Raw genomic sequence first — 115,343 nt, forward strand, 5'->3', positions numbered from 1 at the left:
CTTGGCGACCGTCGCCCACAACCGGTCACCCGCCGCGCCGCGACGACGGCCCCAGCGAGAGGCCAGCACCGGAATCAGCGACCACCGCCGCCTCGACCTAACGGACACCGATCGCGAATTGATGGCGACCTCCGCGCGGACCCCGCCAGAAGTAAACGACAGCGACGCACCCCCGCACACCCCACCGGCGGCGAGAGCGTCAGTGGCCAGCTCGTCGAGCACCAGCACCACCTCGTCCACCTCCACCGGCCTCTCGGCGCGACTCCGCGCCACCAGCACCTTCCGCGCCCATGACCGCAACGCCGCGAGATCCCCCCGGCCTCGACCGTGAAGGGTTCGCCATCACGGTCGAGAACGTGAGCCTTGGCCCCGTTGGTGAGCGCCTGTTTGGCCGATGACGCGAGAGGCGACTGCTTGGTGCAATAGAACTATGACGCCCCCCAACAGGCCCGGCGAGTCGGACGAGCAGAAGAAGAAACGTCTGGAAGAAGAAGCACGATTGGCCGCGTACTGGCGCAAGCGCAAGGCGAGATTCGGCCACGGCCCCAAGCGCGGCACATCGTCAGGGCCGACGGCGCCACCCGACGAATGAAACCGATCGCCACTGCCCCGGCGACCAGACGTCCGCCAGCTCCGATGACGGCGATACCTTGGTCCACAGTGACGGCGATACCTTAGACCAGACTCCTTTGTCAGTTCATCCGCCCTGAAGTCTCTTCAAGATCAACTCAACTGCTTTCGACCGCTCACGGTCGAAAGCACGGCCGGTTCGTCCTGCCGCAGGCAGGCAATCTTGGCCGCATTCTCGTGTTCAGGCCTCCGCCTCGATGAGCGCGAGCGCGGCGTTGGCGTAAGCCATCGCCGTGGTCGGCTCCAGGCCGAAGAGGGTGGCCAGGTGGAGGGCGTCGCCGTCGGTGGCGTCGGCTTCGGCGAGCAGCCGGTCGGCGCGGACGCGTTCGAGGTGGACGCCGCGCAGCAGCAGGTGCCGTTTGAGGTAGTAGTGGCTGACTGGTTCGAACCCGAGGGCGCTTTGAGCGGAGATCAGCAGGTGCGGGTTCGCGGTGCGCGGCCAGGTGGTGCGGCGGTGGTCGAGCCAGGCGAACAGGATCTCGCGCATGAACTCACCGAGTTCGTGACGGTGGCCGCCGATGGTGATCGCGCGGTTCGGGAGGTCGAGGTCGTCGAGCCGGCGGCGCCGAGGACGCCGGGATCTCCCTGGTCGAACGCGGTGGCCGGATCCGCACCGTCGCCCCGTCCAGCGACCTCGTCGCCGAGCTCGACCAGGTGCAGTACCGCACTCGCCAGGGCCCGTGTGTCGACGCGATCGCCGAACACGAGATCTACCGCACCGGCGACCTCGCCGACGAGGACCGGTGGCCGGACTTCACCCCCGCAGCGGTACGAGCCGGGGTGCGGTCGATGCTGTCCTATCGGCTGTTCGTCACCGAAAACACCCTCGGCGCGCTCAACATCTACTCCAGCAAGGTCTCGGCGTTCAGCGCCCAGACCGAACTCGACGGCAGGACGTTCGCCACCCACGCCGCGATCGCCCTCGTCGGCGCCCAGCACGAAGCCGACCTCTACGCCGCGATCGAGCACCGCGACACCATCGGCATGGCCAAGGGCATCCTCACGCAACGCCACGACCTCGACCCGCTCCAGGCGTTCAACATGCTCGTGGCGGCCTCGCAGCACAGCAACCTCAAACTCCACGCCGTCGCCACCTGGCTCGTCGAACACCGTCACGACACCTGACTCTCACCACCGGATTTCCGGCGGAACGTATCACCGCCCGTAAGTGTGGGTAGCCGGATCGGGACGGCCGGGTGTTAAACAGACAGCGCCCCGGCCGTCGCCCGGGACATCGTGGGTCATCGAAGACGTTCGCCGAGTTGCTGTGCGGACTCCCCCGCACCCGCTACCCCACCGCCCGCGAGAGGACCCCTTACCTCGCCTGAGCAGGGAATAGGCGAGGGTAAGGGGTCGGATCGTGCGTGGGTGTAGGTGATCACCCGATGCTCTGTGGTGTCCCTCAGGACGAGTCTGATCACTACCAACGAGGCAGTGATGGAAGTCCTGAAGGGAACCACCGAGATGAACAGCAACGACGTCCTGCTCACCAGTGTGCTGGCCGAGGTCGACTACCGGACCGAGCAGATGCTCAAGGCCGGTCGCAGCGTCTGGATCGACCGTGCCCGCCGCGCGGGCAAACGACTCCGCACACACCGCACCCAGACCCGGACAACGAACCATTAGCGCCGGCATGATTTCTCCAAACCTGTTACATCACATGCCTTGGACGATGATTTCCAGGAAATCACCCGATCACCTCGGCCAGCGCCGTGCACACTGGTGGAATCACTCAGCACATCACCCGGATAGGCGATTAAATCCAGTCGGATGCTACCCATATTCGCCCTCCTGGTCCCCAATTTCACCCCAGGCTCCACGATCGAGTACATGGTGTTAACGCACGTAACCCTTTTGGGGTCCCGTGACGACTGACGGGAACATCGGCGTGGACACACCGGTCACCATCGGCCCGGTTCTTCCGCAACACGCCACCCGCCAAGGAGGCTCCCATGGCAGAAGGCCAAGTACTGCGCTTCACCACGCAAGCCGATTACCATCGAAACCGCCACACGCTCAGAAGTCACTGGCTCTTCGCGAGCGCACTACTGCTTCTCGCAGTGACCCTTCCAGCAGGGCCGGACATCGCCGCACTGTCCGGCGTGCTTCTGGCCGTGGCCATACTTCGCGGATTGGTTCGCCGGCTCAAGTCAGCAGAACGATGGATAGTGAAAACCCTGGCCGATGAACTCGGTCCAGTGCCCGACTCACCAGACAAGAAACACCACGCCGACGGCTAGCGCGCTCGCAACCTCTGATTACACACTCAGCACCCGAAGCTGCAGCATCGGGCTCTCCGCTCGGCGCAATTCTTGGCACAGCTCCTCGCCAGGGAGCCAACCTGTTGGTTCTTTTCGATCGACGTCACTGCTTAACCCTCCTGCCCGGAAGACCCAAGGACAGCCGGTTTTGCGCCACGGCGCAGCCTCATGACCGATGAAGGAATTCGTGGCCCCCGGGCCGGCATCGCCGAGGGGTGATGGTCGGCTGACGTCTCCGCCCGGAGCGACGAGGTCAGCGCGTCAGTGAGCCGGGTCATCCGGCTCGGTAGTTGTGGCTGGGGAAGATCGGCGCGGGCATCCCTGGCAGTTCCTCATGAGCCACCGGCCGGTCGGTGGCCACCGCAACGCCATGACCAGAGTGACATCTCACCAGCAACGGGAACAAGACGTCGCAACATCCAGCGAGATCATCTTCCGCTCGGGGTCAGCCTCGTCTGACCTAAGACTCTCCTCAGCGGATATGGGGCCGGCGTCGTACGTGAAATTCACTCGGCTGCACCCCTTGGTGCCACTGTGTAGCCGTCGATCATCGCCAGGCCAGGCGTCTGGGGGAAGTCGCCCATTTCACGCATCCGAAAAGTTTTCAAACACCCTCGTCGAGAGGTTGGTCGCTTACAGGCAGTCTCCACACCTGCGCCTTTTGATCATCGACCATCCATTTTCGACGATTGAATCCAGTCGAGGCCGAAGATTCCGTGTGCAATACTTGAGAATCCTGAAAACGACATCGGAGCACGGCGGCTGTCGCGTCTGACCATCGCGCCCCGGACAGCGGAATCCGAATCGCGAGTCAATCCCTCTCTCGCGGCACGCATTGAACGGTCCATGAGGAATTCGATTTTTCGCACTGCTGTGTGCGACTCAGCCCCTTCGCGGGTTGTTCGAGCATTATTCCGGGTGTCGGCCGTCTTGAGAATGAGGAGTGTGTTGTGAGTGCCTCAGCGTCGGAGCCGATCGCGGTCATCGGCATCGGATGTCGCTTTCCTGGCGGTGTGGACAACCCGGGTGGGTTGTGGCGTCTGGCTGCGGAGAAGCGACAGACGGTGGGGCCGGTGCCGCGGGAACGATGGGACGCCGCCCGGCTCGGGCTGGTGCACAGCCCTGCCGTGGCGGCCAGGGCCGGACGAGGGTGTTTCCTCGACGGTGACATGTGGGAGTGGGATCCGGAGGCGTTCTCTGTCGCGCCGCTGGAGCGGGAATCGGTGGATCCGCAGTTCCGGGTTCTCATGGAGGTGGCGTGGGAGGCGGTCGAGCACGCGGGGATTCCCGTGGATCGGCTGCGAGGGTCGCGTACGGGTGTCTACGCCGGTACTTACGCGCCGGACAACCTGTTCCGGGAGGCACGTCCTATCGAAGATGCCCCGAACAGCCCGTACCTGTTCGGCAACTTTACCGCGGGGGCGGCGGGGCGAGTGGCGTTTTCGATGGACCTGCGCGGCCCGGTGATGGTGATCAGCACGCATTGCTCGTCGGGTCTGGTGGCACTGGACACCGCGTGCGGGGCGTTGACTCTCGGGGACTGCGACACCGCGCTGGCGGGCGCCACGTTGTTGATGCTGTCGCCGGAAACGCATTATTACGAGGCGCCGCTCCTGCTGTCGGAACGGGGCGGCTGCTACGCCTTCGACGCCCGTGCCGACGGTTATGTGCGCGGCGAGGGCGCGGGGATGCTCGTACTCAAAAGGCTTTCCGACGCTGTGCGCGACGACGACCGGATCCTGGCGGTCATCCGCGGCAGCGCGGTGAACAACGACGGACAGGCAACACGGCTGACCGCGCCGTCGAGCGCTTTACAGCAGCAGCTCTTCCGCGCCGCGGTCGACTGCGCGGACATCGATCCCGGCGAAGTGGGCCTGGTCGAGGCGCACGGGCCGGGCACCGCAGTCGGGGATCCCGTCGAGTACACGTCGGTCAACGCCGTGTATGGGCAGGGCAAGGGCAGGTGTGCCCTAGGGTCGGTCAAGACCAACATCGGGCACTCGGAGCCCGTGTCCGGCATCGCCGGAGTGATCAAGGCTGTCGAGTGCCTGCGACGGGGTGTGATCGCACCGAACGCGGTGTTCGGCGAGTGGAATCCGGCCATCCCTCGGGATGAGGGTTCACGACTGTTCGTCCCGGAGGAGCCGATGGAGTGGCCCGTAGCCGGGACCCGGCGGTTCGCGGCGGTCTGTTCCTACGGCGTCACCGGCACGAATGCCCATGTTGTGCTCGAGTCCGCTCCACCACCCCGCCACAGCGCTAGCAGAAAGCCTTCACCGGCCGAGGAGACCGAGCCCCGGCTGTTCCCGTTGTCCGGTACGTCCCCGGAGTCGCTGCGACTGGCGGCCGCTGGGCTGCGGACCTGGCTCGACGGCCCTGGTGCAGGCTGTGACCTGCTCGACCTCGCGCACACCCTGACCTCGCGTCGCTCGCCGTGGGACCACCGGCTGTGCGTCATCGCCCGCGGCCATCGGGAACTCGCGGACAGGGCCGGGCGGTTCGCGGCGGGCGAGGCCGACGAGACATTGGTCCTGGGATCGCCCGTGCTTCCTCCGGAGCACGCCGGACCTGTTTTCGTGTTCACCGGCCAGGGTTCACAGCGGCCGGGGATGTGCAGCGGACTGCTGGAAGCCGACCCGGTGTTCGCGGCCACCTTCGCGCGCCTGGAGCCGCTCGTGGCCGCCGAGGCGGGCTTCTCACTGCGGGAGATGATCACCCGGCCCGACCGGATGGCTGGGGTGGACAAGATCCAGCCGACGCTGTTCGCCGTGCAGGTGGCCTTGGCCGCGGTGTGGCGATCGTGGGGCGTCGAACCAGCCGCGGTCATCGGCCAGTCGCTCGGTGAGGTGGCCGCGCTCGTCGTCGCCGGCGGCCTCAGCGAGGCCGACGGAGTGCGGGTGATCTGCCGTCGCTCGGCGTTGCTGGCGACGATCTCCGGCGGCGCGATGGCGTCGGTCATGGTCGACGCGGACCAGGCCCAGCAGGCGATCGACGCCGCGGGCGCGGACGGCGTGTCACTGGGAGTACTGACCTCGCCGTCGATCACCACGATCTCAGGCGACGCGGAACAGATCACCGGCCTTGTCGAGAAGTGGGACGGCGAAGGGGTGGTCGCGAAGCTCGTCGACGTCGACGTCGCCTCGCACTCGCCGCAGGTCGACCCGATCCTGGCCGAGTTGCGGATCGCGCTCGCCGACATCGCACCGGCGCGTCCCCGTATCCCGTTCTACTCCACCGTCAGCGTGGACCCGGAGGCCCCGGGCGCGCTGGATGGTGAGTACTGGGTCCGCAATCAGCGCGACCCGGTCCGGTTCGCCGCCGCGGTGGCCGGCGCGCTGACGGCGGGACACCGCGTGTTCGTGGAATGCACGGCTCATCCGCTGGCCGTACGCCCCATCCTGGAGACCGCGGCGCACCTGCACGTGCCTGAGGTCGCTGCCGTGGGAACCCTGCGGCATCCCGAAGACGATCAGCACACACTGCTGGCCAACCTCGGCGCGCTGCACGTGGCGGGGTACGAAGGCATCGACTTCGCCCAGCACTACGGGCGCGGACACCTCGTCGACGTTCCCGGCACCGCCTGGCACCGCACCCGATTCGGCGGCGACCAGCCACCGTACCGGCTGGTCGCTCCCGCGCTGCCCGCGGCGGACCAGCATCCCTTGCTGGGCGGGCACGTGCAGGACCCCGACCGGCCCGACCGGCACACCTGGCAGACCCCGATCGGTCCGGCTCGCCTGCCCTGGCTCGCCGATCACCGGGTCGCCGACGTCCCGGTGCTGCCGGGCACCGCGTTCCTGGAGATGCTGCTCGCCGCGGCCCGGCAGGTGTTCGGCGCCGAGCAGGTGACCGCCCGCGACGTGGTGCTCGCCGTGCCGCTGGTGCTGGACCCCGAGCCTGTCGTCACGACCCGGTTGACCAGAAACGGCGATACCGCCGACGTCGAGATCGTCTCCGCTGCCGATGGCCAGGTGATCGTGCACGCCCGCGGAGTCGTCACCGCGGCCGGACACCCCTGCCCCACCCCCTTGAGCGAAGCCGAACACACGCCCGAAGGCTGGCACGACACCGCTCCGGCCGACCTGCACCAGACTTTCCGCGACCACCACGACGTCGTCCACGGGCCCGCGTTCACCGCGCTCGACCGGATCCAGATACACCCGGACAAGGACTCGGGATTGTCGTTCGTCCACACGCACGAGACCGCGCAGGTGTCGGCGGGAGCCCTGGTCGCGCACCCCGCGCTGACCGACGAGGTGGTGCAGACCGCCGTGGCGGTCTGGCTCGGTCACTACTCGCTGACGCCAGGACCCGTCGTGGTCGCGGGATTCGACGAGATGACCGTCTACCGTCCCACCGCGCACACCCGCGTCGTCGCGGTCACGGTGACCGACGCCGACGACCTGGGCTGCACGGCGGCGGCGCGGCTCGCCACCGCCGACGGCACTGTCGTCGCGGAGATCCACGGCCTGCGAGTCACCAACATCACCCCGGTGTTCGACCGCTTCACCAACCGGCTCTCACATCTGGCATGGGCGTCCGAGCCCGTCCCCAACGAACGCCGCCAGGACAGCGAGACCACCTGGACCGTCATCGCCGGCGACGACAGTGAGTGGGCAGAACAACTCGGCCACGAGCTGAACAGGCGTAGCGCCGGGTGTCACGTCCGGCCCGGGTCCGCCCTTCTCGAGGACGGCTGGGCGCCGAGCACCAGCGGCGTGGTGTTCACCCTCGCCGGTGACCACCAAGGTGCCGATCTGGCCGCCGTGGCCCGCGACCAGATCGGCACAGTGATCGAGTTCCTGCGGCGGCTCGCGGAACTCCCGCGACCACCCCGGGTGTGGCTGCTGACCCGCGACGCGGGTGCGCTGAACGTCGCCGGACCCCGCGCGATGCTGCGAACAATCGCCTACGAGCATCCAGACCTCGCCGCCAGCTACCTCGAATTCGATCCCTCGCGCGGATTCAGCTCTGTCGTCGACGAGCTTCTCGACACGGGGCAACCGGTCACCGAGATCGCGCTGCGGCGCCGGGAGCGACAGGTCGCCCGTGTCCGGCCGGGTCCGGCCCCGGACAGCCGGTTCGACGCGCAGCCGGAATCCCCGATCCAGGAGAACCAGGCCTACCTGGTCACCGGCGGCCTGAGCGGTCTCGGACTGCGCGCGGTCGACTGGCTGGCCCGCCGACACGCCGGCCGCATCGTGATCAACGGCCGCTCCTCCCCGTCCTCCTCCGCGCGGGACGTGCTCCAGAGGGCCGCCGAGGCAGGCGCCGACGTGCACGTCGTTCGCGGCGATATCGCCGACCCCGCGATCGCCGCGAGGGCCGTGCGCCGTGCCAGCGCGGACGGGTTCGCGCTACGCGGTGTGCTGCACTGCGCCGGGGTCGTGGAAGACGCCACCCTCACCACCCTCGACCCGCCGCTCGTCGACCGCGTCTGGCGAGGCAAGGCGGGCGGGGCCTGGGCTCTGCACCAGGCCACCGAAAAGGCGGACCTCGACTTCTTCGTGCTCTACTCCTCGGTCGCCGCCCTCATCGGTTCCCCCGGGCAGACGGCCTACGCGGCGGCCAACGCCTTCCTCGACGGCCTTGCCGAGCTGCGGCGCCGCGACGGTTTGCCCGCGACCAGCATCCACTGGGGTCCGTGGAGCGAGATCGGCCGTGGCCGCCATCTCGCCGAGCGCGGCTTCCTGACGATCACTCCGGCCGACGGAATGGACGCGCTGGAACGAATCCTGGCAGCAGGACCGCGCCGTATAGCCTATTCCCCGCTCGACGTCACCCGATGGGTCGCGCCTTACCCGGAGCTGACCACGTCCACGCTTCTCACCGACGTGCTCACCGGCGCCGATCCCGCCGACGAGGGCACCGACGTCCGCACGATCTTGCTCGGCACCGAAGACCCCGCTGCCCGGCGCCATCTTCTCGAAACCTTCATCATCGACACGATCCGTGACCTGCTCGACGGCACCAGCCGCCGCATCACCAGGCACACCAGCGTCGTCATCCTCGGTCTCGATTCCCTCGGCGCGGTACAGCTGCAGCAGCGACTGCAACGGGCGTTGCGGACCGAGATGAAACCCGGCGTCATCTGGGTCAAGCCCACCGCCGCCGGACTCGCGCAATGGCTGCTCGACCACACCGGCCTGGCCGACACCGCGGGATGACCGAGGAGCCCATGATGAAACGCTACGACCGTCTTCGGTACATCCAGACCCTGAACCCCGAGGACGATTATCCCGAGATCCAGCGACTGATCACCCGGTACGAGTTCCCTTGGGACTACCGGGTCGGCTTCGAACTGGCGTTGATGACCGACATCGTCCTTCCCTCGGTCAGTCGTCTCCTCGCTTCCACGGGCAGGTTCACCCAGCACGGCCAGAAACGCTTCGACGACACCATGCTGTTCGAGTACGAAGCAAAGAAATCCGGTCTGGACTCGGCCAATGGACGCGCCGCTGTGCGCGCGATGAACCACATCCACCGCCACTACCGCATCAGCAACGACGATTTCCGCTACCTGCTGGCGTCCCAGACCCTGGGGCCGATCGACTGGATCGACACCTATGGCTGGCGACGGCTCGCGGAGGAGGAGGAAAGAGCGCTGATCCTGACCGGAAGACGGATGGGCGAGCTGATGGGCATCAAGGACATCCCACCCGACACCGCCGGATTCCGCGAGGTCCTGGAGACCACCCGCCGCGAACGCGCCACATTCGACCCCGCCAACCGCGAAATCGCCGACGCGGTGTTCGCTCTTTTCGCCGACTGGGCTCCGCCACCCTTGAGGCCACTCTGCCGCGCACTACTGCCGCGGACGGTCGCGGCCTTGCTGGAACCGCCGTTGCCCGACCTGATCGGCCTGACCGTACCCGGGCGCCGGCACCGAAAACTGATCCGGACCGTGACGCGGGAGCGGGGGAAACTCCTCAGGCTGCTGCCGCCCCGCCCGGACGAACACCCCTACGTTCCCCGGCCGCGCACCTACCCCCACGGCTGGACCGTGGCCGATCTCGGCCCCCTCGATCCGGCCCCTGCCGGACCCAGCCGATGCCGATGACGCTCGCCGATCCGGCGCGAACACGGAAAGGGATCCGATGCCCCACCGAGCGGTCCGGTCATGACCGGGAACAGCGATCGCCCACTCCCCGCGGCCCATGACACCCTGGCCACCCCTCCGTCCCGGCCGTGGCGGAATCCGGCCGTGGCGTGGGCTGCACTCGGCACGGTGTTGCTCCTCGCCGAGGTGTACACGCTGTCGCGCTGGATCGGCACCGACGCCGAATGGTGGCTGCCCCAGGGAGACTACGGGCTCGAACCCACGCAAAAGACGATGCTGACCACCTTCCACGTGCTCAGCATCACCGGCACCGTCGCCTGCGTGCTCTGGCCGATCCATCAGAGCATCAGACGACGCACACTCACCATCGAGACCATGGTGCTCATCGGCTACCTCAGTGCCGGCTGGCTGATCCCGGTCTTCACCTACTCCGGCCCGGCCATCGCCTACAGCAAATACCTGATCGGCACCACCGGCTGGGGCCAGCACCTCCCCGGCTGGCACGGACCCGACCCCACCACCCACCCCGTACCGCTTTTCGTGGGCTGGTTCGCGCTGGCCGAGGTCATGATGTGGACGCTGCCCACCGTCTGGGCCCTGCGCGCCGCGGTCCGCCGCTGGCCCCGGCTGACCGGCACCAAACTCATCCTGTTCTCGTTCCTGCCCGCCTTGGCCGCCGAACTCGTACTCGAAACCGTCATGGTGTTCAGCGGCGCCTACGTCTACCCCAGCGCCCCGCCCGCCCTGACTCTCTTCGCCGGGCACTGGTACCAGATCCCCATCCCCGTGGCCTTCGCCGCCGCCGTCGCGTACGGCGTGATCCCCGGCCTCCTGTGCCACCACCCCGAAAGCCACCCACTCCTGCGCAGCACCGAACGGCTACCCGACCGCGCACGCCGGCCAATCCAGCTCATGGCCGTCATCGGCTTGTCCCAGATCACCTTCCTGGGACTGTGCACGGCGGGAAGCGTCATCGCCTCGCTCTACGGCGTACACGCCACCGACCTGCCACCTCACCTGCAATAAACCGTGACAGGCCCCGACCGAGCTCAATTCCCACGCCATCGAGGTGCTTCCGGCCCGCGGCCGATTCTTGTCCAAACCGTCTGACACCTCCGAGCGGCCTCCGCTCGGCACAAGTCACACTTCCGCGGACTGATGAGCGGCAGGAAAACGCGGATCCCACACGCGTCACCTTCTAGCGACCGAAACGAGCAGTGGCCAAGGTCGCACAACGCCCTAAAAAGCATTCCATCATTCACACCATAGTGCGAATTGCCGTCTCAAAACAGCCACCCCACGCTTGTAGCTGCTACAACTTTCCTGCGGCGGCAAGCTGTGCCGTCACACAACGGTGAAGACATCCCCTTTCAGCCGACCGGAGCTACAGCAGCACGGAGAGGCGGCGGGATGAGACAACGGGAAGGCGCGGGTCCCACAGAGGTCTGTTTCCGGCTTCACAAGCAAGCACAGGCCCTCGTCATCATCCTCACCGTGGTGACCAGCCTCCACGAAATCAACGATCTCCTGACTGAATTCTCCGCGACGACCACGAGCGCGGAACCAATTCTAGCGAAAACAGGCCCAGAGATTCTCCACTGCCTGCACACCGCGTTTACCCACGCCCACCGCGGTCAGGCAGACGACTTTCGCGGCGAACTACTTGAGGCTTCCCAACGGCTCGCCGTTCTTCTCCGGACTGATCTCGCCGATCTGTCAGCGCGGAACGCCGTAGCCTACTGAACCGCGAGCGCACCGCGACAGGCTCGGACACCATGAGGCCGCATCGACGCCCTTCACCGGCACCCGAAATCGGATTCTCCGCCGCACGGCTGCAGGCCGAGCGGTCCTTCGGCCGTTGACAGACGACTCGACCGAGCTATCCACAGGAGGCGTGCCGTCATTGGTGGTTCGGCTGGTGGGCGTCTCTAGACTGTGCCGGTGACGGCGGATGCGTGAGGTGAGCATGGCGTGGAGCACGCGGCGGCTGGCGGAGTTGGCTGGCACGACTGTCAAGACGGTGCGGCATTATCACCGAATCGGCCTGCTTGATCTGCCTGATCGAACACCCAACGGGTATAAGCAATATCGCGTGGCTCACCTTGTCCGGTTGCTTCGGATCAAGCGGCTGTCCGACATCGGCTTGTCACTCACCCAGATTCGGGCGATGGAAGCCGGCGACCTCGACTCGGACGACACATTTCGCGCGCTCGACGCCGAGCTGGCGGCTACGGTCGAGCGCCTGCGACGGGTTCGTGGCGAGCTCGCGGTCCTGCGTGAGCATGGTGCCCCGCTGGATTCCCCGGCGCGGTTCGGGAACGTCGCCGACGGACTGTCGGAGAGAGACTGGGCGATGTTGACGGTGTTCTCCGGCACTTTGGCCGATCACGCTCTCGACGACCTTCGCCAGCTGATCACGGAGCCCACCGACCGTGATGCCGACGAGGAGTTCGACCGTCTTCCCGAGGATGCCGACGATGCGGCGATCGAGGCCATCGCGGGTCGTCTGGCCGTGTCGATCCGTCGCAGTCACGCCCGGTTTCCCTGGATGGCCGATCCTGGCTCCGCGGGATCACGGGGCAAGGAGTTCGCCGAGACCGCGATCGGATCCGCGCTCGTCGAGCGGTTCAACGCCGCCCAGCTCAAGGCGCTCGCGCTCGCACACGCACAAACGCTGGCGGGAGACTGATCGAGGGCGCATGGCCCAGATTGACCCATGTCATGTCTGGTGGACGTTCCTTCGGCAGTTCGTTCAGCTTCCGGTGATGCCGTGGTAGAGGATGCCCGCGCTGTTGTAGACGACGTGGACGACGACGGCCGGCCACAGGGAACCGGAGCGCCGCAGCAACAGCCCGGTGCTGAGCCCGACGACGAACGCCAGCGGCATGACTGCGTTGACGCCGTGCGCGAGGGCGAAGACCGCCGCGCTCACGGGCACGCCGATCCAGGCGCCCCACCGGAACAGGAAGTTCGCGAACACACCGCGAAAGAGCGCTTCCTCGCCTAGAGGGGTGAGCACGCCGCCGAGCATCACGGTGACAAGGAGAGAGAGCGCTCCGGCGCCCGCGGCGTCACGGTAGCTTTGCTGAAGACCTTCCGAGCCGGGGAAGAACGGGTCGAACACCGCCGAGACCGGCCAGCTCAACCCGAAGCATACGAGACCGACCACGAGGGCCACGAGAAACCACCCGGGATGCACTCGCCGCATCCCGAAGGAACGGACGTCGCGGATGCGGACGAGCACAGCGACAGCGAACGCGCCCAAGGGGGCGAGACCGGAGACGAGGAAGTTCGCCTGACCGGACGAGACTGGGGAGCCCGCCGGTAGCCGCGCGGCGATGACCGAACCGATCACGTACAGGATCACGGCGGCGAGGATCGCGGCGCCGAGTTCGGGCCAGCCTGGCCGGCGGCGGTTTCGATCGTGGGAAGCGTCGTTGAACGTGCTCATGGCCGCGAGTGTCGGGTGTGCCCAAAGGGCCGGGTCAATCCCGATGACCGCGCGTGGTCTGGCGTTCGAGAGGACGTTCACAGCTGTGGGGTTCGCGCACCGGCGGCCGGGCAGAGCCGGGTCGCATCAACGTTCGACCAGACCGGCCCCGGTGCCGCGATAGCGTTACTCCGCGGAAGCCCCGCAGCGCCGGTCTTGCGGCAGGGTGCCCTCGACAAGGTATCCAGTAGTGACGTTCAACGCGCAGGCGTTGCCACCCAGGACATAGACCCCGTGGCCGCTGCCCTCGACGCTGACCATCCGGGATCGCTGAGCGAACTTCTCCCGCAGCAGTTCGCCGCCGCGATGCGGGGTCGGCACATCATGCTGATTCTGCAGGATCAGCACGTTACGCGGCCCCTTGTCGTTGACCCGCACCGGCGGCTCGGCCGGCCGGTGTGGCCAATATGCACAGGGGGTGACGTTCGCGGCGGACGCACCGAACAGCGGATAACGCTGCCGGTCTTCGGCCACCGCTCGCCGGTAGGTGTCGATGTCGGTGGACCAGGCGACGTCGTTGCAGGTCACCGAGAGGAAGACGGTGAGGAAGTTGTCCGTGGGCAGCAGCTCACTCTTCGTGCTCGCCTGCATGACCTGCGCGGACGGGATGTCTTGGCGCAAGGCCTGCCACAGCTGCGCCGTCTTCGCGTATAGCGATTTGCTGAACAAGTTCCCGAAGAGGTTGAGTCGAAACAGGGAACCGTCGATGCCGTCCACGGGTTGCTTGTCGAGTTTTTCGGCGAGCTCGAAATAGGTTTGGCGTACCTGCCCGGAGGTGCGGCCGAGGCCGTAGGCTTCGTGCCGTTCCGCCGCCCAGGCGGCGAAATCCGGAAAGGTTTGCTCCATGCCCAGGGCGTAGCGGCGCATGCCGTCGTGGTCGAGGTAGGTGTCGCCGATGTTGCTGTCGAGCACGATCCGGTCCGAACGCTCGGGGAACATCGACGCGTAGGCCGCGCCCAGAGCCGAACCGTAGGAGAGACCGAAGAAGCTGGTTTCCGCTCGCCGAGCGTGGACCGGATACCGTCCATGTCCCTGGCGTTGTTCGCGGTGGTCAAGTGGCGCAGCCTGTCATCGTGATCGTTGCTCGCGCACTGCTCGGCGACTCGCTTGGCCACGGTGGCCTGCCGGGTGACAGCCGCGTCGTCGACCGCGTAGGGCGGGATGTTGGCCATATACAGCCCGGTCGTGGTGAAAGCGCAGCTCACCGGGGCGGAGCGGCCGACGCGGCCCTAGACTTCGCATGGACGCGGTTGAAGCGACGCGGAGTGCGATATTGAGCTGTTCCCGCTAGGTCGGTGAGGCCGGAGGCCTCTCGCGTTCTGAGCTGAAGTCACGGTTCGGCATGATTGCACCACCAAAGCGACGTCGCCCGAGTCTCGCCATAACCGGAAATCTGGTCATGACGCACTTTACGCCGGGTGGAGTCGACCCGCTGCGGGCTTGACGGCCGACCCCACCCGTGCCGACGTCGCGAAAACCACCGTGCGTCCGAAACATGGAGCAGGAGTGCGATCTCATCTCCACGTTTCGGACGCTTGGCGGTCTCACTACGAATCGCCGGACCCGCCCTGCCGGCTTCAGTGCACCTTTCAGCCGACCAGGCGGGGAGAATCAGTTGTTCTGGATCGTTCCGCCGTCGATCACCGAACCGGCAGCGCAGTTGTAGGGAGAAGCGCCACTGGCCTCGTGCGATCCCGGCGAGAGGATCGGGACGCCGATCCCGTTGAGCGAGTCGCGGATGGGCACCTGGACACCGAGGACGTTGACGTCGTTGCCACAGAGGCCGAGCGTGCCGTTGACGTTGTGCAGAGCGTCGATGTTGTTCAGGTTGACCAGACCCACCTGGCCGCTGTGGTCATACCCGCCGTGGTGGTCACCGCCGGGAGTGTCCGCGGCCGCGATTCCGCCGGCCATGAACGCCCCAGCGGCTGCGGCAGCCACGACGAAACCGATCTTCTTCAGCATGAGCTCTCCTTGATTCGAACGATCGCATCGAAACGGGATACAGATTTATCCCGTCCGCCACAGGAAATGTACGGGCGATCATCGTCCTCATCCACGTAGCACCACCATCGTGTGCGCAGTGCAAGTTCCTGACCACGCACTGATTGACCCGATCGGGTTGAACAGGGTCTTTTGTTCAATACACTCTTGACAGTCGAACCGAAAGCCAGACAGGTGTACAAAAAGATAATTTCAGGTGCGACAAAGAGCCCTGCGTGCTCGCCGACAGCAGGGCTCTTCGCTGATTTTGACTTATTCAGGCCAGGCTTCGGCTTCCGCTGTCAACGCGGTCGCGATGTCGATGTCGCCCGATCGCACATGCCAGGCGAGCGAGTCGAGCCGAGGCTGGGTGAGAAGCCACCCTTCGACATCTTTGTCAGTATATTGGGGACTTTCCTCGTCTCCGATGCCCAACGAAGCAAAATACCGACGAGCGGGCCACGTGTCCGGAACCCATACACGGGCCCAGCGCACGACGATTCGAGCCAGATCGTTGGGCCCGTCCGCCGGATGGACGAGCCGGTCCCCGTTCGTGCAGATCATGCTCGAGGTGAATGCCGCACCCAAGGGCGCGACGATAGGTTTGTCACTCAATTCTCTCCCGCCCAATTGACCTGGGCATCACTTGCCGACCGACGGTCGACCACGAAAACGAAAGGAGAACGGCCAGTGGGCGGACTCACAAATTGGTCCGTACCTCCACGGCTCTTTTTTGAACCGATTACATCGTAGCGAAGATCAAGTCCCGACGTGGAACCGGGGTTCGGCAGAGCGATCTCAACGCTACCGCCGGCGGGTCATCACCCGGGGGCGCCTTGGGCAGCGCAGCCCGCAGGGATCCGATGACAAAGTTCGACCGCTGACACCCCCTTTTTTGGTCACCGCCCGATGAACTCGTGTGGCCAGCGCCTCGTGAGTAACTTCACTGACCAGCTGCGGCAATAGTCGAATTTGCCCAATCGGTAGGCTAGTGACAAGCCTAGCCAAGCAAAAGGGCTCGTGAACGAAACCCATCGTATGAGTGTCTTTTTTGTCGACCAAAAAGTTTCGATAGTAGTCGACTTCGCGTACTTTGATATCCCGCTAATGGCTGAGCCGTCCAGGCGCCACGCCTCGGAATCAGACACACACAGTGATCATCTTCAGGGGCAACCACTGGGGCACACCCCAGCTCGACTGGCAAGAAAATCGCCGGGAAACCTGCGAGGGCAACGGAAGACGCCGAAAAACATGCAGGCATCTTCGCATTCCGCAACGGTTCGAGCGATTAACGTCCCTCTTGCTGCTGCCCACCTCTCGATGTCCACAGTCTTCGACTAGGCCGGATGGAGTACTTCACCGTCGCCGTGCCCCGCTCGACTTCTTCTCCTGAACGGAGATCGTGCAGGATGACAGCGGTTCGCACCCACCGGCTTCCTTCCGCACCCGGGCTATCCCCGTTCGATCCTGTCCGCGACCCGAAACCGCTTCCCCCACGAAGAAAACGTCACGTGACGCATGGGTCGTCCGACTGCCGGTCACGGTTTCCTCGACCTCTCCCACGCGATGCTCGCCGGGCCGTCCGTCGGTGATCGGTTCGCGTTCGACACGAACCTCCTCATGGCGGACCGGGACTCGCACCTGTCGTTTCCTCGGTCACGACGCGGACCCGCCCGGATTCGACCGGCTCCCTGCCCACACGAAGCCGCTCTTCAGAGCGTGTGATGGTGCCGTGGTCGCTTTCGCCACGTGATCGGTCGTGATCACTGTTCCTCCCCTGGCCGTCACCGACCGCCGTACCGGCATCGATGCGATGCGCGTCCGACACCTCTTTCCTTGTGACCGAACAAGCCGGTCTTCACCGTCGCCCGCTCGGGAACACCGGTATCGTCCCCGACGTAGACCGATCCGATCTTCTCACTGTCTTGTCCGATCACGGAGCGACCGGACAAATCCTCAGGGTTCATCGTTCGAGACGCGAAAATTCCTCATAAGAGGTGACAGGATGGGTCGGTTGCTGTGAGGTGAGTTCGCCTCTCGCTCCGTTCGCGGACAGTTGGGCCGACCCGGTTGTTGACCGCCCGGCAGGACGAACTCGCCGCGCGGACCGGCTACTGGACGCCGCTCACCTGGCTCGGTCACGAAGTAACTTCTGACACTGATGAATGACACAAAGCCCTTACTGATTCGAGTGATTCGCACTCCCTCTCAGTCGAGAAGGGACCTGCGGAACCCCTCCATCACCGCATGAGCACGATCGCTTGCGGACAGCTTGCGGAACATCCGCTGGGCATGGGTCTTGACCGTGTCTTCGGACAGATGCAGCTCATTGCCGATCTCGCCATTGGTCATTCCCAGGCTCATCCGTCGCAGAACCTCGACCTCTCGCCGGGACAAGGACGGCTGGTCTTCCCATGAGTCTCGTGGCTCGGGCAACGGTACGCAGCTTGCCAAGCCCTGACCACCGATCCGTGCCGAGCCCGCCTCCCATGACACGAATCCGGCCGCGCCGACGGAAATCGCTTCGGCCGCCGCCGGCGCCCATTCTGGAGAGCCGAACACGATGATCCTCGCGCTGCCGTGAACCGAGATCTCCCGCACTGTCTCCCGCAAAGTCTCGGGTTGCAGACGAGCACTCATCAAGACCAGATCCGCCGAACGGGTTTCCAGCTTCGAGAGCAGCTCAAGCGGTGTCGCGGCCTGATCGACTCGCGTAACCATGGGAGCGCGTGACATCAGTCTGGTCATCCGCTCCCTTGCTTCACGCCGCCCCTCCAGAACGAGACAATCCACCGTCACATCCCACCTGTGAGTCGAATTCCCTTCGCCTCATCACTCTTATCAGGGCGAAGCTCGGCCAACAGATTCATCGATGGAAGCTCGGCTCGCAAGCAGGTCGGCCAGGAAACGGCTCGCGCCAGGTGCGCGGCAGGCGGTTCCGGTACAGCGACGGAATGCGGAGTCGTTGCCTTCACACATGATCCGACCAGGTGAAGCCTTCACAGGTAGCGCGCCGCAACCGGGATACCCACGGAGCTACGCGCGGGGAAGTTTCGGTCTCTCGCCGTCCGTGGCGGCCGCTGGAAGAGATGCACGCCAAAGCATCCGATTCAGCGTCGCTCGAACGTGGTTCAGGAATATTCTTTCGCCGGGATCGACAACCGTCTGACTAGCCGCCAGCTGACTCTGAGTCTCGCCGCGATCCAGCGGCCAACGCCAGTGCGCAGCAAGCGAAACCCACCAAACCGAAGGATCCCGCCGTCCACCATGCCCACCCGGCCGCAGTCGTCAGGGCGATGAACAGTTGGATGCCCGCGGCGATGAAGAACAGCAGTGCCGAACAGATTCCGATCGCTTGGCTCGAACTGATCCGAACTTCTCTCGATGACATACCCTCTCACCTCCGACTGCTGTATCGCCTGGGGTGTGGGCACGGTTACGTGAGAAGCCCTTGTTTTGCTCACAGCACCGGGACAATCGACGTCACTGGCCTTCTCCTGACAGCGGCGAGCACCCCATTCGGGTCACACGCGTGCCGGTCAAAGGCTCGCGGCACCCACTCGATGGGGGTGGATATCGGCAAGGACACGGCCTCGTCAGTAGATTTGCTTCTCGCGGGACGCAAGGCACGTTCGGAACGGTCCCGTCCATCCGACGCATTCGCCAATCAAGGAGAACTCATGCTCAAGAAGATCGGCATCGTAGCTGCCGCCATCGCGGCCGGTGCCCTGCTGGGTGGCGGCGTCGCTTCCGCCGACACCCCGGGCGGACACAACCACGGCTCGGACTACAGCGGCCAGGTCGGACTGCTCAATCTCAACAACATCGACATCTTGCACAACGTCAACGCGACCCTGGGTGTCTGCGACAACGCCGTCAACGTGCTCGGAGTCCAGGTGCCCGTCAACAACTCCCTCAACGGCATCGGTATTCCGATCCTGTCCCCGGGGCAGCACCAGGCCAGCGGCCAATCGCCTCAGAACTGCGCGGCGGGCGGCATCGTCAGCGGCGGATCGATCCAGGACAACTGATTTCCACCTTCGAGCCGGATACCGATCGCGGTGAACCGACGGTGTGAGAACGCCGGTAAAGGAAGCCGTCGACGAACGTCCTCCGGAACGCGAAAGAATTCTTTACTTGGCCTTCGCGTTCCGGTTGCGCTCTCCGGTGAGCTCGACGCGGAGCGGGTGGGATCGGCGCAACACGCCGATCCCACCCGCGTTTCACGAACTATGGGCCCCTTCACGACAGGCACGCGGCGCCCACTTCGACGATCTCGCGCGATTTTCCATCACTGCCCTGGTGGCTCCGGCACAACCTGCGAGCCGGTGGTCTCATGTTGCAGGAAGGCGGGAACCCGAACCAGCGAGATTACGCTTCACATCACCGAACACGACGGTTCTCAAGACGAGATGGCCGGTGCGGCGCCGACGTCCAACCGCGGACCGGGACCCACGATCGGCTCCCGCGGCAGCGGGAACCGATGGCTTAGTTGTTCTGCGAGGTTCCGCCGTCGAGCACACCACCGGCAGCACAGTTGTACGGCGAGTTCCCCTCCGCCTCGTGCGCACCCGGCGACAGAACCGGCACACCCACCCCGTTCAACGACTCACGAATCGGAACCTGCACACCCAGCACGTTCACATCGTTACCACACACACCCAACGTACCGTTCACATTGTGCAACGCGTCGATGTTGTTCAAATTCACCAAACCGACCTGACCACTGAGGTCGTGACCGTGGTGATCGTGACCTTCGTCGGCCGGGGTTCCGGCGGACGCGATCCCGCCCGTGAGGAACGCGCCGGCCGCCATCGCGGCGGTGACGAAGCCGATCTTCTTCAACATGGTTACTCCTTTGATTGGTGATGTTCGACGCGAGCGCCGGAAAGCAGCCGCGCGTCGCGGCGCAAACCTACAGAAGTGCTTGACGGGTTTCCATCGCGTGCCATCATCGGGTGGTGTCAAATCGTCTCTGACCGGCCTTCTTGTAGCTCGAAAGTGTTAGCGCCAAGGCTGTACAGCGATCGCGTCGAATCGTCTTTCCTCTCGCGTGGCTTGATTTTCGTTGCAGGACAGACTGATCCAGCCGGTACGACCGACGATCGGTGACGCACCGTGCCGACGACCGCGGTGGACGATCACGAACCAACCCTTCCGGACCACAAAGGCCTGTACGAAAAATTCCTTTCGGTCATATACCGGCTGCCGGAGTCCTTCGACCGTGAGAGCGCAGCAATGCCTCTACGCTTCCCGCGAACCAGTGAGTGACGTTGCCGAATCGCGGCTCGGTCCGACATGGGTGAGGGAGCTGTTCGTGGTCGCTTACGGGATACTCGCCGCTTCCGCCGTGCTCTACGCGATGGGGATCGTCGCCCAGAGTGTCGCCGCCCGGCGGGCGGGACATCGGAGTGGTGCGGGTCTTGGCCTGCTTGCCAGACTGGCGACCGATCGTCTCTTCTTACTGGGATTCGCGGGTCAGGCGGGAGGTTTCGCACTCGCGTTCTTCGCCCGTGAGGCGCTGCCGCTCTATCTGGTGCAGACCGCTTCGTCGTCGGCCATCGGACTGGCCACCGTCTTCGGGGTCGTGGTCTTGAAATGGCGGATACGGCGCACGGAGACGTGGATGCTGACGTTGATGGCAGCTGGCCTGGTCCTTCTCGCGGGCTCTTCGGAACCCTCGATCGCCAAGGATCTGACACCGACCGCCGTCCTGGCCCAGGTGGGGGTGCTGCTGGTGGTCGGGGTCGCGACGACCCGGGTGAGCCGCACCGAAACATTTCTTTTACCTGCTCTCCTTTCCGGAGTCGCCTTCGCGGTCGTGGCGATCATCGGTCGCGCGCTGGCTCACCTGAGTATCGCTTCGCTGCCGGGAAATCCGTTGACCTGGCTGATGGTGACGGCCGCCGTCCTGGGACAGGCTTCGATGGCGGTCGCCCTGCAGCGCGGTTTGGCGACGGCGGTCGTGGCGACGGTCGACGCGACGACTATCGTGCTGTCCTCCGTCGTGGGTCTCTCTTTGCTGGACGACAGGGTCGCCGACGGTAGCGGTCCGTGGGTCGCCGCCGGGCTGACCGCCGTCGTGATCGGCGTGCTTGTACTCGGCACTCAAGCCCGCTCCCAATCGGCTTCGGCTCGGCTGACGGAGGCGGCCGCGTGAACGCACGGCCACTCGCGAGTGTGTCGATCGATCTCGACAACCTGTGGTCCTACCTCAAGACTCACGGCGACGCCGGTTGGCACCGCCGTCCGAGCTTCCTGTCCTCGGCCGTACCCCGTCTCCTCGAAGTCTTCGGCGAGCACAGTTTGACGACCACCGTGTTCGCGGTCGGCGCCGACGTCGTCCGTGAAGACGGCGCCAAAGCGGTCAACGAGATCGCCGCGGCCGGTCACGAGGTCGGCAACCATTCCTTTGGTCACGAGCCCTGGCTGCATCGCTACACACGCGCTCACCTCGAAGAGGAATTGCGCCTCACCGACGACGCGATCGTCGCGGCCGGTGCGCCACTCCCTCTGGGTTTCCGAGGCCCGGGTTTCAGCCTCTCCGCCGATCTAGTCGAGATCCTGTGCGAACGCGGTTACGCCTACGACGCCAGCACACTGCCGACGTGGGTGGGTCCCTTGGCACGTGCCTACCACAACCGGACCGCACCGCGCACGGACGACCATGGTCGGGACGAGCTGTTCGGTGGCTTCGCGCGGGTTTTCGCCCCAGTGCATCCCTACCGCTGGAGAACAGCCGACGGCAGCGCGCTCGTGGAGCTCCCGGTGACGACGATGCCCTTGCTGCGCACCCCGATCCACGGCTCCTACCTCCTTCAGCTCCACGAGATGTCCCCGAAACTGGCCCGCGCCTACTTTCGGACGGCTCTCCGGCTCTGTCTCGCCAGAGGCGTCGCGCCGTCACTGCTGCTGCACCCCACCGACGTCCTCGGCGGCGCCGAGGCGCCCGGCATGGAGTTCTTCCCCGGTATGGCCACGCCAGGCGAGCGAAAGGTCGCTTGGCTGGGGTGGGTTCTACGGGCTTTGCGGGAACACTTCGACGTCGTGGGCACCGGAGAATACGTTCACCGGACCGAAATCCGACGCGAACGCCCGGTGACCCGGCTGACAGCGGGCGGTTGAGGCCGTGCTCCAGACACTCGCCTACGCCACAGTGGCGCTGGCACCGGTCGAGGGCTATCTGACGGCCGGGCATGGACACCTCGGCAAAGTCGCGCCGGCCCTGCTGATCGTCGCTTGGCTGGTGAACCTGGTCAGTGAGCGGCGAACTCCTCGTTGGACCTCTCTGCACGCGCTGCTGGCACTGCTCGCCGTGGTGGTGGCGACGACCGCGGCTGTGCATTCACCGGGCACCTTCACCGCGGCATATACCCTGCGGTGGCTGCCTTTTCTCGTGCTCGCCGCGGTATTGGCGGATGTCACCGGACACGAGGTGCCGATCCGCGGGCTGCTGCTCGCCGTGTCGGCGGGTGCCGTCTTGGCCGGAGCCGGGGCGTTGTGCAGCCTGTTCCTCGACGGCCAGGCGCGTGCCAGTGGTCCGCAATCGGATCCGAACGATCTCGCCTACTTCCTCGTCGCCGCGATTCCCCCGCTTTTCGTGGCTCGCCGAGAGACCTGGAAGTGGCGGGCCGCGGTCGTTTTCGCGGGCGCCGTATTGGTGGCAGGCGCGCTGGCGACCTTTTCCCGCGGTGGCGCGCTGGGGTTGGCGGCGGCCACCGCATGGCTGTCCCTGCGCCGGGTCCTGCCCTGGCGCGTGCTCGCCGGTTCCGTGATCGCGGTGGCCGTGCTGTGCGCGGGAGCGATGCTCCTCGCCGGGCCGCAGCTCACTCGGGCGACGCAGGAGAAGACCTTCATCGCATCGTCTAATGTGGACACTCGCGAACTGCGCTGGGAGGCCGCCGCCAGGATGGTGTCCGCCGACCCGGTGCTGGGAGTGGGCCCCGGCGGCTTCCGGGACGCCTACGCCGCCGCGTCTCACAACGCGGAGATCGATGAGCAGACCCCGGTGGCGCACAACATGTACTTCGAAGTGGCCGCCGAACTGGGTCTGCCGGGTTTCGCGTTGTTCATCGCGATGATCGCCGTCGCCGTCACGACAACTGAGCGGACCGTCCGTACCGCAGCCCCGTCCGCCCGGGCCGAGGCGGTGGCGATCCAGGCATCGCTACTGGCTGTCCTGGTCATGTCGATGTTCCTGTCCGAGCAGTACTACCTGCCGTTGTGGTCGCTGATGGCACTCGCCGTCGCGACCGGGATCCGGGAACGCAGTGGAGAGGAGGCAGGGAGATGCGTGTCCTGCACGTAATCAGCGAGATGGGCGCGGGTGGGGCCGAAACACTCGTGGCGGGTATGGCGTCCCGCGGTCACGAGTACGGCTGGACGTCCGCGGTCGCCAGTGGTGGCGGATTCCGCGCCGGTGCGCTGGCCTCCGAGGGCGTGGCGACCTTTCCGGTCCCGCTGGCCCTTCGCAGCAGGATGGGGGCGCTGCGGGCGGCGTGGGCCACGCGCGACGTGATTTCCCGATTCCGTCCCGACATCGTGCTGGCGCACAACGTCGGCGCGAGCCTGGTCGCCAGGCTCGCCCTCGTCCCCGGACGGCGGCGGCCGCTGGTGAGCGTCTTCCACGGGGTCGCCGACAGCGACCTCACGACGGCCGCGCGGATCCTGGGGCGAACGTCCGACCTTCTCGTCGCCGTGTCACCCGCTTCCTCGGCTCAGCTGACCGGAGCCGGTCTCAGCGAGCCGGTCGTGATCCGCAACGCCGTGTTCACGCGGCATCCGGTGTTCGGCCGTCGGGAGATCCGTGCTTCGCTCGGAGTCGCGTCCGGCACTCCTGTCGCGCTCTGTCCAGCCCGGCTGGAGCCACAGAAACGTCACGACGTGCTCCTGGAGGCGTGGTCCCGTCTCTCCGGCGACGCGGAGCTGTGGCTCGCGGGAGACGGAAGCCTGCGCGCCGAACTCGAATCCCGCCGCGACGGACTGGGGTGCCGCCGGGTCCGGTTCCTCGGTACCCGCGAAGACGTCCCCGACCTGATCGAAGCGGCCGACATCACGGTGCTGACCAGTGATTGGGAGGGCCTCCCGTTGGCGATGCTCGAATCGCTTGCGGCCGCACGGCCGGTCGTCGCGACAGCGGTCGGTGGCATCGGAGACGTGCTCTCCGATGGCGGTGGCTTGCTCGTGCCGCCCGGCGACCCGGCCGCCGTCACGAAGGCATTGGAAACGCTGCTGTACGACCCGTCCGCGCGGGCGTCCGTCGCGAGCGAAGGCCTTCGGACCATCCAGCGCGAGTACGACTCGCACGCGCTGATGAAGGCCTACGACGAGATGCTCCGTCTCGCTCTGGAAGGCAAACGGTGAACGAATTCCTGTTCAAGCTCCCGCGTACCGCGGTCTTCGGCGTCGTCTCGGCGCTGCTTGTCGGATCGGTCGTCTTGTTGCTGGGGTTGTCCCGCGGCGAGCAGTTCCAAGGGCGGGTAAGCCTGCTGGCCGAGCCGGTCGGGCAGGTGGAGGGCTCACCGGCCAATTACGGCGAAGTCGTTTCCCTGACCCTGCCCGCACTGGTCGAACTCGCCCGCAGCCCGTCGGTGCTGCGGGCCGCCGCGCCGGCCTCCGGGTCGACACCGGAAGAACTCCGGGAGCGGGTGACGGTGGAACTGGTGCCGGCGTCCGGTCTGGCACGTCTCTCGGTACGCGCGCCGACAGCGGACCAGGCGGGGGCGGCGGCATCGGCTCTGGGAAAGGCGATGATCGACGCGAATCTGCTGGCACCGGTCGGGCGGCTACGAGCCCTGGACTCGCCCCCCGACGTGGTGACGGTGGCCCCGGACACGCCTCTGGTGGCCGGCCTGGCGCTGATCGCCGGCGTGGCCGCCGGACTCGCGGCGGTGGCCATCCGCCGATTGACGCCGTCAAGACTCAGCCGCGGGTCGGGAGCCGTGCGCCGGGCGCTGGCCTCGGCCGGGATCCACCGTCCAGTCGCCGTCCTGCGGAACGAGGATCCGGCGATCGCCGATCGGCTGGCCGTCCTCGGCTTGGCCGCGGGCCACCCGCCACGCGTGCTCCCGGCGGCCCCCGAATTCACCGAGTCGGCAGCGAAACTGGCGGCCACGCTCCAGGTGGCTGATCAGACCGGGTGCTCCGCGGTGGTGATCGTGACCGGACAGCGCCGGTGCGACGAACTCGTCGCGGCCGCCGGTGTGCTCCCGCCCGGCGCCGTCTTGGTCGCGGTGGTCCTGACGTGAGAAGGAGTCGGCACGTCGTCCTTCTTATCGCGGCCGTTGTCGGCTCGCTCGGTGCGTGGCACGCGCTCGAACCGTCGTGGCAGGCCCCAGCCGACCCCGTCGAGGTTCGGTTGCAGGACTTCCGCGACGCACTGTACTTCCCGATCAAGGAGTTTCTCGCGGGTGGCAATCCCTACGATCCCGCCGCCATGTTCGCGCATTGGACGGTGCGCCAGGACTTCAACCTTTACCAGCCGTACCACCTTCTTCTGCACCTGCCGTTCGCGCTACCCGGCTACCGGGTGGGAGCGGTGGCCTTCGCGGTCTCGTCCTTGCTGCTGCTGATCGCGCTGGCGGTCCTGACCGCGTACGCGGTCCACCGGGTCGTGCCCGTTTCCGTCACCGTCACCACCGCGGTGGTGACGGCGCTGCTGGTCACGAGTCAGGTGGGCAAGGCCCAGCTGTACGTCGGGCAGGTCAACCCGCTGATCGCGCTCGGCGCGGCGGGGGCTCTGCTGACTCGGCGGGACCGGCCGGGGTGGGCGGCGGTGGCACTCGCGCTCGCCTGGCTCAAACCACAGTACGGTTTCCCGCTGGCTGTCCTGCTGTTCGCACGGGGTTCGCGGCGGGTGGCGCTGACCGGGACCGCCGTCGCGGCGGTGGCGAGCCTGCCGGTGGTGGTACTGCTCGTGCTCCGGGGCGGGGGGATCAGGCCATTCCTCGACGTCGTGGCCGCGAACCTCGCCCACGCCAGGTCCACCGACTACGGAGCGGTCGATTCCTTCACCGCGCAACGCATCGACGTCGCGGCGGTGTTCTTCCGTGTCACCGGCTGGGCGCCGACCGGCGTCGAACTGGTGGCACTGGCGGGTGTGCTGGTCACGACCGTACTGCTGGTGCGACGGCTCGACTGGCCGTCGGCGGAGCCGGTGGCCGACCTGCTGACCTGCCTGGCCGTGGTGGTCTGCGTGGTGCATCAGCCCGGAGACGTGCTGATCGCCGTGCCCGCGATGGCGGCGGTGATCGTGTCGTGGTGGCGCCGCCGGGCCGATTCCGGCTGGAGGACGGCCGCGTTCGCGGTGGCCGCCTCGGCGGTGCCGTTCCTCCATCTGTACACAGTGGACTCGACAGTGTTGTCGCTGTTCGGCTCGCGGGTGGCTGTCACGATCGACGGTGTCGCCGTGGTACTCGCGTGGTTCCTGACGGTCGCCGCCGCCGTCCGGTTGACCGGGACGCGTGCCGCTCCGCCGGTCACCGCCGTGAGCGTCCGATGACCGAGCTGGGAACGAAAGCGGTCCGGGGTTCGCTGTGGCTCGGCGCCGTCAACCTGGTCAGCAAAAGCAGTCAGATGCTGGTGACACTCGTCCTGGCGGCGCTGCTGACCGAGGGACAACTGGGTGTCGTGGCGTTGGCGGTGTCTCTGGTCAACCTCGGCCAAGTGGTGCAGTCGATCGGTGTCTACGACGTGATCAGCCGTACCGAACGGGATCCGCGGCGGATGGCGGGCACCGTACTGACCCTGAGCGTGGGCACGGGTCTGGTGCTGGCTCTCGCCCTCGCCGCCGCGGCGGATCCGATCACCGCGGTCCTTGGCGTTCCGGACGCCGCCGGATTGGTCCGGCTGGCCGCGATGAGCCTGCCCTTTTCCGCCGCCGGTGGTGTCCAGATGGGTTTGCTGCATCGGAGGCTGGACTTCCGCCGTCGGCTGGTGCCCGACGGCGGTGGCGCGGTCCTGGGCGCGGCCTTGACGGTCGTGCTCGCCGTCGCCGGGATCGGTCCGGTCTCCCTGGTGATCGGGCTCGTGTGCACGGCGATCGCCCAGCCACTTCTCGGTGCGCTCGTGGGCGGGGGTGTCCGACCGGGCTGGGACCCCAGGGCAGCGAGGGAGGTCTGGAGCTGGGCCGCGGTCGTGGGTCCCGCGGCCGTCGTCGGCGCACTCCTGGTCAACCTCGATTACCTGACCGTCGGGCGCCTGCTGGGGCCGGACGCGGTCGGCGTCTACTCCCTGGCGTATCGGCTGGCATGGGTGCCCTACATCATGGTGGCGGTCGTCCTGGGCGCGGTGGCTTTTCCGGTCTTCACCCGGATACGCAGGGAAGGCGGGCAGCTCGGTGATGCGGTCACGCGCTTCACCCGCGCGGTCCTGGTGATCGCTTGCGGGCTGTATCTCCTGTTGATAGTGCTTTCCGGCCATGTCGTGGTGCTGGGCGCGCGGTGGGCGGACGCGGCGGTCCCGCTGATCCTGCTGGCCGGCTATGGACTGGGGATCTGTGTGTTGCAGATCTGGTACCAGGCGGTGAAGGCGACCGGCCACGCACGCCGGTACCTGGCGCTCGAAAGCGCGCACTTGGCGCTGCTCGTGGCGGGTTTGGCGCTGTTGGCCCGGCTCGGTATCGACACCGTAGCCGCGGTCCAGCTCGCCGCGGCCTGGCTGATGGTCCCGATCGCGTGGCGCGTGCTGTCGTCACTCGGCGTGGCACCCCCGATCCCCGAGCTGGCCAGAATCGCAGCCCAGTTACTGGGTGCCTGCCTGATCGGCGCGCTGCCCGCCGTGCTCCTGGCCTACGCGGGCTTGTTCGGCCCGGCAGACTCACCTGTCGGCACGCTCGGCGAAGGAGTGGTACTGGTCGTGGGCTATGCCGGCGCCACCATGCTCGTTCAGCGCGACGAGCTGGCCGCCCTGCGACGAGGGAGGTCGCGATGAAGGTCGTGCACGTCTCGCAGCCGGTGACCGCGGGGGTGGCCGTGATCGTCCTCGATCTCGCGGTGGCTCAGCGGGAACAGGGCTGGTCGGTCACCGTGGTCTGCCCGCCGTCGGGCTGGCTCGCCGAGCAGGCTCGCCTGCACGGCATCGAGGTGCGGGGCTGGGCCGCGACCCGCTCCCCCGGCCTCCGGGTGGTCGCGGAAACGCTGAGACTGCGACAGCTCCTCTCCGATTCGGAGGCCGACGTGGTGCACCTGCACAGTTCGAAGGCGGGGCTGGCCGGGCGGCTGGCGGTCCGCGGCCGCCTGCCCACCCTCTTCCAGCCGCACCTGTGGTCCTTCGAGACCGCGCGCGGACCGCTGCGGCGGGCATCGGCGGGCTGGGAGCGGTTCGCCTGCCGGTGGACCGACCTCGTGGTCTGCGTCAGCGATGACGAACTCGATGCCGGCCGGAGGGCGGGTATCTCCGCGGCCGCGGAGGTCGTCTGCAATGGCGTCGACACGGAGAGGTTCGTACCCGGCGACCGGGTCACGGCGCGTCGGCGGCTCGGGTTGCCCGAGCAGGCGCCGATCGCTGTCTGTCTCGGGAGACTGGCCGACCTCAAAGGACAGGACCAGTTGCTCACGGCCTGGCCGAACGTGCTCCGGCGGGTACCGGACGCACGGCTCGTCTTCGCCGGTGACGGTCCGATGGGCGCGCTCTGGCGCGAGAGTCACCCGGTCGCGGCGCACGGTTCGGTGCGGTGGCACGGACATACCGAAGACGCCGCCGCGTTCTACACCGCCGCTGACGTCGTCGTGCTTCCTTCGCGCGCCGAAGGTATGGCGCTCGTGCCTTTGGAGGCCATGGCGTGCGCCCGGTCGGTGGTCGCGTTCGACGTCGGCGGGATACGCCAGAGTGTCGCCGACGCGGGTGTCGTGCTCCCGGCGGGTGACCTCCGGCGGCTCGGAGACGCGGTGGCCACCCGCCTGGCGGAGCCTCGACTGGCGCGGCTCGAAGGTGAACGCGGCAGGCGTCGTGCCGAGCTGTCCTTCGACCGGAGGCGGATGAGCGACCAGATAGCCACCCTCGTCGACAAACTCAAGCACACGGAGCGAATCCGGTGAACCGTATCGCCTATCTGCTGACCCAGGACCGCGGTGGACCGGTGGATGTCACCGTGCGCCTGGCCGTCACGCTGCTCGAAGGAGGCGTCGACGTCCGGGTTTTCGGCCCCAGGCCGGCGAGAGGCGCGGACCTGCTCGACGGCGTTCACGAGCAACTGCTCGTCGCGAGCAAACAGAACCTCTTCGCCGCGAGGCAGGCGGGGACAACGATCCGGGAGTGGCGACCGGATGTGGTGCACGCTCAGGATCGCCGTGCGGGACTCGTTCTGGCAGGACTGCGTTTTCCCGGCGCCGGCCGACCAGCACTCGTCCAGACCTACCACGGCGTTCCGGATGACGTCACCGAGCCTTGGTTTCGTGGCGGGACCCCGGCCACGGGACCTTCCGCCTACACCAGAGCGGTCCTGGCAGGTGACGCGACGGTCGCGAGGATTCTCGATCGCACGGTCGTGCCCGCCGAGGCCATGGACCGGTTCCTTCGACGACGGCTACGAGTCCCCGCCGACCGACTGACGCGGATCGACAACTGCGTCGAACCCGCCGCGGAACTTCCGCCGAGGGGACCGGTACGCCACTTGATCTTCATCGGGGTCCTGGTGGAACGCAAGGGGATCCTGGATCTGCTCGCGGCGTTGTCCTACCCGGGTGTCCTGCCACCCGACGCCACGCTGACCGTGGTCGGTGACGGGCCACAACGAGCCATGGCGGAGAGAGCCGCGCAGGCGGTCCCGCTGAAAGGACGAGTCTCCTTTCTGGGCTTCCGTCAGGACGTGCCTGCGCTGATGGCCGCGGCGGACGCACTCGTGGTTCCCTCGACCATGGAGCAGCAACCACTGGTCGTCGCGGAGGCGATGACGGCGGGAAAGCCCGTCGTCGCCACCGATACCGGAGGCGTGGCCGACATGCTCGGTCCCACCGGCCTGGTACCGCCGGGGGATGTGCCCGCTCTCGCCGGCCGCTTGCGAACACTCTTCGCCGACCCCGATCCCGCTCGGACCGGTGCCCTCCTCGCGGCGCGGGCCAGGCAGCGGTTCGCGCCGGAACTGTGCGCACGGCGTCATCTCGATCTCTACGCGACTCTCACGTCACGACGGCGCGTTACTCCGGCTTGACCATCACCACCGCGTCGGCGGCCGCCAGCTCGACAAGCCCCGGCGGCGTCGAGGAGGAGGGCGGGGCCGGCGCCGAAGACTTCGGAGGCCGTGGTGCCGGGCCACCCGCGGCCACGAGTCCCGCGGGAGGTGTCACGGTCTGGGTGGCCGAGGTGGGGTTCACCGCGACCCACCCTCGGGTGAACGTCCGGGTCCACACCCCGTTCGGTTGGCGGCCGGCGGCGTCGACCGCCTCGCCCAGGTCGCTGCCCTGCAGGGCGGACCATTCGGGATCGCGGTAATCGTCGGTCGTGGCCGGGGTCCAGCACGTCCGTGGCCCGGCCAGCAACGCCGCACTGGCGTATCCAGCCCGATCCTGCTGCGCGGATCTGGTGCGGGTGACCAGCAGCAGCATCGACTCGCCGAGTGCCGCCTGCGCCCGGAGCTCCTGGAACTCGTTGCCGCGGAAGGTGAGCAGGCCGCCGGTCCCCCCGTTTTCCCGGAACCCGAAATTCTCCTCCATGGCGCCGCCGAACCGGGAATGCGCCGTCCATCTGCCCGGCTGCAGATGGGTTTCCGACACATTCGGCACGAACAGCTTGCCCGCTTTCTGCGCCGCTTCGCCGATCAGCGAGAGAAACGCGTCCAGGCCGTCGCGCAGCTTCCGGTCGGTCTCGGCTTCGGACGCGGTGCCGGCGAGGACCGCCGCCGAGTAGTGGCTCAGCGAGTTGAAGTCGTTGTCGGCCAGGATCCCGTCCCAGCCTTCCCGGGTCACCTCGGCCACCACAGCGGAAGTCCAAGCCTGCTGATAAGCCTTGTCCCAGACCGTCATCTGCCAGTGTTTCGGATAACCGTTCCACTCGATGCGCCGACCCTGGACGTCGGTGGCGAACCACTCGGGATGTCCCCGCTGCGCGGCGACGTAACCGATCCCGCTGGGCAGGAACTTGGCGTCCTCGCCACCGTCCACCGCGCCCGGATAGTTACGGGTGCTGGACAAATCCTTGTACACCAGGATCTTCAGTCGAGGATTCAGCTCACGCAGAGTCCGCATCGCCGAGGTCTGATCGGCGTTGAGCACCACCACGTCGTAGCGCTGCGCGGCGATCTTCAGCTCGTTCGCCGTCGGTGGCTGCCCGATGCCGTACCACCAGGCGCACGGTGCCAGTGGTCTCGGCGGCGGAGCCGGCACCTGGCCCGCGGAACTGGCCACGCAGCCCGCGACCAGGGCCAGGGCGGCACATCCGGCCATGAGCCGGACGGCGAACGGGCGTGCGGGTGTCAACGCTGCCTTCGGCAAAACAGTTCTCCCACCGTGAGTATGACGATCTTGACGTCGAGCCATAGTGACCAGTTGGCGATGTAGTAGTTGTCATACCGAGCGCGGTCCGCGATAGAGGTGTCACCGCGGAGGCCGTGGACCTGCGCGAGGCCGGTCAGCCCGGTCGGCACCCGGTGCCGGTGCCCGTAGAAATCGTGGACGGCGGAAAACTCCTCGACGAACACCGGTCGCTCCGGCCGGGGACCGACCAGGGCCATGTCCCCGCGTACGACGTTCCACAGCTGGGGCAATTCGTCCAAAGAGGACTTGCGCAGGAACCGGCCCACCGGGCCGACCCGGCGATCACCGGCCACCGACCATCGCGTCGCCGAATCGTCGACCGCGTCCTGACGGACGCTGCGGAGCTTGTACAGCACGAAGGTCCTTCCATCGACCCCTACGCGCACTTGCCGGAAGATCACCGGAAATCCGCTCTCCACGACGACCGCCGCCGCGCACAGCGCGATGACCGGGGCCAGGACGACGAGCGTGACGGCGGCCGACGTGGTTTCGATCACCCGCTTGATCAGCCAGCTCGGCCGGCGAGTGGGTGACCCGGCCAGGCGTATCAGCGGATAGCTTCGAAGCCGGTCGACCTCGCCCCGGTCCGGGCAAAGCGTGAACAGCCTCGGCAGGACCAAGGTGAGACATCCCAGCCGATGCGCCGTGATGGCCGAGTCGACGACGGACCTGTCCCTCTCGTCCGAGTGCGCCAACACGACAGTGCCCGCGCCGTGGCGGACGATGGCCTCGGCCAAACCGTCACGGACGATCTCGACCGGCAGCCGGGAAGTCTCGCCGCCAGGGCCGGAAGGAACGAATCCCACCGGGAGAAGACCGAATTCCGGATGGCGCAACATGGTGCGGATCAAGTCGCCTCCGCTGTCGCCCGTGCCCACCACGATGGCGCGATCACAGCGGCGGAACCGCCTGCGTCCCCATCGCCCGAAAGCGAACACCCACGGACGCGCGCATTCGCTCAGCACGGCGAAGCCGATCACCAGGCACTGGATCGAGGTCAGCCCCGATCGCGACGGTGGTAACACGAACGAGAGACAGGTGATCACCACGAACGCGAGCCCCGACGCGGCGACCGAGCGCGGCAGGTCCTGCAGCCAGGACAACCACAGGCGCCGCCGATGGACCCGGCCGGCGACACGAGCGCCTGCCAGGACCACTCCGGCCCCGATCGTCTCGAGCGGGGCCGTCCCGGCCAGCCGTGCCGCGGCCAGCAAAGCCACGACATCGACCACGACGAGCAACACGACGACGGCGTTGACTCTCGCGAGCAACGGCCGCTTCCGCGTCGTGGCGGAAGGTCTGTGATATCGCCGAGTCCGCGGTGCCCCGGAACGCGGCAAAGTCTTCAGCTCGGTCACCGTCCGCACCCCTGTCCGTGTCCGGCGAAGGAACGGACGACCCGCCCGTTCGGCATCGATTTCGTCATCACGATTTTTTCCACCTTCGCCACAAACCAGCCGATCGAACCAAGACCACTTCGTTCCGCCGCTTTTTCTCGCGATGAAAGCGAGCCGGACCCGATCGGACGAACACCGTGAATCCACCTATCAGGGGATACCGGTGAACACGTTGTACTTTCAGGGATACCCCTCCTTTCGGGGGACCTCGGACGACCCTAAAGAAAGGGCTCAACATAGCCGAATATGACCTCGCGGCCGAACCGAGATTTGCCGCCGCGCGATCATTTCAGGGAGCCGAAGGGAAGACGTGGCAGCCATTGAGACCGCTCTGGCCACGAGAGCGGAACCGGACCGGGAAAGGCCTCAGGTCGGCGGACGGGCGCATGTCGTCCTGCCCGCCTTCAACGAAGAGACGTCCTTACCCTCACTACTGGAACGACTGTCCAAGACAGCGCTCACCGAGGCGCTCACGGTCTGGGTCGTCGACGACGGTTCGTCCGACCGATCAGCCGCCCTGGCCGAATCCGGTTTCGGCAATCTGGAAGTGCGTGTCGTCCGGCACGCCGTCAACCTGGGTCTCGGTCGTGCCGTGCAGTCGGGTCTCCGCGCCGCGCTGGAGGAAGCCGGTGCCGACGACATCATCGTCGTCATGGACGCGGACGACACCCACGATCCGGGATTGATCCGCCTGCTGCGCGAAGAGATCACGGCGGGAGCGGACGTCGCCATCTGTTCGCGTTTCGTGCCCGGCGGCGACGACCGGACGGCGCCGCCCATGAGGCGGTTGCTGTCGCGTGGAGCCGCTCAGCTCTTCCGGCGTGCCCTCGACGTCGACGGCGTCCACGACTTCACCAGCGGCTACCGTGCCTATCGCGCCACGCTGCTGGCCAGAGCCTCGGCGCATTGGGGTGATCGGCTCATCGAAGAGCAGGGTTTCGCGTGCATGGTGGAGCTTCTGCTCAAGCTCCGCCACTGCCGACCGGTGATCCGGGAGATCCCGCTCACCCTGCGCTACGACCGCAAACAGGGGCCGAGCAAGCTGAAGCTCCGGCGAACACTCGCGCAGTATCTGAAACTGCTCGTTCGTGACCGGCTCAGCCCGGCGCCCTACCGGAAACTGTGAGGCCCCGATGAGCGCGCACTCCGCCCATGTCGTGGTGGTAGGTGGCGGGATCTGCGGTCTGGCCGCGGCCCACCGGCTCGTCCACCACGGGATCCAGGTAACGGTGCTGGAGGCAAGTGACCAGCTCGGCGGTCTCGGGTCCTTCTTCTCGCACCGGGATCAGGCCGTGGAACGTTTCTACCACTGCCTCATGCCGACCGACGACGACCTTCTGGGCCTGATGGACGAAGTCGGGCTGAGGGACGCGGTGCGCTGGCGGAAGACGACGATGGGCATGATCGTCGAAGGCCGGCGTCATCGGTTCAATTCCCCGCTGGATCTGTTGCGGTTCACCCCGCTGCGCTTCCACGATCGCGTCCGCTTCGGCGTGGTGTCGTTGTTGTTACGACGACTGGGAAATGGCCGGGACCTCGACCGGATCCGCACCGAGGACTGGCTGCGCGGGCTCTACGGCCACCGCATCTGGGAAGAGCTCTTCGCCCCCATGTTCGGCTCGAAGTTCGGCGCCTCTTTCGGCGATGTCCCCGCTTTGTATCTGTGGCAACGGCTGGGGCGCGAACGTAACGTCGCGACGCGTGGATACCCGGAGGGCGGCTACCGGGCGATCATCGAGGCGCTGCGGGCGTCGATCGAGGGGGCCGGTGGGACGATCCGCCTCTCCACGCCGGTTCGCCGGGTCGGAAGCACCGCCGACGGCTGCTCTCTCACGGTGGGCGACGGCGAGGTGCTGGCCGCGGAGAAGGTGGTGTCGACCGTGCCGCTGCCCCAGTTACGGCTGCTCGCCGACGACGCGCTCGCATCACGCCTGCCCCGGAGCGACCTGCGCTACCAGGGTGTCGTCGCCGGGGTGTTCTTCCTCCGCCGGCAGCTCACCGGACATTACTGGACACCCGTCCTGCGCTGCGGGACGGAATTCGACGGTCTGGTCGAGATGTCCGCGCTCACCGGAACCGAAGCACACGACGGCTCACATCTTGTGTACGTCATGCGCTATACCGACCGTGCGTCTCGCCTTTACCGTGGCGAGCCCGACCGTATCGCCGCGCGATGGACCCTTCAGCTCAGAGAACTCTTCCCCGAACTGCGCCCGGAAGACATCGAGTCGGCACAAGTGTTCAAGGCACCGTTCGTCGAGCCGGTGCATCCTCTCGGGTACGCCACCGCCCGGCCGCCCATCGAGGTGGACGGCACGAACCTGTTGTCGGCGACCACAGCGCACGTGTATCCGGACGTCACGAGCTGGAACTCGAGTGTCAAGCTCGCCAACCGTGTGACCAGCCACCTTCTCGACACTCTCAGCCGGCGGGGAGCCGGTGAGCCGGCGCGGTGAGCGTCTGCTCCAGCGGAAGCAGCGTCCCGATCGCGTCCACGATCCGGCGGCAGGCCGTTCCGTCCCCATACGGCGAAGGGATGAGGCGAAGGCGCTCACGGTGCCCCGTCACATCACACAGCCACCTCGCGGCTTCGGCGCCGATCCTCGGACCAGGCGGTACGAGTACCCCGAAGGCACCGTCGATCTCGGGTCGTTCGGTGCTCCGGCGCACCACGATCACCGGTCGCTTGAGCACGCTCGCCTCTTCTTGAATGCCTCCGGAGTCCGACACGATGAGCGCCGCCTCGGCGGCGAGAGAGAGGAAATCCGGGTAGGACTGGGGTTCGAACACCAGAAGTGGGACCAGGAGCCGGGTCAGGCCGAAATCCCGCACGCGCATGCTCGTCCGGGGATGCAGGGGAAGCACCACCGGGAGCGGCATTCTGCCGAGTTCCCGCAGAATCCTCGCCAGCTGATCGGGGTCGTCGACGTTCTCCGGTCGATGGAGGGTCGCGAGGACATAGCCATCTCGCCGGAGTCCTCGCGCGGACAAGAGAGCGGCACGCTCCTCCATGCTCGGGAGTGCTGTGCGCAGTGCTTCGACGACGGTGTTGCCCGTCACCGTGATTCGCTCGTGGGGGATGTTCTCGGCCAAGAGGTTCTTGAGATTGAGCTCGGTGGGCGCGCAGCAGAGATCCGCGAGGTGATCGATCAGCACGCGATTGTGTTCCTCGGGCATCGCGCGGTCATGGCTACGCAGTCCGGCTTCCACGTGGATCAAAGGAAGCTCACGGGCGTTGGCGGCCAGCGCGCCGGCGAGCGCGGAAGTGGTGTCCCCCTGGACCAGCACGACAGGCCGGGAGTAAGAGGCCAAGGCTTCATCCACCGCGCTCACCGCCTGGCCCAGTTGCGCGCCCCTGCCCACGCCGTCGATCCCCAGCTCGTGAAAGCGCATCGAGGGTACGAGAGCCGAGCGGATGCGCGAGTACAGCGAATGGTCGTGGTGCTGTCCTGTGTAGACGACAGCGCAACCCTTGCCGAAATGGCGCATCAGCGGTGCCAGCTTGATGAGTTCCGGTCGCGTACCGCAGATCAGCACGACAGGGGTAGACATACGGTGTCCCTTCGACAGTGGCTCGCAGATCGACACTACTCAGCGAGACCACCGGAATGCCGACGCAGTCAATCCATAGGGTGATCCCTTTTCCGCGTCGACCAGAAGAAGACACCCTCCAATAGGGTGGGCTGATCGAAATCACCCGCACAGAACGGGAAATTCCCTTGGTCAAGAAATATCTGACGCTGGCCGTCATGCTCGTCGTGGCCGCCGCCACGACGTCCGTCCCCCGTTCCGACGCTTCCTCGAGCCTCTTGCTACCCGATCTCAGGCAAGCACCGCCGGGTTGCGCCGGCGGCCAGTCCGGTGATCCGGTGAAATGCCTCGACTGGGACGTCTGCCCGGTGATCGATCCGGCCGCACCGAACGGTCGTTGCGTCCTCCCCGCGGCGGCGAAAGCCGTACGGCTCCGTTTCACCAGCTCCGAAGAGAACGTCGGTGACGGGCCGCTTCTGCTCTACGGTCGCCGGGACGACCCGACACAGGACCGCATGTCCGTCCGTCAAGCTCTACGCAACGCCAAAGACGGTTCCATACCTGGCGGGTACGCCGCGGCCCAGCGCCCCACCCGCTCCTTCACTTACTACGAACCGGCCATGGCCCATCAGCACTGGCACCTGATGAACTTCGAGCGGTTCACCCTGGTCTCGCGAAAGGGCGAAGTCGTCGTCGCCGATCGCAAGAACGGTTTCTGCCTTGGCGACCGTTTCCCGATCGCCGACCCGATCAAACCCGCCCACGTACCCGGAACGAATGGCCCGGACGCGGATCTCGCCGGACGGCTGCGTGCCAACAATTGCCGCCACCACGAGCCGGAGGCACTTGACGTCGTCGAAGGCATCTCGGTCGGTTCAGGTGACGACTACAAGTACGACGTCGACTTCCAGTGGCTCGACATCACCGATGTCCCCTCGGGGACCTACACGCTGGTGAACACGGTGAACGGGGACCGAACCCTGGCGGAGACCAACTACGCCAACAACTCCTCTTCCGTCGCTTTGTCCATCGAGTGGCCGGACGGGTCTCCGGGACTGAACAAAGTGCTCCCGCGAGGACCCATCGTCAAATTCCTTCGCAGCTGTCCGGGACAGGCGCAGTGCGCGTGATCGCTTCGGTGCCGGGCTCGCGAGCCGGAGACGATCGCCGTCCCGGATCGGATGACCCGGGTGGCGGCACTCTCGGCTTCTGGCAAGATCCGGGTTAGTCGCCGATCGGGGTGGCGAGACGGTGAGGCCAGGTGACTCGGACCGTGCCGAGAGCCTGGCCTCGCCCGCAGGCTCGGCAGGATCATGGCGCGAACGCACGAAACCGCCGTGCGGAGGAAACTCCGCACGGCGGTTCTGCTTCGGATCGGTCAGTTCTCCTGAACTGTCCCACCGTCTCCGATGATGCCGCTGGCGCAGTTGTCCGGAGTCGCGCCTTCGGCTTCGGTCTGGCCCGGCGAGAGGACGGGGACGGCGATGCCTTCGGCGACATCGCGGACGGGGACCTGGACGCCGAGGACGTTGACGTTGTTGTCGCACACCCCGCCGACGACGTTGAGGTTGTGGACCGCGTCGAGGTTCTGCACGTTGGCGAGCCCGGTCTGGTCATTGTGGTCGACCTCGTGGCCCGCGACGGTGATGCCCTGCGCCGAGGCGGATCCGCCGACGATCGCCATTCCGGCGGCGAGAGCGGTGGCGACGAATCCGAGCTGCTTGATCACTGTGTCCTGACTCCTTCGAAAAGCCTTACCGTGAGTTCGGTAAGACGACGGCCCGAAAGGCGACACGAGGTCACCGCTGTCGGGATTGTTCTGGTGGTATCCCATCGATACCGAGTGGGGCCGGCCACCCCTGGGCGTGGTGGCCGGCCCCACCGGACCGGCGGCGTCGCACCTCGCGACGAGGCCGGGAGCGGAGCGGGAGCGCGCAGCTCTTCTCGTCTCGCGGCCATGTCTCTCAACGACGAGCGTACCGCCGGTTCCCCCGCCGTGGCCGACTTCCGACACCTTGCGGGCGACCTCGGCGAGGGAGACTTCTAGTTGTTCTGCGAGGTTCCGCCGTCGAGCACACCACCGGCAGCACAGTTGTACGGCGAGTTCCCCTCCGCCTCGTGCGCACCCGGCGACAGAACCGGCACACCCACCCCGTTCAACGACTCACGAATCGGAACCTGCACACCCAGCACGTTCACATCGTTACCACACACACCCAACGTACCGTTCACATTGTGCAACGCGTCGATGTTGTTCAAATTCACCAAACCGACCTGACCACTGAGGTCGTGACCGTCGTAGACGTCGTAGTCACCGGGAGTATCGGCGGCGGCCACGCCCCCGGTGATGAACGCGCCGGCGGCCATCGAGGCCACGACGAAACCGATCTTCTTCAGCATCAAAGCTCCTTGAATCGACAGATGCGTCGGACAGGGCGGCAATGAGGTGTTCCGCCCCGTGCGGGGAAAGGTACTGATCCGACATGGTCATTTCCACCTCGGGCCACCATCGTGTAGGGGGTGCGATCCTCTGAGCACGCGAGACGTAGCCCGGTCGAGGGACGCTTTTCGTTGCTTCCCAGGCATTTGACGACATGACAGATCAGCATTCTTTTTGTGTAGCAAGAACTTCCAGTACGGGCCGGTCCGTTGCGATCGACCGCTTGCGGGGTCAAGATCGCCCTGTGTTGGTGTTGACCTATCTCAGTGGCTGCCCTTGCCTCGACCTGACCGCCACCCTGCAGCTGCGGCATCGAGTGAACCCTCGAGAACTTCTCAAGACTCCTGCCGACGTCACTCGGTGGCTGGCGCAAGCCGGTCTGGCGATGGAGGTCGCCGCCGACGAAGACGGACTCGGCCGGACCATCGCCTTGCGCGAGGCCATCTACCGTTCTTCTCGCGGCGACGGCGGCGTGGATGATCGTGCGTTCCTCAATGCCGTGGCGGCGTTTCCTCCGCTGGTCCCGTACTGGACCGCGGCCGGCGTGGAGAACCTCGGCGATTTGTGGCAGGCGCACTCCACACTCGCGCGCGAAGCCATTTCCCTGCTGAACGGCCCGCACGCGGCCAGGATCCGCGAGTGTGAGTACCCGGAGTGCAGCCGGCTGTTCTGCGATCTCTCCCATGGCGGCCGGCGCCGCTGGTGCGGCATCGGCATCTGCGCCACCAAAGCGACATCCACCGCCTACCGGCGCAGGAAGAAGCAAGGGATCACCACTCTCCGGCAGCGCGTGCCGGAGAGCGAAGACATTGGTGCCATCGAGAATTAGATCGAACGAGGTCACGTCCAGCCCCTGAACCTGCGACCGCCTCACCCGGTAGGATTGCCTTTTGGTCGTGTACGGCTCGGATTTCACCATCGCCGCCGCGCTGACCACACGTGTTCCGCCCCTGTTACCGGAAAAATCCGGGGGTATGGCCCCATGGCCCGATCGACGCCTGTGTAACCTCCGATCCGACGCCGGGCCCTGTCTCTGACGAGTTGCTCACTTGGCGATCCAGCATCTTGAATATCGGAGGTCAGGGCAGTGGATGCTCTTGTTCTGGATGGCCGACGGGAAGCCTGCGGCCGCATGGTTAGCCTGCTCGTCAACGCGCCGGAAATACGACGGATAAATTCGGCGATCACCGCCGCGGAACTGCTCGTAAAATTCAATCTTTCGCCGGCCGAAATGGTGCTCCTCAGCGCCCGCACGCGTCCTGACGTGCTGGCGGACACCATCAGGACGCTGACCGCGATACGTCCCGCGACGAGAATCGTCCTGTTCGGAGCCGCCGAGTTCGCACCTCTCGCGATCAAGGCGATCGGCGAGGGAGCGGCGGGGTTCCTCGCCTGCGAGGCAAGCTCGGCCGCCCGCGCACCGGACGCGGCGACGATGCCTCACCCGCGTGTCGCGACAGAGACCGACGTGGCCCTGTCCAGACGCGAGATGGAGGTGCTGCGCGGGATCAGCATGGGCAAGACCAATGGCGAAATCGGCAGCGACCTCGACCTGGCCGAAGACACCGTGAAGACCCACGCGCAGCGCTTGTTCCGAAAACTCTCGGCGACCGATCGCGCTCACGCCGTCGTGCAGGGAATGCGAAGAAAGCTCATCGACTGAGTGGCAACATGGCACCCCGGATCATGCCGCCGGCAGCACGACGCGGTGACGCGATCTCGTCCAAGTTGCCACCAGGATTCGTTCCGGGAGCATCGAACCCGTTGATGCGAAGCGTGATCTGGCCGAGAAGTCATAATCACCTGTTCGAGAGTATGCGGCCTTCGACATCTGGAGTATCGTCGCTTGTTTCGACCATGCCAGGATAGGCACTCTTAAGACTGGCGACACCCGATACCGCTTCCTCGGCAGACGCCACAAGACTAATATGAATTTCGCTGAAGAATCCGAGCTCCGAGCGCTGGGGCCTGACACGAAAGCGCCAGCAGGAAGAATCAGCGAAAGAAACGTCCCGGCCAGAGGTGCGCCGGGACGTTTCTTCATGAGCGGGTTCAGGCGTCGATCCCACCACCCGCACCCTTGGTCCCGGCCTTGTCCGTACTTCGAGAGCGACGGGCACAGTGGACAGGTGCTGATCCACGAACCGTTGTAGCCCCATGGTGTCGCAATGCCCTCGAGAACAAAGATGATCATGGTATCGAACGGGTGCGATGCCTGCGCAGGTCTTTTGCCCGATGCCGATCCAGGTAACGTCGTTGATCGGGCGGACGTTCCGCTCGGAGTCGATTTTCGTGACTCGATTCGTGTTAGGTATCCCCAGCTCGAAAGGATCACAACAATCATGACTGGCTTGCGTAGATGGGCACTGGCGACTGCGGCCGTCGTTCCTCTTTCTGTTCTTTCCGCAGGTGTGGCAATGGCCGGCGGTGACCACGTTCCCGGCACGTTCGCAGCCAAGGAAACCTCCGCCACCTTCGCGGGCATCGGTGGTGCCGGCACGATTCACACCGGTTCGGTCACCGATCATCACGGAAACCATTGGGCCGAGAACAGCGCGGCACTGGCCGGCCCGATGGGGGCCGTCGTCCTGCACTCGAAGGAAGTCGAGTCCGGGACACACCACGGCTGGCCCGTCGACGACAAGCCCGGACGTCCGACTTACAACCATGGGAAGCAGCCGATCGCCCAAACCGATGGCGATCGTGAGTACACCTCGAAAAACCGCCCCTCTCGGGTTCAGCCAGTGTCGAAGCACCGACCCTCGCAGGTTCAGCCCGCGCGAGAGAGCGGCCCGTCGCACGTCGCTTACACGGAGTCCACCAAGTCGGCGGACATGACCGGCGCGACGTCCTCGCACGTCGCCAGTCACGCCGGCGACCACCATGCCGCGTACGAGTCCAGCGATCTCTCCGCTGGTCCCGACGGCGCTGTTTCCGAGGGCGTGAAAGCCGTCGCCGTCCCGCAGTATTCGGCCTACCACAAGTGGTACACGGCGGCAGGCGAGAACGGCGCCATCAGCCATGACGTGAGCGCCGTGGCAGGTGCGACCGGTTGGTCGGGAAGTCACCGAGGCTGATCCAGCAAAAGGGCCGGGCCATCGATGCTCGATGGCCCGGCCCTTTGCTGTCTTCCGGCCGTCCCCGTCTCCGTGAGATCACCGCCAGAGCTGGTCTTCGGAGAACCGCGGACGCGGCAGGAGCCCGGACACGTCGGCGCCCGGACCCCTGATCAGCGATAGCGACGCGCTACTGGCGCGTCAGCGTCTCGCCCGAGCCGACGAGTTTCTGCGCGGCCATCACTCCGGACGTCCCGCTCTTCGTCAGTGACGGCGCCACCGATCCGATCGGCCTCTGCCCCTGGCCGAACACCGGAACACCCGGGATCAGAGTGGTGAGGTCACCGAGAACGGGCACTCCCCCGTTTGTGGGCAGGGTGGTCGGGAGCAGAGAACCACCTCCCAGCGGCAGTCCGCTCAGCAGCGGGAGTGCGGGCAAAGGGTTGTCGGCACGTCGGGTACCCGATCCGGCGGCCACCGCCGGCGTGTGGAAACCGGGAGCTTCGTAGGTGGTCGCCACCTCAGGTGCGTCGGCCTGGAGCGCGGTCACCCGCGTACCTGCCGCAGGGTCGAGCGGATCGGTACTGACGGTGCCGGTCAGCGGCGCCGACGCGGGGAGTCCGCCCTCGACAGCCGGGACCGGGAGTGTGTCTCGCATATCCTCGACGCGCGACAGGACCGGCAAAGCCGGGATTTCGGTCGCCCCGAGTTCGGCACCGAGCGGTCCATTGAGGTCCGTTTCCCGAAGGTCGCCCACGAGGTCGTCGAGGTGCAGTGGCGCGAACTGGAACAGCTCGAGCGGCACCGCGTGAATCGGGCCCGTCGGCGTCGCGACAGCAGGCGTACCCTCTGCGATGTCCGCGACGGGACGGAGTGCGTTCTGGCCCGCGGTGTCCAGCTGCCTCAGCGGCTGAGCCTGCTTCACGGCATCGGCGATACCGCTCGTCGCAGGAGCGACGACGTGCTGGTCCAGCACCGACGCCGGCACATCGGGATCGACGTTTTCGGCCGCCGAGGCGATGCCCGTGCCCAGCATCAGCAGACCACCACTCACCAGCGAGACCTGCAGCGCGTACTTCATCCAATTCTGCATGACAAATACTCCTTTTATATTAGTTGAGAAACAATTGACCGCATGACGCGACAGCGAAACGGAGAAAGAACACATTCAGGGTGAACGGCACACATAATGGCGCGCTTCACGAATATTCACTGCCAGATTCGGCAGAGCAGATGAACAGTTGCTCCGGATGAACAGCGCGTGCTGGGTCAGCCCGGCGTGACGCCAGGCCGGATCACCGCTGCCCGGACGCAATAGCGCTCTACAGCAGACGTATCCGGCACCAACCGGAGACTCCGCGTCGCGTTGTCCGGGATATCGCCGATACCGGCCGCGCCGGTCGCACCGGCTGCGGCAATGGTCACCGATGACCCGCAGACCGGCATCGGCGACCACGGAGGAAGCACGGTTCCTTTTCCGGGGACCGCCCCGTGCCGACGCGAGACTGGTGCATTGTCGTCATCGGAACCTCGGTGCCGAGATGGTGACTCGAGCGCGACGCCGACGCCGCTCATTCCTTTTCGGAGCTCCGAGTTGAGGACAGTGCTATCCGTCCCCGTTTGCGGCATTCCGCTGATCGATGACGTCACCGCGACGGGTTCACGCGAGGTGCCGGAAATCTCGCGCACGATGGCGGCGCCGGCCTCTGTGATCGCCGTGCGACGAGTTGTCGCGACGGTCTCCGTCACAGCTTTCACCGCGGGCCTGGGAATGCCGGCGAGATGCTTCGGCGACACACCGACGCGACTCAGGGACTTTTCCGCCTCAGCCGTTACGCGAGTCAGCGACGGCACCTCGGTCGCCTGGAGCAGCCGGGACTGCGTTTGAACCGTGACTTCATCGAGTCGCGACTGCCTCTGCAACAAGGTCTGGCCGTCCTCGACCATGACCGCAGAAGCACTCGGTCCAGGCACACTGTCGGCGGTGTCGGCACACGCGGTCAGATCACCTGCCAGCCAGGCGGCCGCCGTAGCTGCAACCGCACCACCCACGACGACGAACGCGCGAGTCACGAGAAGGCCGACGCGCACCGCGCCGCCTCTCTGATCACCCGCGTTCGACAAAGCGACCGACTCCTAGCACTTGCGGAAAATTCCTATTCGGCGTCTGGTCGACGCCGCTCACTGAGGATAACCATGCACCCTCAAAACGGTCTCCACAGCCCCACACCGCCGAGCATCATTCGGCTGCCGAGAACCCTTGTCGCACAAAGAAATCATCGACTGAGCAGCACAAACACCATGAGCGCGGTTCAGGCCCTCCAGTCAATCCGGAAAAGATCGTTCCACTCGAATCAGTGACCACGAACCTGTTGGAGTGGCATGCAGGGATAACACGATCGCGGGAACACTCCGGCGCAAAACCGGACTTCGCAGGCGAACCTTCATCCTGACCGGGCCATCCCTACACGATTCGCCACTACAAGGGCCATTTTGGGTCGACGAAGGCGGTGCCCCGCTGTCACTCCGTGCCCGGGTCGAACCACCTTGCGCTGGTTCCGACGGACGACCACCGAACCTTCAGAGCCCATTTCGCCTTGGTACACAGCGAAGCTCAGTGAGCACCTTCGCGGCGGTCGTGTCCTCCACAGGCAAGGTCTGTCCGCTACCCGACGCGACCACAATGGCGGCCACCTCGCACAGCTTGACGTTGGCGCGCTGGGAGATGTACCTCAATTGACTGAATGCATCCTCTGACGACTGCGACCACAGCAACATCAGCATGCCCTTCGCCTGATCGATCACAGGCTGTGTTTCCAACGCCCTCCGCAGATGATCCACCATTGTCTGAAGATCAGGGTTATCGCTCGGTGTCCGCACGAGGCAAGATTCTCACCGGCGCGCCCTCACCGCCGTCAATGGGTGCGGCGACGGCGGTACCCGGCTACTAATGTCGGTGAAAGGTCGGACCATGTCGTGGCGTGCACCTGTGGCAACCAGGTCGATTGCCCTACCGGACGTAGCACGATCACGGCCCTGCAGGCGACATGCCTGTCCCGTGCTCGGCACGGGCTTCTGTCCGAGTGGGCGAGGCGATGAGCGCCCAGCAAATTCCAGGCCTGTCACCCGTGAGCAGATTGCCGAGTTCGTGGCCGGAGATGCCGACGTCGGCCGAAGCCGCACCTACAGGTAACCGAGCGGATTCATATCTTCTTGGCGGGCATCTGAGAATCGGGTCACCACGGCGTGGTTCACGTTTCGTTGACGACTGTCATGCCGTCCAACTCCGCCGGAGCCGTTAACGAGGCGAGGCTGCGGACCGCGATGTCGTAAAGACCGGCCGGCGTGCTGGCCTCGAAGCGCACCTTGACGCCGGGAAGCGAGACCGCGCGCTGATTCAGGAGATCGAGCGCGAACGGGGTTGGCAGCCTGAAATCCCGGCCAACTGAGAAACGCGGGAGCGGAGCAGTCAAGCCAGGCACGGAATGCTCCACCAGCGCACGATGCCGTGAAAGACCCGCATCGGGACCGCGTTCCCGATCTCCGGGTTGTAGTCGGCGGCCGGTTGCTCAGCGGTGCCGGACCGTGGTGACCGGAACTGGTACATACACTGCTCAGTCCCCCGGTGGTGGCGACGACTGGGACGATGTTCTCCGCCTCCGCTGCTGTTGCTCGCGGGCAAAGCTTTCCGCCTTACGTTTCCGCCAGTACGCGGCCAGCCGTTCTCGTTCTTGCTGTTCCTTGTCGTCCTGGGGCGAATCGTGCTGCGTCATGGTTTCAGTACAGCAGCCGGCAGCTCCACCGGAATCGACCAAATAGGGGCACAGAAGACGTTGTTGATGGTCTGGCGCTGGGATTCGTTGTCCTGGGTAAGGCGTTCGAGTGCGTAGAGGCCTCTGAGACGGACCGGGGCTTTCTCGGACCCGAGCAACTCGGTGGCCTTGAGCTCCAGCTCGGTGATCCGGCGCGCAGCCGCGTCAGCACGGCGTCGCCGGCCGCGCAGAGTGGGTTTCCGTCGGCGGACCGCCCTTAGCCCGGTCAACCTCACTGCGCCAGACGCCCTGGAGGCCGCCCCCTGGTCGGGGACTCCGGCCTCCAGGTTGTTCAGAGTGTCGAGCTAGCGCTTACGCCGCTTCCGTTTCAGAAGAGAGGGCACGAACCGATCGGGCCAGGAGATTCCGAGCACCGCGGCGATGAGGGTGGCGAGCAGGGTCAGCACACTCGACGCGACCACCGCGCCCACCATGCTCGACTGCAGCACCGCGATGCTCGCGACCACGATCAACGCGATCACCAGCAGTAACGGTCGTTCATGAGAGTAGGTCGCCGCTTGGTGACGATCGACGGGATCGTACATCCGCGGTTCAAGCGGGCGGCTTCGGCGCGGAACTGGAGAAGTCATTCACCTCGTCAGTGGCGAAGTGGCGTGGCCGCGATCGAAGGTTGTTCGGACGCTCGCCTCGACCGCCCTGCTTAGGCAGTTAATGTGACCGGCATCACTCTGCGGTGACGGAGTCGAGGCAACCGCGCGTGGGCCTGCGGGGGTCTTTGGGGTGTTGACGGCGGGGAGGGGCCGGTGTGCAGGGGCCAGATGAGCGGTTGGCCGTATTCGTGGAGCAGCACTATGCGCAGTTGCTCTGTTACGCCACGGTGCTGACCGGTGATCGGGATGAGGCGGGTGATGTGGTGCATGACGCGCTGCTGAAACTGGTACGCCATCTCGGTCGCGGGGACATCGCCGATGAGGCGGCGTATGCGCGCACGGCGCTGTTCCGGGTGTTCGTGAGCCGGCGCCGGCGCTGGCGCCGTCGTGAAGTACGTCTGACCGATGGCGCCGAACAGGTGGCGGCGGGAATCGACGCGGTCGCGGTGGCCGAGGGCCGCGGGGACATGCTGGCGTTGCTGGCCGGGTTGCCGCCGCGGATGCGGGCGGTGCTGGCCGCGCGGTTCTACCTGGATCTGGATGTGGCCGAGACCGCGCGGCTGCTGGGGTGCAGTCCCGGCACGGTGAAGTCCACGACCGCCCGCGCGCTGGCGAAGCTGCGGCAGCTCTTGGACGACTCCCCGCCGCGACAGCAATCCGGAATGTCGGGCGGGGGCAGGCCGACGCAGCTGCCAGTGTGGGCGAAGGGACGGTGACAGGGGTGGACGAGTTTGAGCAGCGGCTGCGGCAGCAGTATGCCGCCGTGGCGGTGCCTGCGATCGGGGCGGGGGAAAGCGAGCGGATGGCGCGGTCTGTGCTAGCCGCCCATGCCCGCCGCTGGCGCCGGGGCGCGATCGCCGCAGTGATCGCCGCGATCGCGGTCCTGGGTGGCGGGGTCGTCGCTGTCGAGTCCCTCTACGCCCTGAGTAGGGGCCAGATCCAGAACGCCACATCGGTGACGCAGTGGCCGGCCCGGGGTTCCCTGGCCGGCGATACCGCGCTGGCCGAGCGGGCACAACAGCTGTGGCAGCGGGTCACCCCCCCGACGGTGGATTCCGGATCCGCGGTCACGGTTCTCTACGCCGGCCCGCCCCCGCCGGGCGACACCGACATGGGGATCGTCGTGGTCCTGCGGGGCCGAGACCACGCCGGAAGGATCCTTCTGGCGTTCGTCACCGGCACCGATCCGCAGCACCTGCGGATGCGTGCCCAGCTTCACGTCCCCGCCGGAGTACCCCCCGCACCGGCCTACGGATTCGTCGACGGGCTCGCCTCCCCCCAAAGCTCACGACCCACCCTGGCACTCGCGCTCACCGCACCCGGGGTAAGCGCAGCGGCGTTCACCAGCAGCGCGACCGACCCTGGCCGGAGCTCCACCACCAACCGGTCACCGGACGGCCTGATCACCGATCGCCTGCCACCACCGGTGCGGGCGTACAACACCCGCGTCGTCGCCACAACCGCGGACGGCGAGATCTCCGGCCAGCTGACCGGCGCAGGCGGTGACCCGACCCTGACACCGGTCACCCTCACCGGCGGCGGCACCCGGTTGCACACCACGCCAGACACCGCGGTGGCCGAGGACGACATTGTGGTCACACCGGAAGGATTCGTCGGCCTCGTCCGGCGTATCGACGACACCGGCACCGGGACCAGAGACGTACTGGTGGACACCGATCCGACACGCTTGACCCCGGTGGTGACCGAGACCACGCCGGACTTACCCGGGGGCACGTCCGTATTCCTCAGCCCAACCGCCACCAGCATCGTCGTGTCCGCAGGGGGATTCCTGCTGGCCGAGGGCACCCGCATCCTGCTCCCCGGCTTCAGCCGCCCGACCAAGGGAACCATCACGATCGACATCGGCACCGTCCGCGCCGGCCCGGGCGGGAGCCGGCTACTACGGCGCAGCGTCGATCCCGCCGACGGCCCCGCCATCCTCATCCACCCATGACCCGCGCCCCGGTGGCCCTCACCGGGTGTCGCCCGGCAGGAAGGACGATCACTATGCTGCCCGATGATTTTCGCACTGACCATCATCCGGACATCGCCCAAGCATCGCCATGGCCAGGCCACAGCGGTCCGGAACACTGCCGCGGGTGCGGCATCTCCCTCGTCTTCAACCCGCGATCCGGGCCGCGGCCGTAGGCCGGAAAGAACCCGGACGGCATCTGCCGGACAGTCCCTGCAACGGGCTCTGCCGCCTGCTCTCGCGTACGGGCAACCAAGCAGCCCGATTATGCGGATTTCGGAAAATCTCTAGATGCTAGAGACGTTTTTCGGTCACGCTTTTTTGTTCACCCAGCTGGCCTATGGTCAACATCATCCGGTCTCCGGTTAGCTGCGACTTGCATCTAATCCGACATGTCGGGGGATATCCAAGGGGGTACCGCCATGAAGTTCACCCGTTCGTGCGTGGCATTGATTTTCGCTTTTGCCCTGACAATCACTGCGAGTCCTGCGGCAATGGCTTTCGATCCGCCCAAGCGCCCGAACTGTGGTGACACAGTTTATCTGGTCGACATCAATTCCGGATTGAATACAGCAAGGTTTCGCGTAGTGGGCGTGGGCCTCTCCAAGTGGCTGGGAGGCGGCGGCTATGGAACCCTTCACTTTTCGGCGACAGCCGGCGGGAAGTCGACCTTCTTCCAGTCCAGCGCTTCGGCCCAAAGCGGGGCCCGATCAGGGCTGATCGTGATCGATGGCGCCAGCCACGTGGCAGTCCACGCCTGGCTGGACAACGCCTCGGGAACCACCAAGTGCGAGAAATACATGTCTTTCTGACAGGGAAGGCTGGCGCGCGCAGGGAACTTTGTTTCGCCTTGCGATACAGGAGCCTGACGTTACACTGAGATGGTGAGCAAGTCGTCGATCGTTAATACGGTAAAAGTGGTCAGTGCGCTGGCCACCCCTGTGACCGTCAGTTTCAGTCATTGTCCGATGGTTTTCGACTTGCAACCCGAAGGGTCGTTCGAAGTCACGGAGAAAACTCCGCCAGAAGGGTACATCGAGGCGGTCTTTGATTCTTACGAAGGACGCCCGATCCTATGGGTGCATGGCTGGGAGTCCGGGGAAACCGAAATATCGATAAACGGCGTTTCGCAAGACGTTCCGCTGTGCACTCGAAACAATCAGCCGGATTTCCGCCTGAAAGGCTGGCCGGACGGCCGACCTGAAGCGCCCGCGGTGACCGGCCTCTTCGTCTCCGACGAACGCACCGAGGGCGACAACCGGATCGACGTCGAGGACTCTGGAACCGTGACCTCGCACGCGAACCCGCCGAAGCAGCCGATCTGGTACTCGGGCGCCAGCATCAACGGTGGCCCGCCCACGCTGATTCTGCACGACGACGGTCTTCGCATCATCGGAGCGCACAGCCAGGTGGTAACCGAAGCCGGAGCGGCTGACGACCGGAAGTGAATCCGCGCATGCGGACAGAGCCGGGCAGCTGATCTACAGGTCAGGGGCCCGGCTCTGTCCGTGTTACAAGGGGAAGGGGCACGAGGTCGAGGCCGGCGGGCCCGGCTTGGCCGGAATCCGGAAGGCGGGCGACGGGCCAGGACGGTGATGGCGCCGATCACGACGAGCGCACGCACGGTTTGGGCCGTACTGATCAGGATCTGACTAGCGAAGGTGAGCACACCGTGCCGCTCACCGCGCCGCTCATCCTGCCCAGAGCCCGTCTCCCCGGCTTCTTGTTGATCTTGGTCGGCGGTTTTGTGCCGCCGGACGCGCGGCGGGTGGGTGCTGGAAATAGCCCGGGGTCAGTGTCTCGCTCGAGCGAGACACTGACCCCGGGCCGTGCCACAGACGTCAAGACCAGCAGTGCGAACAGATTCCCTTTTCGTTCACTCGGGCGGCGCCGGTCGTGGTCCAGAGCGGCGGGTGTACGGTGCGCCCCCGCTGGCGGGCGACGTTCACCGAGTGCTGGTACTTCACGCACTCGGTGGTGCGGTGGACGTTGCGGCTCCGTGCCGTCACGAACCCTCGCAGGACAGCGGCCGGGTCTCGTCCGGGGTCCACGCCGGGGCGCAGCGGTGTCACCGCTGAGCCTGGCTGGCGGGATTCGCCTGGCGGGCTTGGGATGTGGGTCAAGCGAACGGTGGCCCTTCCGCAGGGATGGAAGGGCCACCGTTCGTGTCCAGAAGGGAGAAGTGCCCCCGTGGTGCTACCGCTGTTCTGTCCCTCTGCGCTTCGGGGAGAAGGCGGAGTAGACGGAGTAGGCGAACAGCAGCGCGAGAATCACCGTCAGGGCGATGGTGAGTGGTGTTGGCCAGATGATTGCCAGCACCACGAGCGTGATGAGCAAGATTCCTGATATGCCTAGGAAAACCATGCTCACGGCTTTGCTCATCGGTGTCTGTTTCTCCTTGTCATCGTCGGTGATGTCACTTCCTGCAGGCCAGCGCCGCATTGCTGATGGCGGTCACGGTGGCGACTGTTGATCCCACCGCCAGCCCGGCTGTGACGCCGCCGGTGGCGGCGCTGGTGACGTACGCGGCGGTGGTTCCCAGCAGACCTAAGATGGAGGTGACGCCAGCGTTGACGCATGCTCTAGACGCGGCGCCGGTGGGGTCGCTGTTGTTGATGGGGTCGGCTTCGCCGTAGGCGTAGGCGTTGCGTTCCTGGCCGGTGGGGTCGGGCTGGGTGAAGCGTCCCCAGGCCGAGTTGTAGTAGCGGTAGCCGAAGTGGTTGTTCCCGTTGCGGAAGGTGTAGCCGCCAAGGTAGCGGAACCGGTGGATCGCGCTCGAACCGGTGACGGTGACGGCGCCGTGGACCCTGGCGTCGCAGTCCAGCAGGAATCTCTCTAATCAGGTGTACGCCGTCATCGGGGCCGACCCTCGATGGTGCTCTGCCGGGGTCTCCGCGTCGAAGGAGCACAACGCCGCCGTTCTTCACGCTCCCGGCGCCGAGCTCCGCATGGTCAAGGTGCCAGCTAAGGCGGGCCGTCGCCCTGGTTTCACCAGCGACTTCGAATGGCGAGAAGGTGCCCGGCTGGACGCGGCCGAGCGGAACACCGCGGTCTGCGGTGCGATGGCGCCGATGCTCGGGATGGCCTCGTTGTTCGAGGTCGAGCAGCCCCACGGTGAGCACCCGGTACGCGCTTGCCGTGATGTGTTCGTAGTGTGGGCCGGCGATCCGGACTCCGGGCTGACCTCCGGATGGCTGGGGCTGCCGACGACCGGCCCGGACCGGTGGCTCGCGGTCGTCCCTGCCTGGCGGGACGAGACGCAGCCGACTCCGGCGAAGAGGGACAAGACCACGCCGCAGCCCGGTGAGGCGCCCTCATTCGGGAACGGGACGGCCCCGAAGCCCGCCGTCACGCTCAAACCACAGGTCAGGAAAGGTACTCAGACGTGAGTCCTGAGTCAGAACCTGTGCTGCGCGCGCGCCGCCGGCGTTCCAGTGGGACCGTGGTGGATTTCGACGGAAGGCGCCTGTCACTCGCCAGGCGCCTTCGTCGGCTCCAGCGAACGACGCTCGCCGCCAAGACATCAGTGACCGCTGCCGCGGTCACACAGTTCGAGCGGGGCACCGCCCGCCCGACAAACGTCGTGGTCGCCGAGTTCGCGCTGGCCTTGGGGGTTCCTGCGGACTTCTTCCGGCAAGGGCGCCCCATCGAGCCGGTCCCTGCCAGCGGAGCGCATTTCCGGTCCCTGCGCGCCACCCCGGCCATCGCCCGAGAACAGGCGTTGGCGTTCGCTGAGATCGCGTTGGCCGTGGTGGACGTACTCGAGCAGTACGTCGACCTGCCCTCCGTGACCGACATCGTCGAACCCATCGACGGCGAACCGACACCGGATCAGCTCGTCACAACCGCGGCGAACACCCGGAAGCGCCTCGGCGTCGAGCCCGGGCCGGTTCCCCATGTCGTGCGGCTTCTGGAAGCACATGGCATCGTCGTCCTCCGCCTGCCGCCTGACGTCGACCCACGGGTCGACGCCTTCTCCACCGAAGCGGGCCACCGCCCTCTCGTGCTGCTCTCCCCCGCCAAGGACGACCGCGCCCGCAGCCGCTTCGACGCCGCACACGAGCTCGGCCACCTCGTCATGCACCAAGACGTCGAACCCGGCTCCAAGATCATCGAAACACAGGCACACCAGTTCGCCTCCGAGTTCCTCGCCCCCACCCCGGAACTCGAACCAGACCTTCCCCGGAAAGTCGACTGGGACGCGCTACTGCAGGCCAAGACCAAGTGGGGTCTCAGCCTGGCCGCGCTGGTGTACCGCGCCCACTCCATCGGCCTCTGGACCGAACACGCCTACCGCCGCGCGAACCAGCACCTGGCCGCACAGGGCTACCCCGAGCAAGGCCCTCTCGGCCCTCCCGAATCGCCCTACCTCCTCGGCGCCGCGACCACACTCTTGTCCGAAGCCGGCACCACCCTCGAGCACCTCGCCACCGCGAGCCGTCTCACGCTCGACCAGATCACCGAGATCGTGGCCGCGGGCAGCGAGACGAAACCCCGCCTCCGCCTCACAGTCACGCCATAACCCAGAACACACTCACCTGCCCAACAGCCTCAAACGGTGAGCTCCGGCAGCACAGCGCCGCAAAAGACAGCCTCAACTTCGCCGCCGTCGCAATCAGGGCGCGACCAGCAGGCGACGCCAAGGACAATGCTGTAACGCCCTGCCGGTTCGCCGCCGCTCGTCGCTGAGAGGGCGGTTTCCGGGCGATCCAGAAGGGCGGCTGTTGCCAGCCTTGTGGTCGTGGTCGAAGGCGTCATGGTCCAGGCAGTCCTCGCCACCGTCACACCAGAGGGTCCACAAAAGGGCTGACGCGATCCGAAATCGGCACACCCGTGAAAACGGAGACGAAACGGAGCCCAATGGCGCCGAGCAAAATATGAATAGGACTCGCGAAAAGCGACATATTGGCATGTCAAGGGCTATGTTGATCTTGAGCCGCCAAGGGGGCTCGAACCCCTGACCTTCTGTTTACAAGACAGATGCTCTACCAGCTGAGCTATAGCGGCCTTGCCCAGGACTGCCCGGGCAAGGCCAGTATATCGGCGGCCCCTCAGCCCTCCGCAGGCCGCACCCGGGGCTCTCCGGCCACCGTCCGGAAGGCGTGCGCGAACGTCACGGCGGTCGCCGGGTCCCGGCGGTCGGCGACGTAGTGCCAGTCCATCCGGACGGCTTCCGGGGTCACTTCGAGGACGCACGGGCCGTGCGAGTCGAGTTCCACGAAGCGCACGTGCGGGTTCAGCGCGCGGATCGCGGCTTCGACCTTGAGCGAGCCGGTCCGCGGCGGGACGCCGAGTTGTTCGTCGATGTTGTCGGAGGTGACCGACGGGCAGACGAACTCCACCGCGACGCTCGTCCCGTCCCGCGGCACGTCGTTCGCCCACGACGAGTGGACGTCGCCGGTCAGGAAGACCGTGTTTCCCCGCCCCTGCGCGGCGATGGTGTCGATGACCCGGCGCCGGTCTTCGGTGTAGCCGTCCCACTGGTCGGTGTTCACCGTGGTCGGCTGGCCGTCGAGCAGGCCGTCCAGCGCGAGTCTTTCGCGGCTGGGCAACGCGGGGATCTTGATCGGCGTGACCATCACCGAGTTCCCGATCAGGTTCCACGACGCCGTCCCGCGCGCCAGCCCCTCCAGGAACCATCGCCGCTGCTCGGCTCCGAGGATCGTACCGTCCGAGGGCTCCCCCTGGCCGGGCTGCCGGGTCCGGTACGTCCGCAGGTCCAGCATGGTGAGGTCGGCCAGCTTCCCGAATTTCAGCCGCCGGTACAGCCGGTCGCCGCGATGCCGCACGGGCATCCATTCGAAGTACGCCTGATGCGCCGCCCGCATCCGGTCGGCCCAGTCGCCCTCGGTCGCCGGGTCGTGGGACGGCGAGCCGCCGGACCAGGCGTTGTCGGCCGCCTCGTGGTCGTCCCAGGTGGCGATCATCGGATGGCGGGCGTGGAGCCGGCGCAGCCGCTCGTCGGTCTTGTACATCGCGTGGCGTTGCCGGTAATCCGCCAGGGTGATCAACTCGTTGGGCGGTACCGAGGGCCGGAGATCACCCGCAGGGTTGGGATTCCCCTCGTAGAGGTAGTCACCCAGGTGGATGAAGGCGTCCAGATCGTCGCGGTCGGCCAGATAGCCGTAAGGAGCGAAGTGACCGACAGCCCAGTTCGCACAAGAGACCACGCCGAACCGCAGCCTCGCGACGTCGTCGTCGTGCGAAGGCGCGGTGCGCGCCCGCCCGATCGGCGAGACCGCCCCCTGAGACGTGAAGCGGTACCAATACGCGGTCGACGCGCACAGCCCGCCGGCCGTCACCTTCACCGTGTGGTCGCGTTCCGGCCCGGTCCGGAGGTGACCGCGAGCGACGACGTCCGCGAACCCGGCGTCCTTCGCCACCTCCCACCGGACGTCGGTCACCGCGCCTTTTCCGGATCCCGGAACCGCCTCGGCCGAAGGCGTGATCCGAGTCCAGAGGAGCACCGAGTCGGGCATCGGGTCACCGGAGGCCACACCGTGCCCGAAAACCGGGGTCCCCGCCCCGCTGGATGCCCCCGAAAGGGTGAATGTCGCCGCCGTTCCGGCTGCTGTGACACCGGCCGCGCGAAGGACGGATCGCCTGCTCACAGAGGACGCCATACCTTGCAGTGTGCCGCAGATCGGCGACGTCGCGATGATCTTCCTCGGACGTGGCGGACGCCACTTCGGGTTTCCTGCAACAGTCGGGGCTCCGGCCCCGATGGTCCTCGGGAAAGTCCCTCTAAGACGAGTGAGGAGGTGGATCGATCATGAAGATCAACGAGCACACCAAGAGGGCCCAGCGCGGCGAACGCGGTGTCGAAAAGAACCAGGACGAAACACCCGAACGTGGCGAATGGCTGCTGGAAGCGCCGCGGCAACGTGACGGAGAGCGATCGATCCAGGCTCGCTCGCACCGGCCGAACCTGCTGCGCCGTCGCGCGTGGCAGATCCTCGAAGCCCCGACGGCGGAGCAGCCCGCCGTCGACGGCGACGAGACGATGGGGCCGAAGCCGCCGGACGACACGACGGTCAACTTCGTCCTCGACCTCGTCCTGCGCATCGGCGAGGTCCAGATGTCCAGCGGCGCCGGCGCCTCCGACGTCACGGCGACGATCATCGCGCTGACCTCCGCGCTCGGTCTCCCGCACTGCGAGGTCGACGTGATCTTCACGTCGATCACGGTGACCTGCCACCGCGGCACCGACATGGCGCCGGTGACGGCGCTGCGCGTCGTCCGCTCGCGCAGCCTCGACTACACGCGCCTCACGCAGACGGAGACCCTGGTCCGCCGGATCGTCCGCGGGAACATCGGCGCCGAAGAGGCCCAGCAGGAGCTCCAGCGCATCACCACCGCGCCGCATCCGTACCCCCGCTGGGTGGCCACGGCCGCCTGGGGCGGGCTGGCCGCGTTCATCACCCTGATCCTCGGCGGCAGCATCGACGTCGCACTGGTCGCGATGGTGATCAGCGCCGTCATCGACCGGCTCGGGCGCTTCCTGAACCGCTACGCGCTGCCGTTCTTCTTCCAGCAGGTGATCGGCGGTCTCGTCGCGACACTGTCCGCGATGGCGATAGTCAGCAGCAACCTGCTGACCACGGACAAACCCACGCTGGTCGTCGCGGCGGCCGTCACCGTGCTGCTGTCCGGTCTTTCCACGGTTTCGGCCGTGCAGGACGCCATCACCGGCTACTACGTCACGGCGGCCGGGCGCACGATGGAAACCGCGCTCATGAGTGCCGGGCTGATCGCCGGCGTGGTGCTCGCGCTGAAGATCGCGCAGCTGATCGAAATGCCGCTCACCCCGCTGCCCGAGGTCGTCTCCTCGACGCCGCAGGATCTGCCGATCATCATCCTCGGCAGCGTCGGCGCTTCGGCCTGCTTCGCGTTCGCCTCGTACTCGACGATGCGCGCGATGATCGTCGCGGGAGCGGCCGGCGCCATCGGCGGCGCGGTGTACGGCGCCCTGATGCTGACCGACTTCCAAGCCGTCAGCTCTTCCGCGGTCGCCGCCACGCTGGTCGGTTTCTGCGGCGGCGTGCTCGCCAGGCGGCTCAAGGTGACCCCGCTCGTGGTGGCTGTGTCCGGCATCACGCCGCTTCTCCCCGGTCTCTCCACCTATCGTGGTCTATACCAATTAGGTGTCGAGCCCGGCGGGAACATCTCGACGCTCATGACCGCGGTCGCGGTCGGGCTTGCCCTGGCCGCGGGTGTGGTACTCGGTGAGTACCTCGCACAACCGGTGCGCACGGGCCTCGGCAGGCTCGAACGCAAATTCGCCGGACCGAGGATGGCGGGTCCGATGGAACCCGCCGAACGACGCTTGGAGTGATCGCTCGCCGACCGGCCGCGACCTCCTCGCGCGATAGGGTTTCCCCTTAGGGCAGCGACCCGCGAGTTTGAGGGAGCGGCTGGTGGACGAAGCAATGGCCGAGACGAGCAGAACGGCCTCCGCGGATTTCGTGGTGGTGGCGAACCGGCTTCCGGTGGACCTCGAACGGACCGCCGACGGGAGCAGGCGCTGGACGGCGAGCCCCGGCGGGCTGGTGTCGGCGCTCGAGCCGTTCCTCCGGTCCCGCAAGGGAGCGTGGGTCGGCTGGCCGGGTGTGCCCGACGTCGAGGTCGAGGAATTCGACGACGACGGCTTGGTCCTGCACCCGGTCTCCCTGACCTCGGACGACGTCCGCGACTACTACGAGGGCTTCTCCAACGCGACGCTCTGGCCGCTGTACCACGACGTGGTGGCGCGGCCGGTGTTCGACCGGAGCTGGTGGGAGTCCTACGTCCGGGTGAACCGGCGCTTCGCCGAGGCGAGCGCGCAGGTCGCCGCCGAGGGCGCGACCGTGTGGATCCAGGACTACCAGCTCCAGCTGGTCCCGGCGATGCTCCGCGAGCTGCGGCCGGACCTCCGGATCGGGTTCTTCCTGCACATCCCGTTTCCCCCGGTCGAGTTGTTCATGCAGATGCCGTGGCGGACCGAGATCGTCCGCGGCCTGGTCGGGGCCGACCTCATCGGTTTCCACCGGCCGGGTGGCGCGCAGAACTTCCTCTGGCTGGCGCGGCAGCTGGCCGGGCTCGAATCGAGCCGCGGCGCGGTCGGCATCCGCACCCGCCCCGGCCTGATGCAGGTCGGCGACCGCACGGTGCGCGTCGGCGCGTTCCCGATCTCCATCGACGCCATCGGCCTCGACAAGCTCGCGAAGACCAAGGGCGTCACCGAGCGCGCGGCCCAGCTGCGGCACGACCTGGGCAATCCGAAGACGGTCCTGCTCGGCGTCGACAGGCTCGACTACACCAAGGGCATCGACCTGCGGCTGCAGGCGCTGCACGAGTTGCTGCACGAGGGCCGCGTCCGTCCGGAGGACGTCACGTTCGTCCAGCTGGCCACGCCGAGCCGCGAACGCGTCGAGCACTACCAGCGGATGCGCGGCGACATCGAGCAGATGGTCGGAAGGATCAACGGGGAATTCGCCCGCGTGGGTCACCCGGTCGTGCATTATCTGCACCAGTCCGTGAACCGGACGGAGTTGGCCGCGTTCTTTTCGGCCGCCGATGTCATGGTGGTGACCCCTCTGCGTGACGGGATGAACCTCGTCTGCAAGGAGTACGTCGCCTGCCGCCACGATCTGGGCGGCTCGCTCGTGCTTTCGGAGTTCGCCGGCGCCGCGGCGGAGCTGACCAGTGCGCTACTGGTCAACCCGCATGACCTGGACGGGGTGAAGAACGCCTTGGAGACTGCCATTACGCTCGACCCCGCAGAGGGCCGCCGCCGTATGCGCGCCATGCGCCGGCAGGTCCTCACGCACGACGTCGACCGCTGGGCGCGCTCGTTCCTCCAGGCGCTCGGTGCCGAACCGGCCGACTGAGACTTCCCCCATACCCCGCATAGCTTTCGAGGAGAATCGTTGACCGCCGAGGCACTGCCCGCCGAGCTGCGGCGAGCGATCGTTCAGGTCGCCCGCACGCCGCGGCTGCTGGTCGCCTGCGACTACGACGGCACGCTGGCTCCGATCACGGCCAACCCGGACGAAGCCCGGCCGCTGCCCGAATCGGTAGGCGCACTCAGGTCGCTGGCCGGCCTGCACGAGACGACCACCGCGGTCATCTCCGGCCGCGCGTTGCGCGATCTCGCCACTCTGTCCCGTCTCCCGGCCGAGGTGAACCTGGTCGGCAGCCACGGGTCCGAGTTCGACATCGGCTTCATCCACGCACTCGACGACAAGGCCCGCGAGCTCCACAGACGGCTCGAATCCGAGCTGGAGAACCTGGTGCTCGACGTGCCGGGCGTCTCGCTCGAGGTCAAGCCCGCGAGCATCGCGGTGCACGTCCGCCGTGCCGAGCACGAGGCGGGCCGCCGCGTCCTGCGCGATGTCCACAATGGACCTTCGAAGTGGGAGGGCGTGTCCACCACCGACGGCAAGGAGGTGGTGGAGCTCGCGGTCGTCCAGACGGACAAGGGCCGCGCGCTGGACACCCTGCGCCATCAGGTCGGCGCGACCGCCGCGATCTTCCTCGGCGACGACGTCACCGACGAGAAGGCGTTCGCCCGGATCTCCGGGCCGGACCTCGGCGTGAAGGTCGGCGAGGGCGAAAGCCTCGCGCAGTACCGGGTCCCGGACACCGTCGACGTCGCGATGGCGCTCGCCTTCCTGCTCGAAGAGCGGCGCAACTGGCTCTACGGCGAGCAGGCGCCGCCGATCGAGCGGCTTTCCATGCTGGCCAACGAACGTTCGGTCGCGCTCGTGACGCCGGACGCCCGGCTGACCTGGCTGTGCCACCCCGGCCCCGACGCGCCCGCGGTGTTCGCGGATCTGCTCGGCGGCGCCGGTGCCGGACACTTCTCGATCAAACCGCACCGCAACGGCCTGCCGCTCGGGCAGCGTTACCTGCCGAACACGATGACGGTCGAGACCCGCTGGTCCCGGCTGCTCGTCACCGACTACCTCGAACCGGAGAGCCCCGCGCACCGCACTGATCTCGTCCGGGTGATCTCGGGTGAGACGTCGGCGGAGATCGTGTTCGCGCCGCGGCCCGAATTCGGTGGCGTGCCGGTGAAACTGGTCGCCGAGGGCGACGGGATCCTGGTGCAGGGCACCTCGGAGCCGTTCGCGCTGCGCTCGCCGGGCGTGAAGTGGGAGATCACCTCCGACGGCATGAACGACACCGCGTCGGCGCTCGTCACCCCCACTCCGGAGAACCCGGTGGTGCTCGAACTCCGTTGCGGCACCTCGGATCTCGGCGCGCACGAACTGTCCGAAGTGGAGCGGCGCTCCCGGGCGGGCGACTACTGGAGCACCTGGGCGCGGACGCTCAAACTGCCCAGCGTCCAGACCGACCTCGTCGGCCGCTCGGCGCTGACGCTGCGCGGGCTCGTCAACACCGACACCGGCGGCGTGCTCGCGGCGGCGACGTCGTCGCTGCCGGAGGAGATCGGCGGCGTCCGCAACTGGGACTACCGGTACTGCTGGATCCGCGACGCGGCCATGACCGTGCGCGAACTGGTCCACCTCGGCTCGACCGAGGAGGCCGAGGGCTACCTCAGCTGGCTGCACGGCGTGCTGTCCACTTTGGCCGGTCCGGAGCGGCTGCACCCGCTGTACACCTTGGCGGGCAGCGTGATCGGCGCCGAAGCGGTCATCGAGTCGCTGCCCGGGTACGCCGGTTCGCGGCCCGTCCGCGTCGGCAACCTGGCGAACCACCAGGTGCAGCTGGACGTCTTCGGTCCGGTCGTCGAGCTCGTCAAGACGCTGGCGGAGGCTCGCGGCGAGCTGCGCGACGAGGACTGGCAGCTGGTGCGCGCGATGGCCGAGGCCGTCACGCGGCGCTGGAACGAGCCGGACCACGGCATCTGGGAGGAGCGGCACGTGCCGCGCCACCGGGTGTACTCGCGGGTGATGTGCTGGGTGACCATCGACAGGGCGATCAAGCTGGGCGACGTCTACGGCCGTCAGGTGCCGGGCGCGTGGCCTTCGCTGCGGGACGAGATCTCCGCCGACGTGCTGGAGAAGGGCTGGAACGAAGAGGTCCAGGCCTTCACCACCGCGTACGACGGAACGGATCTCGACGCCGCGTCGCTGTTCGTCGGGCTGACCGGGCTGATCGATCCGGCCGACCCGCGCTTCCAGTCGACGGTGACCGCGATCGAGGCGGAACTGCGCAGCGGGTCCACCGTGTACCGGTACCGCCGCGACGACGGCCTTCCCGGCGGCGAGGGCGGCTTCCACATCTGCGCGGCCTGGCTCATCGAGGCGTACCTGCTCACCGGGCGGCGCACCGAGGCCGAGGAGCTGTTCACGCAGATCGTCGACGCCGCGGGCCCGACCGGGCTGCTGCCCGAGCAGTACGACCCGATCGCGGAACGCTCGCTGGGCAACCACCCGCAGGCGTACTCGCACATCGGCCTGATCCGCTGCGCGAACCTGCTCGCCCAGTAGAGAAGTACATGAAGGCCTCCTTGCTTGCGCCTGACGCGAGCAAGGAGGCCTTCATGTACTTGAGGGCGTCGCGCCGGCTGCTGTCCAAGGGGTCGTGGCCTTCGCCTTCTCGGGAGAACGAAAGTCACAGACGAACAGCCGGCGCGACGGGCTTGCGGCGGGTCAGGTCCCGCTGATCAGGCGCAGGGCCAGGTTCGGGTCGAACTTGCCGGCTTCGACGTCCGGCGCGATCCCGCATTTGCCGTCGGAGTCACCGGGCACCTTGACCCAGAGCAGCATCTCGGCGCCGCCACCGATCTGCGAAGGCGTCCCGAGCTTGCGACCGGCCGGGTTGCACCACTCTTCGCCCTTGGGGCCGTTGCCGTTGCGGCTGGTGTCGACGACGAACGGCTTGGTGTAGCCGTACTTGCTCGACAGCGCCGCGCTGACCGCCTTGCCGTAGTTCGCCGAGTCGGTGGTGGTCTTGTAGTTCGACACGTTGATCGCGAGACCGCGGATCGACTTCACCCCGACGGCGTTGAGCCGGTCGGCCATGGTGGCGGCGGGGATCCAGGTCGAGTTGCCGCCGTCCATGTAGGCCCAGGTGTTCGGGGCCTTCGCGGCGAACTGCTCCGCGGCGAACTTGAGCAGGTCGAGACGGGTCTGGCGCTCACTGGCGGGCATGCAGTCGAGCTGCGCGAGCGCGTCCGGCTCGATGATGACGACCGCGGGCTTGCCGCCGATGGCGCCGGCGAAGTTCGAGATCCAGTCCCGGTACGCGCGCGGGTCGCCCGCACCGCCCGTGGAGTGACCGCCGCAGTCACGGCCGGGGATGTTGTAGGCGACCAGGATCGGCAGCTTGTCCACCACGTCGGCGGCGTAGGTGTAGTCGTTGACCGCCTTCGTGATGTCGCCCCTCCACTTGTCGAACCAGCGCGCGCCCGCCTTGGTGGAGATGGCGGCCTTGATCTTGTTCGCGGTGTCGCCCGGGTGGGTCCCCGCCCAGACCGCGTGATTGGCGTCCGGATCGACGTAGAAGCCGTTGGTCTTCTCGAGGGGATTGCCGTCGGCGGCTTGGGCCGGCGTGGCGACCAGCGCCAGCAGCGAGGCGGCCAGCAGACCGAGCGTCTTGATGCGCATACCCACCAGCTTTTCGATCACCCGTACAAGATTCGTACAACTCACCGCATTTCGTCCTCTGAGTGCGATAGTTGGTAACGCGAACTACCGCACTCAGAGGACTGGACGCGACGGGGATCAGGCCGAGTAACCCTTCGGCGGGATCAGGGTGGCGAGCTGGTTGAAGGTGAGCCAGTAGATCTGGTTGCCGCCGAAGTTGGCCGGGTCGGCGATCTTCACGGTCATGTTGTCGCTGTTGTAGCCGATGATCGTGAAGTAGTGGTAGATCGTGTAGTTCGGGTAGCCCGGCGGGTGGTTGTTCGCCGGGGCGACGATGTTCGCGACGAGCGCGTAGCCCTTGTCGACGTCCAGCACGATGTCGCGCCAGAGCAGGTCGCGCTGCGCCTGCGTCGGCGGGTCGTTCGGCATCTCCTTGGTCTCGTACCAGCCGCCGCCGATGTGGGCGTTGAGGACGCGGGTGACCTGCCCGATCCAGTCGGTGCCGTTGGTGGTGGTCGGGAGCTCGTTCGCGAGCTGCTGCTGGCTCGGCGGGTTGCCGTTCTTGGCGGAGATGGCGATCCGGGTGGCGGCCGGGCCGCACCAGTACCCGGTCTCCTGGATCTGATACTGGATGTTGAGCTCGGCGGCCGCCCTGACCCCTTCGACCTTGGCGGGCGGCGCCATCGACTTCACGAAGTCGGGCGCGGGCACCACGTTCCCGGATTGAGCGACGGCCACCGCCGGAGCGGTGATCAGTGCGGACACCGCGAGCGCGGCGACGACCGCGGTCCTGAGTCGACGCATGGTAATCCTTCCCCAGTTTCACTTTTCAACGGTGAATAGTGAACAGAATTGCCCGTCCGGCTCCTTTTGTCTTGATCTCGACCTGCGTCTTCCCCGATCAGCCCACGACGAAAGTAGGATCGGATGAACGCTCTGGGGGCCTTCGGGCAATAGCGATCGTGCAGGTGATGAAAGACGATCACGAGCAGGCCGGCTCGCGTGGACCGGACAGGCCGGATCTCGGCGGTCCCGACCCCGCGCCCGTCTTCGGCGTGCTCTTCGACGCCCACGCGGCCCCGCTGCAGCGCTATCTCGCGCGCCGCGTCGGCACCGAGACCGCGCACGACCTGGTCGCCGAGACGTTCCTCGTGGCCCTCCGGCGGCGCGAGACGTACCGCCCGGAGGCCGGGACGGCGCGGGCGTGGCTCTACGGCATCGCGACCAACCTGCTCCGGCACCACGTCCGCACCGAGACCCGCGCGCTCAAGGCGACGGCGAGACTCGCGTCCGCGGACCAGGTGATCTCGGCCGGACACGACGGCCGCGTCGTCGAGCGGGTCGACGCGCAGTCCCGCGCGGCCCAGCTGGCGGGCGCGCTGGCCGAACTGAGCGTCGCGGACCGCGACACCCTGCTGCTGGTGTCCTGGGCGGGCCTGGACCCGGGCGAAGTGGCCGAGGCGCTGGGAATCCCCGCCGGGACCGTCAGATCGCGGCTGCACCGGATCAGAAGATGGTTGCGCGCCAACGCACCGGAGATCACGAGCGAGTCCACAAAGGACGAACCGAGGAAAGCGGAGGAGGGCGAAAGTGCACGGCGGTAGCATCAGGAAGGTGTGGTCCGAGGCCGAACTCGACGAGGCGCTGGCCGACCTCCATGCCGAACCCGGGACGCGGCAGGACGAACTGGCCCGTGCCAAGGCCGCGCTCCTGCGCGCCGCCGGCGAGGTCGAGGACGAACCGCTCACGGCGATCACGGTCCCGGCGACAAAGCGCCCGGCCGCCTGGCGATGGATCGCCGCGGCGGCCGCGGCGGCCCTGGTGTCCGGCGGGGGGATCGTGGCGACGAACGCCTTCACCGGCGGCGGCCCGGCCCCCGCGGACCACGCGGTCCTCGCCCCGGACGATGACGTGCTCGAAGCCCTCCACGGCGACAATTTCCCGCTCCGTGACGACCAGTACCGGCTCGTCACGGAGTCCACGTGGACCACGCGCGTCACCAAGACCGGGCTGGTCTACCAGACCCACGAGATCCTCGAACGCTGGTTGCCGGTGCCGAGCTGGAAGCCCACCAAGACGCGGTTCACCGGGACCGGCGAGATCCGCTGGATCAAGGGCGACTACAAGACGGCGCAGGCCCTCGGGGAAGCGCTGCCGGGTCCGTCGTCCTCGGTCACCGTGGACAACGGACCCCCGGCCCCGACCACCACGATCTCGCCTCCGCCGCCGACCACCGCGCCTCCGCTGCTCCCGCCCAGGAACCGGCTGCCGTCCGAAAGCGGCTGGACCGAACCCACTACGGAATTCCTCGGAGAGCTCCCCGTCGATCCGTCGAAGATGGCCGAGCGGCTCCTCCACGACGGCATCTGGCGGGACCGCCGCCCGCGCGAACAGCCGAACTCGCCGGACGAGATGTTCGAGATGGCCTTCAACGTCCTCCGCTCGTCCCAGGGCTTCGGCGCGCAGCGGGTGGCGCTGTGCAAGGCGCTCGCGCAGGTATCCGGCATCACCGGGGAGACCGTCACCACTCCGGACGGACGGCGCGCGCTGTCCTACTCGATCGTGCTGCCGAACCAGACGCGCACGTTCCTCGTCGACGTGGCGACGGCGGCCGTCGTCGGGAGCCGTGCCGTCCGGCCCAGCACCCCGAACGAGGAATGGCCGGGGCTGACCTTGTTCGACACGAAGATCTCGGTGACGATCACCAACGACGGCGGCCCCTAACGGGCGTGTTTGGCGGCGTTGAGCGCGCTTCCGACGTCGCCGACCTCCAGCACCCGGATGCCCGGCGGGATCTTGCCGGAGTCCGGCGGCACCAGCGCGTAGGTGAAGCCGAGCCGGGCGGCCTCCGCGAGCCGCCGCCCGACGCTCGGCACCCGCCGGACCTCGCCCGACAACCCGACCTCGCCCATCGCGACGAGCTTGGGCGAAAGCGGGGTGTCCCTCGCCGAGGAGATCAGCGCCAGCACCACCGCGAGGTCGATACCGGGTTCGGTGATCTTCATGCCGCCGACCGTCGCGACGTAGACGTCCTTGTCGCCGACCTTGATGTTCGCCCGCTTCTCGACCACGGCCAGCACCATCGCGACGCGCGCCGAGTCGAGCCCGCTCACCGCGCGCCGGGGCTGCGGCGACTGGGTCGCCGAAACCAGCGCCTGGACCTCGCCCAGCAGCGGCCGCTTGCCCTCCATGGTCACCGTGACCGCGGTGCCCGCTACCGGCTCGGAGGTGTGGCTCAGGAACAGTCCCGACGGGTCGGGGACGCCGACGATGCCCTCCTCGACCAGTTCGAAGCAGCCGATCTCGTCGGCGGCGCCGAAGCGGTTCTTGATCCCGCGCAGCATCCGCAGCGTCGAATGCTTGTCGCCTTCGAAGTGGAGGACGACGTCGACCAGGTGCTCCAGCACACGCGGCCCGGCGACCGAGCCGTCCTTCGTGACGTGACCGACCAGGACGATCGGCAGCCCGCGTTCCTTGGCCAGCGCGACCAGCCCGGAGGTGACCGCGCGGACCTGGGTGACCCCGCCCGGCGCGCCCTCCACCTGCGGCGAGGCCATGGTCTGGACCGAGTCGACGATCAGCACGCCCGGCTTCACCGCGTCGACGTGGCCGAGGATCGCGGAGAGGTCGCTCTCGGCCGCGAGGAACATCTCGTCGTGGACGTTGCCGGTGCGTTCGGCACGCAGGCGCACCTGTCCCGCCGACTCCTCGCCGGTGACGTACAGCGCGCGGCCCGCGGTGGCCGCCCATTGGTAGGCGACCTCCAGCAGGAGGGTCGATTTGCCGACCCCGGGCTCGCCGGCGAGCAGGATGACCGCGCCCGGCACGAACCCGCCGCCGAGCACCCTGTCCAGTTCGGAGACCCCGGTGGGCTTGGCCCGCGCCGTCTCGACGTCGACCTCGCCGATCGGGCGCGCGGGAGCGCTGGGCGCGCCGGCGGCGACCCTGGCTATCGCGGGACGGGCGTCGCCGCGTTCTTCGAGCGTCCCCCACGCCTGGCATTCGGGGCAGCGCCCGACCCACTTCGGCGCCTCGTACCCGCATTCACCGCAGCGGTAGGTGCTGCCTTTCTTGACCACCCCGCGAGGCTAGCGGCCCCCACCGACAAACCCGGGGAACGACAACACCGCCAAGTACATGAAGGCCCCCTTCACTGCGTCTAGCGCAGTGAAGGGGGCCTTCATGTACTTGGGGAGTCTTAGTGCCCGCCGCCCTCGGCCTTGGGCTTCTCCGGCGCCGGGGCCCGGCTGCCCGGGTGCGACGGGGCCGCGACCGGCAGCTCCAGCGTGATCGAACCGGAGTTCTTGAAGACGAAGGTGACCTTGATCGTCTGGCCCGCCCACACCGGCTGCTTCAGGCCCTGCAGCACGATGGTGGCCTTGCCGACCTGGTCCGGCGCGGCGGACGATTCCGGGCCCGCGGACGGCGTGACCGTCCCGGCGACACTCGACGACGGGGCGCCGGACTCGCTGCTCGAAGGAGCACCCGACGACGACGGGGCGCCCGAAGACGGCGGCGCGGAGGAGGGCGCGCTCGTCGGAGCGACCTCCTTGACCGACTCGACCGTGTCGGACGGGCCGATCACGAGCGCGTGGCTCGCGACGACGGTCTTGGCGCCGGTGATCTTGGCGTCACCGGTGGCGGCTTCGGAGGAGACGGAGACGAGCTCGTCGTCCTGCTTGCCCTGGTTCACGATGGTCAGCGTCAGCGGCGCGGCGGCCCCGGCCGGATACGCCTGGCCCTCGGTCGGGAACCGGAGCGCGGCGTTCCGCAGCACCAGGTCCTTCGCCTGCGCGTACGTCCCGTTCACCGCGGGCTGCTGCGAGTCGGTCTGGGTGATCTGACCAGCACCGCAGCCGGCGAGCACGAGCGCGGCGCCGAGCGCCAGCACACCTGCGCCGAACACGCGACGATTCTGCAGCCTCACGTCGGAGTCCTTCCATCTCACGGCCTCTTCACCGCGAAGACTAGCCGGGCGGCTTCGCGGGCGGAGAACCCGGTGCGTGTTGACACGCCACCAATGCGGTGACGTGCCCAAGATCAACCGTCCACAAAGGATTTGGAAAACGTTCGCTTCTCACCTGCATGAGCACGGGCGAATTGGGTTTGTCAACCCCCGGGCGGACCACCGTCAGGCCGCTGACCTGCGACGACGATCGCGGGCCGCTAGGTGGGCCTCGTCGGCACGTGCTAAGATGAATTCAGCGAAAGGGGCAGAGGACACATGGTTTTCAAGGTCGGAGAGACCGTCGTCTACCCGCACCACGGTGCCGCACTCATCGAAGCCATCGAGACCCGCGTGATCAAGGGCGAGGAGAAGAAGTACCTCGTCCTCAAAGTCGCGCAAGGGGATCTTACGGTTCGCGTGCCCGCTGACAACGCCGAGATCGTCGGTGTTCGTGATGTCGTCGGGCAAGAAGGACTGGACAAGGTTTTCGACGTTCTGCGTGCTCCGCACACCGAAGAGCCCACCAACTGGTCTCGTCGGTACAAGGCCAACCTCGAGAAGCTCGCCTCCGGCGATGTGAACAAGGTGGCCGAAGTGGTGCGCGACCTCTGGCGGCGAGAGAAGGACCGCGGACTTTCAGCCGGCGAGAAACGCATGCTGGCGAAGGCGCGGCAAATTCTGGTCAGCGAGCTCGCGCTCGCGGAGGGCACCGACGAGGACAAGGCTGAAGTCCTCCTCGACGAAGTTCTGGAAACCGCGGCAGTCTGAACCGGCGGATGTCCCACGCCAGGTGAGGCTGCGGGGGATACCACTACGATCGCGCACATATGAGCACCGTCCATATGAGCACAATCGTGTTCGTCACTGTCGTTCGTCACCATGCTTCCGACGCGGAGCTCGCTCTCGCGCCGGTCAATGGTGAAGCTCTACTCACGCACACTGTGCGGGGGCTGCTCGCTCTGCCGGATCTCGATCTGGTGGTCGTAGCGGCCCCCGAGCGGTGTGCTCATTTGTTTTCGGCCGCTCTCGGCGACTTCGAGAACAGCGGCTTCGAGAACCGATGCCGGATAGTGCCCGGACAGTCACTCAGACACGCATTCGACACCGTCGCACCGGAAATCACCGGCGATCCGGTCTTCCTCGTGCACGACGCCTTACGCGCTTTCACTCCCGCGGACACGGTCCGTACCGTCGCGGACGCTGTCCGTGCGGGTTCCTCTTTCGTGGTTCCCGTATTGCCGATGGCGGACACCGTGAAGGTGACCGACGCGGCGAAGGTGATTACGGGAACCGAAGATCGCGCGCACCTGCGTACGGCGCAAACCCCTCTCGGCTTCACTCGTGAGACTTTTCTCTCGTATGCCGATAATCCGTCTCTCGACGGCGCGCACACCGTCGCCGGGCACCCCGATGCGATGCGCGTCACCACCTCGTTCGAACTCGAGCTCGCGGAAGCGATCGCCTCCGCCGGAAAAGAGGAAGTCCTGTGAGGATCGGCAACGGCGTCGACGTCCACCCGATCGAGGCAGGCCGCGAATGCTGGATCGCCGGTCTCCTCTGGCCCGGCGTCGACGGATGCGCGGGCCATTCCGACGGCGACGTCGCGGCGCACGCGTTGTGCGACGCGCTGCTGTCCGCGGCCGGGCTCGGTGATCTCGGCGCGGTGTTCGGCACCGGCGATCCCCGCTGGGCGGGCAAGCACGGCGTCGAGTTCCTCGCCGAAGCGCGGCGCCTGGTCGAGGCGGGCGGTTGGACCGTCGGGAACGCGACCGTCCAGATCGTGGGCAACGCGCCGCGCGTCGGGAAGCGCCGCGAAGAAGCGCAGGAGGTGTTGAGCGAGGCCGTCGGCGGGCCGGTGAGCGTCTCCGGGACGACGACCGACGGGCTCGGCCTCACCGGACGCGGCGAGGGCATCGCGGCGTTCGCGACGGCTTTGCTGCTGCCCTCACAGGAATAGCCCGCGCGGAGCGCCGGTTCGGGTTGTCATGGCAGTCACACTTCCCGAACCGGTCCGAGAACTGGTGGACGGCAAGAACTTCGCGACCGTGGCCACGCTGGACGCCGACGGCGGCCCGCAGACCTCGGTCATCTGGGTGGGTCTCGACGACGGCGATCTGGTCTTCAGCGCCACCGAAGACAGGCTGAAGGTGCGAAACCTCCGCCGCGATCCTCGCGCGAGCGTGTCGATCACCGACGCGGAGGACCCGTACCGGCACACGCAGCTGCGCGGCACGGTCACGATCACCCCGGATCCCGACAAGACGTTGCCGAAGACGCTCAGCCACAAGTACCTCGGCAAGGACTACCCGCCGGAGGGCCCGGAAGTCGAACGGGTGATCGTCCGATTGCGCGTCGATCGGATCGCCGGAAACGTCCGGTGATTAGGCTCTCCGACATGGGTGTGACTTTCAACGACGCGACCAAGAAACTCCTCGACGGCAACAACTTCCCGGTCCTCGCGACCCTCAACGCCGACGGCTCCGCGCAGACGTCCGTGCTGTGGGCGAAGCGGGACGGCGACACGATCGTCTTCGCGACCGTCCGCGGCCGTCTCAAGGAGCGGAACATGGCCAAAGACCCGCGGGTGTCCGTCTCGGTCTTCGAGCAGGAGAACCCGTACAACTACGTCGAGATCCGCGGGACCGTGGAGATGACCGACGAGGGCGGGCGCGAGCTGATCAACGAGCTCTCGCACAAGTACCTCGACAAGGACTATCCGGAGGAGCCGGCGGAGGTCGTCCGGGTGCTGGTCCGGATCACGCCCACCAAGATCACCGGCAACGCGGCCTGACCCACGCCATGAACGGTCCGTTCCTGGCGAATTTCGCCAGGAACGGACCGTTCATCTCACACACGAGGAGAGGCAAGGACCCCACGATCGTGGCTAATGTGGGCCCCGTGACCTTTCGCGCTGTGTTGTTCGACTTCTCCGGCACGGTCTTCCGGCTCGAACAGGACGAGACCTGGCTCGCCGACCTCACCGACCACGACGGCGAGCGGCTCGACCTCGAAGCCCAGACCGAACTGATGCGCCGGATGACCGCGCCGGTCGGCCAGGTCGTCGACCTCGACGAGGAGCACCTGCACGCCTGGCACCACCGCGACCGCGACCCGGCGCTCCACCGCAAGGTGTACCTCGAGGTCCTCAAGCAGTCCGGGGTGCCGCACGCCGACCAGGCCGTCGCGCTCTACACCCGGCTGATCGATCCCACCCAGTGGACGCCGTACCCGGACACCGAAGCCGTCCTCAAGGGCGCCTCGGGCAAGGGCGTCAAGGTCGGGGTGCTGAGCAACATCGCCTTCGACATCCGGCCGGCCTTCAGCCGCCGGGGCTGGGACGCCTTCGTCGACGAGTTCATCCTGTCCTTCGAGGTCGGAGCGGTGAAACCGGAGCCGGAGATCTTCCGCGCGGCGATCGAGCGGCTCGGCGTCGACCCGGCGGAGACGCTCATGGTCGGCGACAGCGAAGAGGCCGACGGCGCCGCGCGCGAGATCGGCTGCGCGTTCGCGCTGGTAGAGCCGCTGCCGACGACCGAGCGGCCGGATGCCCTGCTGAGCGCCCTGCGCACCCATAACGTGCTGTAATACGGTCACTGCGACATCCCTCACGCCGACCCCGTACCCTTTTGGGGTGGCACTTCACCTCTATGACACCGCGACCCGGAGCGTGCGGGAATTCCATCCCGCCCGTAGCGGAACGGCGTCCATGTACGTGTGTGGTGCCACCGTCCAGGGCATCCCCCACATCGGCCACGTCCGCGGCGCGCTGAACTACGACGTCCTCCGCCGCTGGCTCGTCCACAGTGGACTCGACGTGCTGATGGTCCGCAACGTCACCGACATCGACGACAAGATCCTCACCAAGGCCGCCGCGGCGGATCGTCCTTGGTGGGAGTGGGCGGCCACGCACGAGCGCGCCTTCGAGTCCGCGTACGAGTCGCTGGGCTGCTTGCCGCCTTCGATCGCCCCCCGGGCGACAGGGCACGTGACGCAGATGGTCGAGCTGATGCAGCGGCTGATCGACGGCGGGCACGCGTACGCCTCGGGCGGCGACGTGTACTTCTCGGTCAAGGCGTTCGACGGCTACGGCGACCTCTCCGGCCAGAAGCTCGACGAGGTCCAGCAGGGCGAGAGCCTCGGCGAGGGCAAGCGCGACCCGCGCGACTTCACGCTGTGGAAGTCCGCGAAGCCGGGCGAGCCGTCCTGGCCGACGCCCTGGGGCGACGGCCGTCCCGGCTGGCACCTCGAATGCTCGGCGATGGCGACGACGTACCTCGGCGCGGAGTTCGACATCCACGGCGGCGGCGTCGACCTGGTGTTCCCGCACCACGAGAACGAGCGCGCCCAGTCGAACGCGGCGGGCGACGGGTTCGCGCGGTTCTGGCTGCACAACGCCTGGGTGACCATGTCCGGCGAAAAGATGTCGAAGTCGCTGGGCAACACGGTGTCGATCCCGGAGATGCTGAAGAACTACCGGGCGCCCGAACTGCGGTACTACCTGGTCCAGCCGCACTACCGGTCGACGATCGAGTACTCCGACGGGGCGCTCACCGAGGCCGCGCAGGGCTACCGGCGGATCGAGCAGTTCCTCCGCCGGACCGCGGGCGTCGCCGGCGCGGTGCACATCGGCGAGGTCCCGGCCGGCTTCGCCGCCGCGCTCGACGACGACCTGGCCACCCCGCAGGCGTTCGCAGTGCTGCACAACACGGTCCGCGACGGTAACGCGGCCCTCGACGCGGCCGACACTTCCAAGGCACTCGAAATCGCCGCCTCCGTGCGCGCGATGACCGACGTGCTCGGCCTCGACCCGCTCTCCGCGCGCTGGTCCGAGGCGGGCGGCAATGAGACGCCCACCCGGCAGGCGCTGTCCGATCTCGTGGAAGGGCTGCTCACCGAACGGCAGCAGGCCCGCGCCGACAAGGACTTCGCCCGTGCGGACGCCGCGCGTGACCGCCTCCAGCAGGCGGGCATCGTGGTGGAAGACACCCCGAACGGTCCACAGTGGACCGTCAAGGACGTCTGACACTTACTCGGTTTCTAGCTCAAGGATTCTCACTCATGGCAGGCAACTCCCGGCGCCAGGGCGCTATTCGCAAGCCCGGCACGAAGAAGGGTCAGGTCGTCGGCTCCGGCGGCCAGCGCCGGAAGGGCCTCGAAGGCAAGGGCCCGACCCCCAAGGCCGAGGACCGGCCCGGGCACAAGGCGTACCGCATCTCGAACGCGCGTGACCGCAAGGAACAGGCTCGGCAGAAGAAGGCCGACAAGCCGGAGCTGATCGCCGGGCGCAACCCGGTGGTCGAGGCGCTGCGCGCCGACGTCCCGGCCACCGCGCTGTACGTCGCGATCAACATCGAGATCGACGACCGCGTCAACGAGGCCGTCCGGCTCGCGGGCGACAAGGGCATCTCGATCCTGGAGATCCCGCGCGAGGAGCTCGACCGCAAGACCAACCGGGCCATGCACCAGGGCCTTGGCCTGCAGGTCCCGCCGTTCGTCTACGCCGACCCGCGCGACCTGATGTCGGTGGCGAAGGACTCGGGCCAGACCCCGCTGTTCGTCGCGCTCGACGGCGTCACCGACCCGCGCAACCTCGGCGCGGTGATCCGGTCGGCCGCCGCGTTCGGCGCGCAGGGCGTCCTCCTGCCGGAGCGGCGCAGCGCGGGCATGACCGCGGTCGCGTGGCGGACCTCCGCCGGCACCGCCGCCAAGCTGCCGATCGCCGTCGCGACCAACCTGACCCGGCAGCTGAAGGCGTGGAAGGACGAAGGCCTGATGGTCGTCGGCCTCGACGCGGACGGCTCGGTCGACATCGACGAGCTCGACCTCGCGGCGGATCCGCTGGTCATCGTGCTCGGCTCGGAAGGCCGCGGTCTTTCCCGGCTCGTGCGCGAGACCTGCGACGCCACGGTGTCGATCCCGATGTCCGCCGGTGTCGAGTCGCTCAACGCTTCGGTCGCGGCCGGGGTGCTGCTGGCCGAGGTGGCACGCCGCCGCCGTATCGCGGGACGTGTCTGACCCCGCACTTCGTCACGCGGTGCGGGGTGCTCAGGCTAAGGTCACCAGCGGATAACGCGTAACCGCCCTGGGGGACCCCGCACCGATGTCGTTCATTTCGCCACTGTTCCTGTGGTACTTCATGCCGGCGGTACTGCTCGCCGTGCTGTTGTGCCCGCGCAGCTGGCGGAACGGGATCGTCGCGGTCGGCAGCCTGATCTTCTACGCCACCGGCGCCGGGCCGTACACGCTGGTGCTGCTCGGCTGCATGGTGGTCAACTTCCTGGCCGGGCCCGCGCTGGAGCCGAACGCGTGGGACCTGCAGAACAAGCGGCGCAAGCGGCTGCTGCTCGGGGTCATCGGCCTCAACGTCGGCATGCTGCTGATCTGGAAGTACGCCGGGTTCGCGACGCAGCAGATCGCGGCCGTGACGCACTGGTTCGGCGGCGGTTTCCCGGTGGCCGACCTGGTCATCCCGATCGGCATCTCGTTCTACACGTTCCACCACATCTCGTACGTGGTGGACATCTACCGCGGTGAACGCCGCGCGCTGCGCAACCCGGTGTCGTTCGCCGCGTACATCGCGATGTTCCCGCAGCTGGTGGCCGGGCCGATCGTGCGGTACCGCGAGATCGCCGACCAGCTGCCGCAGCAGCGGTCGCACCGCCTCGACGACATCGCCGCCGGTTTCCCGCGGTTCGCGCTCGGGCTGTGCAAGAAGACGATCATCGCGGACTCGCTCAGCCCGATGGTGGACGCCTGCTTCAACACGCCTTCGGATCAGATGACCTTCGCGATCGCGTGGCTCGGCGCGATCGGGTACACGCTCCAGCTGTTCTTCGACTTCTCCGGGTACTCCGACATGGCGATCGGGCTCGGGCGGATGCTCGGCTTCCGGCTCCCGGAGAACTTCGCGCGGCCGTACTCGTCGGTGACCATCACCGAGTTCTGGCGGCGCTGGCACATGTCGCTTTCGCGCTGGTTCCGCGACTACGTGTACATCCCGCTGGGCGGCAACCGCGCCGGCGCCGGGCACACGTACCGGAACCTGTGCATCGTGTTCGTGCTGACCGGGTTCTGGCACGGCGCGCAGTGGACGTTCCTGATCTGGGGCATCTACCATGGCGCGCTGCTGATCGTGGAACGCGCTTTCGGCTACGACGTCACCCCGAAGACCCAGGCCGCCCGCATCGGCCGCCGTGTGCTGACGCTCGTGCTGGTGGTCTTCGGCTGGGTGTTCTTCCGCGCGAAGGACCTGCCACACGCGCTCGGCATGATCGGGCACATGGTGCTGCCGGACTTCACCGGCCTCACCGACGTCGTCGAAAGCGCGGTGACCAACCAGCGGCTGCTGATCCTGCTGTGCGCGCTGGCGATCGTGTTCCTGCCCGCGCATCCGGTGACCGGGCCGCTGCTGGAGTCCTCACGCGGCCGCCCGGCGACGGCGCTGCGGATCGGCGTGATGACCGTCGGGCTGGTGTACGCGGCCATCCTGATCGCGACCGGCACGTTCAGCCCGTTCCTCTACTACCAGTTCTGAGGGAGCCTGCGCATGAGCGAGCTGGCCAGCCAACCCGGGGTGATCCCGTACGTCGACAATCACGACGGCTCGCGCCGCCTGCTGACCGTCGAGATACGCCCGTTCGGCACCCTGGCAAGGATCTACGTACCTTTCGTGAGCATCGACGGCAGGCAGTACGTGGTCTCGTGGGGTGCGATCACCTTCGAGATCCCCGCCGACCGGAACGTGCACGTCAGCGTGCACCTGCTGACCAATTACGGCTCCGGGGTGACCTCGACGCCGTTCGCGTCGATCGTCCTGGCTCCCCATCCCGGGCCGGTCCGGCTGTTCGCCAACTTCACCAGCAACACCGAAGGCGCGCTGCTGCCGGTCGGTTAGCCCGGTCGGTGGACTTCACCGCGACAGGACAGGTCTACTCACCACGTCTGAGTACGGCGGTGAACGCGACCACCAGCATCGTCGCGACGACCCAGCCCAGGATCACCAAACCGCTCATCAGATACTGACCGGCTCCGTGCGCGACCCACTTGCCGTAGCCGAAGTCGACGAAGGGGATCATCATGTCGAAGACATACAGAATCGGCTGGAAGTCCGGCGCACCAGGGGTTTTCTCGAAGTAGTAGGACGATTTCCGGTTCAGGAGGTCGACGGACACCGTGCCTGCCACGAGGACCAGAAGACTCCACCATGCCGCGAGCCACGGCCGGTAGCCGTACCCGGTGACGGACCCGAAGAAGACGCTCCACACGCGGGACAGCAGCCCTCGCCATCCGGAATCCTGACGCAGACGGATCTTCTGCGACTCGATCAGTACTTTCCGAGCCGATTCGGCGTGCCCCTTGTCCCGATATGTTTTCGCGAGCTGGCTGTAAGGCTGAGCGGCGTAGCCCGTGGGATCGCGAGCGATGACACCCAGGCGCTCCTTCACCGTCACGGCGGGCGGCTCCGGATGGAGTGAGTCATATTTCATGCCGTCTTGAAGAAGCCGGGAGTCGCGAAAGACCTCGTTATCCGAAATCTTGCCGAACGAAGCACCACGCAGATCGACTCGGCCCACCAATTCAGCCGGGAACAGGACAGCATCACCCTTGACCGAGGTACTGCTCAGCGTGATGGCGTCGAGTCCGGCCGATTTGACTATCGCTCCGTTTATCCCGAACTGGCCTTCGATGACGGCACCGGGGAAGCGCAACGCACCATCAGCGCGCGCACCGTTCCTGAAATAGAGAGAACCACCGACCCGCAGGTGATCCGCTTCGATGGCGTTTTGCCCGGGATTTTCAAACTCTCCGGCATCGAAGTTCAACTGCTTACCTATGGTCGCGCTCAGCAATCGAAGTTGACCCTTCGACTTGAAACCCGACCTGAAGAACGCCGAACCGCCGATGTCGGCCCCGTCGGCGTTGACGGACCTGCGTCCCGGCGCGGAAACCTGCCCGCCGTCGAAGTTGACAGTGTTCGCGACCTCTATCTGTGCCAGTTCGACCACTCCCTCCGCCACGAAGCCCGCACCGCAGCGCAGTTCACCGATCGACGCACCACTGAGATTGAGCGCGGTTCCACCAGGGCACTCGAGGTTGGCTCCGTCGAAGTAGACAACGCCGTCCACGGTGGCGCCGTGCAAGTCGACCTGCCCCTCCGAAAAGAATCCGGATCGGGCGAAGATCGACCCCTTGATCGTTGCTCTCCCCAGCAACAAGCAGGTAGCACCGGGGTTGAGGAACTCGCCGCCGCTGAACTCCATGGAACGGTTGACCCGGACCCCGAACAGGGACATGTGCCCAGAGGACCGGAAGCCCGCGTCGCAGAACACCGACCCACCGACTTCCGCGTCCTCGAGGGACAGGCTTCGTATTCCCGGTGCGCCCAGCTTGGCACCACGAAGACTCACCGCGCCACCGATACGAGCCCGGGTCAGGTTGACCGTCTTCTCAGACTTTATGTACGCCCACTCGACATCTCCTCCGACAGTGAGATTGTGCGCGTCTATACCACCCGCGAACACGCTGTTGTAGAGCCTTAGATAGGGCGCACTGGCATCTCGGAATAGAACCGGGGTTTCCAGGTGGGTGAGCCTGCACGAAACCAACTCCAGAGGGCAGCGCAGGGCGACACCCCGAAGATCCAGATGATCAGGAATGGTCGCCCCGTGTAGGCGAACAGCCCGAACCGACTTCACTTCGCCGTCGTCGTCGAGACTCAGCTCGCCATGCCCGGAAACCAGCTGGTAGACAACCTGTGCCCTGATGTGGTTTTCCCGCGAAGGTTCACGCTTTCCGACGGGGCCGTAGGTCGAATCGCCCGCCTCCCAGCGGCTCCCCGTCATCGAGCATTTGACCAGCTCCAGCTCCGCGGCGGTGAGCTCATCAGGCTTGAGAAGGGCGGGACCAGACAGCATCGAACCTCCATCGATTCTCCACACGGAGTCGTTCGAAGCAGGTGGTTCGCTACAGGCCGTCACACCATGATCGGCGGACACGAAGGCTCATGCCGAGACAAGGGCCACTCCGTGCCGCCCCTGGCCGGTCACGCGCGCCGCGTCGAGTACCAACTGAGCGAATTCCCTGCCGCGCGCCATCGGCAGGTAGTGCCCAGCGTTCGGCACCGTGACGAGGCGCCCGTCGGCGCAGGCGTCGAGGAAGCTGCGTTCGTGGCGGCGGAAATGGTCGCGTGAGCCGTTGATCAGCCAGGTGGGGCCCGGATAGGTCGCCAGTACTGCGAGCACATCGAAGCGGCAGAGAGCATCGGCGACATCCGGGATCACCTCGGTCGCGATGCCGCCGCCGATCACGGCCTCGGCGAGCTTCGGCGGCAGCGCGGTCCGGAATTGCCTGCGGCTGAGTCCTTCTCCCCGGTCCGGGAGCCGCGTGAGAAGGCGGTGCGCGAGGCCGAAGAGCACGTCCAGCGTCTTGCCTGGCAGGTAGGTGGAACCCGCGACGACGAGCCCGGCCACGCTTTCCGGATGCCGTGCGGCCGCGGCCGTCGCGACGTAGCCACCGAGTGAGTGCCCGACGACCAGGGCGGGCTCGTCGATGGCTCCGGCGACGGCGTCCACCGCGCCGTCCAGGGTGAAGCGCTCGCCGCGGCGGCTGCCGTGTCCCGGGAGGTCGATCGCTTTCGCGGGATGGCCCAGCAGGCCGAGCTGCTCGGACCAGGCGGCGCCACTGAGCCGGATGCCGTGGATGAAGACGACGGGAACCATGGACGACCTCCTGAATGCAACGCACCGTTGCGTTGCAAAGTACAGCCGTTCTCAGCGCAACGCAACGGTGCGTTGTATTCTCTGGTCGTGAGCACGCAGAACGGTCCGCGCAAGGCCGAGGCAATCTTCGCCGCCACCCTCGAACTACTGGCCGAAAACGGTTACGAGAAGCTCGCCATCGAGGCCGTCGCGGCCCGGTCCGGCGTCAACAAGACGACGCTGTACCGGTGGTGGCCGTCGAAGGACGCGCTCCTGGCGGCGGCACTGCGCGATTCGGGACTGTTCGCCCTCGATGTCCCGGACACCGGCAGCCTGCGCGGCGATCTTCTCGCCGTGGCGACCCACATCCTCCGGCTGCTCACCTCGGAACACACCTCACCCGCCGTCATCGCGACCCTCACCGCCGGGCCGCGCCGCCCTGAACTCGGCGAGGTCGCGCGGAGTTTCTTCGCCGACCGCATGGCGCGAGAGAAGCCGATCTTCGAACGGGCCGCCGCGCGGGGCGAAGTGCGCGACGACGTCGATCCGGTCCTGGTGATGGATCTGCTCGCGGGGGCGATCTGGTTCCGGCTGCTCCTGCGCGGCGGCGAAGCCGATCCGGAATTCGTCGAACAGGCCGTCGACACGGTACTGGCCGGTGCCGCGTGAAAATCCCGCTGAAGATCGAATCCGAACGGCTCGAAGATTATCTCGTCGCCGACGCGGTGATCGATCACGATCATCCGCTGATCCGCGAAACGGCTGACAGACTGTCACCGACCGGCGGCACCGAAGCCGACGTGATTCGTTCGATGTTTCACTTCGTGCGCGACGAGATCGCCCATACGGTGGACACCGCCGATTCCCGGGTCACCCTTCTGGCCTCGGAGACGCTAAGCGAGCGTGTCGGGCTTTGCTACGCGAAGGCCCATCTGCTGGCCGCTTTGCTGCGCAGCCAAGGCATCCCGGCCGGCTTCTGTTATCAGCGAATCGGCGTTCTGCACGGGCTCAACGGCGTGTACATCGCCGGACCGGACCGGTGGATCCGGCTCGACCCGAGAGGGAACGAGAACGGCGCGGACGCTCATTTTCCTTCCCTGCTAAGGGATTCGCCGGAGGACGAGCGGCTCGCGTGGACCCTGGACCCAGCCAAGGGCGAGATCGACTTCCCCACCGTCTACACCACGCCGTCTTCGAAGGTCGTCGAAACTCTGTCGTCGGCGAAGCCCAGTCCCGGCTGGTACGAGGGAATCCTTCCGCACTCTCCGTGAGTGGTTTTTCCGCGTTCCGGGGAAACCCCGGCGGCGAACAAGGTATAGCCGTGCGTCACGTTCGCTGTTGGTACCTTTCCCCCGAATTTCTTATTTCGACATTGTCACGATGCGCGTAGAGTAACTCCCCGCACTCGAACAGATACGCAATGCGTTCGTCCGTTCGAGTGCGGATCAAGGAGGTGAACCCCGTGCCCGCGGAAGCCGACCGGCTCCGCCGTACCCCATTGCAAGAGATCTTCTGGACCAGGACGAGCCTGCTGCTCACCGTACTGGTCGTCGTCGCGGGCCTCAGCCTGTGGATCTCCAGCATGATGGATCCCGGCGCCGGAAAGACGCTGCTCACTTCACTGGGCACCGGCACCCTGATCTCCGCGGTGGTCGGTTTCGGCCAGACCCTGATCACCGCCACCGCGTCACAACGCGCGATGGTGACCCCGGTGATCGAGGAAAGCCGCCGCGCACTGGAGGCGCTCAGCGCCGAATACCGTTCGCTCAACAAGGAATTCTTCCCCACCCACGTCTTCGAGGCGACCACCGTTCCGGATCCGATGTTCAACCGGGTCCTGACCGAAGACCTCGACGCGACCCGGCACTACTTCTTCCGCGGGTTCTCCGGCAGGCACGCCGCGGCCCGTTTGCTGTTGTCCCGCAGTGAAAGAGAGCTTCGCGCGGTCATCGCCGACCCGCGCGACGAGGGCGCCATCAGTGGCAGGGCGCGCTATCTCCTTCGCAGCGAAGAAGCGGGCGTGGACTACGAGACGATCCAGGCCAGGCTCAACGACGAGATCAGCATCGGCCTGGTCGGGTTGTTCCTGGCTCGCGGCCGGTGTTCGCTGGTGGACATCACCGTCGTCGCCGACCCGCCGCTGGACCGGCTCGAAGTGTTCGACGAGAGCGTTTGGGTGACCTTGTACAGCGACATCCGCGGCGCGACCACGCTGTATCCGCGAACGCTGCGGTTCAGCGAAGGTTCCTTTCTGTACAACAAGGAGCGCTCGGAGTTCCTGCGGGTGTCCCAGTCCCGTTCCGGACGGCATTTCCGCATCTCCACCACCACGACGAGGACGGACTTCCTCGCCCTGTACGAAAAGATCACCGGATCCCCACTGTCCGAAGAGAACTTCCTGGAACTGGAAGGGAAATTCCACGCCTTCCGGAAGGAGTTCACCGAACTCGCCGAGTTGAACCCCTGACCTCTCGGCGTCGCAGAGCACTAGATTTGAGGAGCTGAAGTTGCTCACTCGCTTGTCCCCCCTCACCCGGCTCTCCGCGCTGCTCCGGACCACGGACCTGCCACTGGCGCAGCACTGGCAGATCGTCGACGAGATCTTCCGGGACTGGACGTCACGACCCGACCTGCACGACGACCTTCGCGAGCACCTGGATTCGCTGAGCCCGGACGAGGCGAGCGCGGTATCCGAACGGTCCCGGGAGACCACCACCCATTTCGCCTGGTGCCTCCTCGACTCCCCGACGGACCCCTTTTCGGTCTGGTTGCACGAGTACAAGGCACCGGAAGACTGGCGTGAGGGCTACGCCGATTCCGTGCACAACCACAGGTATCACTTCTGCACCACGATCCTCCGTGGCAACTATGTCCACGAGCGGTATTCGACCCTGCGCGACCAGCTCTCCGGATTGATCACATCGGTTCGGTTACGACGTAGCACGCTGTGTCAGACGGGCGCGGTAGGCGTCATGTACGCGGACGAGTTCCATCGGATTCCCGAAGCCACCGAAGGGACTATGACGTTTTTGGTGAAATCACGCCCCGTAAGCGAGTTCAGTCTTTCCTATGACCCGAAGACCGGAATGGGACATCGTCACGTTCCGGTGGAGGTCCGATTGGGGGACCTGGCCGGCCGCATCTAACTACACACCGCCGTCGAAGGCGCATACCATTACTCCACCCGTCTGTAAACGGGATCGGAGAGGTGTATGCGCGCGCGAAAGAGCACGATTCCTTCCCAGACCATCGACGCCGTCGAGCAGCGCGTCCGGCAACTGTGCTGGCGCTATGCGGACAAACTGCAATTCCACGGCTGGCACCATGTCAGTTTCGTCCGGGCCAAGGCCGCGGGGTTCGCCGAGCACAACGGTGCCGATCGTACCGTCGTCGAGGTGGCGGCACTGGTGCACGACGTGAACTACATCGTGCTCCGGAACTCCCCCGCGGCCGCCGGGCGAGACCTCCGTTTGGGCATCCTGCGTGAATGCGGGGTCGAGGAGAGCGTCGCCCGGTGGATCGACGAACTCGTCGACGAAGCCGAAATGGCCACCAGAGGCCGGCACATCTCGCTCGAGGCCCAAGCGTTGAGCGACGCCGACACGCTGTTCAAGGCGTTGCCGGTGACGCCCGTCGTCCTCGCTCACCGTTATCTGCGGGAGAACGGGTTGAGCCTCCGCGAACTGGCGCACAAGATCGTCGGCGAACAACGCGACGTCCACGACAGCGGCTACTACTTCTACAACCCCAAAGCCGCGGAGAACTACTCTCGATGGGCGTTGGCGAATCTCCAGTTGTGGCAGTGCATCAAGGAGGCTGTCGACGATCCGACGGTCGTCGAACTCCTCGACGCGGTGCATGCCGTGGACGCCATGGACTTCGAGCCCGCGGCTTCCTAAGTGTCTTAGCGCTGTCCGTAGCCGCGGAGTTTCTCCACGACGTGCTCGATCTCGGCGGGCGGGAGCAGATTCGGTGTTCCCGCCGCCCGGGCCGTCAGCCAGACCTGGCAGACCCATTCGAGCTGCTGTGCCCGGCTGTACGCGGAACCGAGACTGTCGCCGAAGGTGGTGGTGCCGTGATTGGCCAGCAGGCAGCCTCGGCGGCCCTCCAGGGCCTCCAGCATGGCCTTGGCGAGCTCTTCGGTGCCGTACGTCGCGTAGGGCGCGACGCGGGCCGTCGGGCCGATCGCGGCGAGCATGTAGTGGATCGGCGGCACCTCGGTGACGAGAGTCGAGACGGCCGTGGCGTGCACGGAATGCGTGTGCACCACGGCCGAGATCGCCTTGCCGTCCGGATCAGCCGCCTGCCGATACACCGTGAGGTGCATCGGCAGTTCACTGGTGGGCTTGAGGGAGCCCTCGACGATCTCGCCGTCGAGGCGGACCACCGGTACGTCCTCCGGCCGCAGCCCGGCGTAGTCGACCCCGGTCGGCGTCACCGCGATCAGCTCACCCTGCCTCGCGGAAACGTTCCCGGACGTGCCGACCACGAGTCCGTCGGCGGTCATCCGACGTGCGAATTCACAGACCGCCAAGCGTTCTTTGGCCAGGATCACCCTCACAACCTCCACAGTCCACGAGCCGCGGCCAGTGAGGCCTGGTAGTCGGCGTAGCCCTGCTCGTAGAAACTTACGTTCCCGGGGCGGACCTCGACGACGCGGGCGCTCTCCGCCCACAGGTCCCTGTCGACCGGTTCGCCGAGCGCGTCCGCGGCGACGATCACCGCTCCCCGGGCGCCGACCCCGGGATCGCCAGGGATCACGATGGGCCGCCCCAGAACGTCGGCGAAGATGCGCGTCCACTCCCGTGAGCGGACCCCGCCACCGCAGGCGTACAACGTGCCGGTGAGCCCGGCCGCGTCGAAGCAGTGCTTCGCCGCGTACGCGATCGACTCGCACAGCGCGCGGACGACGTCGCCACGCTCGCTCTCCAGGCTCAGCCCGGAGAACTGCGCCCTGGCAGAGGAGTCGACGAACGGCGCTCGCTCACCGGACGCGGACAAGAACGGCAGCGCGCGAACGCCGCCCGCGCCGGGTTCGCTCGCGTCGAGCAAGGGACCGATCTCCTCGACCGCGATCCCGAACAGACGGCACACCCAGTCGATTCCCGCGGTGCCGACCATCGCCGGCATCGCCCGGAGGAACTCGCCTTCCTCCGGGGTGCAGAGGAACATCCCCGCGGGCTCGCCCTCCGGATCGAACACCGCCGAATCCGTCAGGACCTGGCAGGCGAGCGTGGTCCCGGCGGTGAGAATGCCGTCCCCCGCCCGTCGCACACCGGCGCCGATGGCACTCGCGGGCAGGTCGAACGGCCCGGCCGTGACCGGCAGCCCGGCGGGAAGACCGAGCAGGCCGGCTCCCCGCTCGTCCAAGCGGAACACCGTCTTCGGCGCCGCCGGCTCCGCGAAGAGGCTCCGGCGATGGGAGAGGCCGACGGCCGCGATGGCGTCTTCGTCGTAGCGGCGCGTGGCGGGGTCGAGGAAAGGCAGCGACGCGTCCGACGCGTCGACGGTGATCTCGCCGGTCAGTCGTTGGAGCACCGCGTCGACGCAGTAGCCCGCCACCACAGCCCTGTCGAGCGACTCGGGTTCATGAGTGTCCAAAAAGGACATGATCGCCGCGGCGCAGCCGGGGAACATGCCCGACGCGGTACGGCGGAACACTTCCCTGGTCACCCCGGCCGCCTGCCAGTCGGCCAGCAGCGAGTTCGCCCGCCCGTCGAGCCAGGAGATCGCGGGCCGCACGGCCTCCCCGGCTTCGTCGCGCAGCCACAGTCCGTCGCCCTGACCGGTGAGCGCCAGCGCGGTGACCGGGCCGTCGAGACCGGCGGCGACCTCGCGCACCACCCTCGCCACGGTGCCGAGCACCTGGTCGAGGTCTTGTTCGACCAGCCCGCCCGGCAGGTGGTGCACCTCGGACGTGGTGCACGCGCTCGCGACGGACATCCCGGCCTTGTCGAAGACGACCGCCTTGGTCAGTGACGTGCCGATGTCGACGCCGATGATCATGGCCGCAGAACCCCGGGATTCGCCAGGTTCGCGAGCGCCTCCCCGCGGGAGTACCGGCCGACCTCGGCGGCGACGATGCTCGCCGCCCGCTCCGCCGTCTGCTTGCTGGCACCGGCGAGATGCGGGGTCGCGATCACGTTCGGCGCGTCCCGCAAGGCCCAGTCCGCGGGCGGCGGTTCGACGTCGTACACGTCGAGCGCGAGCGCGCCGAGCCGTCCCGAGCGCAGGGCTTCCGGCAGCGGGGAGTAGTCCAAGAGGCCGCCACGTGCGGTGTTGACCAGTACCGCGCCCTGCGGCAGCAGCGCGAGTTTGGCGGCGTCGATCAGGTGGCGGGTCTCTTCGGTGAGCCGGGCGTGCAGGCTCACCACGAAGCTGCGGCGCAGCAGTTCGTCCAGGTCGACGAGCTCCGCACCGTCGGCGCCGATCCGGGCGGGGTCGGCGAACGGATCCGCGACCAGCACCTTCGCGCCGAACGCGACGAGCACCTTGGCCACCCGCGCGCCGATCGCGCCGTAGCCGACCAGGCCGACGGTGGTCCCGTCGAGTTCGAGACCGGTCTGGTCGTAGGCGTAGTAGTCGCCGCGCCAGGTCCCGCCCAGCAGTTCGGCCGACGACGTCGAGATCCGGCGCATCGCGGCCAGGATCATGCCGACCGCGAATTCGGCGGCGGCACCGGCGTTGCGGCCGGGCGCGTACGTCACCGCGACACCCGCCTCGGTGGCCGCGGCGAGGTCGACGTTGACCGGACCTCCCCGGCACACCGACACGAGCTTGAGGCCCGGCGCGGCCGCGAACACCTGCTTGGTGAAAGGCGCCATCTGGGTCACCACGACCTCGGCGCCCGCCAGCGCCTCGATCACCTGCTCCTCGGTGCCGCTGGCCTCGTGCACGTTCGCGACCGGGCCGAACGGCTCCACCGGCCACGGCAGCGTCAGTTCCGAGAACTCGTGCCCGGCGCCGATCTCGGCGCGGACGGCGTCGGCCAGCAGGCCGGTGCCGACGAAATGGTCTCCCGCAGCGAGTATCCGCAACTCTGCGTCCTCTCTCCGTGCCCGGATCGGGCAGTGAGTTCTAGTGAGCTTGCTCGTATTCGGTGATGTGCGCGACCTTGCTCGCACTGGCCGAGGCCGGGTCGAAGCGGTAGCCGACCCATTCGGCGACGATCTTCTTCGCCAGTTCCGGGCCGATCGCCCGCGCACCGAAGGTGATCACCTGGCAGTCGTTCGACTTGACCGAACGCTCGGCCGAGTACGAGTCGTGCGCGACCGTGGCCCGGACACCGGGAACCTTGTTCGCCGAGATGGCCATGCCGATCCCGGTGCCGCAGACCAGGACCCCGCGATCCGCCTCGCCTCGCGCGATCGACTCCGCCGCCGCGAGTCCGAGGAGCGGATACGCCTTGTCGTCCGATCCATCGGCCACGCCCAGGTCGGTGACCTCGTCCACCCTGTCGTCGGCGAGGAGCAGGTCACGCAGCTGGTCTTTGAGTGCCACCCCGGCGTTGTCCGCCGCCACCACGATCCGCATTCAGTCTTCCTTTCCCAGAGCCTGGCCGACCGCGGTGACGAGCAGCGCGAACGAGGTGGCCCCGGGATCGGGGTGCCCTTTGCTCCGCTGCGCCAACCGCGCCGCCCGTCCCTTGGCGGGCAACAGGTCCGCCGTGACCTCGGCCGCGCTCACCGCGACCTGGGCCGCCTTCTGCCATGCCTGCGGGACGTCGGCGCCCGCCTCGGCCTGTTCGCGCAACGCCAGCCGGAACGGCTCGATGGCGTCGAGCATGGTCTTCTCGCCGGGCTCCGCCTTGCCCAGTTCGACGAACGCCGTCACGGCGCCGTCCACGGCGTCCGCGAGGACTGTCGCGGTGACCTCGTCGCCGGGCCGGCCCTGGATTCCGGCACCGGTTTCGGCCAGCAGGACGCCGTACAGTGCTCCGGACGCGCCGCCAGCCGCGTCGGCGAAGGCCGTCCCCGCCGCCAAAAGCGCGGTGGACAACGACTCTCCGTCACGCCTCGCCGCGGCCACCGCGGCCCGCATCCCCCGGGTCATGCCCAAGCCGTGGTCACCGTCGGCGGCGACCGCGTCCAACCTGCCGAGTTCGGCTTCGTTGGCTTCGATGACGTGCAGGGCCGCCGTCAGCGCGCGGTCCACGATGCCTTGTCCAGGCTCGGTCTCCGCCAGCAGTGAGTCCACTGTGGACTCCAGCGGAACCTGGGCCAGCGCGGCGCCGGTGCTCCGGTAGCCCGGGGTGTCACAAGGTGCGGCGTAGAGCTCGGCGAGTTCGTCGTCGAGCACCAGGATCGACAACGAGACACCGGCCATGTCGAGTGACGTGACGAACTCGCCGACCTCGGCGTGCAGCGGGCTGAGCCCTGCCTCGGCGAGCCGCTCGTGCACCCGGGTGTAGGTCGCGAACATCTCTTCGTATTTGGTGCGGCCCAGCCCGTTCAGCAGGACCACCACGCGCCCGTCGCCCACGGGTAATTCCGGGAGGAGTCCGTCGACCAGTTCGTCGGCCAGTTCCCGGGCGCTCAGCCTGCCGACGGTGCGCACGCCGGGCTCGCCGTGGATGCCGAGCCCCAGTTCCATCTCGCTCTCGCCGACGGTGAACAGCGGGGCGGACGCGCCGGGCAGAGTGCAGCCGCCGAACGCCACCCCGAAGGTCCGGGTGTTCGCGTTCGCCTTCTCCGCCAGCGCGTGCACGGCGGCCAGGTCGTCACCTCGTTCGGCGGCGGCGCCCGCGATCTTGAAGACCAGGAAGTCGCCCGCGACACCGCGACGCCGTTCCGGCTCGTCCGCGGGGCCGCTGGCGATGTCGTCGGTGACCAGGATCGTGCGGCTCTCGACGCCCTCGGCCGCCAGCCTGCGCGCGGCGAGCCCGAAGTGCAGGACGTCGCCTTGGTAGTTGCCGTAGCCGAAGAGCACTCCGGCACCGCTCTCCGCGGCCCGTGCCGTGCGGTAGACCTGCTCGGCGCTCGGGCTGGTGAACACGTCGCCCACCACCGCGCCGTCCGCGAGGCCGGGGCCGACCAGTCCGGCGAACGCGGGATAGTGCCCGCAGCCACCGCCGATCACCACCGCGACCTTGCGCCGGGTCTCTTCTCGGCGCAGCACGCCGTAGGCGCCGGGGACCTTGCGCACCGAACGCCCGTAGGCGGTGACGAACCCGTCCAGCCAGTCGCGTTTGAACGTCTCCGCGGCACCCAGAACCGTCATCGCCCGCTCGCCTCCGCGAATTCGCCGGACAGGTACGCGAGCAGCTTGCGGCGCACGTCGTCGTTGTTCTCCGCGACCGCGGCGGCCAGTTCCAGCGCGTCCGGCTTCGGCGGGTACACCGGGTTCGGCAGCGCGATCACGGTGAGCCCGGCCGCGGCGGCGGCGCGGATGCCGTTGCTGGAGTCCTCGACGCCCAGACATTCCTCACCGGACCGGCCGAGCCTGGCGGCGGCTTCGAGGTAGACGTCCGGGCTCGGCTTGCCCCTGGCGACCTCGGCGCTGGAAACGGTCGCGCTGAACTCGCCGGTGAGCCCGTGCTTGTCGAGGACCGCGTCGATCACGCGGCGGGCGGCCGACGACGCCAGCGCGACCGGCACCTTCGCGCTCACCTCGCGGACCATCTCGCCGGCGCCCGGCAGCAAGGGCGCCTCTCCCGCCTCGATCGCGGCGATCATGCCGTCCACCACGGCACGCTCGACCTCGGCCGGGCTTTCCGAGGTGCCGGACCGCTTCGCGAGGTAAGCGGCCCATTCGGGCGCGCTCATCCCTTGTACGGACGCGGTGTCCTCAGCGGTCCACTCGGTCCGGTGCCGGGCGGCGTACGCCACCCAGTTCTCCTCCCAGAGGTGTTCACTGTCGACGAGGACACCGTCCAGGTCGAACACCACCGCGGCGAGTGCCATCCGGCATCTCCTTTCACATCGATGCTGTTAAGTTAACATCGATGATGTGATCTAGGCAAGCTTCGAGGAGGGATCCCGTGGTCGCACGGTTGTTATTGGCACGGCACGGCCAGACCGAATGGCATGCCGAGAACCGCTACGCGGGCAGCAGCGACGTTGCCCTGACCGAGGAGGGGCTCAGGCAGGCGGACGAACTCGCCGGGTTCGCCGCGGCGGCCGGGCCCACGGCCGTCTACTGCTCGCCGCAGAGCCGGGCACGTCGCACGGCGGAGCCGTCGGCCGAGGCCTTGGGCCTGCCGTTGCGAGTGGTCGGCGAACTGCGTGAAGTCCACTTCGGACTGATGGAAGGACGTACCAGGAAAGAGCTGGCGGAATCGGATCCCGATGCGGTCGCGAGGTTTCTCGCCGACCCCGTGACCGGCGCGTTTCCCGGTTCCGAGCCGCCCGCGGACGCGGCCGCCCGCGGCGCGAAAGCCCTGCGCGGGATCGCCGAAGAAGCGCCGGGCGAGACTGTGCTGGTCGTCGCGCACAACACCCTGATCAGGCTGACCTTGTGCGCACTGCTCGGCCTCCCGCTCGAGAGCTACCGCACGGTGTTCCCGCGCCTCGACAACGCGGCCGTCACCGAGCTCGCGATCGACGGCACGCGCACCGGCCTGCTGCGCCTCAATCAGCCGGCGGGCACGCGATACTGAACCCCATGAGCGATGAGAAGACGGCCGGCGCGAGCGCACACTCTCGTAACACGCGCCAGCGGCAGATCACCGAACACGTCTTCGAGTCCGGCTCCGCCACCATCTCCGACCTGGTGGAACTCACCGGCGTCAGCACGATGACCGTGCACCGGGACGTCGACGAACTGGCCCGGCGCGGCCTGTTGCGGAAGTACCGGGGCGGCGTGTCGGCCATGCCGTCGACGGTGTTCGAAAGCAACGCCGACTACCGGATGAACGTGCACTCCGAGGAGAAGGCGGCGATCGCCGCGCACGCGCTCGCCCGCGTCGAACCGGGGATGTCGATCCTGCTCGACGACTCCACGAGCGCGCTCGCGCTGGCGAAGATGCTGCACAGCGTCACGCCGCTGACCGTCGCGACGAACTACCTCGGCGCCATCGAACTCCTCAAAGGCGTCCCCGACCTGCGGCTCATCTGCATCGGCGGCGACTACTCCGCGACCCACGACTCGTTCCTCGGCATGCAGAGCCTCGAAGCGATCGAACGGATCACCGTCGACGCGACCTTCGTTTCGACCTCGGCGATGAACACGCGGATGACCTTCCACCAGGAGCCGGAGATCGTGATGCTGAAGCGCGCGATGCTGGCCAGCGCCCGGACGAAAGTGCTGCTGATGGACCACAGCAAGACCGAACGCGCGGCGCTGCACCGGCTGGCGCCGCTGAGCGACTTCGACGTGCTGATCGTCGACGACGGCGTGGAAGACCACCTGGCCGAGGAGATGCGGAGCCAGGTCGAAGTGGACATCGCGGAGCTCTGAGGCGGACGCCCCCGCACTACGGCCGGACCGGAGGATTCGGATCCGGCCCGCGAAGTACATGAAGCGGGCGAGATAACGGCAGGCCGGCCTGGCTTGGCGCGAGTGGCGACTCGGGTCAGGGCCAAGCGCGTCTCGGATACCTGCCGTCGGGCCGGTTCTTCGTGACCGGAGGGACGACTCGCGTGATCAGACGGACGACACGTGTGATCAGACGGACGACTCGCGGCGGACCCCGGCCCGAGTCGTGTCGTCCGTCCGATCACGCGAGTTCGCCACCCAATCACGCGAGTCACGCCTTCCGGCTCACGACCACCCGGACCGAACGGGCGCGCGAGGCTAACACGAAAATCCCACCGATGTAACATCTTGAAAGTTAAGTTAACACGATCCATGATACGCTGATCACGACGTCATGGAGGCGTGTATGAACCAGGTAACACTGCCGTTATCGCGATCCGGGAGCGGGTTCGCCCGCATGCTGAACCGCTGGGGCCTGCCCGCCCCGCTGTTCCTCGGCTACGCCGGGCTGCTGCTGTTCATGATCGGCGACGGGGTCGAGTCGGGCTTCATCGCGCCGTTCATGGCGGACAACGGCGCGGGCACCGAGATCAAGGCCTCGTACGTGATCACCGTGTACGGCGTCGCCGTGATGCTGGCGTCGTGGCTGTCGGGCGCGTTGTCGGACCTCTGGGGCCCGCGCCGGGTGATGATGATCGGCCTGGCCATCTGGCTGGTGTTCGACGTCCTGTTCCTCGCGGTCGCGGTATCCGGTGAGAACTACCCGTTAATGCTGGTGTTCTACGGCCTCCGAGGCTTCGGCTATCCGATGTTCGCGTTCGGTTTCCTGGTCTGGATCACCGCGGTGGCGCCGGTCGCCAGGCTGGGCGCGGCCGTGGGCTGGTTCTACTTCGCCTTCACCGGCGGGCTGCCGACGCTGGGCGCGCTGGTCGCGAGCTTCACGAACCCGGTGCTGGGCCAGTACGGCACGCTCTGGGTGTCGGTGGCGCTGCTCGCGCTCGGCGGCTTGCTGGCGATCTTCGGGGTCCGGCAGCGGACGGGGTACACCCGGCTCGCGCCGCCGGACGTGAAACCGGTGCAGAGCCTCGTCTCCAGCGTGTCGATCGCGTGGAAGAAGCCCCGCGTCGGCGTCGGGATGCTCGTCCGTGTCATCAACACCGCGCCCGAGTTCGGCATGCTCGTGTTCTTCCCGACGATCTTCATCGAGGGCATCGGGTTCGGCGAGAGCCGCTGGCTGCTCCTGGTCTCGGTCATCTACGGCACGAACATCTTCTTCAACCTGATCTTCGGCGTGCTGAGCGACCGGATCGGCTGGCGCACCACGATCTTCTGGTTCGGCGCGATCGGCTGCGCGATCTCGATCCTGTTGCTCTACTTCGTCCCGGTCGCGATGGGCGCCGAGTACTACTGGCTCGCCCTGCTCGTCGGCGCGCTGTACGGCGCCACGCTCGCCGGGTTCGTGCCGATCTCGGCGCTGCTCCCCTCGCTCGCCCCGGAGAACAAGGGCGGCGCGATGGCCCTGCTGAACCTGGGCGCGGGTGCGGCGGCGTTCGTCGGGCCGGCGATCGTCAGCGTGTTCCTCGGACCGCTGGGCGCGGCCGGAGTGGTGATCGTCTTCGCCGCGCTGTACCTCGTCGCCGCCGTCATGGTGCGCTACCTGAAGTTGCCCGAAGAGACGGCGAAGGCGATCGAAGAGGACAAGAGCCTGCAGCAAGTCGGAGAGAAGGTCGTCACCACGTGAACCAACCCGTCACGATCGGGATCGACGTCGCCACCGCGGGGGTCCGTGCCCTCGCGGTGCGCGGCGGCACCGTCCTCGCTTCGGCCGCCGAGCCACTGCCCGCACCGGTCCGCGACGAACGCGGGCACAGCGAGCAGGACGCCCGGTCCTGGTGGCCCGCGGTGGAGACGGTGCTGGCGAAGGTCACCGGCGAGCTGCCGGGCAGGGGCGGCGAGGTCGTCGCGGTGGCCGTCGCCGCGACGTCGGGGACGATCGTCGGGGTCGACACCTCGGGTGAACCGGTCACGCCCGCGCTGATGTACGACGACAGGCGCGGCACGGAGCTCAACCGCAAGGCCACCGAACTCGGTGAGGATCGCTGGCGGCGACTCGGTTTCGGCGTGGCCGCCACGGCCGCGCTGGGCCGGATCGCCTGGCTGTCCGAGCACGTCCCCGACGTCGCCGGGGTCCGGCACACGCCCGATCTGATCGCCGCGAAGCTCACCGGCGGACCGGCGGCGAGCGACTGGTCGCATGCCTTGAAAAGCGGCTACGACCCGCGTGCCGGCGAATGGTCACACGAGGTCTTCGAGGCCTTGGCGGTGCCGGAGGACCTGCTCCCGCCGGTGGTCGCGCCGGCCACCGTGCTGGGCACGGTGTCCCGTCCGGTCGCCGGGCTCCCGGCGGGCTGCGCGGTCGTGGCCGGGATGACCGACGGCTGCGCGGGCCAGCTCGCTGCCGGAGCGGTCGCCCCGGGGAGTTTCGTCGGGATCCTCGGCACGACGTACGTGCTCAAAGGGGTCACCGAAGACCTGGTGCCGGACCCGACAGGGGCGATGTACAGCCACCGTCATCCGGACGGCTGGTGGCTGCCCGGTGGCGCGTCGAACACCGGCGGCGAGGCCGTCGCCGGGCAACGGAACCTTCCCGGGCTCGACGCGGCGGCGGCCGCGCGCGGCCCGGCGAAGGTGATCGCGTATCCGTTGCGGCGCAAAGGTGAACGCTTCCCGTTCGCCAGCGCGGACGCGGAGGGCTTCGTGTCTGGCGACGCCGGTGAGGTGGAGTTGCACCGGGCCAGGCTGGAGGGTGTCGCGTTCCTCGAACGGCTGGCTCTGGACCATCTGCGCCGGCTCGGTGTCGCGATCACCGAACCGCTGCTGGCGGCGGGCGGCGGTAGCAAAAGTCCTTTGTGGACGCGCATCAGGGCGACCGTCACCGGGCTCGGGCTGAGGGTGTCACCGCAGGCCGAAACGGGGTACGGCGCGGCCCTGCTCGCCGCGGCGGGAGTACTGCCGGGTGGTCTCGGCGAGGCGTCGGAAGGGCTCGGCAAGGGAACGCTGGTCGAACCCGACGAGCGCGAGAGTGCCGCGCTCACCGAGTCCTACCTGCGGTTCTGCACCGAACTGCACACCAGGGGCTGGATCGACGACGAGCTGTTCGCCGTCGTCCAGCGTTGAGAGAACTTGGCTGAGAGAACAGAGTTGAGAGATCAGGAAGGACGTGGGCCGTTGGACTTGGTAGGAGCCGGCTTCGGCGTGGCCTCAGGCTTCGATGCTTCCGGCTTGGCCGCCCCGGCGTCCGGAGCAGCCTCCGTGGCGGCGTCGGGAGCGGGAGCCAGCAGCCGGATGGCCTCCTGGACGGCGACGTCCGTGGCGGAAAGCCGATCGGCGACCTTCGACCGGAGTTCCAGCGAGAGCTTCCGGGCCTGCTGAGCCTCGGCCTGCTGGGTCTTCGCGTCGGTGAGAGCCTCCGCGACCTGCTCCTGCTTCGCCGCGATGTCCTCCGCCGAAGACTTCTCCGACTTGGCGATCTTCTCCGCCGAGATCCGCTCCGCTTCTGCACGTTTGTCCGCCGAAACCCGGTCGGCCTCCGCGATCTTGTCCGCGGACGCCTTCTCCGCTTCCGCACGACGAGCGGCTGAGGCCTCCTCGGCCTTCTTGTCCGCGGCGGCGCGGGTCCGGACGCTTTCCAGGTCCAGTTCCTTGCGCTTCTGCGCCGCTTCGGAGTTCAGGCGCTCGATCTCGGCTTTGGCGTCCGCGAGCAGTTTCTCCCGCTCGGTCTGCGCGTCCTTGGCCGCTTTTTCGCTCGCGCGCTGCGTCTCGTGGGCGTATTTGTCCGCTTCGGTCCGGGTCGACTTGGCGTCGGCCTCCGCGGCGGCCTTGAGGTCGGCGATCTCCTCCTCGGCGAGCTGCATCATCATGCGGACGCGTTCGGCCATCGCGCCGGCGCCGGACGGACTCGAACTCATCCGTACGAGGGCGGCCTTGGTCTCGTCCAGTTCCTTCTGGGCGTGGCCGAGCGCCTTGGTGAGTTCACCGGCGGTCGCCACGGCCTCGTCGCGGTTGCGCGAGGTCTGCTTGATTTCGGCCGTCAGCTCGACGAGACGCTCGTCGACCTGACGCTTGTCGTAACCGCGGACAGCGACCGCGAACTGGGACGATTTCGCTGAGGGCGCCTGAGGCGCCGTCTTCTCAGGAGCGACCATGGCGGACACCTTAATGAGCTTGGGCCCGTCAGGCAGTACCGCCAAACGGCTGCACTCGGCGTGCGGCGGGCCGGTCACATGGCATCCTGCATTGTTGACAGGTGGTAAGCAGAGGAGGCCCGGTTGGACATCTCGGCGATCCTCGAAGACATCCGCGAGCATTGGCATGTCTACGCCACGATGCCGTTCATCGCGGCGCTCATCGGCTACATCACGAAACGCGTCGCCATCGAGATGATGTTCCGGCCGCTGGAGTTCGTCGGGATCAAGCCGTTCCTCGGCTGGCAGGGAGTCATCCCGGCCAACTCGCGCCGGATGGCGACCACCGCCGTCGACCTGCTGACCCGGAACCTCGTCGATCCGCAGGAGATCTTCTCCCGGCTCGATCCCGACGAGGTCGTCAAGGAACTGGAGGAACCGCTCCTCAAAGCCGTCGAGGACGTCACCCGCGAGGTGATGGAGCAGTACCAGCCCCGGCTATGGGAGCTGCTGCCGACGCGGGCGCAGCGGATGCTGGTCGACCAGGTCCGCGCGCAGGCGCCGAAGGTCGTCGCGAGGTTGATGCGCGAGGTGTCGACGAACATCGACGAGGTCCTCGACGTCAACGGGATGCTGATCAACGCGATGGTCCGGGACAAATCGCTCACCTGCCGCCTGATCAAGGAGGTCGCGACCCCGGAACTCCGCTTCATCGCCCGGTCCGGCATCTGGTTCGGCTTCGTGATCGGCCTGGTCCAGTTCGTCGCGTGGGCGCTGACGAAACAGCCGTTGATCATGCCGATCTTCGGTTTCGTCACCGGGTTCGTCACCGACTGGCTGGCCCTGAAAATGATCTTCTACCCGCGTGAGCCGCGCCGGTTCCTGTTCTTCAGCTGGCAGGGCATGTTCCAGAAGCGCCGTCAGGCCGTCGCCAAGGACTACGGCGCGCTGATCGCGGACGAGGTCCTCACCGTGCGGAACGTGATGGAGGCCGTCCTCACCGGACCGAAGTCGGACAAGCTGTTCGCGATGATCACCCGTGAGGTGCAGCGGACCATCGACGCGCAGGCGAGCATCGCGAAACCGTTGGTGGCGCTGACCGTCGGCGGCGTGCAGTACCAGGAGATGAAGAAGGCCGCGGCGGAGAAGGCGATCGCGTATCTCCCCGAAACGGTGAAACACGTGGAGAGCTACGCCACTGACGCGCTCGACGTCCGCAACACCATCGTCACGAAGATGCAGCAGCTGACCCCGCTCGAGTTCGAGGGGATCCTGCGTCCCGCCTTCCAGCAGGACGAATGGAAGCTGATCGCGGTCGGCGCGGTGATCGGCGGGCTCGTGGGTGAACTTCAGGTCCTGTTACTCCTCCATTGAGGACCGGCGGCTAGGTTGCCCTTCAAGCAAGACGCGGGAGGGGCTCGGAAGTGGACGCCGTCATCGCCGATCTCGGCGAGCACTGGCCGGTGTACGTCACCATGCCGTTCGTCGCCGCGCTGATCGGCTACGTCACCAAACGCGTCGCCATCGAGATGATGTTCAAACCGGTGGAATTCGTCGGCGTCAAACCGTTCCTCGGCTGGCAGGGCGTGCTTCCGGCGAACGCCGAGCGGATGGCGGCCACCGCCACCGAGATGCTGACGAACAACCTCGTCGATCCGAAGGAGATCTTCGCCAGGCTCGACCCGGCGCAGGTCGCGAAGGAGATCGAGCAGCCGCTGCTGCGGATCGTCGAGGACGTCACCCGCGAGGTGATGGAGCAGTACCAGCCCAGACTGTGGGAAGTACTACCGAACACCGCGCAGCAGCTGCTGCTCAAACGAGTGCAGGCCGAGGCGCCGCGCGCGATCACGAAGATCATGGGCGAGATCTCGGAGAACATCGAGGACGTCCTCGACCTCAAGCACATGGTCGTGACGAACCTCGTGCGCGACAAAGCCTTGCTGAACCGGCTGATCCGCGACATCTCGCGGCCGGAGATGCGGTTCATCGCACGGTCGGGGATCGTGTTCGGGTTCTCGCTCGGTTGTGTGCAGCTGCTCGTCTGGGCGCTGACGAAGTCGCCGATCGTGCTGCCGCTGTTCGGTGTCGGCATCGGCTGGTTCACCGACTGGATCGCCCTGAAGATGATCTTCCTGCCGCGTGAGCCGAAGCGGTTCTTCGGCCTCTACACCTGGCAAGGCGTGTTCCAGAAACGCAAGGACCAGGTTTCCGAAGACTACGGCGACATGATCGCGCGCGAGATCATCACCATCCCGAACCTGCTCGAAGCGGTGTTGAGCGGGCCGAAATCGGACAGGCTGTTCACGATGATCACCCGTGAGGTGCAGCGGACCATCGACGCGCAGGCGAGTGTCGTGAAGCCGTTCGTCGCGCTGGCCGTCGGGAGCAGGAAGTTCCAGGAGATGAAGCAGACGGCGGCGGCGAAGGCGGCGGCACGGATCCCGGAGACGATCCGGCACGCCGAAAGTTACGCCGTCAACGCGCTCGACGTCCGGAACACCATTGTGGACAGAATGCGACGGCTGAACCCGCTCGAATTCGAGCAGTTGCTGCGCCCGGCGTTCCGGCAGGACGAGTGGAAGCTGATCGCCGTCGGCGCGGTGATCGGCGGCCTTGTCGGTGAACTTCAGGTGCTTCTGCTGCTTCACTGACGGCCAGCCGATACGGTTCCCATCCCACCCGAGCGAGGAGGTCCCATGGACGCCGTCCTCGACGACCTCGCGCGGCACTGGTGGCTGTACGCCGCGATCCCGTTCATCGCCGCGCTCATCGGCTACGTCACCAAACGCGTCGCCATCGAGATGATGTTCAAGCCGCTGGAGTTCGTCGGCGTCAAACCGTTCCTCGGCTGGCAGGGCGTGGTGCCCAAACACGGCGGGCGGATGGCCGCCGTCGCGACCGAGCTGCTGACGTCGAACCTGTTGGACGTCAAAGAGGTCTTCCGCCGGATCGACCCGGCGATCATCACGCGCGAGATCGAGCAGCCGTTGCTGCGGGCCGTGGACGAGGTCGCCCGCGAAGTACTCGAAAAGCACCATCCCAAGCTCTGGGAGGTCATGCCGACGATGGCGCAGGAGCTGCTGATCAAGCAGGTCCAGGCGTCGACGCCGCGGCTGGTGCGCGAGTTCATGGAGGAGATGACCGAGAACCTCGACGAGGTGCTCGACTTCCAGCACATGACCGTGCAGCGGCTCACCAGGGACAAGAAGCTGCTCGTCCGGCTGATCCGCGAGACGTCGCGGCCGGAGATGGCGTTCATCGCGCGCACCGGGATCTACTTCGGCTTCGGGCTCGGCGTCGTGCAGGCGATCGTCTGGGCGGTGACGAAGGAGCCGTGGGTGCTGCCCATCTTCGGCGGCTGCATCGGGCTGTTCACCGACTGGCTGGCGATCAAGCTGATCTTCGTGCCGCGCGAGCCGGTGCGGGTCGGCCGGGTGATCCTGCAGGGCAAGTTCCAGCGGCGGCGGGCCGAGGTCGCGCACCAGTACGGCGAGATGATCGCGAACGAGATCCTGACCGTGCCGAACCTGCTCGACGCCGTCCTGCGCGGGCCGCGGTCGGATCGGCTGTACGCGCTGGTCGAGCGGCTCGTTGCGCAGGCTGTCGACGAACAGGCGAGCGTCGCGAAACCGATGGTCGCGATGGCCGTCGGCGGGCAGCGGCTGCAGGAGATCAAGCAGGCTGCCGCGCGGAAGGCCCTGGAGCGGCTGCCGCCGACGATCCGGCACGCCGAGGGCTACCTGACCGAGGCGATGGACGTCGCGAAGATCGTCGAGCGCCGGATGCTCGGGCTGACGCCGTTGGAGTTCGAGGGGCTGCTGCGGCCCGCGTTCCGGCAGGACGAGTGGAAGCTCATCGCGGTCGGCGGGCTCATCGGCTTCCTGGTCGGGGAGCTCCAGGTCCTCCTCATGCTCCACTGACCCCCGGATCGCGTTTAGCGGGCTAAACGCGATCCGGGGGGCGGAAGTGAGGCGTTCTCACGTGCGGGAGACACGGGGTGATTACGGTGGAGGGGTGGCGTCCGAACCCCAGCAGCTGCCAGCCGTCCACGAGGCGTGGCTTCCGCGTGAGCACGCGTTGCACCGTCCCCGCCACGGTGGCAGGCAGCTGACCGCGCTGATCAGCGCGTTGCTGTTCTTCACCACCCCGGCGCTGCTGTGGGTGTTCGGCGTGCGCCCGGGCGAGATCGAGAACCACAAGCTCGCGAGTTTCCCTGGCCTGGACAAGGGCTGGGGATTCTTCACCGACATGCCCGCCTGGGCCATCGACCAGCTGTCGTTCCGGCCGGGCGCGATCGCCGCCGCCGACGCGATCAGCCGCGGCGTCTTCGGCGAGGGCGCCCCGCTCGACCAGCCGCCACCGCAGCAGCAGGCGGGCCCGATCCCCGCACCTCCCGCACCGACGCCGCCCAAGACCGCGCCCACCCAGGGCCCGACGCCGAACGCCGCGTCCGGTTATCGCCGCGTCGTCCAGGGTCGCGACGGCTGGCTGTACTACGGCTACGACGCCGACGCGAAATGCGATCCGTCCCGCCCGCTGCCCGAGACGATCGACAAGATCAACGAGCTGCGCCGCGCGGTCGAGCAGTCCGGGCGGCGGTTCGAATTCGTCGTCGCGCCGGACAAGTCGACGATGGTCCCGCAGTTCCTGCCCGACAGCTACCCCGGCAAGGACTGCTCGCGGTCGGCCGAGGCGACCACCTGGCACCGGATGCTCAAGGACGCCCGCGCGATCGACCTGCGGCCCGAGCTGCGCGCGTCGGAAGGCCGGGTGCAGCACCCCATCTACCCGGCCAACGACACCCACTGGGCCGACGAGGGCGCGCTGGTGATGACGCGCGCCATCGCGAACGCGATCAAACCCGGTGTCACGCAGACCTGGGTGAGCGTGCCCATGGGGCAGTACGACACGTCCGCCGACCTGCCGCCGTTGATCAACAAACAGGGCACGAAGACGAACACGCTCTACAGCCTCCGCCCGGACGGCCTGGTCGATCGCGCGGGCGAGCCGAACGGTGACATCGACAAGCCGGTGTACCGCACGGCGAGCCCGCTGATCGGGACCGTGGACGAGAAGATCCTCATCTACGGCGACTCGTTCACGAAGGCGTCTTCGCGCTACCTCTCCGGCGCGTTCACGAACCTGACGATGCTGGCCCACTTCACGCAGAAGACGTCGCAGGCCGAGGCCGTCGACGCTTTCGTGAACTCGAACGTCGTGGTCCTCGAAGCCGTCGAGCGCAGTGTGGCCGGCGGACAGCTCGCGTTCATCGAGCCCGGTTTCCTCGAAGCGGTCAAGAAGGCGCTCGCCGAGCACCCGATCCGCTAGCGCAAGGCGGGCCGGGGCGCGGCCGTCGGCTCGACGCGGACCCGGGAGCTCCGGCCGCGCAGCCACGCGATGAGGCGGCAGACCAGGTAGATCACGAACGAGATCGTCGTGACGAACGCGCTCACCGGCTTCCCGGGCGCGAGCGACAGGATGATCCCGCCGAGCGCAGCGATCTCCGCGAACACGATCGACAGCACGGTCGCCTTCCACGGGCTCGCCGTGACCCGCGCGGCCGCCGCGGCCGGGGTCACCATCAGCGAGACCACCAGCAGCGCGCCGACGATCTGCACGCCGAGCGCGCTCGAAATCCCGACCAGCACCGCGAAGATGAGCGAAAGCAGCCGCACCGGGACACCGCGCGCGGCCGCGACCGCGGGGTCGACCGTGGCGAACAGCAGCGGCCGGTAGATCACCGCGAGCACCACCAGGACGACGACCGAAGCGCCGACGAGCAGGTTCAGGTTGGTCGAGTCGATGGTGATGATCTGCCCGACGAGGATGCCGAACTTGTTGGCGCTGCGGCCTTCGTAGAACGACAGCAGCAGGACGCCCATGCCGAGCCCGAAGGCGAGGATCACGCCGATCACGGAGTCGCGTTCGGACTCGCGGCCGCCGAGGATCCCGATCAGCAGGGCGGCGATGACCGCGCCCGCGAGGCCGCCGAGTTCGACGCCGACGCCGAGCAGCAGCGCGCCGGCCGCGCCGGTGAAGGCCAGTTCGGCGGTGCCGTGCACGGCGAACGACATCCGCCGCATCACGACCAGCGGGCCGAGGACGCCCGCCACCAGGCCGAGGACGGCCGCCGCGAGCAGCGCCGTCTGCACGAAGTCGAGGCCGAGGAGTTCGCCGGTCAGGGCGAAGTCGAACATCTTGTCCACGGTGCTAAGACGCCTGTTCGTGTTCGTCGATGTGGTGGGGTTCGTCCTCGCACAGCGCGCTCTGCGCCCCGGCGACGTGGATCTGCCCGCCGACCTTGAGCACCTCGATCCGCGTGCCGTACAGCTCGGACAGCGTCTCCGAGTTCATCACCTCGTCCGGCTTGCCGACCCGGAACTGGCCGTTCACCAGATACAGCACCCTGTCCACATAGGACAGGATCGGGTTGATCTCGTGGGTGACGAACAGGACGGCGGTGTCGGCCGAACGACGCCGCTCGTCGATCAGCTCGCTGACCGCGCGCTGATGGGCGAGGTCGAGGGACAGCAGCGGCTCGTCACACAGCAGGACTTCGGGGTCGCCGACCAGCGACTGCGCGACGCGGAGCCGCTGCTGCTCGCCACCGGAAAGCCTGCCCACCGGCTGTTTCGCGTACGCCTGGGCGCCGACGGCCTCGATCGCCCGCGCCACCAGCTGACGTCGTTTCGCGATCCCGAAGAACCCGGTGCCCCACCGGTGCCCGTCCAGGCCGAGGCCGACCAGGTCCACCCCGCGCATCGTCAGTCCCTCGTCGAGGGCGCGCTGCTGCGGGATGTAGCCGATCCGCCGGTTCTGCCCGCCGGGGCGCCGCCCCGCGATCTCGACCGTGCCCTCCGGCAGTCCAAGCTGGCCGAGCAGCACCTTGAGCAGGCTGCTCTTCCCGGAGCCGTTCGGCCCGAGGATCGCGAGGAACTCGCCGGGCTCGACGTCGAGGTCGAGCCCGGACCAGAGGGTCCTGGTGCCGAACGCGAGGCTCGCCCCGCGGACACGGACCGCGGGACGCGCCTCGGCAGGTACGGAGCTCACTACTTCAACGCTCCCGCCAGCGCGTCGACTGCCTTGGTCATCCATGCAATGTAGTCGGTCACACCCTGGGGAAGTGTTTCGGTGACGTCGACGACGGCGATCCCGGCGGTCTTGGCGTCGCCGACGACCTGCTGGGTGACCGGGGTGGTGGTCTGCGCGTTGTTGACCAGGGCCTTGACCTGCTTGCCGTTGATCAGCTGCTTGACCTCGTTGAGCGCGGCGGCGGGCACGTCCTGCTCCGCTTCCACGGCCGCGGCGAACGCGGGCGGGGTCGCGTCGGTGACCTTGGCGCTTTCGAGCAGGTAGTGCGCGACGGGTTCGGTCGCGACGACCTTGCCGCCCGAGGCGCCCAGCCCGGAGACCTTCTTCAGCAGCTCCTCGGTCTTGCCCTTGAACGCGGTCGCGTTGGCGGTGAAAGCGTCCTTCGAGGCGGGCTGGATCTCGCCGAGCTTCGCGGCGACCTGGTCGGCGATCTTCTCGACGCCGGGCAGGCTGTACCAGACGTGCTCGTTCTCGTTGCCGGTCGCGGCGATGTCGACGGCGACCAGTTTCTGCGCGCCGGTGGCCTGGTCGGCGAGCTTCGAGAAGAACTCGTCGTAGCCGCCGCCGTTGGACAGCGTCAGCTTCGCGTTCTTCGCGGCGATGGCGTCGCTCGCGGTGGTCTCGTAGGAGTGCGGGTCGGCCGACGGGTCGTGGATGATCGAGGTGACCTCGACCTTGTCGCCGCCGACGGCGGTCACGACGCTGCCCCAGACGTCGGTCGAGGCGACGACCTTGATCTTCTCGCCGCCCGGGTCCGCGGCGGACGCGTTCCCCGAGCCGGAGCCCGTGGACGCCTGGTCGCTCGACGCGCAAGCCGTCGCGCCGAGCGCGAGGACGGCGAGGGCCGACACGGCCGCGAAAACACTCTTAGTACGGCGGGAATTCATTTACTGCACTCCTGCGGATGCCCAGGCCAGGTGTCCCAGATGCCGGGTAATGGAAACCGTTGTCAGATTCAACTGTACCCCATACGGCTGACAGAACCCGCTGTCCAGGTCTGAGCTGTACCCAGGGTCACTCTGAATCGAGACCTGCCACACGTCGGGTGATGCTTCTGCAAAACGTTCTGAACCGTTACGGTTTGCGGATGGGCCGTCCTATCCGCACCAGGAGGCAGGCGACACTGGCGTCGTTGGCCGCAGAGCTCGGTGTGTCGAGGACCACCGTCTCCAACGCCTACAACCGACCCGACCAGCTGTCCCCTGAGCTGCGCCGCCGTGTTCTCGAGACCGCACGGCGCCTCGGTTACCCAGGCCCGGACCCGGTGGCCCGATCACTTCGGACGCGCAAGGCCGGCGCTGTCGGTCTTTTGCTCACCGAAAACCTCTCCTACGCTTTCCGCGACCCGGCCGCCGTCGGCGTGCTCGAAGGACTCGCGCTGGCCTGCGAGGACGCGGGCGTCGGCCTGCACCTGGTCCCGGCGAGCCCGGGCCGGGAGGACGTCGCGGCCGTGCACCGCGCGGGCGTGGACGGTTTCGTCGTCTACTCGGTGCCCGACGACGACCCGCATCTGGGCGCCGTGCTGGAACGCCCGGTGCCGACGGTGATCGTCGACCAGCCGCGCGTGGACGGCGTCGACCGGGTCGGCCCGGACGACGCGGCCGCGGTCACCGCGATGGCCGAACACCTCATCTCCCTGGGACACCGGCAGATCGGCGTGCTGTGCATGCGGCTGGCCCGCGAGCGCAACGACGACTTCGTGTCCATCCAGCGGCAGAGCGCCGCGCATTTCCATGTCCAGCGGATCCGGCTGGAGGCGCTGGCCGCCGCGTTCTCGGCGGCCGGGGTCGACTGGGCGACGGTGCCGGTGGTCGAGCGCTTCGACCACACCGTGGACGACGGCGCGTCCGCCGCACGGCAGCTGCTCGACGCGTATCCGCAGGTCACGGCCGTGATCTGCACTTCGGACATCCTCGCGCTCGGCGCGCTGGCCGAAGCGGAACGCCGCGGCCTGCGCGTGCCGCAGGATCTGACGGTCACCGGGTTCGACGGCATCACCGAGGCCGAACGCTCCGGGCTCACCACGGTCCACCAGCCGGTGCTCGAAAAGGGCAAGGCGGCGGGAAAGCTGCTGCTCAGCTCGGCCGATCGCGTCGGGCCGAAGGTCATCACCCTGCAGACGGAACTGCGGGTCGGCCGGACGTCGGCACCGCCCCGGACGGCTGAGGAACGCTGGTTCGGGCCGTGATGTACCCGGTAAAGCGTTGCTCTCACGGGGTGTGTCCGTTCAAATAGTCATGTGACCTCCATAGACGTCCTTCTCAAGCGAAACCAGGAGCTCGGCGATGTCACTCCTGGTGACCGTTCGTCCCCGAGGCCATCACTCCAGGTGGCGGTTCTGACCTGCATGGACGCCCGTATCCGGGTGTTCGAGATCTTCGGCCTGCTGCAGGGCGAGTCTCACGTCCTGCGCAACGCCGGCGGCGTCGTCACCGACGACATGATCCGCTCACTCGCGCTGAGCCAGCGGAAGCTGGGCACGCGTGAGGTGCTGATCGTCCAGCACACCGAGTGCGGCCTCTCGATGGTGACCGAGGACGACTTCAAGGACGAGCTCGAAGAGGCCTCCGGGCTGCGTCCGACGTGGGCCGTCGAGGCGTTCCGCGAGGTCGAGGACAGCGTGCGCCGGTCGGTGCAGCGGGTCCGCCGCAGTGACTTCCTGCCGCACACCGACAACGTGCGCGGCTTCGTCTACGACGTCAAGACGGGCCACCTGACCGAAGTCGCGTAACGCGCTTCCCTAAGCTGGCCGGGTGGGCGTCGACGCGGATGTGCTGACCGGATGGTTCGACGAAGTGGGGCGCGACCTGCCCTGGCGTGAGCCGGAGTGCACCGCCTGGGGCGTGCTGGTCAGCGAGATCATGTTGCAGCAGACCCCGGTCGCGCGCGTCCAGCCGATCTGGCTCGAATGGATGACCCGCTGGCCGGTTCCCTCGGCGCTGGCGGCGTCTTCTCAGGGCGAGGTCGTGCGCGCCTGGGGCAAGCTCGGTTACCCGCGACGCGCGTTGCGGCTGCACGCCGCGGCGGCCGTCATCGCCGCCGAACACGGCGACGTCGTGCCGTCCGATGTGGACACTCTGCTCGCGTTGCCGGGCATCGGCGCGTACACCGCGCGAGCGGTCGCGGCCTTCGCGTACGGCAAGCGGGCGCCGGTGGTCGACACGAACGTCCGGCGCGTGGTGGCCAGGGCGGTGCACGGCGCGGGTGACGCCGGGCCGCCGTCGAACACCCGCGACATGGCCGACGTCGAGGCGTTGCTGCCGCCGGAGGACGCGCCCGCCGCGAAGCTCTCGGCGGCGCTGATGGAACTCGGCGCGCTCGTCTGCACCGCCCGCTCGCCGCGGTGCGCGGATTGTCCGATCTACGACGACTGCGCGTGGCAGCACGCGGGCAAACCCGCCTACGCCGGGCCCGCGAAACAGGTCCAGAAATTCGCCGGGACCGATCGCCAGGTGCGCGGGCTGCTGCTCGACGTCCTGCGCGGCAGCGAAGGCCCGGTCGAGAAGGCGCGGCTCGATCTCGTCTGGGACGAATCCGGGCAGCGCGACCGCTGCCTCGACTCCCTGCTGGTCGACGGCCTGCTCGAACAGACCGGGGACGGCCTGTTCGCGCTCCCTGGCGAACACTAACGCATTACGACAAAAGTTGGCCAATGGTTGTCATCGGCGCGATGGCGGGTTAGTTTTCCGGCCAACGCGCATGATGGGAGTTACGCCCGTGGCCGACTTCGACCGACGTACCGCGCTCAAGGGCGGCCTGACGGTAAGCGCCGTCGGGCTACTGGGGACGACGACAATTTCCGCCGCAGCCGCGGCGCCTGGGGCAGTACAGGAACCGACGATCCACGACACGGCGGCCTGGGGTGCCCGGCCGCCGAACGGGGCGATCGAGGTGCAGAACCACAAACCGACGTACATCGTCGTGCACCACACCGTCGATCCCGGCAACGTCACCGACTACACGCTCGAACACGCCTATTGGGCGTCGCGTTCGATCCAGAATTTCCACATGGACACCCGCGGCTGGGTGGACAGCGGCCAGCAGTTCACGAACAGCCGCGGCGGGCACATCACCGAAGGGCGGCATCGCAGCCTGGAGATCCTGCGCGGCGGGACCCAGCACGTGCTGGGCGCCAACGTGGGCAACAACAACAGCACCTGCATCGGGATCGAGAACGAGGGCCTCTACAGCAAGGAAGACGTCACGCCCGCGCTGTGGGACTCGCTGGTGAAGATGGTCGCGTACATCGCTTCGCAGTACGGGATCTCGCCGGAGTTCATCAAGGGACACCGCGACTTCAACTCGACCGAATGCCCGGGAACCGTGCTGTACAACCGGCTCCCGGAACTGCGCACCGCGGTCGGGAAACTGCTGGGCTCGGCGTCGCCGAAGGCCGATCTGCCGGAGTGGCCGCTGCTCAAGCCCGGCGACACCGGACCACGAGTGCGGGTGGCCCAGGAACTCTTGCGGGAACGCGGTTTCGCCGTCCCCGTCGACGGCCTGTTCGGCCAGTCCACAAAGGACGCTGTCGCCGCGCTGGCGGCCCGGAACGGGCTGGAGCGCGACGCCTGTGGCGCGACCATGGCGACCGACGAGACCGGGTTCCTCGGCTCCGACGTCTGGCCGCTCATCGTCCGGTCGGGCACTGATCTGAGGGCGCTGAAAGCACGACTCGCCGGCTGAACAGCAGCGGCGACAGGACCACCAGGGCGGCGCACCAAGGGAGCAAGGAGGTTCCCAACGGCAGCAGCAGGCCGCCGACGAGGGCTCCACCGGCGACGGCGCCGTTCCAGGCCGCGATCGTGAGCGACTGGGCGGCGTCGGCGGTGGGGCCCGCGATCAGCGCGGTGACGGCCTGGAACGCCGTGGGCGCGCCGCCGAACGCGAAGCCCCACAGGCAGGCGGCGGCCAGCACCAGACCGTGGATGCCGCCGCTGAGTCCTATCAGGACGATCGCGGCGGCCGTCAGAGCGGTACAGGACAGCAAGACGGCGCGTGGGTGGCGGTCGAGCGCGGAGCCGACCGCCACCAGCCCGCCCACCGTGGCACAGCCGAACACCAGCAGCGCCGTGCCCAGCATCGTCGCCGCGTCCAGCCCGGCGAGCACCGGGCCGATGTAGGTGTAGGCCACGTTGTGCCCCAACGAGAACAGCGCCACCGTCGCCAGCACGGGACGCATCCCGGGCAGTCTTGACGCGGCCAGCGGGCGGGTGTGCCCCACCGGGTCCGCGGGCACGGCGGGCACCGCGACGAGCACCCACCCCAGTAGCGGCACGGTGATCAGCGCCATCACGGCGAACGCCCAGCGCCAGCCCGCCAGTTCGCCGAGCAGCGTCCCGGCCGGGACGCCGAGCGCGAACCCGATCGGGGTGCCGGACATGGCCACGGCCAGCGCGCGCCCGGTGAGCCCCGGCGGCGCGAGGCGCATCGCGTATCCGGCGACGAGGGACCACATCACCCCGGTCAGCGCGCCGGAAACGACCCGAGTGGCCAGGATCAGCGGGTACGACGAGGACATCGCGATCACCAGGTTGGTGACCAGGAAGCCGGTGATCAGCGCCAGGAGCAAGCGTTTGCGCGGCATCCGCAGGGTCGCGCTGGTGAGCGGGATGGCGGTGAGCGCGGTCGTGATCGCGTAGACCGTCACGAGCTGCCCGGTGACCGACGGGGATACGCCGAGATCCGCGGACATGCCCAGCAGCAGCCCGGCGGGCAGCACTTCGGTGAGGCAGCCGAGGAAGACCGTCGTCGTCAGCGCGAACAGCGCCGGGAGGGGCAGCATGCCTCGACGATCTCTCCCGCGGCAGGGCGCGGATAGTCCCTGCCGGGTATGCCACCGGGTTATCGGCCTGGATAACCCGGTGGCATGACCGGCTGGCAGTGCCGACCGAGGCGGGGACGACCACACGATGGTCGGGCATTGCCCCTGCTTTCAGAGAGAAGGCCCGTTCATGACCGTGCGGATTCGGTGGCAGGAGCCACTGTGCACCGCCTTGCTCGCCACCACGATGCTCGGCACCTGCCAGGTGGCGGCCGCGGAGCAGCCGGTGATCGGTAGCGACGGTTACGTGCACGTTTCCCCCAACGGCACTGTCCTCGGTACCGACCCCTACTACCCGAAGGACGGCAACGGCGGCTACGACGTCTCCGATTACGCGATCGCGCTGGACTACGCGCCCCGATCGACGATCCTGCAAGGCAAGGCGACGATCACCGCGACGGCGACCCAGGAACTGAGCCGGTTCAACCTCGATCTCCGCGGGCTCACCGTACGGTCGGTCACCGTCGACGGCGTCGGCGCCACCTTCCGGCGAGTGGGTGAACACGAACTGGAGATCACTCCGGCGAAGCCGTTGGCCAAGGACGCGCGGTTCGCCGTCGTGGTCGGCTACGACGGACGTCCGGAGCCGATCGGCACGGCGCGCGGCCGGACGGGCTGGCTGGCCGTGCCCGGCGACTCGGCCGTCGCCACCGGCCAGCCGCATTCGGCGATGACCTGGTTCCCGGTCAACGGCACCGAGGCGGACAAGGCGACGCTCCGGGTCGCCGTCACCGTGCTGAACGAGTTCTCCGTCGTGGGCAACGGAAAACAGATCTCCGACGTGGCCGCCGGCGCCGGACGGCACACGGTCACCTGGGCGGAAGAAAACGCTTTGGCGCCGAATACCGCGATGGTGGGGATCGGCCGCTGGAAGATCGACAAGATCTCGCTTCCCGGGGGCGGGACGGCGATCAACGCCTACCATCCGTGCGCGACGGGCAACCGGGAGATCGGCGGGCGGCTGCCCGAAGTGCTGGAATTCCTTACCGGGAAGCTCGGCGACTACCCGCAATCCGCGGCGGGCGGGCTGTTCCTCGACCGCGATCTCGGTTACGTGCACGGCGCGCAGACCCGGCCGGTGTTCGGCCGTTCGGCGACCGTCGCCGACCTGGTCTACGGCACCGCCTATCAGTGGTGGGGCGCCGGGGTGACCGGCAAGATGTGGAAGGACGCCCTGCTGCCGGAAGCCTTCGCACGCTACGCGGTCTGGTTGTGGGACGAAGCCCGGAACGGGACCGATCTGGACCGGCGTTATCGCGAACAGGTCGCTCAGGCCGGGAACGGCCGGTTCTGGGCACCGAAGCTCGTCGATCCCGGCAAGGGAGCCGAATTCGCCCCCACCGCGAAGGCCGTGCTCATGGTGCACGCGCTACGCCGCTTGGTCGGCGACGACCAGTTCTTCCAGATAATGTCCGGTTTCCCTTCGATCAACCCGCAGGGCAACCAGAACTGGCACGACTTCGAGCTTTACGCGTCGGCGGTCACCCAGCGCGACCTCACCGAGTTCGACCACGCGTGGCTGGAAGGCACCGCGCGGCCGTCGGACGAGCACCTTTACCCGGGATCACTGAACCCGAAGCCGTGAATTCCTCCCCGTCCGGGCGACGCGCGGGATCACCCGTCGCCCGGACGGGGCGCCGGCTCACCGCGAGAAGCGAGGTACCGGCTGTAGACCGGTGCCCGTGCCGCTTCGTTCCAGTAGATCTCAGCCACCGCGTCGAGCAGATCCGACCGGCGGCCCGCCACGAAGGTGTCCCGGCGCCAGGCGACGATATGTCTGCGCAGCAACAACTCTCCCCGCAACGGCCGGATCACGAGGCCGACGTGCCGCGAGTCGCAAATGGGTTGAGACAGGCTGAGCGCGCCCGCCCGGACCACCATCTGCGCCACCTCCTGGGAAGTCACCTGATGGGCGATCTTCGGGCTGAAGCCGTGTCTCGCGCAGGTTTCGGCGAAGTATTCGTTGAAGACGATCGAAGAGGAATCGGCGACCATCACCCAGCGCTCGTCCCGCAAGGCTTCGAGGTCGATGATCTCCTCGCCTGCCAAGGGATGTGCCTCCGGTAGCTGGACGAAGGTCGGCTCGGTCACCACCACCGCGGTGTCCACGTTCGCGGGTATCTCCAGCTCGTGTCCGGGGTAGTCCTTGACCATTCCCAGTTCCGCTCGCCGTTGCTCCAGCAGCGACAGCAACCTGTCCGGGTGGTCGTCGTGCACGACGCTCGCTTCGGTGATCTCCGGCCACAGCGTGGTCATCAGCGACGGCAAATGCGGCACGAACGCGCTGGCCACCGCGGCCACCCGCACGGTGGAGGGCGGTCCGTGCGGACAAGCGCGTTGTTCGATGTCTTCGAGCAGTTTGTCCAGCTGCGGCAGCAGAGCGGTGGTGCGGCGCAACAGCAGCTCACCCATCGGTGTCGGCGTCGCACTGCCTTCGCCGCGCTCGAACAATTGATAACCCAGCATTTTCTCCAGCCGTTTGAGCTGAGCCGAAACAGCGGGCTGGGTAACGCCGAGAACGATCGCGGCACGGGAAAGGCTTCCCGTGTCCGCGATCGCCCGTACCACGCGCAGGTGATGCACGTCCAGCTGCACGACGCCGATCTCCTTTGTCAGATAAAGGTTTTGGCTCCGCCAGGAGAAACACTCACCACCGGATCCGTCGCCGGCGTGGCTCGTCGGACCAGAAGAACATACAGCAAGAATGCGACGAGAACGGAGTTCACCGTGGCAATTCCCCACGGAAGCCAGGCGCCGACGGCGGCACCCGCGATCCAGCAGAACAGCGCGGCCGGCACCCAGACCGGACAGGTTCGCGGCAGCTCACCGAGTTCGCGGGTGCGATCCAGCATGGGCTTCCAGCGCCGGACCACGTAGTACTCGGCGATCACCACCCCCGCCACCGGCGGCGTGAGCACACCGACCCAGGTCAGGAAGGTGGTGAAATGGTCGAGGATGCCGATCGCGGAGAGCACGGTGCCCAGCCCGCCGAGGATCAGCGTGGCATGGGTGCGGTCCAGGCGTTTGGACAGCAGCACCTGAACCGTGTTCACCAGTCCGAGCGAGGACGAATACAGATTCCAGTCGTTGATCTTCAGGATCGCGGTGACCAGGATCAGTGTGCCGAGCACGCCTGAGGAGGAGGTGATGATCCCGACCACGTCGGCGCTCTTCGCCGCGTGCGCGAGCAGCACGCCGATCAGGCCGATCAGGTACTGCCCGAGGGTGACGCTGATCAGGGTCTGCTTCACCACATCGGACGCCGTGCGGTTGAACCGGGTCATGTCCGGGGTCATGATCGCGCCCATGATGAACGCGCCCGCCACCAGCGTGGTGCCCTGAGCCAGAGACATCGAAGGCCCGGGCGGCGGCGAGGACATCAGCGACGACAGTGAATGGTCGTCGAGCGCGGTGACGATCGAGTAACCGGCCAGTGCGAGGAAGGCGGGCACCGTCAGATACGCGGTCCAGGCCATCGCGTGAAATCCGAGGACGACGATCGCGGTGACCAGCGCACCGCCCGCCAGTGCCCACACCCACACCGGCGGGCCACCCATCAACGCGTGCAGCCCTTGTGCGAAGACATCGTTCTGCACCCCGAACCAGCCCGCCAGGCTCAGCGTCATGAGCAGCCCCACCAGTGAAGACCCGCCGGTGCCGAATCCGGTCCAGCGGGCGAGCACCGACGTGGACAATCCCTCCCGGGTGCCGGCGACCCCCATCAGGATCGTGATGATCTCCAGCAGGACCGAACCGATCGTGATGGCCAGCACCGCGTCCCAGAACGTCATGCCGAACCCGAGTACCGCGCCGAGCAGGAACTGGTGGAACGAAGACACCTGGCCGAACCGTTGCAGAGCCACGGACACCCAGGAGTACCGGCGTTCGGCGGGCACCCGGCGCAGGGAGAAGTCGTCGTGTTCAGCGCTCATTCCGGCCGCTCCGCACTCGCCGTCTCCGGGACGGTGTTCTCCAGGATGACGAAGCCCTGCCCCGGCAACGGCCGCCAGGACAGTTCGCCGCGGTAGAGCCGTTCGAGGAACCCGACCCGCTGGTGGTAGGCGAACACCGAACTGGCGACCCCGGCCACCGCGACCGTGCCGATGAACATCGGCAGTTCGGCCAGGAAGTACCGGACCGCGCAGCGCAACTGGTCACGGTTGGGTCGTTCACCTTCCGGCAACCGCTTGTCCAGGACCCAGTTCGTGGCGCCGAGACACTGTTCGGCGAAGGCCTGATCGGTGGCGAAACGGCCGTGCGCTTCGGAAAGCAGGCTCAGATACGAGCGATCGTTTTCCAGTTTCGAGGAGTCCAGGATCACCGATCGCGGGTCGCCCGCGTACACCTGCTCCAGGGCTCGGATGATCTTGTTTCTCGTGTAGTTGCCTTGCCGTTGCGCCTTCTGCGCGGCACGCACCGAGTCGTAGCCGAGTGCTTCGAGCGTGAAGGCCGACGGCCCGTCCGGGACGAAGAAATGGAAGCGCAGGAAGTTCGACATCGCCCAGCGGGCGAGGCCGGCGATCCGATCGACGGTGAAATGGCTGTTGAACGGGCTGACGCCGAGACAGACATGCTCGGCCCGCGAAAGCGGGTCGGCGCAATGCTCGGTGAGCGGCAGTGGTCGAAGCACGGCGACTCCTGATTCACATGGGCTTCGGACAGGGGAACAGGGGCGCGCTGACCGAACGTAACCAGGGACGACCGGGGCCGGTATTGCCACCGTCGACTGCCATCGCGTTATGTGAAACTATTTTCCGCACTTAAACGGTGAAATCGTCACGACCTTCGGAGGTGCCGGTAGGCCTCCTTCGCACGGTATACGAAGTCATGGAGATTCAGATTAGGCATCTTCGCGTGCTCTGCGAGATCGATTCTTCGGGGAGCCTCAACCGCGCCGCGGCAAATCTGGGTCTCGGCCAGCCCGCGCTCAGTCATCAATTACGCCGGATCGAGCGGCTGGTCGGAGGCGTACTGTTCCACCGTGGCCAGCACGGTGTGCGCCCCACCGAGCTCGGGGTCGTCCTCCTGCACCGCGCACGGGCGATCGTGCGCACGTTCGACGAACTGGAACACGACTTCCATCGCCAGGCACCCGAGGCGAGTGATTCGATCCGGGTCGGCTGGAACGACAGCGTCATCACCTCTTCACTACTCGGCGGGCTGAGGGAACTGCTTCCGGGCAAACCGGTCCGCACACGCGCGGACGCCTCGCGCACCCGACTGCTCGCCCAGGTCGCGAACCGCGGGATAGACCTCGCGCTGATCATGATCTGCGGCCGTCGTGCCCTTGCCGTGCCGCCGGAGGTGCGGACCACGACCCTGGCGTGCGAGCCTTCGTTCGTCGTGGTCCCCACCGGGCACCGGCTCGCCGACGAAGAAGAGATCGAGCTGGCCGCGCTGGCCGGGGAAGACTGGATAGTGTCGAGCGGTGGCGACGGATGCCGGGTGGTGTTCCGCGAGATGTGCCTCGCGCACGGTTTCGATCCCCGGATCACCCATGACGTCGATGTGGACACCGTGCGGGAGCGGCTGGTCAGCGGCGGCTACGGCGTCGGGCTGATCCAGCCGACCCGGCCGGAGGTGGACGGCCTCGAGATCCGTCCGCTGGCCGACTCGCCGATGTGTGTACGACATGTGCTCGCGTGGCGCGAGGACGGCCCCTGCACACAAGGGGTCCGGGAGCTGGCGAGCAGAGCGACCGAGGAGTACTGGCGCATGGCCGAGGGGACGACGCCGTACCGGACCTGGTTGCGCGAGCACGGCCGGATGGCGGTCGGATAACCCCCTGACATGACAAGGCGACACTAGAGCGGTCCGCCGACGACGAATGACGATGGAATTCGTCAATCACGGTTGTCGGAAAAGGAGCGCCATGCTGCCGTTGATCACTCGTGCGGAACTGAGTTCCGCGGTTGAGGCTGGAGCGGTCGTCGTGGTCGACACCATGCCGGTCGCCTATTTCGAAAAGGAACATCTGCCGGCCGCACGAAATATTCCGGGATTTCCCTACGAGCAGGCAGCCGAGTTCACCGATCAGCTCGCTCCGTCCGTACTGCCGGACAAGGCCGCCGCGATTGTCGTCTATTGCGCGAACACACCGTGCCGGAACAGCGAATTCGTCGGACGGCGGCTGCTCGAAATCGGATACACGGACGTTCGTAAGTACCGCGAAGGTATCGAGGACTGGGTCGCGGGCGGGCTGCCGACCGAGTCCTCGTCCTGAGCGAAAACCCCTACCGAAGAGGAGATCCCTGTGTTCAAGTACAAGCGCGCCCTCGGCATGCTCGGCGGTCTGCTGGCGCTGGTCGTCGGCTTCGGTGCCGCCCCGGCTTCGGCCGCCCCGGCACCTGCCGGGGAGAACGTGGTCACGGTGACTTCGGCCAACTACCAAGAGGTCATGAACACCTCGAAGCAGAAGCTGGTCATCATGGACTTCGGCGCGACCTGGTGCCCGCCGTGCCGCCAGATGAAGCCGGTGATCGAAAAGATCGCCGCCGAGTACGGCGGCAAGTTCCTGCTCGGTGAGGTCGACGTCGACCAGAGCAAGGACCTGTCCTCGAGGTACAACATCCAGTACCTGCCGACACTGGTCGGCGTCCGCAACTCCGCCGAGCTGCCGTCCGCGCGGAACATCGGCTACCCGGGCGAGACGAAGCTGCGCGCCTGGATCGACGCTCAGCTGGCGAAGAAGGGCTGACCGAGGACGTCGGAGAGAAACGCCTCGACCGCACCGAGGTAGGTCTCCGGCGCTTCGTCGTGCACCACGTGCCCGGCGCCTTGGACGACGATGTGCCGTCCGAGGCCGCCGGGCACGCGCGCCGCGAGGTCGGCCTGCTGGCCGTGCGGCATCGCCGTCCGCTCACCTTCGATGGCGAGCAGCGGGCATTTCACCCGCTCGACGAATGTCCAGAAATCCCGCCGCCCCCATTCCGCCGCGATCTCGTACAGATCGGGGAGCGACGCGATCAGGTGATAGCCGTCTTCCCGTTCTTCGACGCATTCGATGAAATAGTCGCCGGTGTCGCCGAAGAATTCGCGCACGTGGGCGAGGGACCGGAACGGGACCGGCCAGGAGTCGAAGTAGCCGCGCCAGGTGTCCACGGTCCGGCCGCGCTGATCCGGCGCGAAGTCCTCGCAGACCACGGCACGGACGAGTCCGGGATGCGTGGCCGCGGTGACCCACGCGTGCAGGCCGCCCATGGAATGTCCGATCAGGACCGCGGGTTCGTCGAAGGTCCGGAGCACCTCGGCGACGTCGTCGGCGAACCGTTCGGTGCGCCAGGGCCCGCCGCGCGGCCCTCGGCCGTGACCGCGCGCGTCGAGGCCGTGGACACGCCCGTACGGTTCCAGCCTTCGCGCGACCCGCCACCACGTCGTCGCCCTGCCCATCAAGCCGTGCAGGAGGACGATCGGGGGTCCATCACCGCCGAAAGTGATCAACCCGTCGCGCTGAATCACCACTAAGCTCCCCTCCATGCGCAGCCGTGTCCCCGCCGCCGGTCTGGTCCTGGGGGTCGTCTGCGCCCTGATTATCGGTTGTAGTGCCGATCCTCCCCCGGCGGTGTCCCCGCCGCCGCCACCGATGCACCCGGCGCCGGGGGCTTCGGGTGCGGGCGACCCGTACTACCCGATGGACGGGAACGGCGGCTACGACGCCGTCGAGTACCAGGTCGGGATCACGTACGACCCCGTGAAAGGGCGTCTCGACGGCGACACGACGGTGATCGCGAAAGCGACCCAGGACCTCAATCGGTACAACTTGGACTTACGCGGCCTGACCGTCCAATCCGTTGAAGTGGAGGGGAAACCGGCGAAGTTCGCCCGCGAGGGCGACTTCGAGCTGGTGGTGACGCCCGCCGAGCCGATCCGGAACGGGACCACCTTCCGCACGAAGGTCGTCTACGGCGGTGATCCGTCCGCGACGCCCAAGGCGGGCGGAAGCGAGAACGGCTGGCAGAAGTCGAACGACGGCGGCGCGTTCATCGTCGGCGAGCCGCATTCGGCGTCGTTCTGGTACCCCGTCAACGAAACCCCGCGCGACAAGGCGATGTTCACCCTCACCGCCCGCGTGCCGGACGGCTGGACGGTCATCTCGAACGGACGCGAGATCCAGCAGGCCTCGGCGAACGGCTGGACCACGACGTCCTGGCAGGAGCGCACGCCCGTGGCGCCGTACCTGACCACGGTGGCGATCGACAAGTTCACCGTCGACCGGATGGCGCTCCCGGACGGGACGCCACTGGTCAACGCGTACGCGCCGGGCGCGGAGGACCGGCGCGACACCGGCAGGCGGCTGCCGGAGATCATCGGCTTCCTGACCTCGAAGTTCGGGCCGTACCCGGTGGACGCGGCGGGCGGGATCTACCTCGACGAGGACATCCACTTCTCGCTGGAGACCCAGACCAGGCCGACGTACGCGAAATGGGCCGACCTGATCACCGTCGTGCACGAAACCGCACACCAGTGGTTCGGCGATTCGGTGACGCTGAATTCGTGGTCCGACATCTGCCTCAACGAATGCCTCGCGTCGTACGCGCAGTGGTTGTGGCAGGAGTCGAGGGACAACGAGAACCTCGACGACCGCTACCGCGCCGCGCTCGAGATCATGCGGGGAAGCCCGGACTTCTGGACGCCGAAACTGGTCGACATGGGGACCGGTCAGGAGTTCCACGGCGTCTACGACAAGGGGATCCTGGCCATCCACGCGCTGCGGCGGAAGATCGGCGAAGGCGCGTTCGCGCGGCTGCTGAAGGAGTGGCCGGCGGCGCATCGGAACGCCAACGCGTCGTGGGCGGACTTCGAGGCGTTCACGATCAAGCTGTCGGAGCAGGACCTGCGGCCGTTCTTCGACGCTTGGTTCCACGGCACGACGATCCCGCCGGACGCCGAACTCCTGCCCGGCACCCTGCGCGGCTGACCACCGCGTTGAGAGGACTAAG

At 67.3% G+C, this 115,343-nt stretch carries 108 protein-coding genes, 1 tRNA gene and 1 pseudogene (1 of these 110 running past the window's edge); 66 read left to right on the forward strand and 44 right to left on the reverse strand.

Features of this window, described 5'->3' with window-relative positions; all coding sequences use genetic code 11:
• Both AB0N89_RS12095 and AB0N89_RS12100 read right to left on the reverse strand, forming a co-directional pair.
• A partial coding sequence (locus AB0N89_RS12095; RefSeq protein WP_364203607.1) for a hypothetical protein occupies positions 1–273 on the reverse strand: 273 nt, incomplete at its 3' end.
• A 538-nt stretch (positions 274–811) separates the two neighbouring features.
• On the reverse strand, positions 812–1,117 hold the full coding sequence (locus AB0N89_RS12100; protein WP_364203610.1) for a hypothetical protein: 306 nt from the start codon (positions 1,115–1,117) through the stop codon (positions 812–814).
• A 119-nt stretch (positions 1,118–1,236) separates the two neighbouring features.
• On the opposite strand from AB0N89_RS12100, the gene AB0N89_RS12105 reads away from it, so the two are divergent.
• The 7 genes from AB0N89_RS12105 to AB0N89_RS12135 all read left to right on the forward strand — a co-directional run bounded on the left by AB0N89_RS12105 (position 1,237) and on the right by AB0N89_RS12135 (position 12,640).
• On the forward strand, positions 1,237–1,755 hold the full coding sequence (locus AB0N89_RS12105; protein ID WP_364203914.1) for a GAF and ANTAR domain-containing protein: 519 nt from the start codon (positions 1,237–1,239) through the stop codon (positions 1,753–1,755).
• A 312-nt stretch (positions 1,756–2,067) separates the two neighbouring features.
• Complete coding sequence (locus AB0N89_RS12110; RefSeq protein ID WP_364203613.1) at positions 2,068–2,256, forward strand: hypothetical protein; 189 nt, start codon at positions 2,068–2,070, stop codon at positions 2,254–2,256.
• Between the two features lie 326 nt (positions 2,257–2,582).
• On the forward strand, positions 2,583–2,870 hold the full coding sequence (locus AB0N89_RS12115) for a hypothetical protein (RefSeq protein WP_364203616.1): 288 nt from the start codon (positions 2,583–2,585) through the stop codon (positions 2,868–2,870).
• 971 nt (positions 2,871–3,841) lie between these two features.
• A complete protein-coding gene (locus AB0N89_RS12120; RefSeq protein WP_364203618.1) occupies positions 3,842–9,058 on the forward strand; it encodes a type I polyketide synthase in 5,217 nt (1,738 codons plus the stop codon).
• Between the two features lie 14 nt (positions 9,059–9,072).
• Positions 9,073–9,951 (forward strand): oxygenase MpaB family protein, encoded by an 879-nt coding sequence (locus AB0N89_RS12125; protein WP_364203621.1) that lies wholly within the window; start codon positions 9,073–9,075, stop codon positions 9,949–9,951.
• 144 nt (positions 9,952–10,095) lie between these two features.
• Positions 10,096–10,977, forward strand: a complete 882-nt coding sequence (locus AB0N89_RS12130) for a spirocyclase AveC family protein (RefSeq protein ID WP_364203624.1) — start codon at positions 10,096–10,098, stop codon at positions 10,975–10,977.
• Between the two features lie 925 nt (positions 10,978–11,902).
• Complete coding sequence (locus AB0N89_RS12135) at positions 11,903–12,640, forward strand: MerR family transcriptional regulator (protein WP_364203627.1); 738 nt, start codon at positions 11,903–11,905, stop codon at positions 12,638–12,640.
• A gap of 63 nt (positions 12,641–12,703) precedes the next feature.
• Here the strand turns inward: AB0N89_RS12135 and AB0N89_RS12140 are convergent, their stop codons facing one another.
• The 4 genes from AB0N89_RS12140 to AB0N89_RS12155 form a co-directional block, all read right to left on the reverse strand.
• Entirely contained in the window at positions 12,704–13,402 is a 699-nt protein-coding gene (locus AB0N89_RS12140) for a type II CAAX endopeptidase family protein (protein ID WP_364203630.1), read from the reverse strand.
• A gap of 165 nt (positions 13,403–13,567) precedes the next feature.
• Positions 13,568–14,380 (reverse strand): alpha/beta hydrolase, encoded by an 813-nt coding sequence (locus AB0N89_RS12145; RefSeq protein ID WP_364203633.1) that lies wholly within the window; start codon positions 14,378–14,380, stop codon positions 13,568–13,570.
• A gap of 672 nt (positions 14,381–15,052) precedes the next feature.
• Positions 15,053–15,406 (reverse strand): hypothetical protein, encoded by a 354-nt coding sequence (locus tag AB0N89_RS12150; RefSeq protein ID WP_364203636.1) that lies wholly within the window; start codon positions 15,404–15,406, stop codon positions 15,053–15,055.
• Positions 15,407–17,632: 2,226 nt separating this feature from the next.
• On the reverse strand, positions 17,633–18,172 hold the full coding sequence (locus tag AB0N89_RS12155) for a response regulator transcription factor (RefSeq protein ID WP_364203638.1): 540 nt from the start codon (positions 18,170–18,172) through the stop codon (positions 17,633–17,635).
• Between the two features lie 932 nt (positions 18,173–19,104).
• Between AB0N89_RS12155 and AB0N89_RS12160 the strand changes: the two genes are divergently transcribed.
• Complete coding sequence (locus tag AB0N89_RS12160) at positions 19,105–19,455, forward strand: hypothetical protein (RefSeq protein WP_364203641.1); 351 nt, start codon at positions 19,105–19,107, stop codon at positions 19,453–19,455.
• A 457-nt stretch (positions 19,456–19,912) separates the two neighbouring features.
• Here AB0N89_RS12160 and AB0N89_RS12165 read toward each other — a convergent pair whose 3' ends face one another.
• Positions 19,913–20,272, reverse strand: coding sequence for a hypothetical protein (locus tag AB0N89_RS12165; RefSeq protein WP_364203644.1), 360 nt, complete (start codon positions 20,270–20,272; stop codon positions 19,913–19,915).
• A 469-nt stretch (positions 20,273–20,741) separates the two neighbouring features.
• On the opposite strand from AB0N89_RS12165, the gene AB0N89_RS12170 reads away from it, so the two are divergent.
• From AB0N89_RS12170 to AB0N89_RS12210, 9 genes are read left to right on the forward strand one after another with little or no spacing between them, the layout of a single operon-like run.
• The gene (locus tag AB0N89_RS12170; RefSeq protein ID WP_364203647.1) at positions 20,742–21,584 is read left to right on the forward strand and encodes a hypothetical protein; all 843 of its coding nucleotides are present in this window, start codon (positions 20,742–20,744) and stop codon (positions 21,582–21,584) included.
• A complete protein-coding gene (locus AB0N89_RS12175) occupies positions 21,581–22,549 on the forward strand; it encodes a polysaccharide deacetylase family protein (protein ID WP_364203650.1) in 969 nt (322 codons plus the stop codon). The genes AB0N89_RS12170 and AB0N89_RS12175 overlap by 4 nt, the downstream gene beginning before the upstream one ends.
• Positions 22,550–22,553: 4 nt before the next feature.
• Positions 22,554–23,732, forward strand: a complete 1,179-nt coding sequence (locus AB0N89_RS12180) for an O-antigen ligase family protein (RefSeq protein ID WP_364203653.1) — start codon at positions 22,554–22,556, stop codon at positions 23,730–23,732.
• Positions 23,714–24,787, forward strand: a complete 1,074-nt coding sequence (locus AB0N89_RS12185; protein WP_364203656.1) for a glycosyltransferase — start codon at positions 23,714–23,716, stop codon at positions 24,785–24,787. Before AB0N89_RS12180 ends, AB0N89_RS12185 begins: the two co-directional genes overlap by 19 nt.
• The gene (locus tag AB0N89_RS12190) at positions 24,784–25,671 is read left to right on the forward strand and encodes a hypothetical protein (RefSeq protein WP_364203658.1); all 888 of its coding nucleotides are present in this window, start codon (positions 24,784–24,786) and stop codon (positions 25,669–25,671) included. Before AB0N89_RS12185 ends, AB0N89_RS12190 begins: the two co-directional genes overlap by 4 nt.
• On the forward strand, positions 25,668–26,924 hold the full coding sequence (locus tag AB0N89_RS12195; RefSeq protein WP_364203661.1) for a glycosyltransferase 87 family protein: 1,257 nt from the start codon (positions 25,668–25,670) through the stop codon (positions 26,922–26,924). The genes AB0N89_RS12190 and AB0N89_RS12195 overlap by 4 nt, the downstream gene beginning before the upstream one ends.
• Positions 26,921–28,354 (forward strand): oligosaccharide flippase family protein, encoded by a 1,434-nt coding sequence (locus AB0N89_RS12200; RefSeq protein ID WP_364203664.1) that lies wholly within the window; start codon positions 26,921–26,923, stop codon positions 28,352–28,354. Before AB0N89_RS12195 ends, AB0N89_RS12200 begins: the two co-directional genes overlap by 4 nt.
• Entirely contained in the window at positions 28,351–29,460 is a 1,110-nt protein-coding gene (locus tag AB0N89_RS12205; protein ID WP_364203667.1) for a glycosyltransferase, read from the forward strand. Before AB0N89_RS12200 ends, AB0N89_RS12205 begins: the two co-directional genes overlap by 4 nt.
• Positions 29,457–30,572 (forward strand): glycosyltransferase family 4 protein, encoded by a 1,116-nt coding sequence (locus AB0N89_RS12210; RefSeq protein ID WP_364203670.1) that lies wholly within the window; start codon positions 29,457–29,459, stop codon positions 30,570–30,572. The genes AB0N89_RS12205 and AB0N89_RS12210 overlap by 4 nt, the downstream gene beginning before the upstream one ends.
• On the opposite strand, the gene AB0N89_RS12215 is transcribed toward AB0N89_RS12210, so the two are convergent.
• Both AB0N89_RS12215 and AB0N89_RS12220 read right to left on the reverse strand, forming a co-directional pair.
• The gene (locus AB0N89_RS12215) at positions 30,559–31,836 is read right to left on the reverse strand and encodes a putative glycoside hydrolase family 15 protein (protein ID WP_364203673.1); all 1,278 of its coding nucleotides are present in this window, start codon (positions 31,834–31,836) and stop codon (positions 30,559–30,561) included. The genes AB0N89_RS12210 and AB0N89_RS12215 overlap by 14 nt on opposite strands.
• The gene (locus tag AB0N89_RS12220) at positions 31,833–33,164 is read right to left on the reverse strand and encodes a sugar transferase (RefSeq protein WP_364203676.1); all 1,332 of its coding nucleotides are present in this window, start codon (positions 33,162–33,164) and stop codon (positions 31,833–31,835) included. The genes AB0N89_RS12215 and AB0N89_RS12220 overlap by 4 nt, the downstream gene beginning before the upstream one ends.
• A gap of 436 nt (positions 33,165–33,600) precedes the next feature.
• Between AB0N89_RS12220 and AB0N89_RS12225 the strand changes: the two genes are divergently transcribed.
• A complete protein-coding gene (locus AB0N89_RS12225; protein ID WP_364203679.1) occupies positions 33,601–34,416 on the forward strand; it encodes a glycosyltransferase in 816 nt (271 codons plus the stop codon).
• 7 nt (positions 34,417–34,423) lie between these two features.
• Entirely contained in the window at positions 34,424–35,746 is a 1,323-nt protein-coding gene (locus AB0N89_RS12230) for an NAD(P)/FAD-dependent oxidoreductase (protein WP_364203682.1), read from the forward strand.
• Here the strand turns inward: AB0N89_RS12230 and wecB are convergent.
• Positions 35,712–36,842 carry a UDP-N-acetylglucosamine 2-epimerase (non-hydrolyzing) gene (gene wecB / locus AB0N89_RS12235; RefSeq protein WP_364203685.1) on the reverse strand — a complete coding sequence of 377 codons (1,131 nt, stop codon included), beginning with the start codon at positions 36,840–36,842 and terminating at the stop codon, positions 35,712–35,714. The two genes, AB0N89_RS12230 and wecB, sit on opposite strands and share 35 nt — an antisense overlap.
• Before the next feature lie 167 nt (positions 36,843–37,009).
• Here wecB and AB0N89_RS12240 point away from each other — a divergent pair, with 167 nt between their 5' ends.
• Positions 37,010–37,951, forward strand: a complete 942-nt coding sequence (locus tag AB0N89_RS12240) for a lysyl oxidase family protein (protein WP_364203688.1) — start codon at positions 37,010–37,012, stop codon at positions 37,949–37,951.
• A gap of 248 nt (positions 37,952–38,199) precedes the next feature.
• Here the strand turns inward: AB0N89_RS12240 and AB0N89_RS12245 are convergent, their stop codons facing one another.
• Both AB0N89_RS12245 and AB0N89_RS12250 read right to left on the reverse strand, forming a co-directional pair.
• A complete protein-coding gene (locus AB0N89_RS12245; protein ID WP_364203691.1) occupies positions 38,200–38,550 on the reverse strand; it encodes a hypothetical protein in 351 nt (116 codons plus the stop codon).
• A gap of 314 nt (positions 38,551–38,864) precedes the next feature.
• A complete protein-coding gene (locus tag AB0N89_RS12250; protein ID WP_364203694.1) occupies positions 38,865–39,221 on the reverse strand; it encodes a hypothetical protein in 357 nt (118 codons plus the stop codon).
• Between the two features lie 284 nt (positions 39,222–39,505).
• Between AB0N89_RS12250 and AB0N89_RS12255 the strand changes: the two genes are divergently transcribed.
• The 3 genes from AB0N89_RS12255 to AB0N89_RS12265 all read left to right on the forward strand — a co-directional run bounded on the left by AB0N89_RS12255 (position 39,506) and on the right by AB0N89_RS12265 (position 42,338).
• Complete coding sequence (locus AB0N89_RS12255; RefSeq protein ID WP_364203697.1) at positions 39,506–40,090, forward strand: ABATE domain-containing protein; 585 nt, start codon at positions 39,506–39,508, stop codon at positions 40,088–40,090.
• A 303-nt stretch (positions 40,091–40,393) separates the two neighbouring features.
• Positions 40,394–40,924: a response regulator transcription factor gene (locus tag AB0N89_RS12260; protein WP_364203700.1), complete on the forward strand. Its 531-nt coding sequence runs from the start codon at positions 40,394–40,396 to the stop codon at positions 40,922–40,924.
• A gap of 754 nt (positions 40,925–41,678) precedes the next feature.
• Positions 41,679–42,338 (forward strand): hypothetical protein, encoded by a 660-nt coding sequence (locus AB0N89_RS12265; RefSeq protein ID WP_364203703.1) that lies wholly within the window; start codon positions 41,679–41,681, stop codon positions 42,336–42,338.
• Positions 42,339–42,507: 169 nt separating this feature from the next.
• On the opposite strand, the gene AB0N89_RS12270 is transcribed toward AB0N89_RS12265, so the two are convergent.
• The 6 genes and pseudogenes from AB0N89_RS12270 to AB0N89_RS12295 form a co-directional block, all read right to left on the reverse strand.
• Entirely contained in the window at positions 42,508–43,410 is a 903-nt protein-coding gene (locus AB0N89_RS12270; protein WP_364203706.1) for a hypothetical protein, read from the reverse strand.
• Between the two features lie 176 nt (positions 43,411–43,586).
• A complete protein-coding gene (locus AB0N89_RS12275; RefSeq protein ID WP_364203709.1) occupies positions 43,587–44,441 on the reverse strand; it encodes a hypothetical protein in 855 nt (284 codons plus the stop codon).
• 456 nt (positions 44,442–44,897) lie between these two features.
• Positions 44,898–45,161 carry an ANTAR domain-containing protein gene (locus tag AB0N89_RS12280; RefSeq protein ID WP_364203712.1) on the reverse strand — a complete coding sequence of 88 codons (264 nt, stop codon included), beginning with the start codon at positions 45,159–45,161 and terminating at the stop codon, positions 44,898–44,900.
• Between the two features lie 407 nt (positions 45,162–45,568).
• Positions 45,569–45,811, reverse strand: a complete 243-nt coding sequence (locus AB0N89_RS12285) for a hypothetical protein (RefSeq protein ID WP_364203715.1) — start codon at positions 45,809–45,811, stop codon at positions 45,569–45,571.
• Between the two features lie 296 nt (positions 45,812–46,107).
• Positions 46,108–46,284 (reverse strand): annotated as a pseudogene (locus AB0N89_RS12290) (pentapeptide repeat-containing protein); the annotation flags it as partial.
• Between the two features lie 150 nt (positions 46,285–46,434).
• On the reverse strand, positions 46,435–46,611 hold the full coding sequence (locus AB0N89_RS12295; protein ID WP_364203716.1) for a hypothetical protein: 177 nt from the start codon (positions 46,609–46,611) through the stop codon (positions 46,435–46,437).
• Positions 46,612–46,916: 305 nt separating this feature from the next.
• Here AB0N89_RS12295 and AB0N89_RS12300 point away from each other — a divergent pair, with 305 nt between their 5' ends.
• The 4 genes from AB0N89_RS12300 to AB0N89_RS12315 all read left to right on the forward strand — a co-directional run bounded on the left by AB0N89_RS12300 (position 46,917) and on the right by AB0N89_RS12315 (position 50,160).
• Positions 46,917–47,456: a sigma-70 family RNA polymerase sigma factor gene (locus AB0N89_RS12300; RefSeq protein ID WP_364203719.1), complete on the forward strand. Its 540-nt coding sequence runs from the start codon at positions 46,917–46,919 to the stop codon at positions 47,454–47,456.
• A 5-nt stretch (positions 47,457–47,461) separates the two neighbouring features.
• Positions 47,462–48,694, forward strand: a complete 1,233-nt coding sequence (locus tag AB0N89_RS12305; protein WP_364203722.1) for a hypothetical protein — start codon at positions 47,462–47,464, stop codon at positions 48,692–48,694.
• A 440-nt stretch (positions 48,695–49,134) separates the two neighbouring features.
• On the forward strand, positions 49,135–49,524 hold the full coding sequence (locus tag AB0N89_RS12310) for a hypothetical protein (protein WP_364203725.1): 390 nt from the start codon (positions 49,135–49,137) through the stop codon (positions 49,522–49,524).
• A gap of 72 nt (positions 49,525–49,596) precedes the next feature.
• On the forward strand, positions 49,597–50,160 hold the full coding sequence (locus AB0N89_RS12315; RefSeq protein ID WP_364203728.1) for a hypothetical protein: 564 nt from the start codon (positions 49,597–49,599) through the stop codon (positions 50,158–50,160).
• 748 nt (positions 50,161–50,908) lie between these two features.
• Here AB0N89_RS12315 and AB0N89_RS12320 read toward each other — a convergent pair.
• Positions 50,909–51,094, reverse strand: a complete 186-nt coding sequence (locus AB0N89_RS12320; RefSeq protein ID WP_364203731.1) for a hypothetical protein — start codon at positions 51,092–51,094, stop codon at positions 50,909–50,911.
• A 34-nt stretch (positions 51,095–51,128) separates the two neighbouring features.
• The gene (locus AB0N89_RS12325) at positions 51,129–51,539 is read right to left on the reverse strand and encodes an RHS repeat-associated core domain-containing protein (RefSeq protein WP_364203915.1); all 411 of its coding nucleotides are present in this window, start codon (positions 51,537–51,539) and stop codon (positions 51,129–51,131) included.
• Here AB0N89_RS12325 and AB0N89_RS12330 point away from each other — a divergent pair.
• Both AB0N89_RS12330 and AB0N89_RS12335 read left to right on the forward strand, forming a co-directional pair.
• Positions 51,496–52,101: a hypothetical protein gene (locus tag AB0N89_RS12330; protein ID WP_364203734.1), complete on the forward strand. Its 606-nt coding sequence runs from the start codon at positions 51,496–51,498 to the stop codon at positions 52,099–52,101. The genes AB0N89_RS12325 and AB0N89_RS12330 overlap by 44 nt on opposite strands.
• 17 nt (positions 52,102–52,118) lie before the next feature.
• Entirely contained in the window at positions 52,119–53,234 is a 1,116-nt protein-coding gene (locus AB0N89_RS12335; protein WP_364203737.1) for an XRE family transcriptional regulator, read from the forward strand.
• Positions 53,235–53,646: 412 nt separating this feature from the next.
• Here AB0N89_RS12335 and AB0N89_RS12340 read toward each other — a convergent pair.
• Both AB0N89_RS12340 and AB0N89_RS12345 read right to left on the reverse strand, forming a co-directional pair.
• Positions 53,647–53,719, reverse strand: a tRNA-Thr gene (locus tag AB0N89_RS12340).
• A 44-nt stretch (positions 53,720–53,763) separates the two neighbouring features.
• A complete protein-coding gene (locus AB0N89_RS12345) occupies positions 53,764–55,335 on the reverse strand; it encodes an alkaline phosphatase D family protein (RefSeq protein WP_364203740.1) in 1,572 nt (523 codons plus the stop codon).
• A 149-nt stretch (positions 55,336–55,484) separates the two neighbouring features.
• Between AB0N89_RS12345 and AB0N89_RS12350 the strand changes: the two genes are divergently transcribed.
• From AB0N89_RS12350 to otsB, 3 genes are all read left to right on the forward strand, one after another.
• The gene (locus tag AB0N89_RS12350) at positions 55,485–57,047 is read left to right on the forward strand and encodes a threonine/serine exporter family protein (protein ID WP_364203743.1); all 1,563 of its coding nucleotides are present in this window, start codon (positions 55,485–55,487) and stop codon (positions 57,045–57,047) included.
• A gap of 94 nt (positions 57,048–57,141) precedes the next feature.
• The gene (locus AB0N89_RS12355; protein ID WP_364203916.1) at positions 57,142–58,581 is read left to right on the forward strand and encodes a trehalose-6-phosphate synthase; all 1,440 of its coding nucleotides are present in this window, start codon (positions 57,142–57,144) and stop codon (positions 58,579–58,581) included.
• A 39-nt stretch (positions 58,582–58,620) separates the two neighbouring features.
• Positions 58,621–61,149, forward strand: coding sequence for a trehalose-phosphatase (gene otsB / locus AB0N89_RS12360; RefSeq protein ID WP_364203746.1), 2,529 nt, complete (start codon positions 58,621–58,623; stop codon positions 61,147–61,149).
• Positions 61,150–61,311: 162 nt separating this feature from the next.
• On the opposite strand, the gene AB0N89_RS12365 is transcribed toward otsB, so the two are convergent.
• On the reverse strand, positions 61,312–62,268 hold the full coding sequence (locus AB0N89_RS12365) for a glycoside hydrolase family 6 protein (RefSeq protein ID WP_364203917.1): 957 nt from the start codon (positions 62,266–62,268) through the stop codon (positions 61,312–61,314).
• Positions 62,269–62,385: 117 nt separating this feature from the next.
• Positions 62,386–63,051: a C39 family peptidase gene (locus tag AB0N89_RS12370; RefSeq protein WP_364203748.1), complete on the reverse strand. Its 666-nt coding sequence runs from the start codon at positions 63,049–63,051 to the stop codon at positions 62,386–62,388.
• A 167-nt stretch (positions 63,052–63,218) separates the two neighbouring features.
• On the opposite strand from AB0N89_RS12370, the gene AB0N89_RS12375 reads away from it, so the two are divergent.
• Positions 63,219–63,851 carry a sigma-70 family RNA polymerase sigma factor gene (locus AB0N89_RS12375; RefSeq protein WP_364203751.1) on the forward strand — a complete coding sequence of 211 codons (633 nt, stop codon included), beginning with the start codon at positions 63,219–63,221 and terminating at the stop codon, positions 63,849–63,851.
• Positions 63,838–64,971, forward strand: a complete 1,134-nt coding sequence (locus tag AB0N89_RS12380; protein ID WP_364203753.1) for a CU044_5270 family protein — start codon at positions 63,838–63,840, stop codon at positions 64,969–64,971. Before AB0N89_RS12375 ends, AB0N89_RS12380 begins: the two co-directional genes overlap by 14 nt.
• On the opposite strand, the gene radA is transcribed toward AB0N89_RS12380, so the two are convergent.
• Together radA and AB0N89_RS12390 are read right to left on the reverse strand one after the other, a co-directional pair.
• A complete protein-coding gene (gene radA / locus AB0N89_RS12385; RefSeq protein WP_364203755.1) occupies positions 64,968–66,326 on the reverse strand; it encodes a DNA repair protein RadA in 1,359 nt (452 codons plus the stop codon). The two genes, AB0N89_RS12380 and radA, sit on opposite strands and share 4 nt — an antisense overlap.
• Before the next feature lie 119 nt (positions 66,327–66,445).
• Positions 66,446–67,174, reverse strand: coding sequence for a hypothetical protein (locus AB0N89_RS12390; protein WP_364203758.1), 729 nt, complete (start codon positions 67,172–67,174; stop codon positions 66,446–66,448).
• A gap of 297 nt (positions 67,175–67,471) precedes the next feature.
• On the opposite strand from AB0N89_RS12390, the gene AB0N89_RS12395 reads away from it, so the two are divergent.
• From AB0N89_RS12395 to AB0N89_RS12440, 10 genes are all read left to right on the forward strand, one after another.
• Entirely contained in the window at positions 67,472–67,963 is a 492-nt protein-coding gene (locus tag AB0N89_RS12395) for a CarD family transcriptional regulator (RefSeq protein WP_005165253.1), read from the forward strand.
• Between the two features lie 74 nt (positions 67,964–68,037).
• Positions 68,038–68,685: a 2-C-methyl-D-erythritol 4-phosphate cytidylyltransferase gene (locus tag AB0N89_RS12400; RefSeq protein ID WP_364203918.1), complete on the forward strand. Its 648-nt coding sequence runs from the start codon at positions 68,038–68,040 to the stop codon at positions 68,683–68,685.
• Complete coding sequence (gene ispF, locus AB0N89_RS12405) at positions 68,682–69,152, forward strand: 2-C-methyl-D-erythritol 2,4-cyclodiphosphate synthase (protein WP_364203760.1); 471 nt, start codon at positions 68,682–68,684, stop codon at positions 69,150–69,152. Before AB0N89_RS12400 ends, ispF begins: the two co-directional genes overlap by 4 nt.
• Positions 69,153–69,180: 28 nt before the next feature.
• A complete protein-coding gene (locus tag AB0N89_RS12410; protein WP_364203763.1) occupies positions 69,181–69,576 on the forward strand; it encodes a PPOX class F420-dependent oxidoreductase in 396 nt (131 codons plus the stop codon).
• A 14-nt stretch (positions 69,577–69,590) separates the two neighbouring features.
• Positions 69,591–69,986 (forward strand): PPOX class F420-dependent oxidoreductase, encoded by a 396-nt coding sequence (locus AB0N89_RS12415; protein ID WP_364203766.1) that lies wholly within the window; start codon positions 69,591–69,593, stop codon positions 69,984–69,986.
• Between the two features lie 107 nt (positions 69,987–70,093).
• Positions 70,094–70,780 carry an HAD family hydrolase gene (locus tag AB0N89_RS12420; RefSeq protein WP_364203769.1) on the forward strand — a complete coding sequence of 229 codons (687 nt, stop codon included), beginning with the start codon at positions 70,094–70,096 and terminating at the stop codon, positions 70,778–70,780.
• 46 nt (positions 70,781–70,826) lie between these two features.
• On the forward strand, positions 70,827–72,218 hold the full coding sequence (cysS, locus tag AB0N89_RS12425) for a cysteine--tRNA ligase (protein WP_364203772.1): 1,392 nt from the start codon (positions 70,827–70,829) through the stop codon (positions 72,216–72,218).
• Positions 72,219–72,253: 35 nt separating this feature from the next.
• Positions 72,254–73,210 carry a 23S rRNA (guanosine(2251)-2'-O)-methyltransferase RlmB gene (gene rlmB, locus AB0N89_RS12430; protein WP_364203775.1) on the forward strand — a complete coding sequence of 319 codons (957 nt, stop codon included), beginning with the start codon at positions 72,254–72,256 and terminating at the stop codon, positions 73,208–73,210.
• Positions 73,211–73,295: 85 nt separating this feature from the next.
• The gene (locus tag AB0N89_RS12435; RefSeq protein ID WP_364203778.1) at positions 73,296–74,729 is read left to right on the forward strand and encodes an MBOAT family protein; all 1,434 of its coding nucleotides are present in this window, start codon (positions 73,296–73,298) and stop codon (positions 74,727–74,729) included.
• A 12-nt stretch (positions 74,730–74,741) separates the two neighbouring features.
• Positions 74,742–75,089: a hypothetical protein gene (locus AB0N89_RS12440; protein WP_364203781.1), complete on the forward strand. Its 348-nt coding sequence runs from the start codon at positions 74,742–74,744 to the stop codon at positions 75,087–75,089.
• Between the two features lie 34 nt (positions 75,090–75,123).
• On the opposite strand, the gene AB0N89_RS12445 is transcribed toward AB0N89_RS12440, so the two are convergent.
• Together AB0N89_RS12445 and AB0N89_RS12450 are read right to left on the reverse strand one after the other, a co-directional pair.
• Positions 75,124–77,109: a hypothetical protein gene (locus AB0N89_RS12445; protein ID WP_364203784.1), complete on the reverse strand. Its 1,986-nt coding sequence runs from the start codon at positions 77,107–77,109 to the stop codon at positions 75,124–75,126.
• An 87-nt stretch (positions 77,110–77,196) separates the two neighbouring features.
• Positions 77,197–77,913, reverse strand: a complete 717-nt coding sequence (locus AB0N89_RS12450; protein WP_364203787.1) for an alpha/beta hydrolase — start codon at positions 77,911–77,913, stop codon at positions 77,197–77,199.
• 87 nt (positions 77,914–78,000) lie between these two features.
• On the opposite strand from AB0N89_RS12450, the gene AB0N89_RS12455 reads away from it, so the two are divergent.
• The 5 genes from AB0N89_RS12455 (at position 78,001) to AB0N89_RS12475 (ending at position 81,791) form a co-directional block, all read left to right on the forward strand.
• On the forward strand, positions 78,001–78,561 hold the full coding sequence (locus AB0N89_RS12455) for a TetR/AcrR family transcriptional regulator (RefSeq protein WP_364203790.1): 561 nt from the start codon (positions 78,001–78,003) through the stop codon (positions 78,559–78,561).
• Positions 78,558–79,163, forward strand: coding sequence for a transglutaminase-like domain-containing protein (locus AB0N89_RS12460; RefSeq protein WP_364203793.1), 606 nt, complete (start codon positions 78,558–78,560; stop codon positions 79,161–79,163). Before AB0N89_RS12455 ends, AB0N89_RS12460 begins: the two co-directional genes overlap by 4 nt.
• 149 nt (positions 79,164–79,312) lie before the next feature.
• The gene (locus AB0N89_RS12465; RefSeq protein WP_364203796.1) at positions 79,313–80,359 is read left to right on the forward strand and encodes a hypothetical protein; all 1,047 of its coding nucleotides are present in this window, start codon (positions 79,313–79,315) and stop codon (positions 80,357–80,359) included.
• A 40-nt stretch (positions 80,360–80,399) separates the two neighbouring features.
• The gene (locus tag AB0N89_RS12470; protein WP_364203799.1) at positions 80,400–81,038 is read left to right on the forward strand and encodes a hypothetical protein; all 639 of its coding nucleotides are present in this window, start codon (positions 80,400–80,402) and stop codon (positions 81,036–81,038) included.
• A gap of 66 nt (positions 81,039–81,104) precedes the next feature.
• On the forward strand, positions 81,105–81,791 hold the full coding sequence (locus tag AB0N89_RS12475; RefSeq protein ID WP_364203802.1) for an HD domain-containing protein: 687 nt from the start codon (positions 81,105–81,107) through the stop codon (positions 81,789–81,791).
• 5 nt (positions 81,792–81,796) lie between these two features.
• On the opposite strand, the gene AB0N89_RS12480 is transcribed toward AB0N89_RS12475, so the two are convergent.
• From AB0N89_RS12480 to AB0N89_RS12505, 6 genes are read right to left on the reverse strand one after another with little or no spacing between them, the layout of a single operon-like run.
• On the reverse strand, positions 81,797–82,447 hold the full coding sequence (locus AB0N89_RS12480) for a class II aldolase/adducin family protein (protein ID WP_364203805.1): 651 nt from the start codon (positions 82,445–82,447) through the stop codon (positions 81,797–81,799).
• Positions 82,448–82,449: 2 nt separating this feature from the next.
• Positions 82,450–83,898, reverse strand: a complete 1,449-nt coding sequence (locus AB0N89_RS12485; protein ID WP_364203808.1) for an FGGY-family carbohydrate kinase — start codon at positions 83,896–83,898, stop codon at positions 82,450–82,452.
• Positions 83,895–84,929, reverse strand: coding sequence for a 2-hydroxyacid dehydrogenase (locus AB0N89_RS12490; RefSeq protein WP_364203811.1), 1,035 nt, complete (start codon positions 84,927–84,929; stop codon positions 83,895–83,897). The genes AB0N89_RS12485 and AB0N89_RS12490 overlap by 4 nt, the downstream gene beginning before the upstream one ends.
• 40 nt (positions 84,930–84,969) lie before the next feature.
• Complete coding sequence (locus AB0N89_RS12495; RefSeq protein ID WP_364203812.1) at positions 84,970–85,425, reverse strand: ribose-5-phosphate isomerase; 456 nt, start codon at positions 85,423–85,425, stop codon at positions 84,970–84,972.
• Positions 85,426–87,111: a dihydroxyacetone kinase family protein gene (locus tag AB0N89_RS12500; protein WP_364203814.1), complete on the reverse strand. Its 1,686-nt coding sequence runs from the start codon at positions 87,109–87,111 to the stop codon at positions 85,426–85,428. It lies immediately after the preceding gene.
• On the reverse strand, positions 87,108–87,794 hold the full coding sequence (locus AB0N89_RS12505; RefSeq protein ID WP_364203816.1) for an HAD family phosphatase: 687 nt from the start codon (positions 87,792–87,794) through the stop codon (positions 87,108–87,110). The genes AB0N89_RS12500 and AB0N89_RS12505 overlap by 4 nt, the downstream gene beginning before the upstream one ends.
• A 77-nt stretch (positions 87,795–87,871) precedes the next feature.
• Here AB0N89_RS12505 and AB0N89_RS12510 point away from each other — a divergent pair, with 77 nt between their 5' ends.
• The 4 genes from AB0N89_RS12510 (at position 87,872) to AB0N89_RS12525 (ending at position 92,484) form a co-directional block, all read left to right on the forward strand.
• Positions 87,872–88,489: a histidine phosphatase family protein gene (locus AB0N89_RS12510; protein ID WP_364203818.1), complete on the forward strand. Its 618-nt coding sequence runs from the start codon at positions 87,872–87,874 to the stop codon at positions 88,487–88,489.
• 5 nt (positions 88,490–88,494) lie between these two features.
• Positions 88,495–89,289 (forward strand): DeoR/GlpR family DNA-binding transcription regulator, encoded by a 795-nt coding sequence (locus tag AB0N89_RS12515; RefSeq protein WP_364203820.1) that lies wholly within the window; start codon positions 88,495–88,497, stop codon positions 89,287–89,289.
• A 424-nt stretch (positions 89,290–89,713) separates the two neighbouring features.
• A complete protein-coding gene (locus AB0N89_RS12520) occupies positions 89,714–91,048 on the forward strand; it encodes an MFS transporter (protein ID WP_364203822.1) in 1,335 nt (444 codons plus the stop codon).
• Positions 91,045–92,484, forward strand: coding sequence for an FGGY family carbohydrate kinase (locus tag AB0N89_RS12525; RefSeq protein ID WP_364203824.1), 1,440 nt, complete (start codon positions 91,045–91,047; stop codon positions 92,482–92,484). Before AB0N89_RS12520 ends, AB0N89_RS12525 begins: the two co-directional genes overlap by 4 nt.
• A 32-nt stretch (positions 92,485–92,516) precedes the next feature.
• Here the strand turns inward: AB0N89_RS12525 and AB0N89_RS12530 are convergent, their stop codons facing one another.
• On the reverse strand, positions 92,517–93,512 hold the full coding sequence (locus tag AB0N89_RS12530) for a hypothetical protein (protein WP_364203826.1): 996 nt from the start codon (positions 93,510–93,512) through the stop codon (positions 92,517–92,519).
• Between the two features lie 123 nt (positions 93,513–93,635).
• Between AB0N89_RS12530 and AB0N89_RS12535 the strand changes: the two genes are divergently transcribed.
• From AB0N89_RS12535 to AB0N89_RS12550, 4 genes are all read left to right on the forward strand, one after another.
• Positions 93,636–94,865, forward strand: coding sequence for a DUF445 family protein (locus AB0N89_RS12535; protein WP_364203828.1), 1,230 nt, complete (start codon positions 93,636–93,638; stop codon positions 94,863–94,865).
• 50 nt (positions 94,866–94,915) lie between these two features.
• The gene (locus AB0N89_RS12540) at positions 94,916–96,142 is read left to right on the forward strand and encodes a DUF445 family protein (protein ID WP_364203830.1); all 1,227 of its coding nucleotides are present in this window, start codon (positions 94,916–94,918) and stop codon (positions 96,140–96,142) included.
• Positions 96,143–96,187: 45 nt separating this feature from the next.
• The gene (locus tag AB0N89_RS12545) at positions 96,188–97,411 is read left to right on the forward strand and encodes a DUF445 domain-containing protein (RefSeq protein WP_364203831.1); all 1,224 of its coding nucleotides are present in this window, start codon (positions 96,188–96,190) and stop codon (positions 97,409–97,411) included.
• 94 nt (positions 97,412–97,505) lie between these two features.
• Positions 97,506–98,819 carry a hypothetical protein gene (locus AB0N89_RS12550; RefSeq protein WP_364203833.1) on the forward strand — a complete coding sequence of 438 codons (1,314 nt, stop codon included), beginning with the start codon at positions 97,506–97,508 and terminating at the stop codon, positions 98,817–98,819.
• On the opposite strand, the gene AB0N89_RS12555 is transcribed toward AB0N89_RS12550, so the two are convergent.
• The 3 genes from AB0N89_RS12555 to AB0N89_RS12565 are packed head-to-tail and all read right to left on the reverse strand — an operon-like array spanning position 98,816 to position 101,470.
• Positions 98,816–99,697 (reverse strand): metal ABC transporter permease, encoded by an 882-nt coding sequence (locus tag AB0N89_RS12555; protein WP_364203835.1) that lies wholly within the window; start codon positions 99,695–99,697, stop codon positions 98,816–98,818. The genes AB0N89_RS12550 and AB0N89_RS12555 overlap by 4 nt on opposite strands.
• A gap of 4 nt (positions 99,698–99,701) precedes the next feature.
• Entirely contained in the window at positions 99,702–100,541 is an 840-nt protein-coding gene (locus AB0N89_RS12560; protein ID WP_364203837.1) for a metal ABC transporter ATP-binding protein, read from the reverse strand.
• Positions 100,541–101,470 (reverse strand): zinc ABC transporter substrate-binding protein, encoded by a 930-nt coding sequence (locus AB0N89_RS12565; RefSeq protein WP_364203839.1) that lies wholly within the window; start codon positions 101,468–101,470, stop codon positions 100,541–100,543. The genes AB0N89_RS12560 and AB0N89_RS12565 overlap by 1 nt, the downstream gene beginning before the upstream one ends.
• Before the next feature lie 200 nt (positions 101,471–101,670).
• Here AB0N89_RS12565 and AB0N89_RS12570 point away from each other — a divergent pair, with 200 nt between their 5' ends.
• From AB0N89_RS12570 to AB0N89_RS12585, 4 genes are all read left to right on the forward strand, one after another.
• A complete protein-coding gene (locus AB0N89_RS12570) occupies positions 101,671–102,771 on the forward strand; it encodes a LacI family DNA-binding transcriptional regulator (protein WP_005165317.1) in 1,101 nt (366 codons plus the stop codon).
• Positions 102,772–102,822: 51 nt separating this feature from the next.
• Positions 102,823–103,314, forward strand: coding sequence for a carbonic anhydrase (locus AB0N89_RS12575; RefSeq protein WP_364203841.1), 492 nt, complete (start codon positions 102,823–102,825; stop codon positions 103,312–103,314).
• Positions 103,315–103,336: 22 nt separating this feature from the next.
• A complete protein-coding gene (locus AB0N89_RS12580; protein WP_364203843.1) occupies positions 103,337–104,212 on the forward strand; it encodes an A/G-specific adenine glycosylase in 876 nt (291 codons plus the stop codon).
• A gap of 88 nt (positions 104,213–104,300) precedes the next feature.
• Positions 104,301–105,266 (forward strand): N-acetylmuramoyl-L-alanine amidase, encoded by a 966-nt coding sequence (locus tag AB0N89_RS12585; RefSeq protein WP_364203845.1) that lies wholly within the window; start codon positions 104,301–104,303, stop codon positions 105,264–105,266.
• Here AB0N89_RS12585 and AB0N89_RS12590 read toward each other — a convergent pair.
• Positions 105,211–106,365 carry an MFS transporter gene (locus tag AB0N89_RS12590; RefSeq protein WP_364203847.1) on the reverse strand — a complete coding sequence of 385 codons (1,155 nt, stop codon included), beginning with the start codon at positions 106,363–106,365 and terminating at the stop codon, positions 105,211–105,213. The genes AB0N89_RS12585 and AB0N89_RS12590 overlap by 56 nt on opposite strands.
• Positions 106,366–106,534: 169 nt before the next feature.
• On the opposite strand from AB0N89_RS12590, the gene AB0N89_RS12595 reads away from it, so the two are divergent.
• Positions 106,535–107,989 (forward strand): M1 family metallopeptidase, encoded by a 1,455-nt coding sequence (locus AB0N89_RS12595; RefSeq protein WP_364203849.1) that lies wholly within the window; start codon positions 106,535–106,537, stop codon positions 107,987–107,989.
• Positions 107,990–108,018: 29 nt separating this feature from the next.
• On the opposite strand, the gene AB0N89_RS12600 is transcribed toward AB0N89_RS12595, so the two are convergent.
• Genes AB0N89_RS12600 through AB0N89_RS12610 form a run of 3 tightly spaced genes read right to left on the reverse strand, consistent with a single transcriptional unit; the run spans position 108,019 to position 111,034 of the window.
• Complete coding sequence (locus AB0N89_RS12600) at positions 108,019–108,999, reverse strand: LysR family transcriptional regulator (RefSeq protein ID WP_364203851.1); 981 nt, start codon at positions 108,997–108,999, stop codon at positions 108,019–108,021.
• Positions 109,000–109,016: 17 nt separating this feature from the next.
• Entirely contained in the window at positions 109,017–110,336 is a 1,320-nt protein-coding gene (locus AB0N89_RS12605; RefSeq protein WP_364203853.1) for a cytosine permease, read from the reverse strand.
• Positions 110,333–111,034 carry a tRNA-dependent cyclodipeptide synthase gene (locus AB0N89_RS12610; RefSeq protein WP_364203855.1) on the reverse strand — a complete coding sequence of 234 codons (702 nt, stop codon included), beginning with the start codon at positions 111,032–111,034 and terminating at the stop codon, positions 110,333–110,335. The genes AB0N89_RS12605 and AB0N89_RS12610 overlap by 4 nt, the downstream gene beginning before the upstream one ends.
• Before the next feature lie 197 nt (positions 111,035–111,231).
• Between AB0N89_RS12610 and AB0N89_RS12615 the strand changes: the two genes are divergently transcribed.
• From AB0N89_RS12615 to AB0N89_RS12625, 3 genes are all read left to right on the forward strand, one after another.
• On the forward strand, positions 111,232–112,185 hold the full coding sequence (locus AB0N89_RS12615) for a LysR family transcriptional regulator (protein ID WP_364203857.1): 954 nt from the start codon (positions 111,232–111,234) through the stop codon (positions 112,183–112,185).
• Positions 112,186–112,276: 91 nt separating this feature from the next.
• Positions 112,277–112,627 carry a rhodanese-like domain-containing protein gene (locus AB0N89_RS12620; RefSeq protein ID WP_364203859.1) on the forward strand — a complete coding sequence of 117 codons (351 nt, stop codon included), beginning with the start codon at positions 112,277–112,279 and terminating at the stop codon, positions 112,625–112,627.
• A 30-nt stretch (positions 112,628–112,657) separates the two neighbouring features.
• Positions 112,658–113,101 (forward strand): thioredoxin domain-containing protein, encoded by a 444-nt coding sequence (locus tag AB0N89_RS12625; RefSeq protein ID WP_364203861.1) that lies wholly within the window; start codon positions 112,658–112,660, stop codon positions 113,099–113,101.
• On the opposite strand, the gene AB0N89_RS12630 is transcribed toward AB0N89_RS12625, so the two are convergent.
• Complete coding sequence (locus AB0N89_RS12630; RefSeq protein ID WP_364203863.1) at positions 113,080–113,880, reverse strand: alpha/beta hydrolase; 801 nt, start codon at positions 113,878–113,880, stop codon at positions 113,080–113,082. The two genes, AB0N89_RS12625 and AB0N89_RS12630, sit on opposite strands and share 22 nt — an antisense overlap.
• Here AB0N89_RS12630 and AB0N89_RS12635 point away from each other — a divergent pair.
• Positions 113,879–115,321: a M1 family metallopeptidase gene (locus AB0N89_RS12635; protein WP_364203865.1), complete on the forward strand. Its 1,443-nt coding sequence runs from the start codon at positions 113,879–113,881 to the stop codon at positions 115,319–115,321. The genes AB0N89_RS12630 and AB0N89_RS12635 overlap by 2 nt on opposite strands.
• 17 nt (positions 115,322–115,338) lie before the next feature.
• Here the strand turns inward: AB0N89_RS12635 and AB0N89_RS12640 are convergent, their stop codons facing one another.
• Positions 115,339–115,343 carry the 3' end of an FAD-dependent monooxygenase gene (locus tag AB0N89_RS12640; RefSeq protein WP_364203866.1) on the reverse strand. 1,195 nt of this gene lie beyond the right edge of the window, so only the last 5 of its 1,200 coding nucleotides appear in the window; the start codon falls outside the window, past its right edge; it ends in the stop codon at positions 115,339–115,341.

The organism is Amycolatopsis sp. NPDC089917 (assembly GCF_040684635.1).
In the GTDB taxonomy this organism is placed as follows: Bacteria; Actinomycetota; Actinomycetes; order Mycobacteriales; family Pseudonocardiaceae; genus Amycolatopsis.

Bases quoted from the DNA above. Each gene is read 5' to 3' on its own strand.
- AB0N89_RS12100 (WP_364203610.1), bottom strand. From the start codon at position 1,117: ATGCGCGAGATCCTGTTCGCCTGGCTCGACCACCGCCGCACCACCTGG.
- AB0N89_RS12110 (WP_364203613.1), top strand. From the start codon at position 2,068: ATGGAAGTCCTGAAGGGAACCACCGAGATGAACAGCAACGACGTCCTG.
- AB0N89_RS12115 (WP_364203616.1), top strand. From the start codon at position 2,583: ATGGCAGAAGGCCAAGTACTGCGCTTCACCACGCAAGCCGATTACCAT.
- AB0N89_RS12125 (WP_364203621.1), top strand. From the start codon at position 9,073: ATGAAACGCTACGACCGTCTTCGGTACATCCAGACCCTGAACCCCGAG.
- AB0N89_RS12135 (WP_364203627.1), top strand. From the start codon at position 11,903: ATGCGTGAGGTGAGCATGGCGTGGAGCACGCGGCGGCTGGCGGAGTTG.
- AB0N89_RS12140 (WP_364203630.1), bottom strand. From the start codon at position 13,402: ATGAGCACGTTCAACGACGCTTCCCACGATCGAAACCGCCGCCGGCCA.
- AB0N89_RS12145 (WP_364203633.1), bottom strand. From the start codon at position 14,380: ATGTTCCCCGAGCGTTCGGACCGGATCGTGCTCGACAGCAACATCGGC.
- AB0N89_RS12150 (WP_364203636.1), bottom strand. From the start codon at position 15,406: ATGCTGAAGAAGATCGGTTTCGTCGTGGCTGCCGCAGCCGCTGGGGCG.
- AB0N89_RS12155 (WP_364203638.1), bottom strand. From the start codon at position 18,172: ATGACCAGACTGATGTCACGCGCTCCCATGGTTACGCGAGTCGATCAG.
- AB0N89_RS12160 (WP_364203641.1), top strand. From the start codon at position 19,105: ATGCTCAAGAAGATCGGCATCGTAGCTGCCGCCATCGCGGCCGGTGCC.
- AB0N89_RS12165 (WP_364203644.1), bottom strand. From the start codon at position 20,272: ATGTTGAAGAAGATCGGCTTCGTCACCGCCGCGATGGCGGCCGGCGCG.
- AB0N89_RS12185 (WP_364203656.1), top strand. From the start codon at position 23,714: ATGCGTGTCCTGCACGTAATCAGCGAGATGGGCGCGGGTGGGGCCGAA.
- AB0N89_RS12200 (WP_364203664.1), top strand. From the start codon at position 26,921: ATGACCGAGCTGGGAACGAAAGCGGTCCGGGGTTCGCTGTGGCTCGGC.
- AB0N89_RS12205 (WP_364203667.1), top strand. From the start codon at position 28,351: ATGAAGGTCGTGCACGTCTCGCAGCCGGTGACCGCGGGGGTGGCCGTG.
- AB0N89_RS12230 (WP_364203682.1), top strand. From the start codon at position 34,424: ATGAGCGCGCACTCCGCCCATGTCGTGGTGGTAGGTGGCGGGATCTGC.
- wecB (WP_364203685.1), bottom strand. From the start codon at position 36,842: ATGTCTACCCCTGTCGTGCTGATCTGCGGTACGCGACCGGAACTCATC.
- AB0N89_RS12250 (WP_364203694.1), bottom strand. From the start codon at position 39,221: ATGCTGAAGAAGATCGGTTTCGTCGTGGCCTCGATGGCCGCCGGCGCG.
- AB0N89_RS12260 (WP_364203700.1), top strand. From the start codon at position 40,394: ATGGTTAGCCTGCTCGTCAACGCGCCGGAAATACGACGGATAAATTCG.
- AB0N89_RS12265 (WP_364203703.1), top strand. From the start codon at position 41,679: ATGGCCGGCGGTGACCACGTTCCCGGCACGTTCGCAGCCAAGGAAACC.
- AB0N89_RS12270 (WP_364203706.1), bottom strand. From the start codon at position 43,410: ATGCAGAATTGGATGAAGTACGCGCTGCAGGTCTCGCTGGTGAGTGGT.
- AB0N89_RS12280 (WP_364203712.1), bottom strand. From the start codon at position 45,161: ATGGTGGATCATCTGCGGAGGGCGTTGGAAACACAGCCTGTGATCGAT.
- AB0N89_RS12310 (WP_364203725.1), top strand. From the start codon at position 49,135: ATGAAGTTCACCCGTTCGTGCGTGGCATTGATTTTCGCTTTTGCCCTG.
- AB0N89_RS12320 (WP_364203731.1), bottom strand. From the start codon at position 51,094: ATGAGCAAAGCCGTGAGCATGGTTTTCCTAGGCATATCAGGAATCTTG.
- AB0N89_RS12345 (WP_364203740.1), bottom strand. From the start codon at position 55,335: ATGGCGTCCTCTGTGAGCAGGCGATCCGTCCTTCGCGCGGCCGGTGTC.
- AB0N89_RS12350 (WP_364203743.1), top strand. From the start codon at position 55,485: ATGAAGATCAACGAGCACACCAAGAGGGCCCAGCGCGGCGAACGCGGT.
- AB0N89_RS12355 (WP_364203916.1), top strand. From the start codon at position 57,142: ATGGCCGAGACGAGCAGAACGGCCTCCGCGGATTTCGTGGTGGTGGCG.
- AB0N89_RS12365 (WP_364203917.1), bottom strand. From the start codon at position 62,268: ATGCGCATCAAGACGCTCGGTCTGCTGGCCGCCTCGCTGCTGGCGCTG.
- AB0N89_RS12370 (WP_364203748.1), bottom strand. From the start codon at position 63,051: ATGCGTCGACTCAGGACCGCGGTCGTCGCCGCGCTCGCGGTGTCCGCA.
- AB0N89_RS12375 (WP_364203751.1), top strand. From the start codon at position 63,219: ATGAAAGACGATCACGAGCAGGCCGGCTCGCGTGGACCGGACAGGCCG.
- AB0N89_RS12395 (WP_005165253.1), top strand. From the start codon at position 67,472: ATGGTTTTCAAGGTCGGAGAGACCGTCGTCTACCCGCACCACGGTGCC.
- AB0N89_RS12400 (WP_364203918.1), top strand. From the start codon at position 68,038: ATGAGCACAATCGTGTTCGTCACTGTCGTTCGTCACCATGCTTCCGAC.
- AB0N89_RS12410 (WP_364203763.1), top strand. From the start codon at position 69,181: ATGGCAGTCACACTTCCCGAACCGGTCCGAGAACTGGTGGACGGCAAG.
- AB0N89_RS12415 (WP_364203766.1), top strand. From the start codon at position 69,591: ATGGGTGTGACTTTCAACGACGCGACCAAGAAACTCCTCGACGGCAAC.
- rlmB (WP_364203775.1), top strand. From the start codon at position 72,254: ATGGCAGGCAACTCCCGGCGCCAGGGCGCTATTCGCAAGCCCGGCACG.
- AB0N89_RS12435 (WP_364203778.1), top strand. From the start codon at position 73,296: ATGTCGTTCATTTCGCCACTGTTCCTGTGGTACTTCATGCCGGCGGTA.
- AB0N89_RS12440 (WP_364203781.1), top strand. From the start codon at position 74,742: ATGAGCGAGCTGGCCAGCCAACCCGGGGTGATCCCGTACGTCGACAAT.
- AB0N89_RS12445 (WP_364203784.1), bottom strand. From the start codon at position 77,109: ATGCTGTCTGGTCCCGCCCTTCTCAAGCCTGATGAGCTCACCGCCGCG.
- AB0N89_RS12450 (WP_364203787.1), bottom strand. From the start codon at position 77,913: ATGGTTCCCGTCGTCTTCATCCACGGCATCCGGCTCAGTGGCGCCGCC.
- AB0N89_RS12465 (WP_364203796.1), top strand. From the start codon at position 79,313: ATGCGTTCGTCCGTTCGAGTGCGGATCAAGGAGGTGAACCCCGTGCCC.
- AB0N89_RS12475 (WP_364203802.1), top strand. From the start codon at position 81,105: ATGCGCGCGCGAAAGAGCACGATTCCTTCCCAGACCATCGACGCCGTC.
- AB0N89_RS12485 (WP_364203808.1), bottom strand. From the start codon at position 83,898: ATGATCATCGGCGTCGACATCGGCACGTCACTGACCAAGGCGGTCGTC.
- AB0N89_RS12495 (WP_364203812.1), bottom strand. From the start codon at position 85,425: ATGCGGATCGTGGTGGCGGCGGACAACGCCGGGGTGGCACTCAAAGAC.
- AB0N89_RS12500 (WP_364203814.1), bottom strand. From the start codon at position 87,111: ATGACGGTTCTGGGTGCCGCGGAGACGTTCAAACGCGACTGGCTGGAC.
- AB0N89_RS12505 (WP_364203816.1), bottom strand. From the start codon at position 87,794: ATGGCACTCGCCGCGGTGGTGTTCGACCTGGACGGTGTCCTCGTCGAC.
- AB0N89_RS12515 (WP_364203820.1), top strand. From the start codon at position 88,495: ATGAGCGATGAGAAGACGGCCGGCGCGAGCGCACACTCTCGTAACACG.
- AB0N89_RS12520 (WP_364203822.1), top strand. From the start codon at position 89,714: ATGAACCAGGTAACACTGCCGTTATCGCGATCCGGGAGCGGGTTCGCC.
- AB0N89_RS12530 (WP_364203826.1), bottom strand. From the start codon at position 93,512: ATGGTCGCTCCTGAGAAGACGGCGCCTCAGGCGCCCTCAGCGAAATCG.
- AB0N89_RS12545 (WP_364203831.1), top strand. From the start codon at position 96,188: ATGGACGCCGTCCTCGACGACCTCGCGCGGCACTGGTGGCTGTACGCC.
- AB0N89_RS12565 (WP_364203839.1), bottom strand. From the start codon at position 101,470: ATGAATTCCCGCCGTACTAAGAGTGTTTTCGCGGCCGTGTCGGCCCTC.
- AB0N89_RS12570 (WP_005165317.1), top strand. From the start codon at position 101,671: ATGGGCCGTCCTATCCGCACCAGGAGGCAGGCGACACTGGCGTCGTTG.
- AB0N89_RS12590 (WP_364203847.1), bottom strand. From the start codon at position 106,365: ATGCTGCCCCTCCCGGCGCTGTTCGCGCTGACGACGACGGTCTTCCTC.
- AB0N89_RS12595 (WP_364203849.1), top strand. From the start codon at position 106,535: ATGACCGTGCGGATTCGGTGGCAGGAGCCACTGTGCACCGCCTTGCTC.
- AB0N89_RS12605 (WP_364203853.1), bottom strand. From the start codon at position 110,336: ATGAGCGCTGAACACGACGACTTCTCCCTGCGCCGGGTGCCCGCCGAA.
- AB0N89_RS12615 (WP_364203857.1), top strand. From the start codon at position 111,232: ATGGAGATTCAGATTAGGCATCTTCGCGTGCTCTGCGAGATCGATTCT.
- AB0N89_RS12620 (WP_364203859.1), top strand. From the start codon at position 112,277: ATGCTGCCGTTGATCACTCGTGCGGAACTGAGTTCCGCGGTTGAGGCT.
- AB0N89_RS12635 (WP_364203865.1), top strand. From the start codon at position 113,879: ATGCGCAGCCGTGTCCCCGCCGCCGGTCTGGTCCTGGGGGTCGTCTGC.
- AB0N89_RS12630 (WP_364203863.1), bottom strand. From the start codon at position 113,880: ATGGAGGGGAGCTTAGTGGTGATTCAGCGCGACGGGTTGATCACTTTC.